We start from the raw sequence: 114748 nt of genomic DNA, 5'->3' as shown, positions 1-114748 counted from the left end.
GGTTGTGCCCCACAGACCCGCCAGACCTGCCGGCCCCGCCAGACAGTCCCGCCAGACCTGCCAGACCCCTCGCCCCGTCACGGAGGTCCCCCGAAGTGAGTGCACCGGCCCGCCCGCCGCTCCCCCGGCAGCCCTCCCGGCCCCGCTGGGGCCTGCGGATCGCCACGGGGGCCGCCGCCCTGGTGCTGCTCGCCGGCGGCGTGGGGCATCTGCTGGTCACCGAGCTGGAGTCCGGCATCCACCGGGTCGACGCCTTCGGCGGCCTCGACGACCGGCCCGTGGACAGCGACCGGGGCGTCAACTTCCTCCTGGTCGGCACCGACGGCCGGGACAAGATCACCCGCGCGCAGAAGCGGCGCTACCGGCTGGGCGGCGCCCCCTGCCACTGCACCGACACCATCATGCTGGTGCATCTGTCGGCCGACCGGGACCGCGCCAGCGTGGTCAGCCTCCCCCGCGACTCGTACGCCCGGATCCCCGCGTACACCACCCCGTCCGGGCGGGTGCGCCCCGCGCACCACCAGAAGCTCAACGCCGCCTATGCCGAGGGCGGCCCCAGCCTGACCGTACGCACCGTCGAGCACATGACACGCGTACACATCGACCACTACCTGGAAGTGGACTTCACCAGCTTCATGAAGACCGTGGACGTGGTGGGCGGGGTCACGGTGTGCACGACCCGGCCGCTCAAGGACGCCTACAGCGGCCTGAACCTGCCGGCCGGCACCCACGCCCTGGACGGCGGCCAGGCGCTGCAGTACGTACGCTCCCGGCACCTGGACGGCGCCGCGGACCTGGGCCGGATCCGCCGGCAGCAGCGGTTCCTGGCCGCCGTCATCCACCAGCTGACCGGCAGCGGCACCCTGCTGAACCCGGTGAAGTTCGGCCGGGTCGCGGCCACTCTGCTCGGCTCGGTCCGCGCCGACCGCGGCTTCGGCGCGACGGACATGGTCGCGCTCGGCCAGGCCATGCGCGGCTTCACCGTCGAGTCCTCGGAGTTCGTCTCGGTCCCGGTCCGGCTGCCCGGCACCCCGGTCAAGGGCCTCGGCTCGACGCTCCGCTGGGACCGGGTGCGGGCCGCGCGCCTGTTCCAGGCCCTCCGGGAGGACCGCCCGCTCGCCGTCCGCCGCCCCAAGCGGCTGCGGGCCACCCTGGTCGACGTGCCCCCCGCGCAGGTCCGCGTCCGCGTGTTCAACGGCACCAGCACCACGGGCCTGGCCCGGCGCACCCTCCGCGCGCTGCACGCCCACGGCTTCGCCACCACCGGGGCCCCGGCGGACGCCGCGACCTCGGGGGTGAAGCGCACGCTGATCGAGTACGACCCGATCTGGAACCGCTCGGTGCGCACCCTGGCGGCCGCCCTGCCCGGCGCCCGGCTGAAGCCGGTGGCGCGGCAGGGGTCGGTGATGAGGGTCACGCTGGGCGCGGACTTCCGGGCGGTGCAGCCGGTGCGGGCCGAGGACCCCTCGGCGGAGAAGGGCGCCGGCAGGGCCGTCACCGGCGCCGAGGTCGCCTGCCTCTGACGAGGTCGCGTCGGGCATGGCCCCGGTGTCGTGGGCCCCGCCTCAGTCCTCGATGCCCTCCGCGGCCCGCTGGGCGCGCAGCTCCTTGATCGCGCGGCGCCGGGCGAGCCGGTGGGTACGCCGGATCTGGGCCTCCTCGTATCGCCGCTTGTCCCGCTCGGTCTCCGGTATGACCGGCGGCACGGACCGCGGCTTGCCGTCGGCGTCGACGGCCGCGAAGACCAGATAGGCACTGCCGACCTGGGTCGCGGGCGTGGACTCGTTCCACCGCTCGGCCATGACCCGCACCCCGATCTCCATCGAGGACCGCCCGGTCCAGTTCACCTGGGCCTTCACATGGACGAGGTCCCCGACCCGGACCGGCTCCAGGAAGGCCATCTCGTCCATCGAGGCCGTGACGGCGGGGCCCTCGGAGTGGCGCCCGGCGACCGCCCCTGCCGCATCATCGACCAATTTCATGATCACGCCGCCGTGCACCGTGCCGAGGAGATTGGTGTCGCTGCCGGTCATGATGTGGGAGAGGGTGATGCGTGCGGCGGAGGTGGGCTTACCCGGAATATCTGACTCCGGATTCGCGGCCTGAATGGTCATGGCCTCAACCTTATGCCGGGCGGATTCTTATCAGGTCTGCAACAGCCGTGCCCCGATCCGGCACCCGCCCTATAAGGCGACCGGCCCGGGCAGGCACACTTCCCTGCATGAATGATTGGCCCGACGGGTGGACGAGCGACCGCAGGGACCGGTACGGCAGCGGCAGCGGCAGCGCCGAACCGGAAGGCGCCCGCGCCATGCCGCATGTGCGGCGCGCGGGCCAGGGCGTCGGCGGCCCGCCGCGCCAGGCCGAGCCGCCGCTCCCGCCTGATCTGTCGCCGCGCGGGCCCGTCCCGCACCAGCAGCGGCAGCAGGCGTCCCAGGGCTTCGACGAGTACGGCGACGCCGACGACGGCTACAACACCGGTCAGGTCTACGGCCGCGGCGCGGGCGGACCCGGCGGCCCGGGCGATTCGGGTGGCCACGGCGGACCCGGCGGCGCCCCGCGCGCGGCCCGGCCCAAGAACTGGAAGCGCCGCATAACCATCGGCCTGATCACCTTTATCGTGCTGCTGCTCGCGGTGGGCGTCGGCACATACTTCTGGGCCGACTCCAAGCTGCGGCGCGAGGTCGACCTCAGCAAGGTCGAGGACCGGCCTGAGGGCGGAAAGGGCACCAACTACCTGATCGTCGGCTCGGACAGCCGCGAGGGGCTGTCCGCCGAGGAGAAGAAGAAGCTGCACACCGGCTCCGCCGACGGCCGCCGCACGGACTCGATCATCATTCTGCACGTCGGTGACAACGGGAACACCATGGTCAGCCTGCCCCGTGACTCCTGGGTCACCATCCCGGCCTTCACCGGCCCGGACACCGGCAAGCGCTACCAGCCCTCGCAGAACAAGCTGAACGCCTCCTTCTCGATGGCCGGCCCCGAGCTGCTGGTCCGCACGGTCGAGTACAACACCGGCCTGCACATCGACCACTACGCGGAGATCGGCTTCGACGGCTTCGCCAAGATCGTCGACTCGGTGGGCGGCGTCGAGATCGACGTCCCGCAGGACATGAGGGAGAAGCACGCCGGCACCGACCTGAAGAAGGGCAAGCAGACGCTGAACGGCGAGGAGGCGCTCGCCTTTGTACGTCAGCGCTACGGCCTGGCCGGCGGTGACCTGGACCGCACCAAGAACCAGCAGAAGTTCCTGTCCGCGCTGGCCAACAAGGCCGCCACGCCGAGCACCGTCCTCAACCCCTTCAAGCTCTACCCGACCATGGGCGCGGGCCTGGACTCGCTGATCGTCGACAAGGACATGAGCCTGTGGGACGTGAAGGACATGTTCTTCGCGATGAAGAGCGTCTCCGGCGGTGACGGCAAGCAGATGAACATGCCCGTCTCCAACCCCGGCCTGTCCACCCCCAAGGGCAGCGCGGTCCAGTGGGACATGCCGAAGGTCAAGCAGCTGACGAAGGAGCTGAAGAACGACGAGAAGGTGACCGTCTCCAGCAACTGAGGCATCTGTGAGCGGCTGCCGTACCCGGTCCGGGCGCGGCAGCCGCTCCGCTGTCAGTGGGTCATGACTCCGCCGCCCCGCCGAATCCGGCTATCCGCTTGCTGGTCAGCACCCACACGAGAAGCAGATAACCGAGCAGCACACCGAAGTAGACGACGGTCGTGCCGCCGACCGGGCCGAAGAACACCTGCCGCAGCAGCGAAGAGGCGTAGAAGGCGGGGTTCGCCCAGCCGATCCAGACCATGAAGTCCGGCAGCAGATGGGCCGGGACCGCCACCGGCCCGAGCGAGACCATGGCCAGCACGGACAGCAGGCTCAGCGAACCGGCCTCGTCCAGGCTCTTCGCCCGGCTCCCGACCCACGCGCCGATGCCGACGAACGGCAGCACCACGGCGAGCAGCACCGGAACGACCAGCGGCGACAGGCTGACCTTCAGCCCGAGGATCAGCACGCCGAACAGCGTGGTGCACACCAGCGCGGGCAGCGCCAACAAGGTGAACGCGGCCGCCGTGGCGACGATCAGGGCCTGGGGCCGCACCGGCAGCGCGGCGTAGAAGTCGAAGGCGTCGTTGAACTTCATGAACGCGAAGTTGGCGGCGACCTTGTTCTGCGTCTCGAAAAGCAGCGCCAGCGTCAGGCTGCCGACGAACACCTGATGCACCGCCTGGCCGCCCGAGTCCTTGGCGAAAACCCCCATCGCGGCCAGGCTGAGCGTGGGCGCCACCATTCCGGTGATCACCATGGCCCGCCAGGACCAACGCCAGTTGGACAGCTGCACCAGAAACAGGATCCACACCGCACGGTGAAACGGGAGCGGCGCGCGGTCAATTTCCGTATTCAAAATACACTTCTTCTAGCGTCTTGGACTGCAGGCGGAATTCCAGGAATTCATCGAGATCGAGGTCGGAGGTCAGCCGCGCGACATCCGTACGGGAGACCTGCGCGACCACCTTGCCCCGGTGCCGGCTCTGCACCAGGAGATAGTCGGGCAGCTCGGCGGACATCCCGTCACGCAGGGTCAGATGCACGCTCAGCGTCTTGGCCAGCCCGCTCTTCAGCTCCGCCGGCCGCCCCACCGCCACCAGCCTGCCCTCACGGAGGATGCCCACCCGCTCGATCACCTGCTCGGCCTCGAGGGCGTTGTGTGTGATCAGGACGATGGTCCGGCCTTGTTGATGGTTGAGCTCGCGCAGCAGGTCCCAGACCATGCGCCGGCGCGCCGGATCCAGCTCGTTCGTCGGCTCGTCGAGGATCAGCACGGGCAGATCGGCTGCCAGCGCCACCGCCAGCTGCAGCAGCCTGCGCTGCCCGCCGGACATCCGCTGGGCGGCCTTGTCCCGCATCGCCCCGAGGTCCAGCCGCTCGATGAGCTCATCCCGGCGACGCCTGGCCTCCCGCCGCCCGAGCCCCCTCAGATGCGCCGTGACGTAGATCGCCTCGGAGGTCGTCAGGCTGTTGAGGGCGAAGGCGTTCTGGGGCATGTACGACACCCGCATGCTGGTGAACACGGGGTCGGCGAGTACGTCCCTGCCCAGCAGCCGGATGGAGCCCGAGCCGCTCTTCAGCAGTCCCACCATCTGTTTGATCAGGGTGGTTTTGCCGGCGCCATTGCTGCCGAGCATACCGAAGAACTCACCCTGCTCGATGGTGAACGAAATATCGTCGTTCGCCGCCCGGTCGGCACCGGCAAATCTCTTGGTGACGCCGCTGATTTCATAAACGACCTGGCGCTCACCCATCCCGACCCCCTCACCCCGTGAAAAAATTTAGACCGGATGCTAGCAGCTCCACCGAATATCAACAGTTCAACCCTTTGCCATGATCGACTAAAATCCACGCGCCATGGGACTCCTTCAGACGCGGCAGGCACTGCTCAGCCGGCTGCTGCCCGACGATCCACCGGATGAACTCGCCGTCCGCGAAGGGCAGTTCCACCATGTGGTGCTCGGCTCGGACCGCGTCGTATGCCTGCCCCGTACCGCCGCGGCAGCCGCCCGGCTGCCCCGGCGGGCGGCCGTACTGCGCGCGCTCGCCCGACTCGACCTGGGCTTTTGCACACCGGAGCCCCTGGCCGAGGGCGGCGCCCCGGATGCCGGCGAACCGCCGTTCCTGGTGCTCGCCCGCATCCCCGGGGCGCCGCTGGCGAGCGACGCCCTCCGGGACCCCGCCACGGCGGAGTCGGCGGCGACGCAATACGCCGCGCTGCTGACGGCGCTGGCCACGGCCGGGACCCACGAGCAGATACGGGCGGCGCTGCCGCACACGCCACGGGACCAGTGGCAGGAGTTCGCGGCAGGCGTCCGCGCCGAGTTGTTCCCGCTCATGTCGTACGGCGGCCGAGGCTCAGCGGCGTGGTCGACTGGGACGAGGCCGCGCTCGGCGACCCCGCCGAGGACCTCGCGGCCATCGGCGCCGGCCACGGCGAGGACATGCTGAGCCGGGTGCTCGCCCTCGGCGGCCGGCCGGACAGCGGCCTGGCCGACCGTATCTCCGCGATCCGCGGCACCTTCGCCCTCCAGCAGGCCCTCTACGCCGTCCGCGACGGCGACGAGGAAGAGCTGGCGGACGGCCTGACCGGCTACCGCTGAGCACCTGCTGTTTCGGTGCGGTAGGAGTAGCCGGGCTCCGGCTGGGTCCGAAGTAGTGACGGAAGTTGTAGACGGCACAGGCGGTTGTCGGTGGCACCCCCTACGATCGCCGGTCATGGAGATCGACTTCCCGGGGCCCGGGGCCGGGCCGCCGGCATTCGCGCGGGCGTTGCGCGCGGCGGACTGGAACGCGTTCGAACCCGAGCGGGACCTGCCGCCGCTGCGCTCGGCGCTCGCCGAGTGGGAACGCGTCCACGGCGTCACCGAGGCGCACCGGATCGCGACCGAGCACGTCAGAAAGCGCGCGCTGCTGCGCCACCCCGACGTGCACCGGGTCGGGATCACCGCGCAGGCGCTCAGCCCGTCCGGCCGGTACCTCGCGGTCGGCGACTTCGGCGGCGAGGACTACGAGGCCGGTGCGACCCTGCAGATCTGGGAGGTCCCCACCGGACGGTGCGTCAACGTCATCGACCGGATCGTGGGCGGGATCGGCTGGCCCGGCTACGACGAGATGTTGGAGTGGTCGGCCGACGAGACCCGGCTGGCCGTGGAGTACCAGGCCAGCAACGTGGGCGTCTGGGACCCCTTCGGTGCCGACACCGAGCCGATCGCGACCGTCCGCCTTACCTGCAACGGCCGTCCCGACCCGTTCGCGCTCTCGCCCGACGGGCTGCGCGCGTACGTCATGGACGAGACCTCCGAGACCTATGGCTCGATCGTGGAGTTCTCCAGTCTGGAGACCACGACGGTACCGGCGGTGAACGATGAGGAAGAGGAAGAGGAAGAGGAGGACGAAGACGAGGAGGAAGACGAAAGTTTCGTCCTCGACCGGCCGGTCTGGTCCCGGGACGGGACGCGGGTGTACGGGAACCTGCACGACGGGCGGGTCTGCTCGATCGACGTCGCCTCGGGGCAGGTCTCCTGGCTCACCGAGGCCGACCGGATCAGCCGATGGCCGTCCGCCGAGTGGAGCCGGGACGAGCGTCTGGTCGCCTATCACCGGGGCGGCGCACTGGTCATCGCGGACGCGCTGACCGGCAGGCCGGTGGCCGAGACGCCCGGATACCGCGATGAGTCGTACCTGTCGCTCTTCATGTCGTGGGGCCCGCGGCTCGCCGTCGTCGTCCCCGCGAGCTCGCACGCCGACACTCCACGCGTCGGGATCGTGGACCCGACCGGAGAGCATCGCTACGACCTGGACGTGGCCGTGCGGGAACCGGCCCCTGATCTGGACGCCCGGACATGGGCGTGGGAGCCGGACGGCGACCGTGCCGCGTGCCTCACCGTCGGGGACCGGATCGAGATCTGGTCGCTGGGCGAGGAGCGGGGTGAGCGGCTCCACGCCTTTGCCGCGCCCAAGGGGGCGGCAGGCGTGCTCTGGGGGGCCGACGGCGTGCTCGTGGCGCTGGGGCAGAAAATTCTGCGCTTCCTGCGCGCCGACTCCGGCGAGGTGATCGGTGACTTCACGCTGCTCCGGCAGCCGCCCGCGCCGCGCCCCCTGGCGATCGAGGGCGAGGACTGGGGCGAGGACATGTACCCCGAGCCCAATCCCACCTTCGCGCTGGACGAGGAGACATGGGCGGTCGCGTTCCCGATCGGCGTGGTGATCGCTCCTCCCGGCCGGGAGGAGGACCTGGGCGCGACGCTCACCTGGGCCGTCGACCGGCGCTTCGCCTGGCCGGTCCACTGGGGCGGGCTGGACGTCGTTCCGGACGCGCCCGCCGCCGCCGAGCGGGTGCCCGAGCCACTGCGGGAGTACTTGGAGCCGTTCCGCGGCCGGACGATGCCGGCGTCCGGCCCACGGGGATGGCCGCCTCCGAACACCGCCACCGTGGACGACCTGTTCCAGGCATTCCTCAAAGCGGTCGCGGAGTACGGCAACGTCCAGAACCCATGGTCCGGCGAGGCACTCCACGGCGCGGCCCTGATCCGGGCCCGGCGCGGCGAGCCGGACGGAGCCAGGTGGCTGATCGAGGCGTGCCCAAAGGGCCGCAGGGCGTACCTGGCCGCCGAGGCCGCCATGATCCTGGCGGGGGCGGGGCTGCCGGACGACGCCCGCTCGCTGTTCTCCGATCACGAGGCGGCCTGTGAATCCCTCGGGGAGGAGGCCCTGTGGGACGCGATGATGTGGGGCTCGCGGGCTCGTGCGTTGGGCGCCGTCGGCGGCGCCTGTGCGGCGCTGGGCGAGCAGGAGCGCGCTGACCGGTGGTTCGACCGGGCACGGGCGGCGATCCGTGCGGAGGGCGGTTCGTGGGAGCACCGGCTTCCGGTGGTGTGGGCGCAGATGGAGTGCGGGCGCGATGCACAGGCGCGGGCGCTGCTGGACGAGGGCACCGGCGACCCCGGCCACGTTGCCGGTGTTCCCTTCCTCGGCTACGTGCTGCGCAAAGGCCGGGCCGATCTTGCCGAGGCGATCCTGCGCTGCGCCAACAACTGGTTCGGCTCGCACTCCGTGGTGAGGCTCCTCGCCGAGCACGGCCGGCCGCGGCTGCTGCGGGACTGGGCCGACCGCGAGAACCTCTGGGTCGAGGACGACCTTCGCGTCGCCGAACGGAACGCCGCGGGCGGTCGGCCGGACTTGCCCGGTGACGACGACGTCCAGCGGCTCGGCCGGCGCTACGAGGAGGTCGCCCGCATCCCGCCGGCCAAACGCCGGGGGCCGACCGCCGACCTGATCCGGCAGGCTGCGGAGTGCCGCCACCTCAGTGCGGTGCTCGACCTGCTCCCGGCGGTGCCGATGCCGTCCCACGGCGGTATCAGCTCCGACGACCGCCCCTACGTGGCGTTCAGCGCGCTGCGGATCGCCACCACGGGTGTGGACGCCGAGACCTGGTGAGCGATCGTGGTGCCGAAGCGTCGAACGACGCTCCCGAAGGCGGCTACGACCTGCTCGCCACACAGCGGTCGCCCCACCGGCGACGGCAACGCCTTCCACAACGGCCGGACCGAGCCCGTCCGCTGCCGCACGGGCCGTCCGTCGAGCACGAGGAGAATCTCAAGTGACCCCCGCACAGCTTCGCTCCTTCTGCCTCTCCTTCAACGCGGCTGTGGAGGAGTTCCCCTTCCCCAGAGTCCCGGAAGTCTCGGTCTACAAGGTGCGCGGCAAGATGTTCGCCCTGACGACCCTGGAAGCGCGCCCCCTCACGGTCAACCTGAAGTGCGACCCGGAGCAGGCGCTCCGCCTCCGCGCCGAACACCCGGAACTGATCGTTCCGGGGTGGCACATGAACAAGCGCCACTGGAACACGGTGACGGCCGACGCCGAGCTCCCGGACCAGCTGGTCCGGGAGCTCATCGAGGACTCCTACGACCTGGTGGTCGCGGGCCTGCCACGAGCCGAGCGCCTCCGCCTCGACCGCGCCTGAGGCCTTCGCCGAGGCGTCAGTCGCACCGAGGCGGGGTCTCCTTCGTCGCCTTGAAGTACACCGGCGGGAAGTCCGCCGCCTCGAACACCGCCTCGTCCTTCGACAGCAGCGTCATATAGCCCGCGCCGACGGTGTCCCCTTCCGGGATGTCGCCCTCGACCCGCTTGCTGATGCTGGGGCCGACCCCCGAGATCTTCCAGGTCTTGCCGCCGAAGTCCGCCCACTCGATGCCACAGTGGGTGTACATGTCGTATGGGTACGCCACCTGCACCTTCGGGTGCTTCGGCCCCTGTTCCCAGCGCTCCCCGTCCTTGTCCAGCTTCCGCGCCTTCAGCCGCTTCTCGGCGGGCGGCTCCTCCGACGAGCCCCCACCCCCGCCGCACGCCACCCCGCCCAGCGCCAGCATCAACACCAGCACCCCCGCGCGAACTCTGCCCACAGCTGCTCCTCCCCCTTCAGTTTCCGCCCCTGTGACCGTCACTTGCAGGGGGGCGGAGTCTCCATCGTCGCCTTGAAGTACACCGGCGGGAAGTCCGCCGCCTCGAACACCGCCTCGTCCTTCGACAGCAGCGTCATATAGCCCGGCGTGGCGTTGCCCCCTTCCGGGGCATCGCCCTCGACCCGCGTGCTGATGCTGGGGCCGCCCCCGGAGATCTTCCAGGTCTTGCCGCCGAAGTCCGCCCACTCGATGCCACAGTGGGAGTAGAGGTCGTACGGGTACGCCACCTGCACCTTCGGATGCTTCGGGCCCACCTCCCCATCCCCTTCCGACTTCCGGGCCTTCAGCCGCTTCTCGGCGGGCGGCTCCTCCGACGAGCCCCCACCGCCGCCGCACGCCACGCCCCCCAGCGCCAGCATCAACACCAGCGCCCCCGCGCGAACTCTGCCCACAGCTGCCCCCGCCCCTTGAGTCCCGTATCGTGCGGCGCTTCGACGACCGGGAACGACGGCCGGTTCCGCGACATGAACCGCCCCGCCCAGGAGGCGCCGCGATGCCTTCTCGGTCTTCTCCCAACCCCCCGGCCGCCCCAGGGACACATCGGAACGCTGATCGTGCGCGGCGTGAAAAACCTAAAAACCTGATCTCTCAGTTACGGAACCGATCAGGCGCCGCCTCAGGGGAAGGTGAAACCCAGGTGCTCATGCAGTGCCTCGGCCTGCTCGGGCGTGGCGAGGACCATGATGCTGTCGTAGCCGCGGTGCGGCTTGCGTTCGAAGTCGAGGTTGCGCCATGACCGGGGGTCGTCGTCAGCGGCGGTCTCGGCGATGGCCTCGCAGGCCGCCCCCTGGTCGTAGTAGTCGTCCGCGTAGTGCTCGGCGCAGATGGTCACGGGCTCGCCGTTCCGTTCGAACTCCAGATGATCGACGCGGCCGTCCTCCAGATCGCCTTCGCCCTCGACGAGCCGGACGTTGGTGATGGTGACTTTGCCGCCGGCGACCTCGACGGCCTCGTCCAGCAGGTCCGCGTAGTCGTCGTGGATGGAGTCGATGTCGTCGGCGTGGACCGAGACCGCCACGCCGAAGTCTTCGAGGGCACTGGCCGCCTCGTAGTGGTCCACCTCGACGTTCGCGTAGTTGGCGGCCTCTTCGAGGGTGCTGCGCTTCTTCTCCTCGGAGATCATGCCGATCTCGTGCAGGACCCTGCCTATGCGCGTGTACGTGAATGACATGTTCGACACGGCAGGGATCTTGTCAGACGAACGGCCCGCACGCCCCGAACAGGGGCTGACAGGCCGTCGTATCCGTCCTACGGGAACCCTGCCCCGGTTTCCTGTCCCGTCAACCGTGATCGCCTGCCCCGTGCGCCCCGCCCTCGGGAGCATCAACGCAGGTGCGGGGTACTGGCAGCGGTCGTCCAGCGCCTCGGGGCTGCGCGTGAAGGGTCGATGGTCCGAGACGCGTCAGTGGGTGCGGCGTTCCGCCTCCGCCGTGACCGCCAGGGCGACGACGGTCAGCAGGGACAGCAGTGCCCAGGCGGGGGTGAAGCTGCTGGTGAGGTCGGTCAGCAGGCCGAGCACGGGCGGCACCGTGACGATGGCGATCTGGTTGACGGACATGGCCAGCCCCAGGGCGAAGCCGGTCTTGCCCGGTGGGGCCGCTTCGGTGACGTAGGTGACCCACGGGCCGTACCAGCCGAATCCGAAGAAGCCGAGCCAGACGAAGACGCCGGAAGCGACGACCGGTACCCGCCCGGCCGGTGTCATCAGCACGGCCAGCCCGGCGATCACGGCGACCATGCAGACCAGCACGATGGCATAGCGCCCGGACCCGCTCCGGTCGCTCCAGGCCGCCAGGCATATCCGGCCCGCGACGCCCGCACCCTGGGACGCCACCAGGATCAGGGCCGCCTGCCCGGCGCCGACCGAGGACACCTTGTTGAGGTGGAGCACCGTCAGGATGCCCACGCCGTACTGCACCGAGATCAGGCTGGTCCCCGACAGCATGATCTTCGCCGTGGACGGTTCACGGAGCATGCGTAGCCGGGCGCGGAGCTGTGCCGCGAGCGGGTCCGACGCCTCCTTGACCTGCGGGGCGGGCAGTGCGGGCGGGCGACGGTAGCAGCCCATGAAGAGGCCGGCTCCGAGCAGCGCGACAACGCCGCCGGTCAGCAGTGTCGCCCGCCAGCCGAACTCCTCGGCGACGAGCGGGAGTACGGCCGAGGCGAGCGCCGCCCCCAGCGGCAGCCCGGCCTGCCTGATGCCCATCGCGAAGCCGCGCTGTGACGGGTCGAACCAGGAAGCCACCGACTTGCTCCCGCCCGGCTGGACGGTGCTGTATCCCGTGCCGACCACCAGCAGTGCGACCAGCAGGGCCGGGTATCCCGGCGCCAGGCTCCCCGCGCCCAGAGCCAGCGCGACCACGCCGGCCCCGATCCCGACCACCCAGCGCTCGCTGTAGCGGTCCAGCAGCTCGCCGGCCACCAGCAGCCCGGCCAGCGGCACGAGCTGGGCCGCCGAGACCAGCAGACCCAGCTGCGCCGTGCTCAGGTCCAGGGCGCGCTGAAGGTGGACGCCGAGCGCTCCGATGCCGCCCACGAAGAAGCCGGACGCGGCCTGGGTGAAGGTGGCGATGCCCAGCACGAACCAGCGATAGCGCCATGGGTCGCGGGCCTGGGATCCGGCGCGTCCGGCGGTTTGTTGTGTCATGGCGACCACAGTGTTGTAATGGTCTTATGCTGCTCAACCCTTACGGCGAGGATGCGGTGAACCTGGCCGCGGACCTGGCCAACCGCCGGCCTGAGAGCGCGGATGAGCTGGCAGACCGCTGCCGCGCCGCCGGGCTCATGCTGGAGCGCCCGGTGACAGCGGACGATCTCGGCCACGCCCAGGCCGCACTGAACGCGTGGGAGAGGATCGTCGACGCCGCCGGGGAGCAGGAGCGCGCCGATCTGCTGAACCGGATGCTGGCCGAGGCCGCGGCCTACCCGCGGCTGACCTCCCACCCCGGTACCGGCTGGCATCTGCACTACCGGGACGCGGAACAGCCGCTCGGCTCCGTACTGTTCACGCTGTTCGCGGTCGGTACCGCGCTGCATCTGGCGGGCCGGGGCATGCACCGGCTGCGGCGCTGCGAGGTGACCGAGTGCGACAGGGCCTTCGCCGACACCTCGCGCACCGGACGGCAGCGCTACTGCTCGCAGCGCTGCGCCAACCGCGACGCCGTCCGCAGGCACCGGGCGCGGGCCGCGGTCACCTGACCAGCTGAACAGCCCCCGGCATCGCGCCGGGGGCTGTGTTGTATGTGCGGGTCAGCGGCCGTTAGGGAAGGTTCCTCGCCATCACGATCCGCTGAACCTGATTCGTGCCCTCATAAATCTGGGTGATCTTGGCGTCGCGCATCATGCGCTCCACCGGGTAGTCGCGGGTGTAGCCGTAGCCGCCGAGGAGTTGGACGGCGTCGGTGGTGATCTCCATGGCGGCATCGGACGCGTAGCACTTGGCCGCCGCGCCGAAGAAGGTCAGGGCCTCCTTCTCACCTCCGGCGGCAACGCGCTCGGACTTGGCGGCGGCCGCGTACGTGAGCTGGCGGGCGGCCTCGAGCTTCATGGCCATGTCGGCGAGCATGAACTGGATGCCCTGGAAGTCGGCGATGGGCTTGCCGAACTGCTTGCGCTCCTGGACATAGCCCTTGGCGTAGTCGAGGGCGCCCTGGGCGATGCCGAGGGCCTGGGCGGCGATGGTGATGCGGGTGTGGTCGAGGGTCTTCATGGCGGTGGCGAAGCCGGTGCCCTCGGGGCCGATCATGCGGTCGGCGGGGATGCGGACGTTGTCGAGGTAGACCTCGCGGGTCGGGGAGCCCTTGATGCCGAGCTTCTTCTCGGGGGCGCCGAAGGAGACGCCGGGGTCGGACTTCTCGACGACGAAGGCGGATATGCCCTTGGAGCGCTTCTCGGGGTCGGTCACGGCCATGACGGTGTAGTACTCGGAGACCCCGGCGTTGGTGATCCAGCGCTTGACGCCGTTGAGGACGTAGTGGTCGCCGTCGCGCACGGCCTTGGTCTTCATGCCGGCCGCGTCGGAGCCCGCGTCCGGCTCGCTCAGGCAGTACGAGAACATCGCGTCGCCCTTGGCCAGCGGCGCCAGGTACCTCTTCTTCAGCTCCTCGGAGCCGGAGAGGATCACCGGGAGGGAGCCCAGCTTGTTGACGGCCGGAATCAGGGAGGAGGACGCGCAGACGCGGGCGACCTCCTCGATGACGATCACGGTCGCGAGGGCGTCCGCGCCCGCGCCGCCGTACGACTCGGGTACGTGCACCGCGTGCAGGTCATTGGCGACCAGGGCGTCCAGCGCCTCCTGAGGGAATCGGCCCTCCTCGTCGACCTCTGCCGCATGGGGGGCGATCTTCGCCTCGGCGAGCGAGCGCACCGACTCGCGGAGCATGTCGTGCTCCTCCAGCGGCCGGTACAGGTCGAAGTCCACGGATCCCGCCAAGATCTTCTCACTCCCCTGAGTGCTAACTACCGTTAAGTAACTGAATTCTAGAGCGCCCTTTGAAGCAGGTACAGGTGACTTTGCCGACAGCGGACGGCAGGAAACGGCAGGGCGGGGGCGGGGAGAAGGGCAGCGGATCGGAACTCGCGCGTGGGCGCGACTATGCTCATGCAGCGCATCCCGCCCGCACGCCTACAGGAGCACGCATGGCCCTCAAGATCACCGTGATCGGCACCGGCTACCTGGGCGCCACACACGCCGCGGCCATGGCCGAGCTCGGCTTCGAGGTGCTTGGCCTGGACGTCGTCCCCGAGAAGATCGAGACGCTCACGGCGGGCAGGGCGCCGATGTACGAGCCGGGTCTGGAGGAGCTGCTGCGGCGGCATGTCGCGGGGTTCGAGGGATCCACCGGGCGGCTGCGCTTCACCACCTCCTACGAGGAGGTCGGCGAGTTCGGCGACATCCACTTCGTCTGCGTGAACACTCCGCAGAAGCACGGCGAGTACGCGTGCGACATGAGTTACGTCGACGCCGCCGTCGATTCGCTCGCCCCTCATCTGCGCCGTCCGGCCCTGGTGGTGGGCAAGTCCACCGTCCCCGTCGGCAGCGCGGTCCGGCTCGCGGCCCGGCTGGCGGAGCTGGCCCCGGCGGGGGCGGACGCCGAGCTGGCGTGGAACCCGGAGTTCCTGCGCGAGGGCTTCGCCGTGCAGGACACCCTGCACCCGGACCGCATCGTGGTCGGTGTGACGAGCGAGCGGGCCGAGAAGCAGCTCCGCGAGGTGTACGGGACGCCGCTCGCCGAGGGCTCGCCCTTCGTCGTCACCGACTACCCGACCGCCGAGCTGGTGAAGACCGCGGCGAACTCCTTCCTCGCGACCAAGATCTCGTTCATCAACGCCATGGCCGAGGTCTGCGAGGCGTCGGACGGCGATGTGGTCAAGCTCGCCGAGGCCATCGGCCACGACGAGCGGATCGGGAAGAAGTTCCTGCGGGCCGGGATCGGCTTCGGCGGCGGCTGTCTGCCCAAGGACATCCGGGCCTTCATGGCGCGCGCCGGCGAGCTCGGCGCGGACCAGGCGCTGACCTTCCTGCGCGAGGTCGACTCGATCAACATGCGGCGGCGCGGCCACATGGTCGAGCTGGCCCGCGAGGCCGTCGGCGGCAGCTTCCTCGGCAAGCGCGTCGCGGTGCTGGGGGCGACTTTCAAGCCGGACTCGGATGACGTACGGGACTCCCCCGCGCTCAACGTCGCCGGCCAGATCCACCTCCAGGGCGCCCAGGTCACCGTCTTCGACCCCAAGGGCATGGACAACGCGCGAGCCCTCTTCCCGACCCTCGCCTACGCCCCCAGCGCGCTGGAGGCCGCGCGGGGCGCGCACGCGGTGCTGCATCTGACCGAGTGGGCCGAGTTCCGTGAGCTGGACCCGGCGGCGCTGGGCGGGGCCGTCGCGGAGCGCCGGATCCTGGACGGGCGCAACGCGCTCGACCCGGAGCGGTGGCGCGAGGCCGGCTGGACCTACCGGGCGCTGGGCCGCCCCACGGCCTGACCACCTCCCGGAGGTTTGCGGCGGCTCCCCCTGTCAACCCGTACGGCTCCCGGCCTACGGAGGAGCCATGACCGTCGCCTTTGTGAATGTCGTCGCGCTCGACGCCCCCGACCCGACCGCGCTCGCCCGCTTCTACCAGCAGATCGTCGGCGGGGAGATCAAGGGCGAGGGCGAGCGGTGGGTGGATCTGATCGGGACGCAGGGCGGCGTCCGGCTGGCGTTCCAGGAGGCGCCCGGCCTGGTGCCGCCGAGCTGGCCGGGCGAGGGCTCCTCGCAGCAGCTGCACCTCGATCTGAACGTCACCTGCGACATCGCCGAGGCGGAGGATCGGGTGCTGGCACTCGGGGCACGGGCTCTGGACACCGACGACCAGGGCGGGAAGCGGGACTTCCGCGTCTATGCGGACCCCGCCGGACACCCCTTCTGCCTGTGCCGTGAGTGAGGGCCCTGAGTGAGAGCCCTGAGTGAGGGCCGTGACTGACGCCGGGGTCAGGCGTCCCCGGCGTCAGTCACCCGCGGCGTCCAGCTCGTCGATCGTGGCGAGGGAGGGCCCCCGATGGGCGCTGAGATCCCGCGCCACCGCCTCCGCGTCACGCACCACCCGCACCGCGTTCTGCCAGGTCAGCTTGGCCAGGTCGGCCTCGGACCAGTGGCGCTCCAGCAGCTCGGCGATCAGGTTCGGATAGCCCGCGACATCCGCGAGGTCCTCGGGGACGAAGGGCGTGCCGTCGTAGTCGCCGCCGATGCCGAGGTGGTCGATGCCCGCCACCTCCCGCATGTGGTCGAGGTGGTCGGCGACGGTGGCGGCCGTGGCCACCGGGCGGGGGTTGGCCTCCTCGTACGCCTGGTGGACCTTTATGGCCTCGGGCGTGGTGGCCAGCGGGTCCAGGCCGTGGGCGCGCAGGTTCTCCTCCGCCGCCCGCGTCCACGCCACGGCCTCCGGCAGCACGAACTTCGGGACGAACGTGACCATCGCCACACCGCCGTTGGCGGGCAGCTGGGCGAGCACGTCGTCCGGGATGTTGCGCGGGTGGTCGCATACGGCGCGCGCCGAGGAGTGCGAGAAGACGACGGGGGCGTCGGTCACCCGCAGAGCGTCCCGCATGGTGTCCGCCGAGACGTGCGAGAGGTCGACGAGCATGCCGAGCCGGTTCATCTCCCGGACGACCTCCTCACCGAAGCGGGTGAGGCCATGGGCGCGCGGCTCGTCGGTCGCCGAGTCCGCCCACGGGGTGTTGTCGTTGTGGGTGAGCGTCATATAGCGCACACCCAGTTCGTACAGCGCGCGCAGGGTGGCGAGTGAGCAGTTGATGCTGTGGCCACCCTCCGCGCCCATGAGGGAGGCGATCCGGCCCTCGGCCCGCGCCGCCTCCATGTCGGCGGCGGTGTGGGCGAGCCGCAGGTCGGAGCCGTAGCGGTCGGCGAGCCGGCGTACCGCGTCGATCTGTTCGAGGGTGGCGCTGACCGCGGCGTCGCCGCTGAGGCGCGAGGGTACGTAGACGGACCAGAACTGCGCGCCCACGCCGCCCTCCCGCAGCCGGGGGATGTCGGTGTGCAGGTGGGCGCGCTGGTCGAGGGCGATATCGCGCCGGTCGAGGTCGTAGCGGACCTGCTCGCGCAGGGCCCACGGGAGGTCGTTGTGGCCGTCGACGACGGGGTGGGCGGCCAGCAGTGCACGGGCTTGCGCGAGTCGGTCGGTCATTCCCCCATCCTCTTACGAGGCCCGGCCCAAGTCACGGGGGCCACGGTCCGACGCGTCCCGCGTACCTCGCATGCCCCCGTCGCCTCGTGCGCCCCTCCCGCTACTTCCCGAAGCCGAACGACCCCGCGCTGTCCACCTTGGCCCGCAGCCGCTTGCCCTTCTGCGTCGCCTGCTCGTTCAGCTCCTCCTGGAAGTCACGCATCCGGGCGAGCAGTTCGGGGTCGTGGGCGGCCAGCATGCGGGCGGCCAGCAGCCCGGCGTTGCGGGCGCCGCCGACGGAGACGGTGGCCACGGGCACGCCCGCGGGCATCTGGACGATCGACAGCAGCGAGTCCATCCCGTCCAGGTACTTCAGCGGGACCGGCACGCCGATCACCGGCAGCGGGGTGACGGAGGCCAGCATGCCCGGGAGGTGGGCGGCGCCGCCGGCGCCCGCGATGATCGACTTGAGGCCGCGGGGCGCCGCGTTCTCGCCGTACGCGACCATCTCGCGCGGCATGCGGTGGGCGGAGACGACATCCACCTCGTAGGGGATCTCGAACTCGTCGAGGGCCTTCGCCGCCTCCTCCATCACGGGCCAGTCGGAGTCGGAACCCATGACGATGCCGACGACGGGGGCGCTGGGGCTGCTCATTCGGTGATGGTCCCTCGGAGGTAGTCGGCGGCGTGGCGGCCGCGCTCGCGCACGTCGGCCAGGTCGTCGCCGTAGGTGTTGACGTGGCCGACCTTGCGGCCGGGCTTCACATCCTTGCCGTACATATGGATCTTCAGGGCCGGGTCGCGCGCCATGCAGTGCAGATACGCGGTGTACATGTCGGGGAAGTCGCCACCGAGCACATTGGTCATCACGGTCCATGTGGCGCGCGGGCGCGGGTCGCCGAGCGGCAGGTCGAGCACGGCGCGCACATGGTTGGCGAACTGGGAGGTGACGGCGCCGTCCTGGGTCCAGTGGCCGGAATTGTGCGGGCGCATCGCCAGCTCATTGACCAGCAGCCGCCCGTCCCGGGTCTCGAAGAGCTCGACCGCGAGATGGCCGACGACCCCGAGCTCCGCCGCGATCTTCAGCGCCATCTCCTGGGCCTGCCCGGACAGCCCGTCGGACAGCCCGGGGGCCGGGGCGATCACGGTGTCGCAGACCCCGTTCACCTGGATCGACTCGACGACGGGGTAGGCGACGGCCTGGCCGTGCGGGGACCGTACGACATTGGCGGCGAGCTCGCGGGCGAAGTCGACCTTCTCCTCGGCGAGGACCGGCACCCCGGCGCGGAAGGGCTCGGCCGCCTCCTCGGCGTCGCCGACGACCCACACCCCCTTGCCGTCGTACCCGCCGCGCACCGTCTTCAGGACGACTGGAAAGCCTGTGCTTTCTCCCGCCGCCCCACCCAGCCCTTCGGCGGCGAACCGCTCGACGTCGGCGGGGTCGGCCACGATGCGGTGGCGGGGGCAGGGCACCCCGGCCGCGCGCAGCCGCTCCCGCATCACGCCCTTGTCCTGGGCGTGCAGCAGCGCCTCGACGCCGGGGCGGATGACGACGCCGTCCGCCTCCAGGGCGCGCAGATGCTCGGCCGGAACGTGCTCGTGGTCGAAGGTGACCACGTCACAGCCTTGTGCGAAAGCACGAAGGGTCTCCAGGTCGCGGTAGTCGCCCACCACGACGTCGCTGACCACCTGGGCCGCCGAGTCCTGGCGGGTGTCACTGAGCAGCTTGAACCTGATGCCGAGGGGGATGCCCGCCTCGTGGGTCATACGGGCGAGCTGGCCGCCGCCGACCATGCCGACTACCGGGAATGTCACGCCCACAAGGGTAGCTTCCCGGCCAGGCGGCCCTCGGGGAGCGTATCCGGGGCCCGCCTCGGCAGATCTATTGGATGTGCCTCCACGACGTTATGATCTGCGTGCATTCGACATGGACCTGACGAGCAAGGTTCGACGTGAACCTGCCGCGCGCGTCCTCAGGGGGAAGCCGAATGACGACGGGCAGGCTGAGAGAGAAGTTCACCGACAACCAGGACGGGCTGAACAAGCTGCACAAGCGCGTCCAGGCGATCCAGGTGGACCCCGATTCATTCGACGATCAGATGAGGGTTCGCAACGACCTGGCCGGCGCGATCACCGAGGCGCGGGAGTTCTCCGCCCCGCACGGCAGCCCGGACCACATCGACGGCGTCGCGGCGCGCTACGGCAAAGCGGCCGCGATTGTGGACAGGGCTCAGGGCGATCTGCGGAAGGTCGCCAAGGACGGGCTGCCCGCCGTGTGGGTGGGCACCGCCGGGGCGAAGGCGAGCGAGGTCATCAGCGCCGCCTCGTACTCGGCCGATCAGATGGCCCAGAAGTTCCAGGAGGCCGTACCCGTGCTGAAGGCCCTCTCCATGGGCATCGGCAAGGCCCAGGCGAGGCACGACTACGGGCTCACCGCGCTCGAGGTGGCGGCGTCGATCCTGAACAACGGCGACTTCATCATGCCGCCCGACGAGCTGCGCGAGGCCAAGACCGCCATCCTCGACGGCGTCTCCTACATGAGCGAGGCCGCCGGCCAGGCCAAGGCGGCCGGCATCGAGGCCCAGAAGGCGCTCACCAAGCTGGCGTCCGAGGCCCGGGCCCGGAAGGTCACCGCCGACGGGCTCACCGACGCCGACCAGCTCGTTCTCGCCGACGCCGCCGCCCCCGGCGGCCCCGCCGACCTCAATGAGATCCTCACCGCCAACGAACTGGGGCGCTCCTCCGAGTTCATGGACAAGATGAGCGCGCACGACAAGGCGGAGTTCGACCGGCTGCTGTCCTCCGCCAAGTCCCCGCAGGAGCGGGCGTATCTGATGAAGGCCCTGGCCGCAGGACACGGTCTGAAGGAGATCGACCGCTTCGCCCAGCAGATCCACGGCCAGTCGCCGCAGTGGCTGAGCGACCGCCTCACCCCTGTCGTCATCCAGAGCACCGACGCCGGTACCAACCAGGTGACCTACCAGGGCGCCAAGTGGACCCAGGGCGGGGACGGGACGTGCGTCGCCTCGTCCACCCTCAACGCCCGGGCGATGATCGACCCCTTGTACGCCTTCCAGCTCACGACCGGCGGCCATCCCGGCGACCCCAAGTACGACAACCCCGACGCGTTCCGCGAGCGCCTGCGGGATGAGCAACACCGCGCCCACTACGCGGCCGGCGGCGATCCGCTCCCCGACGGCGGCGGCATAACCTGGGCCGAACGGGAAAAATACCTCGACAACCCCGAGTTGGGCGCCCGCACCGGTACGGAGTACTCCACGCGGCAGATGTACAACGCCGAGGACCGTCGCGCGTCCCTGGTCGACGTCGAGAGGCAGCTCGACAACGGCCTGCCCGTCCAGGTCGCCGTCAGGGGCTCCACCGGCTCCCACGCGATGATGATCGTCGGGCACGAGGGCGACAGACTCCAGGTCTACAACCCGTGGGGCACCACCACCTGGATCAGCGAGGACGACTTCATCCACAACAGGATGGGTTACACGAACAACGGTTACTTCCCGGAAGCCTACTCCCTCACCGTACCGAAATGATCATGAGCACAATCACTCTCCGCCTCTCCGCCCTGCTCGTCTCCTGCCTCGCGCTGGGCGCGGCGGGCTGCCAGTCGGACGACGCCTCCCCCGCCAAGTCCGCGGGCCCCTCGTCGTCCTCGACCTCACCCTCGTCCTCCCCCTCGTCATCCTCCGACCCGGTCCCCGCCGGTCTCGGCACGGTCCACCAGGACCGGGCCGACTCCAAGGACCTTGACCGCACCGAGGGCCCGATCACCGTCAAGCGCGGCGAGCGGTTCTCGATCGCCATGCGGCAGAACATCTCCGCACGCGCCGACTGGAGCGTGGCCAAGCCGGGCCCGTCCGCTGCGGTGCTGCGCAAGGTCGGTGAGAGCTCGTACCAGACCGCCCGGGAGAAGGAACTCGTCGGCGGGGGCCACACCAAGTACTTCACCTTCGAGGCGCTGAAGGCCGGAAAGACCAACATCGTCCTCGCCAACTCCTTCGGCACGGACAAGTCCGCCGGCGGCTACTCCCCCGACCTTCCCCACACCGTCACCTACCGGGTGACCGTGACCGGGTGACCGTGGGCTGATCCGGCGTCCCGGGAGCGACTCCCCTGACCTGCCCGTCCCGCTCTCAGCCACGATGGTTAGGATTCGGCCGTATTTGACGCGGACCCGCCGCGTCTACTTTCTCGGGGGAGGCCTTTATGGGACAGAACAAGGACCTCGGCATCCAGCACGGCGGCGCGCTCAGCCAGGGGGAGCGCCTGGGGCTCGCCGCCGATGACATCCAGTCGGCCAAGGGGCTGCTGGAGCAGGGCGACGGCGGGTTCCCCGGGTTCGGCGGCCTCCTCGAACTTCCCTCCGCCCTCATGCACTTCGGCGAGTACGGGGCCGCGCCCGCCTTCAACGACTTCTCCGACGCCTGGATCGCCGAGTGCAAGACCCTTGAAGGCGCCGTGCGCGAGCTCCAGAAGAAGATCGGGGTCAGTTCGAAGGCCTACCGCGGAACCGATCTGGCCAGAAAGAGCGACTTCAGCGCCATCGACCGCTACTCGCAGAACTCCTGAGGGGCAGGGCGCACATGGCCGGGCAGCAGAGCAAAACGCAGCATGAGTCACAGGATCCGACCAAGCGACAGAAGCTGGACACACTGCACAAACACGTGCAGGCCCTGAAGCTTTCGGACGACGCGACGTTCGCGTTCTGCCTGGCGCTGTCCGACGCGATCGGCAAGGCACGGGACACTCCGACGCCCATCGGTGACCCGGACCACATCGACGGCGTCGCGGCGCGCTACACGCGGGCCGCGGAACTCCTGGAGTCCGCGCAGGGCGACCTGGCGAAGGTGGCGAAGGCCGGACTGCCCGCGGTGTGGGTGGGCACGGCCGGGGAGAAGGCGAGCCAGGTCGTGGGCGCCGCCTCGCGCTCCACCGACGAGACGGCCGAAAAGCTCCGGGAGGCCGTGCCGGTGCTGCGGCAACTGGCCATAGACATCGGAGCGGCGCAGGCGACGGACGAATACGCGCGCGTCGCGCTGGACTACGCGAAGTCGCTGTGCGGCCCCTTCTTCAACGACCGCGAACAGCTCTTGGAAGCCAAGAAGGCCACCCTCGACGGCATCACGTACCTGATCGAGGCGGACGACCGGGCCAAGGACGGCGGGAAGAAGGCGGCGGTGAAGCTCAGCAAGCTGGCCGCCCAGGCCCGGACCCGGAAGGTCACCGCGGACGGCCTCACCGACGCGGACCGGCTGGTCATCGCCGACGCGGCGGACCCGGGCGGCCCCGCGGACCTCAACGAGATCCTCAGCACCAACGAACTGGAGCGCTCCGCGCAGTTCAGGGACAAGCTGAGCGCTCAAGACCAGGCCGAGTTCGACCGGCTGGTCTCCCGCGCCAAGTCCCCGGAGGAGGGGGCGTATCTGATGAAGGCCCTGGCCGCCGGATACGACATCAAGACGCTGCGGTCCTTCGGCGAGGACATCCACGGCCGGGACGCGACCTGGCTGCGCGAACACCTCGCGCCGTTCCACACCAGCGGGGACACCAGGGTCGGCGTGGACTCCGCGGCCGAATTCGATGTCCCCGGCGCCAAGGGGGCGGAGTGGACGCAGGGCAAGAACGGAACCTGCGTGGCCTCGTCCACCGTCGCGGCCCGCGCCCTGGTCGACCCCGTCTACACGCTGCGGCTGACCACCGGCGGGCACCCCGGCGACCCGGCGTACGACAGCCCCGCCGCGTTCGAGAAGCGGCTCCTCAAGGAGCAGATCCGGGTCCACAAGGAGGGCGACGGCGGCCCCCTCCCCGACGCCGGCATGGACCTGACGGGCAAACACAAGGTCATCAACGACGAGATCGCCCCGCACACCGGCGCCACCTACGAGCAGCGCGAGGTACGCACCGCGGACTCCCGGCGCGAGGCCCTGCCGCTGATCGAGGAGGCGGTGGACGAGGGCAAGCCCGTCCCGATCGGTGTCCAGGGGTTCGACACCGTCGACGGGGAGCGGGTCCCGGTGGGGCACGCGATGATGATCGTGGGCCACGAGGGCGACAAGCTGGAGGTCTACAACCCCTGGGGGTTCACCACCTGGGTCAGCGAGGACGACTTCGTGAACAACCACATGGACAAGGCTTCGGACAAGCGCCTGCCGACCGCCTATGAATACAGTCTGCCGAAGTGACCAGCACCACCCGTCGCCGACCGGGAAACCGACCGGGTGACCGTCTGCGGACCGGTCGGCCGACATTGAGCGAGACCTCATGACACACCAGAACATGACCGACGAGGAGCTGCTCGCCCTCGACGTCCCCCTGATGATCCGCTACGGGCTGATGTTCGGCGGCGCGCACCGCACCGCGCTCTTCGGGGACGGGGCGATCGCCGCGGCGCTCGGGGCGGAGCGGCTGGGGGTGCTGCCGCGGTCGGTGGCGTACCTCGGGGAGGTGGTGCGGCGCGGTGGCACCCGGATGGCCTCGGAGCTGCCGGAGCCGCTGCCCGGGGCCGAGGCAGGCGCGCTGGCGCGCGACTGGCTGGAGGCGGCCGCGCCCGCGGCGAAGGGCGTGGCGGGGGACGAGAGCGTGGCGCGGTGGCTGGAGGCGGTGGCCGCGGTGCTTGAGCTGCGGGTGCGCACCCGTGGTGGGCAGGTGTGAGATCGGTGAGAAAAGGCCGGTTCCGCCATACCGACGGGCGGGTTGTCCGGCCGCTGGTTAGCATGGGCGGAGTTGTCGATGCCGATCGGACGGGGCTGAGTAGTCGCCATGAGTGAACAGCGCACGATCGGCAGGCTGCGCGCACGAGTGGACCAACTCGCCCATGAGGTCCTCAAGTTCGGCGCCGTCGGCGGCGCCGGTGTCTTCGTCAACCTGGGCGTTTTCAACCTGATCAAGCACATCAGCGAACTGCCCACGGTACGAGCCAGCATCGTGGCGACCGTCGTCGCCACCCTTTTCAACTACCTGGGCTACCGGTACTTCACCTACCGGGACCGCGACAATCAGGGGCGCACCAAGGAACTGACCCTCTTCCTGCTGTTCAGCGCGGTCGGCCTGGTGATCGAGAACGGCGTTCTCTACGCGGCGACGTACGGCTTCGGCTGGGACAGCCAACTGCAGAACAACGTGTTCAAGTTCCTCGGCATCGGTATCGCCACGCTCTTCCGGTTCTGGTCCTACCGCACGTGGGTGTTCCGCGCGCTGCCCGCCCGGGAGGCCGTGGAGACCGCCGAGTCCTTCCTCTCCGAGGCGCGCGACCAGACCGCCCGGAAGTAGGCGTCAGCAGGAGGCTCCGGCGGGCTGCAGGGCGTCTCAGAGGGCCTCAGCGGGCCTGAGGAGCCTCAGGGAGCCGTCTGCTCGTCGGTGCCGCCCGGCTCGCCCTCGCGGCTCAGGAAGAGCGCGAAGACCGGCGGGTGCTGCTGGAGCAGCTCCAGACGGCCACCGTCCGCCTCCGCGAGATCGCGGGCGACGGCGAGCCCGAGACCCGTGGAGTTGCGCCCGCTGACCGTGCGCTCGAAGACCCGCGCGCCGAGATCGGGCGGCACACCGGGCCCCTCGTCGGACACCTCGACCACCGCCTGGTTGCCGGTGACACGGGTGCGCAGCGCGACCGTGCCGTCACCGTGCATCAGCGAGTTCTCGATCAGCGTGGCGAGCACCTGGGCCACGGCCCCCGGGGTGCCGACCGCCCGCAGCCCCTTCTTCCCCGACCGCACGATGGCGCGGCCCTCGCTGCGCGAGGCCGGGCGCCACTCCTCGATCTGCTGCTTGACCACCTCGTCCAGGTCGAAGGCCACGGCGGAGCCCGTCCGTGGGTCCCGCGAGTTGGTCAGCAGGCGCTGAACGACATCGGTGAGCCGCTCCACCTGGGCCAGCGCGATCGTGGCCTCCTCCTTGACCGTCTCCGGGTCGTCGGTGAGCGTGATCTCCTCCAGCCGCATGGACAGCGCGGTCAGCGGCGTACGCAGCTGGTGCGAGGCGTCGGCCGCCAGCCGGCGCTCGGCGGTGAGCATCCGGGCGATGCGCTCCGCGCTCGCGTCGAGCACATCGGCGACCCGGTCCAGCTCCGGCACCCCGTAGCGCCGGTGGCGGGGGCGCGGGTCCCCCGAGCCCAGGCGCTCGGCGGTCTCGGCGAGGTCGGTGAGCGGGGCGGAGAGCCGGTGTGCCTGCCGTACGGCGAGGAAGACGGCGGCGAGCACGGCGAGCAGCGCCACCGCCAGGATGATCAGCATGGTGCGGCCGACCTCCCGGCTGACCGTCGAACGCGACGCCTCGACCCGCACCGTCTCGCCCTGCTCGCCCCGCTCCTGCGAGGAGATCACGCTGCCGGTCGGGCGCTTGCCGATCTCCACCACATCGTGGTTCGGGATCTTGATCACGGCGTAGCGGCCGGGCTCGATCTGCTCGCGGAGCACCGTGGGCGTCACCCCCTCGCCGCCCAGCAGTCTGCTGTCGACGATGCTGACCAGGCGCACCGCGTCGGAGTCGACGCTCTCCTGGGCGCTGTCCTCGATGGTCCTGGTCTCCACGATGACCAGGGAAAGGCCGAAGACGGCGATGACGACGAGCACCACGGCGAGCGTGGAATTGATCAAACGACGGCGCATAGCCCTACCGTGTCACGCCGAGATGTCTCTCAGCTTTTCTTAGCTTTTCTCGAATCGGAACCCGACCCCGCGGACGGTGGCGATGTACCGGGGGTTGGCCGCGTCGTCGCCGAGCTTCTTGCGGAGCCAGGAGATGTGCATGTCGAGCGTCTTCGTCGACGACCACCAGGTGGTGTCCCACACCTCGCGCATCAGCTGGTCACGGGTGACGACCCGCCCCGCGTCCCGGACCAGGACCCGCAGCAGATCGAATTCCTTGGCGGTCAGCTGCAGCTCCTCGTCGCCCATCCAGGCGCGATGCGACTCCACGTCGATGCGCACCCCGTGGGTGGCCGGCTGCTGCGCCTGTGTCTCGACGGCGCCGCGCCGCAGCAGGGCCCGCACCCGGGCCAGCAGCTCGGCGAGGCGGAACGGCTTGGTGACGTAGTCGTCGGCGCCGGCGTCCAGGCCGACCACCGTGTCCACCTCGTCCGCGCGCGCGGTGAGCACCAGGACGGGGAAGCCGTGGCCCTCCGTACGCAGACGGCGGCAGACCTCCAGGCCGTCCATGCCCGGCAGGCCCAGGTCGAGGACGAGCAGATCGACGCCTCCTTGCAGGCCGGCGTCGAGCGCGGTCGGTCCGTCCTCCCGCACCTCTACCTCGTACCCCTCACGGCGCAAGGCGCGGGCGAGCGGCTCCGAGATGGATGCGTCATCCTCGGCGAGCAGTACTCGGGTCATGGGGTGATGGTAGTCCGACCAGGTTCGGGCACGGGGCGCGCACAGGCACTCTGTCGGCCCGGCGCGGGACACCCCCACCGGGCGCGCCTTCGGCGCGGAGCGTCACAGCCTCGTCTCTTCTGGGTGCTGAGCACCGGCATCACAGCCCGGCGGAGCCGAGGATGGCGAACGCGCGTACGATGAGGTCGCACGTGCGAGTGAACTGATGTTCGGAGCTGAAGTGCTTGTGCGCCTGGCCACGTAGAGTCGCGGTTATGAAGCTGGTGGTCCAAGTGAAGCTCCTGCCGACGCCCGAGCAGGCGTCGGCCCTGGAGACGACGCTGACCGCCTGCAACGAGGCGGCCACCTGGGTCAGCTCCCTCGCCTACGAACGCGGGATCAGCCGAAATTTCGCGCTGCGTAAACTCGCCTATGCGCAGATCCGGGCCCGGTGGGGGCTTGGGGCGCAGGCTGCCCAGCATGTCATCAAGAAGACATGCGATGCGTACGCCACCTTGAAGGCCAACCTGAAGGCCGGGAACCTCGGCAGGCCGGGCTCCAAGCGTTACCGCAAGGCCACCGAGAAGCCGATCACCTTCCGCCCCGAGGGCGCCCAGCCCTATGACGACCGGATGCTGTCCTGGCAGATCGCCGAGCGGCGAGTCTCGATCTGGACACTGACCGGCCGCATCAAGGACGTCAGATTCACCGCATCCGTGGAGCAGCTCGCCACCCTGGCCCTGCACCGCCAGGGCGAGTCGGACCTTGTGCGCCGGGACGGCATGTGGTTCCTCATGGCCACCTGCGAGGTGCCCGAAGCGCCGCCGAACACCGACCCCGCGGACTTCCTGGGTATCGACCTGGGCATCGTCAACATCGCCACCACCTCGGACGGCGAGATCATGGCGGGGCGGGCTCTCGACCGCACCCGGGCCCGCGAGCGGACGCTGCGCGCCAAGCTGCAGAGGAAGAACACACCGTCGGCCAGGCGCCGGTTGAAGAAGCGGCGCCGCAAGGAGGCGCGGCGGGCGAGGGATACCAATCACAAGATCGCGAAGCATGTGGTGGCCGTGGCAGAACGCACCGGTCGCGGGATCGCCCTGGAAGACCTCAGGGGCATCCGTGAGCGGGTACGGCTCCGTAAGCCCCAACGGGCCACCGTGCACTCCTGGGCCTTCGCCCAGCTGGGCGGCTTCATCGCGTACAAGGCCCGCAAGGCCGGGGTGCCGGTGGTGTACGTCGATCCGGCGTACACCTCCCGCACCTGCGCCGAATGCGGCCACATCGACAAGGCGAACCGGGTGAGTCAAGCCTGGTTCGCGTGCCGGTCCTGCGGATTCGTTGATCACGCAGACCGGAACGGCTCCCGCAACATCCGCGCCAGAGCGCGGCAGTTGTGGCGACGCGGGGCCCAGTCAACGGCCCCTGCCTCATCCCGGGGTGAGGCTGGACGCAAGCGCAGCGCCACCGCCAGTGACGCCCGCTGTGCAAGCCCTTCGCTTGAGCGAAGGGTAGTTGACCTTCTACGGCATGCGGGCCCTCCTCGTGCTGATGGGCGTGTGGTTCCTGGCCGTCACCGCGGGTGACTGCACCACGGGCCTGCTGTCCATCGCGGGGGTCGACCTGAGCGGCGTGGGGATCATCGCGCTGGAGGCGGCGGTGGCCGCGGCGGCCGGTGTCGCGATCTACCTGTACCGCAAGCAGGTCGGGCGGCTGATGGGCGACGTTCACTGAGGCGGCGCGGATGAGCGATGTGTGAGGGGCCCGGCGCGGGTGATCGGACGCTGTTGGTTTATTCGGGCTCCTGATCACTTCGCCCCGTTGAGCTGGTGCTCGGCGGGGCGAAGTGCTGCGAAGTGGCTGGTGCGGGTGCGGGCCCTCGGTGTTTCGGTGAGGTGGGCGTCGATGCGAGCGAGGTTGAGGGCGGCGCCGGTGAGCTGGTGCTGGAGGCTGGTCTTGGCCAGGCCGCGGTAGCGGGATCTGCGCAGGCCGCAGCGCCCGACGCCCTGGGAGATGGTGCCCTCGACGCCGGCCCGGATCTTGTAGCGCTCCTTCCAGTCGTCGGTCTGCTGTTCTGCCCTGGCCGTGCGGAGCGCGTGGTGTTCGTCGTGGTGTCGCAGCCGCAGTTCGCGGCGTTCGGCGGTGGATGAGTTGATGCACTCGCGCCGCACCGGACAGGGCCGGCAGTCCAGCACGGAGAACCGCACCCGGATCACGGGCAGCCCTTGCTGGGAGAGCCGGTTGCTCCAGGTGGTGTTCGTGGCGCCGCCGGGGCAGGTGACCTTCTTTTGGTCCCAGTCGATGGTGAAGGCTTCCTGGTCGTAGCCGCCTGCGGTGCTGGTCTGTGCGCTGGTGTTGGCCGCGACGGGGCCGTGCAGGGCGGTGCCGTACCGGTGGCGGGTGGTCACCAGAGCGGTGGCGGTGGGGTATCCGGCGTCGACCCAGTGCTCACCGGGCAGGCAGTCGCGTGCAGCGAGCCCGGCGTGGATCACCTCGCTCATGACGTTGTCGGGGACGGTGGCGTCGGTGGTGGCCACGTTCGTGATCAGGTTCGGGGTGTCTGGCTCGCAGGTCTCGGTGAGGTGGATCTTGTAGCCGTCCCAGAAGGTGTCGCGTTTGACGCTGCCCCGGGCCTCGATGTCATAGGGCGTGACCAGACGCATCGCGCCCGGCGGCCGGTCTTTTGGGTCCCGCCGTGCCACCTCGCCGCCGACCTGGTGGAAGTGCTGCACCCACACCCGCCGCAGGATCTCCACCTCGTCCAGCGCCCGCAGACCGTGCGGTGCGCCGGAGGCGAAGACCGCCTCAAGCAGCCGCGTCCCGTCCCTGCCGATCCGCAGGCCCACCTCATCCCGCCTGGCACGGGCCTGGGGAAACCGGGAGTCCTCGGCCTTCGTCGCGTAGTGCTTGAACCAGTCCGGCTCCGCGATGCCGGCCAGCCATTCGGGGGCCTGTTCGGCCACCGTGTTCAACGCCGAGCGCAGCGTCTCCGCGACCATCTCCAGCCAGCACAACTGACGGGCCGCAGACAGCACGTGCGTGGAGTCGGTGCGGGCCCGGCCGGCCGTCTTGAGCAGGCCCTTCTCCCGGGCCGCGGCCAGGATGCCGTCCAGCACCCGCCTGACCGCCTCCGCTTCGATGAGGCGGTCCCGGAACTCCGACAGCACCGAAAAGTCGAAGCCCGGGTCAGCCAGCTCTAACGCGAGGGCGTATTTGAAGTCGATCCTCGCCCGCACCGCCTCGGCGGCCTGCCGGTCGGTGAGCCCCTCGACGAACTGCAACACCAGCACCAACGCGAGGCGCCCCGGTGACCAGGCAGGCTTCCCCCGCGCAGGGAACAGGTCCGCGAACTCCTCGTCGGTGAACAGCGGCCCCAGCTCGTCCCGGACCCGGATCGCCAGACTCCCCTTCGGGAACGCGGCCCGCGCCACCCGCACCGTCTCCGCCGGAATCTCCCCGGACCCCTTCGGCTGCATAGACATCGACACCCACCCCAAACGACAACGTCGGCCTTCAAGACCACAACCGGTACTTGAAGGCCGACGTCACGCAGGGCCCGAATTAACCAACAGCGTCCGGGTGATCGCGCCGGGCCCCTGCGTACGCCGTGCGTCAGCGCGTGCCGCGCAGCTTGCGCCAGGGGGTCAGGGTGAAGACAGCGGCGCCGAGCAGGATGGCCGTGCCGGCCACCAGCCCGAGGGCCTTGAGGCCGCCGTGGTCACTGGCGCCGGTCTCGGCCAGCCCGCCGCTGGTCCCGGCGCCGGTGGATCCGGAGCTGCCGCTGCTGCCCGAGCCGCCGCTGCTGCTGTCGCCACCCGAGGCGCCGCTGGACTGGGCCGTGGTGTCCAGCTCCAGCGAGGCCTGGGTGTCCTTGGCGGGGGTGCAGGTGGTCGTCGTACCGAGCGCCTTGACCGTGAGCACCCCGGGGGTGAGCGTCGACTTGCCGCTCGCGCCGGGCTTGTAGGTGCCGGTGAGGTCGGGGATCTCGATCGGGGCGCCGGACTTGATGGCCTCCTTGTTGGTCGGGCCCACCACGCTGACCGTGCCCTTGTCCGCGCCGCCGACCTTGACGGCCATCGACGGCTTGACCGAGTCCGCGGGGATGTCGGCCGGGCTGTCCATGACGGACTTGCCGAACTTCACGGTCAGGTCGAAGCTCCCGCCGTTCTTGACGGCGTTGATGCGGACCGGGGAGGTGGCGTTCTTGTCGCCGATGGGGGTCTTGCAGGCGTAGGCGACCGAGACCTCCTTGCCGGTGTACGAGTCGCCGCCCCCACCGCCGCCCGTGGTGTTGCCCCCGGTGGTGTTGCCCCCGGTTGTGTTGCCGCCCGTCGTGTTCCCTCCGGTGGTGTTACCCCCTGTCGTGTTACCCCCTGTCGTGTTACCCCCTGTCGTGTTCCCGCCGGTGGTGTTGCCCCCGGTGGTCGAGCCGCCCGTCGTGGTGCCGCCGCTGCCCGTCACCTTGATCGTGGCCGCGGCCTTGACCGTCTCCTTCGCCGAACACTTGGTGTCCGTGGACAGCGGCTTGCTGACGTTGATGTTGTACGCGCCCGGGGTCAGCGTCACCTCCCCCGCCTGCGTCAGCTTGAGCTTGCCCTTCATATCGGCCAGCTTCATAGGGCTGTCCTTGGGGATCGCCGGGTTCTCCCGCGGCCCCTCCATGGCCAGCTCGCCCGTCTGCGCGCCCCCCACCGTGAGGGTGCCGGTCGGCTTGACGGTGTTCTCCTCAATATCGAGGATCGGCGGGTTCTTGGAGGCGGCCTGCACCGTCTTCCAGACCACTTCGACCTCGTCGCCGACCTTCGCCGTCGCCGGGGCCTGTACCTCCACTGTCGTGGTGCCCTCCACCGGAGGCAGGCCGGAGATCGGCGGCGGCAGACACTCGGTCGCGTACGAGACCTCGGCCGCCCGTGCGGTGCCCGCGCCCATCAGCACGCCCGCACCGCCGAGCAGCAGCGCAGCCGCTGCCGCGCCCACTCTTCGTTGCGTACTCACGTCGATCCTTTCGGGGTCGGTCGGTTCTCCTGGGACGGTGCGGAAAGGTGTTGCGTCTGTGTGCCGTGCGCGCTGTGCGCACTCGGTGTGCTCTGTGTGCTCTGTGTGTTCTGTGTGTTCTGTGTGTTCTGTGTGTTCTGTGTGCTCCGGGTGTGCGGCAGCGCGCCGCCCGGCAGTGTGTCCGGGGTGAACCAGGGCAGCGCGCCGTCGTCATCACCGCCGCGCGCCGCGACCACCGCCGTACGCGGCCGCACCTTGTCCACGACGGCCATGCCGATACGGAAGACCGCCGCCGGGACCACCACGCACAGCAGAATCCAGAAGAGCGTGACGCCCCACGGCCGCCCCACCGTCCATGGCTGTTCGACCAGCACTTTCCGGCCGTACTTGAGCGACACCTGGTAGTCGCCGTGCGCACCCGCCGACAGCTCGACGGGGAGCTTGACCTGCGCCTTCTTCCCGGCCGCTATGGTCCCCCGCCACTGCTGCTCCTCCCAGGAGGGGGCGAACACGCCGTGCGAGGTGCCGACTTGGAAGACCGGGTCGCGGGCCGGGGTGGAGCCGAGGTTGGCGACGGTGACCACCAGACGGCGCTGCGGGGGCGCGCCGAACCAGGTGAGCAGTCCGCTCGACCCGTCGAGCCGCGCCGACAGCGCCCGCAGCCGCTCGCCCCCGGTCCCCTCCTGCTTCGGCAGCGGCACGACCGGATGCCCCGCGACCCGGAACGGCACATCGGCGTAGGCGGCTTCGCCGGTGACGGTCGCCACATGGATGACGCAGGGGCAGGGCTTGGGCGGCTCGGCGACCGGCAGCTTCTTGTGGAAGACGCCCTTCGCGTCGGTGGTGACCGCTCTGCCGTCGGAGTTGGCGCAGGAGTTGGTGCCGCCGATCATGTTCTGCCCGCAGATGAGCATCATGAGCAGGGCGCGCGGCCGCCAGCCCCGGCCGCTCACGGTGACCGTGCCGCCCGCGCCCGCCTCCTCCTTGGACACCGTCGCGGTCGGGCCGTCGGCCGCGGCGGCCGCCCGGACCTGCGGCGGTGTGCCCAGCGCGAGCACGACGAGCGTGAGGACGGCCAGCAGCGCGGCGAGCGGGCGGCGTACGCGGGGGGCCGCGGGCACGTCCGTAGGCACGGGTGCTGGTGTGGGTGCGGGTGCGGGTGCGGGTGCTGGTGCTGGTGCTGGTGCTGGTGCCGAGCGTGGGGTCGGCTGGGTGTCCGTACGGCCTGTCACGTCATGGCTCCTGACCCCGTGCCTGCTGGTTCCCCTGCCTCCCGCGCCGGTTCCGCGGGCGCGTCGCCGTCCCCGGGGCGGTGGCGGCCGCGCCGCCACCGCAGCAGCCAGGCGCCGGTGCTCGCGACCGCGCCCAGCGCCACGGCCGCCGCCCCGGCCAGGACGCCCCAGGGCACGGCGGTGTAACCGGCGGAGGCGGCCGCGTGGGCGCCGCCCGCCGCGGTGACGGTGAGGGTGACGTCCACCGAGTCGAGGGCGGGCGCGTCCGGCCACTTCTCTGAGAGCCGCACCCGGCGGCCGGGCGCCACCTCGACGGGCAGCGTGCGGGCGTCCCGGCGCAGCACCTCGCCGAAGAGCCCGTCGGCGCGCACCGCCAGCCGGGGCGTCAGCACGGTGTTGCCGCGGTTGACGAGCGCGTACTGGATGGTGGCCCCGCCGCCGGCCTTGACCACCTTCACGTCCTCGACGGAGATCGCCGCCAGCGTCCGCCCGCTCACCCGCAGATGCACCGGCACCCGGACCTCCCGGCCGCCGCCGGTGACGACGATGGCGCCGGGGTGGTCGCCGGGCGGCACCTCGGGCGGGACGGTGAGGGTGAAGGGGACGTCGGCACGGGTGCGGGCCGGGACCGTGACCCGCTTGGCGGCGAACGAGATCCACGCGCCGCTGTCCCGCGCCGCCGATGAGGCGTCAGGGGGCGCGTCGTCGGCACGTAATCGGACGGTGCGGGGCCGCTTGCCACGGTTGACGAGCGAGAGCCGGTCCTGGAGCGCGCTGCCCGGCCCGCCCTCCAGGTAGAAGTACGGCCGGTCGCCGGCGCCCGGCCCGGCCGCGCCCCCGGCCGCGGGCCTCGCGGACCAGTCGGGCCCGGCGGCCGTGGCGGGCGCGGTGAGCAGCGCGGCGGCGACGGCGGACGCGGCGGCGACCGTCCATGCTGCGCGGATACGAGACGGCATCGGCGGCTCCTTGGGTGCTGGTGCTCGTGCTCGTGCGTGGCCGCGGGGCGGCGCCGGACCGGCCCGCCGCCCGAGGCGGACCGCGAGGTCCGTGCGTCCCCGCGTCCGTGCGTCGTGCGCCCGGTGGCCCTAGGCCCGGTGCGGGCGCCTGCGGCGGGTCAGCCAGAGCGTTCCGGCCGCGCCGGCGAGGACCACGGTGGCGCCGAGCGTGCCGAGGGCGATCGCGGAGTCAGCCGGTCCGGTCTGCGGGAGGCTGCCGCCGGAGGAGTTCTGCGCACCGCTGGTGCCGCTGGAGCCGGATCCGCCCGTACCGCTCCCGCCCGTACTGCCGGAGCCGCCCGAACCGCTGGTGCCGCCGGAGCCGCCCGCGCCCGTGACGTCCAGGGTCAGCGAGGGCCCCGGGTTGTTGCCCGGTGTGCAGGTCGTGGTGGTGCCCAGCGCCTTGATGGTGAGCGTCGAGGCGGTGAAGGTGACCTTCCCGGTCTTCTTCGGGGTGTACGTACCCGTCAGGTCGGTGATCTTAATGGGGGTGTTGGCGGGGATGGCCTCGGCGTTGGGGGGCCCGGAGACCTGGAGCGTGCCGGTCTCCGCGCCGCCGAGCTTGATGAGCGCGCTCGGATGCATCGCGCCCTTGCCCAACTCGACGGGGCTGGAGGAGACGCCCTTCTGGAAGGACATGGTGAGCTTGTACGCACTGCCGCTCTTCACGGCCTTGATGTCGATGGGCGACACGGCGCTCTTGTCACCGATCGGTGTCTTGCACTTGTAGTCGACATCCACGGTGGCGGCCCGCGCGGCCGGGGCGGCGAGGAGTACCGCCGAACCGGCCACGGCAGCGGCGAGTGCGAGGGCTGCGCCACGGCCGACCGCGTGGCGTTCTGTGTGGGACACCTCGAGATCCCCTCTCGTCAAGTGCCGCAGCCGAATATTACTGACGACACATCAGATCGGGCGCTGACAGTACGCCGGGGACCTTGTCGAGGGAAGACAAAGTGCGCGCCGGTTCGGCGCGCAGCGGGTGAAGATGCGGAAACCGGGGCCTGCGTGGGCCCGTGTCCGCCGGATTGCCGGGAGGCCGGGAGCGGCCCCGGGCGTCAGGAGGGAGCGGCCAGTTCAGCCCAGACCGTCTTGCCGGCGCCCTCGGGGTTCCGTACGACCCCCCAGTCGAGGCACAGCCGCTGCACGATGAACATGCCGTGGCCACCGGGGCGGCCCGCGCGGTGCGGGGTGCGGGGGGCGGGGGTGCCCGAGCCGAGGTCCACCACTTCGAGCCGGAGCACCTTCGCCGAGCAGCTGACGCGCAGCTCTTCGGGCCCGTCGGCGTGCAGACAGGAGTTGGTGACGAGTTCGGAGACGACGAGCAGGACGTCCTCGGCGGCGGCCCGCTGATCGGCCGTTACGGCCGGAAGCCAGCCCCAGTCGCGCAGCGCCTCGCGGGTGAAGTCGCGGGCGCGCGGCACGGCGCCGCTGGCTCCGATCAGGTGGAGCCTGCGGATCTGGCGGATGTGCCCGACGGGTGGGCTCACCGCTGGGGTGGCCGAAGCAGCGGGGCCGTCCGGCTCCGGGCCACGGTCGCCCGGCGGGTACGGCCGGGTGGTGCTCATCAGCGGCTTCACCTCACCGATTCACCGATTCAGGGTCAAGGAATGCCTGATCTTTTCAACAGTTTCAGCCTGTCTCCTGCCCGACGAAAGCGTGAGAACACCCACTTTCCCCGAACCTCTCGTGTGACGAGGACTACGCATCCATGACGCGCCGAAGACGCACCCGGGCAGCACCGGAAACAGGAAGGGCCGCCACTACTCGACGAGCGCCGCGTCCAGGGAGTCATGCACCGTGAAGACGGCCTCGGCGCCTGTGATCTCGAACACGCGCGCCACGACCGGCTGCATCGCGACCAGATGGACCGCACCGCCTTCGGCCTCGGCCTTCAGACGGGCGCCGAGGAGGACGTTGAGCCCGGTGGAATCACAGAACTCCAGCTTGGAACAGTCCACGACCAGCCGCGCATGCCCCTCCTCCACGCAGGCCTCCAGCGGTTCGCGCAATGCCTCGGCGGTGTGGTGGTCCAGCTCACCCGCCGGCGTCACGACCGCACTCGCCCCGTGGTGCCGAACCTCGACCTGCAGTCGGCCCTTGCTGGCGCTGCCGACCATCTGGCGGTCCATGTGCGCACCTCTTCTGGCGTCTCGTTGCTTTCGATTGCGCGCGTCGAACATTACGCCTTCTGCACGCCCTCCGGTAGCTGAACAATCCACATACTTCGCCAAATATGGACAACATGGACTTGCCACTTGCAGGTGATTGCGGGTAGGCGTAGAGAGACACACCCGCCACGGCCGGCTTTGGAGGCGCCGCAAACCGCAGCAGCTCGTAATGGCATCGGCAGCCATATGCCGAGAATGAGGGAGGAGACTTATGTCACCCCGGCTCGACGAATCGCGCACCGATTCCTCTGTGAACACATCGGCCACTCAGGACACTCGGATCATCGCCTCGTCGGCAATCACATCATCACAACAGTCAACTTCCGGCCCGGATGGCCCCACGGCCACCGGCCGTCCTTTCGAGGACATGCCCGAACTGGCCGACCTACCGGAGATCCCGCCGTACGAGACGGTGGGGCCGGTGGACGCGCGGGCGCTGTCCAAGACGCTCTTCGAGCGGCTCGAGATCCTCGAAGAAGGCACGCACGAGTACGCGTACGTGCGCAACACCCTGGTCGAGCTCAACCTGGCCCTGGTCAAGTTCGCCGCCTCCCGCTTCCGCTCCCGCAGCGAGCCCATGGAGGACATCGTCCAGGTCGGGACCATCGGCCTCATCAAGGCCATCGACCGCTTCGAGCTCAGCAGGGGCGTCGAGTTCCCCACCTTCGCGATGCCGACCATCGTCGGCGAGATCAAGCGCTTCTTCCGGGACACCAGTTGGTCGGTGCGGGTACCCAGGCGGCTGCAGGAACTGCGGCTCGACCTGGCCAAGGCCGGCGACGAGCTGGCCCAGCGGCTGGACCGCGCCCCGACCGCCGCCGAGTTGGCCGAGCGGCTGGGCCTCACCACCGCCGAGGTCATCGAGGGCATGGCCGCGAGCAACGCGTACACCGCGAGCTCGCTGGACGCCCAGCCGGAAGAGGACGACACCGAGGGCGCGCTCGCGGACCGTATCGGCTATGAGGACCACGGACTTGAGGGCATCGAATATGTCGAATCCCTCAAACCCCTCATCGCGGACCTCTCGCCGCGTGACCGGAAGATTCTCTCGCTGCGTTTCGTGGCAAATATGACGCAATCGGAGATCGGCGATGAGCTGGGCATTTCCCAGATGCATGTCTCCCGGCTGCTGTCGCGCACACTCGTCAGGCTCCGCAGGGGCCTGACGGTCGAGGAGTAGGCGCTCACCGCAGACGGATAAGGGCCCGCCCCACTTGGGACGGGCCCTTATCCGCGCCCGCGCCCATGCCCCGTTCCGCCTCGGTCAGACCAGGGTGCCGCCCTGCCAGACCGCCGCGACCAAAGGGACGCCGGGGCGGTAGGCGAGGTGGACGTGTGAGGGGGCGTCGAGCAGGGCCAGGTCGGCGCGGGCGCCGGGGGCGACCCGGCCGACGTCGGTGCGGCGCAGGGCCCGCGCCCCGCCCGCCGTGGCCGCCCAGATCGCTTCGTCCGGGGTCATCCCCATCTCGCGGACGGCCAGCGCCACGCAGAAGGGCATGGAGCTGGTGAAGGACGAGCCCGGGTTGCAGTCGGGCGAGAGCGCCACGGTCACGCCCGCGTCCAGCAGGCGGCGCGCGTCGGGGTACGGCGAGCGGGTGGAGAACTCCGCGCCCGGCAGGAGGGTGGCGACCGTGTCGCCCTGGGCCAGGGCGTCGACGTCGGCGTCGGAGAGATGGGTGCAGTGGTCGGCGGAGGCGGCCCCGAGCTCGACGGCCAGCCGGACACCGGGTCCCCGGGTCAGCTGATTGGCGTGCACGCGCGGGGTCAGACCGTGCCGTGCCCCGGCGGTGAGGATCGTACGGGCCTGGTCGCCGTCGAAGGCGCCCCGCTCGCAGAACACGTCGATCCAGCGGGCGTGCGGGGCGCAGAGGTCCAGCATCGGGCCGGTGACCAGGTCGACGTACGCGGCGGGGTCGTCGGCGAACTCGGGCGGCACGACATGCGCGCCCAGGTAGGTGACCTCGTCGGTATAGGCGGAGGCGATCTCCAGCGAGCGGGCCTCGTCCTGGGAGGTGAGGCCGTAGCCGGACTTGATCTCCAGCGTCGTGGTGCCCTGGCGGCGCGCCTCGCGGACGTAGCGCGCCACGTTCACGTCCAGGTCCCGGTCGGAGGCGGCGCGGGTGGCGGCGACGGTGGTGCGGATGCCGCCCGCGCTGTAGGGGCGGCCGGACATCCGGGCGTTGAACTCCTCCGTCCGGTCGCCCGCGAAGACCAGGTGGGAGTGGGAGTCGACGAAGCCGGGGAGGAGCGCCCGGCCGCCCGCGTCGACCTGGTTGTCAGTGGCGGGTGCTTTGCTTGACTCACCGACCCAGACGACGCGGTCGCCGTCGATGACGACGGCCGCGTCCTGGAGCAGACCGAGGGGGCCTTCGCCGAGGGAGGGGTCGTTGGTGACGAGGGTGGAGATGTCGATGATGGCGGTCGCGGTCGTCATCGCGGGGGCGTTCTCCTTCATAGGGCCGTGCGTGCGGCTGTGCTGGGGGCTGTGCGCGGGGCGGCCGTCCTTGGGACTGTGCGCGGGGCCGCGGCTCAGTCCCGCAGCGCCGCGACGGCCTCGGCCAGGGCCTCGGGGACCCGCGGGACGAGCTGGTGCAGCCCGTCCCGTACGACATGGCGCCCGCCGACCACGGTGTGCCGGACATCCGCGTTGGTCGCCGCGAATACGGCCGTCTCGGCCCCGAGCCGGGGCGGCGGTCCCGCCGTGCGGACGGAATCCAGCGCGATCGTCGTGAGGTCGGCGAGCGCGCCGGGCTCGATCCGGCCCGCGTCGTCCCCCCAGCCGAGGGCGGCGTGGCCGTCGACGGTGGCGGCGCGCAGCAGCCGGGCCGCGCTCCAGTGGCCCCGGGTGCGGGTGTGCAGCCGCTCGTCCATCTCCATGGCGCGCGCCTCTTCCAGGATGTCGATCACGGCGTGGCTGTCGCTGCCCAGGGAGAGCGGGGAGCCCGCGGCCTGCAGCTGGGCGGCCGGGCCGATGCCGTCGGCGAGGTCGCGCTCGGTGGTCGGGCACATGCATACGCCGGTGGCCGAGTGGCCCAGGAGCCGGATGTCCCCGGGGGTGAGGTGGGTGGCGTGCACGGCCGTGGTGCGCGGGCCCAGCACACCGTGGTCGGCGAGCAGCCGGGTCGGCGTGAAGCCGTGCGCCTCGACACAGGCGTCGTTCTCGGCGGTCTGCTCGGAGAGGTGGACATGGAGAGGCGCCGCGTGGTGGTCGGCCCAGCCGGAGACAGTCCCGATCTGGTCCACGGGCACCGCCCGCACCGAGTGGACGGCCGCGCCGATGCGGGTGTTGCCGTCGCCCTTGAGCGCGGACACCCGCTCCGCCCAGGCCTGTGCCGTGCCGTCGGAGAAGCGCAGCTGATGGGTGCCCGGCTCGGCGCCGAATCCGGAGGAGAGATAGCAGGTGTCGAGGAGGGTGATCCTGATCCCGGCCTCGGCGGCGGCCGCGATCAGGGCCTCCCCCATCGCGTTGGGGTTGTCGTAGCGGGTGCCGCCGGGCGCGTGGTGAAGGTAGTGGAACTCACCCACGCAGGTGATGCCCGCCATGGTCATCTCGGCGTAGACGGCGCGGGCCAGCTCGAAGTAGCTCTCCGGGGTGAGCTTGTCCGCGACGCCGTACATCACCTCGCGCCAGGTCCAGAACGTGCCGCTGCCGACCTGGACCACGCCGCGCAGGGCGCGGTGAAAGGCGTGACTGTGGGCGTTGGCCAGGCCCGGGAGGGTCAGGCCGCGCAGCCAGACGGCCCCGGCGGGCGGCACGGGTGTATGCGCCCGCACCGCCTTGATCCGGCCGTCGACCGCCGTCACGATCAGCACGTTCGGCTCCACGCTCTCGCCCAGCCAGGCGTGCTCCGCCCAGTAGGTCTGCGCCGTCAGCGACACGCCAGGCCCTCCAGTACGTCCGCGAGTGCCGTCACCCCGGCGAGGCAATCGTCCTCGGCCGCCGTCTCGGCGGGTGAGTGCGAGACGCCGGTGGGGTTCCTTACAAACAGCATGGCGGTTGGTACGGACGCGGACAAAATGCCGGCGTCGTGTCCCGCGCCGGTGGGCAGGACCGGGACGCCGCCGAGGAGCCCTGCCAGCTCGTCACGGAGGCCATGGGCGAACTCCACCACCGGTGTGAACGACTCCCGCGTGACCCGCACGTCCACGCCGTCCCGCCGCCCGCGCTCCACGGCAGCGCGCTCGATCTCGCCGACGACGGCCGCGAGCGTCTCCTCGTCGGCGGCCCGCGAGTCCAGCCAGCCCCGGACCAGCGAGGCGATGGCGTTGACGCCGTTCGGCTCCACGCTGACCTTGCCGAACGTCGCCAGCGCCCCGGCGACCCGCGCCTTCTTGCGGGCGGCCAGGACGGTGTTGGCGTAGGTCAGCATCGGGTCGCGGCGGTCCTCCAGCCGGGTCGTCCCGGCGTGGTTGGCCTCGCCGTGGAAGTCGAACCGCCAGCGGCCGTGCGGCCAGATCGCGGAGGCGACGCCGACGGGGTGAGCGCCCGCGGCGGAGCCGCTGTCGGACAGCGCGTCGAGGGCGCGGCCCTGCTCGACGTGCAGCTCCACGAACGCGCCGATGCGGGCCAGCCGCTCCGGGTCGGGGCCGATCGCCTCCGGGTCGTACCCCGCGCGCTCCATGGCCTGCGCCAGGCTCACCCCGTCGCCGTCCCGCAGCGCATGCGCCTGCTCGGCGCTCAGCTGCCCGGCGGTCAGCCGCGAGCCGACGCAGGCCAGGCCGAAGCGGGCCCCCTCCTCGTCGCCGAAGTTCACGACGGCGAGCGGCTTGGCGGGGCGCGCCCCGCGCGCGCGGAGCTCGTCCAGCGCGGCGAAGGACGAGACGACGCCGAGCGGGCCGTCGAAGGCGCCGCCGTCCGGCACGGAGTCCAGGTGCGAGCCGGTCACGACGGCGTCCCCGGCGGCGGGGTCGCCGAGCCAGGCCCACTGGTTGCCGTTGCGGTCCTCCTCGTAGCCCAGGCCACGGGCCGTGGCCTGGGCGCGGAACCAGGCGCGGCAGTCGGCGTCTGCGGCGGTCCAGGCGTAGCGGCGGTAGCCGTGGGTGGTCGCGTTGCGGCCGAGGGGGAGCAGGTCGCGCCACATCTCGTGGAACGAGGCGCCGGCCCTCGCGCTGGTTTCCGTATCGTGCGCGGGTGCGGACCGGTGGGTGGGTTGTGCCCACCCGTTCTGCCCTGCGGGACGATCGCCCCCACTCATGCCGTGTCTTCCTCGCGCATCGGGACGCGGACGCCTCGCTCCGCCGCCACCTCGTCCGCGCGGTCGTAGCCCGCGTCGACGTGGCGGATCACGCCCATGCCCGGGTCGTTCGTCAGCACGCGGCGGATCTTCTCGCCCGCCAGCGGCGTGCCATCGGCGACGGTGACCTGGCCCGCGTGGATGGAGCGGCCCATGCCGACGCCGCCGCCGTGGTGGATGGAGACCCAGGAGGCGCCCGAGGCGACGTTGACCATGGCGTTGAGCAGCGGCCAGTCCGCGATCGCGTCCGAGCCGTCGAGCATCGCCTCGGTCTCGCGGTACGGGGAGGCCACCGAGCCGCAGTCCAGGTGGTCGCGGCCGATCGCGAGCGGCGCGGCGAGCGTGCCGTCGGCCACCATGTCGTTGAAGCGCATCCCCGCCTTGTCGCGCTCGCCGTAGCCGAGCCAGCAGATCCGGGCGGGCAGGCCCTGGAAGTGGACCCGCTCCCCCGCCAGCTTGATCCAGCGGGCCAGCGACTCGTTCTCCGGGAAGAGGTCGAGGATGGCCTTGTCGGTGGCCGCGATGTCCTTGGGGTCGCCGGACAGGGCCGCCCAGCGGAAGGGGCCCTTGCCCTCGCAGAAGAGGGGGCGGATGTAGGCGGGCACGAAGCCGGGGAAGGCGAAGGCGCGGTCGTATCCGGCCAGCTGGGCCTCGCCGCGGATCGAGTTGCCGTAGTCGAAGACCTCGGCGCCCGCGTCCATGAAGCCGACCATGGCCTCGACGTGCTTCGCCATGGACTCGCGCGCCCGCTGGGTGAAGTCGGCGGGCTTCTCGGCGGCGTACGAGGCCATCTCGTCGAAGTCCACGCCCAGCGGCAGATACGCCAGCGGGTCGTGGGCGCTGGTCTGGTCGGTGACGATGTCGATGGGGGCGTTCATCGCGAGCAGCTGGGGGACCAGCTCGGCCGCGTTGCCCAGGACGCCGATGGACAGCGGCCGCCTGGCATCGCGGGCCTCGACGGCCAGCTGGAGGGCGTGCTCCAGGCTCTCGGCCCGTACGTCCAGGTAGCGGTGGTCGATGCGGCGCTCGATGGCGCGCGGGTCGCAGTCGACGCAGAGGGCGACGCCGTCGTTCATGGTGACCGCGAGCGGCTGGGCGCCGCCCATGCCGCCGAGCCCGGCGGTGAGGGTGATGGTCCCGGCCAGGGTGCCGTTGACCCCTTTACCCATTGAATGCAGCTTCGCGGCGACCGCGGCGAAGGTCTCGTACGTGCCCTGGAGGATGCCCTGGGTACCGATGTAGATCCACGACCCCGCGGTCATCTGGCCGTACATGGTCAGGCCGAGCGCCTCCAGGCGGCGGAACTCCTCCCAGTTGGCCCAGTCGCCGACCAGATTGGAGTTGGCGATCAGCACCCGCGGCGCCCACTCGTGGGTCTGCATCACGCCGACCGGCCGGCCCGACTGGACCAGCATCGTCTCGTCCTGCTTCAGCGTGGTGAGGGTGCGGACCATGGCGTCGAACGAGCGCCAGTCGCGGGCCGCCTTGCCCGTGCCGCCGTAGACGACCAGCTTGTCCGGGTGCTCGGCGACCTCCGGGTCGAGGTTGTTCTGCAGCATCCGCAGGGCGGCTTCCTGTTGCCACCCCCGGGCGCTGAGCTCGGTGCCGCGCGGTGCGCGTACGGGTCGCGGTCCTGACATGGGCCGTGCCTCCCTGCCGTCGACTGGATCGAGATATTCACATCTTTGCTTCGATGAATAGAGCTAGTCAATACCGCCTCGCGGGGTGTTCCGAGGAGACGGGCTTGCGGTTGACGTATACGTCAGGTCTTACCGTCTCGGCGTTCCGCTTCACCGCCACTCCCGCCACACCGAGGAGCGCTCCATGCCACTGCCCGTGCCCGCCACCCACCGCCAGGTGCTGCTGGCCGCCCGGCCCCAGGACACGCTCACCACCGACCACTTCGAGGTCACCACCGCCCCCGTGCCCGAGCCCGGCCCCGGGCAGGTGCTCGTACGCAACCGGCTGATGAACGTCGCCGCCGTGATGCGGCCCCTCACGATGTCCGACCCCGACAGCTTCGACCTGCCCCAGCTGCTGCAACGGCCCGGCGACCCCATGCACGGCCCGGCCATCGGCGAGGTGGTCGCCGCCCCGCCCGGCACCGGCCTCGCCCCCGGATTCACCCCCGGCGAGCTGGTCCGGCACCGGCTGGGCTGGCGCGAGTACGCGGTCGTGGACGCCGCCGAGGCGGAGCGCCTGAGCCCGGGGGCGCTGCCCGACCCCGCCGCGTATCTGTCGCAGGGCTTCGCCGCCTGGCTGGGGGTGGTGCGCGGGGCCGAGGTGCGGGCCGGGGACACCGTGTTCGTCACCGGCGCGGCCGGCGGGGTCGGCACGCTGGCCGGGCAGTTCGCCCGGCTGCGCGGCGCCGCCCGGGTCATCGGCTCCACCGGCTCCCGGCGCAAGGCCGAGTACCTGGTCAAGGAGCTCGGCTACGACGCGGCCGTGGTCCGGGGCGCCGGACCGATCGAGGACCAGCTGCGCGAGGCGGCCCCGGACGGCATCGACGCCCTCTTCGACAACGTCGGCGGCGACCAGCTGCTGGCCGCGCTGGCCGTGGCCCGCCGGGGCGCCCGCTTCGCCCTCGTCGGCGCGCTGTCCGCACAGCTGACCGGCGACGCCATGGCCACCGTCCAGATCAGCACCTTCGGCCTCATCGCCCGGGGGATCACGCTGCGCGGCATCGCGGCCTTCGACCACATGGACGCGTATCCGCAGTACGAGCGCGAATTCGGCCGCGCGCTGAGCGAGGGCACGATGGCCTACCCGCACACCCGGCTACGGGGCATCGAGCAGGCGCCGCGCGCGCTGTGCGAACTGGTCGAGGGGCGCCATGTGGGCGCGGTGCTGGTGGAGTTGTAAGCGGCTCGCCACGACAATGGCCCTCAATGCGGAAACGAACAGAGGGAACGGGGGGACACCCATGCGGATCGGGGACGCGGCCGCTGCCGCCGGGCTGACACCGCGGGCACTGCGCTACTACGAGCAGCGCGGGCTGCTCACCGCGCGCCGCACACCCTCCGGCCACCGCGACTACACAGCCGAGGACGTACGACATCTGCGGGCCGTCCGCGAGCTGCTGACCGCGGGCCTGACCATCGAGGACGTACGGAACCTGGTGGCGGCCATCGCCGCGCTCCAGCCGAGCCGCCGCGGGGTGGGCCCCGCTGCCGCCCAGCCCCGCGCCGACGGGGAGCCCGGCCTGTGCACCCTCCCCAACATGATCGTCCGCCGCCGGCTGGCGTATCTCGACGAGCGCATCGAGCGGCTGACGGAGCTGCGCGACGGGCTCGCACAGCGCGTCGGCGGCCCGCTGCGCGACCTCGGCCGCGACCTGGGCCCCACGCGAACGCCGGCGGCCGGTTAGAGCCACGTCCGTCAAGGTTTCGCCGGCAGGGGGACAGGGCAGAAACCGCCGCCGCACCGCACCGTGAGTATCGTGGGGCTCCGCAGCGAGCATCTGCGGAGCGGGGGAAGCATTGTCACAGCCACTCCAGGCCGACGACCCGGCCTCGATCGGTCCCTACCGGCTGATCCGCCGTCTCGGCGCGGGAGGGATGGGCCAGGTCTTCCTGGGCGAGTCCGGTTCCGGGCGACGGGTCGCGGTCAAGCTCGTACGGCCCGAAATCGCCGACAACCCAGGGTTCAGACAGCGTTTCCGGCGAGAGATAGAGCTGGCCATTAAAGCGGGCGGCTTCTGGTCAGCGCCGGTGGTCGACGCCGACCCGGACGGCCCGACGCCCTGGGTCGCCAGCCAGTACGTGCCGGGCCCCTCGCTCGCCGAACACCTGGCGGCGCACGGGCCGTTCGACGAGCCGTCACTGCGGCGGCTGGGCGCCGGGCTCGCCGAGGCCCTGACCGCGTTCCACCGCGAGAAGCTGGTGCACCGCGACCTGAAGCCCTCGAACGTACTACTGCTCGACGACGGCCCACGCGTGATCGACTTCGGGATCTCCAAGGCGCTCGAGGGCGGCGGAGGCACGGCCCTCACGGCAACCGGAACCGTGATGGGCACGCCCGGCTTCATGTCGCCCGAGCAGGCGACCGGGCGGGAGGCCGGGCCACCATCGGATGTCTTCTCCCTCGGCAGCGTGCTGAACTTCGCCGCCACCGGGCGCGGCCCGTTCGGCGAGGGCCCGACGCACGCCCTGCTGTTCCGCGTCGTCCACGAGCCGCCGGACCTGGGCGGACTGCCGCCGAGCGTGCGGCCGCTGGTCGAGGCGTGTCTGGCGAAGTCGCCCGAGTCCCGGCCGCGGGCGGCGGAGGTGGCGACGGCGCTGACAGGCGGGGTGCCGACGGTGCTCGACCCCGCCGCGGCCCGCACCCCGACGGCCCTCGACCCGCGGACGCCCACCCCGCCGCACGCACAGCCGACCCACCCCGCGCCGTTCCACCCCGCACCGCCCGCACCGCCCGGCCCGCGGACCCCGCCCCGGGGCCGGCAGGCCCCGTCCCACGAGCCGCCCGGCCGGCCCGCCCAGCCTCGCCCCGGCACCGGTCCCGCACCGGCCGCGGACGCGTTCGCCGTCGAGGACGGCGGCGGGGCCGCCTTCAGGCGTCGTATGCGCAGGCCGGTGCTGCTGGCGGCGCTCGCCCTGGTGGGGGTTACGGCCGCGGCCGGGTTTTCGGGCGCGCAGATGATCGGGCTGGCCCTAGGCGGCGTCCTCGCGGCCGCCTGCCTGCTGGCCGGCCTGATCCACGCGCTGCCGTACCTGCACCGCAGCGCCATCCGGGTGAGCCGCGACCGGCTGACGCTGCGACTGGGCCAAACCGTCTGGGACGTCCCGTGGCAGGACCTGTCGTACGTGACCTACGCGCCCACCCGCACCGGCTGCACCCTCACCGTGCGGGCCGTCCTCAAGCCCGACGTACCGGGGTCGGTGCCGGCTCCTCTGCTGCCCTCCGGCTCGCGGGATGCGCGTGAGGTGGAGTACCACCTCATCTCGGAGAACAAAGCCGTACGCGACGCTCGCGCGCTCCGGCTGCAGATCGCCCTGGAATCCTGCGCGGGCGGCGTGTACCGGCCGACGCCCGGCACGTTCTGACGTCTCTCACCGCGGGACCGTGAGCCGGACGGGCTGGGCGGCCGGGCGGCGTGGTGGTTGGCTGAGGGCATGACATCGAATCCGGTCGTAGCGGGGGCGGGGGCCGTGGTGGCCGCCCGTCGGGAGCGGGCGGTGCGGGCCGCCGTGGAGCAGGGGCTGATCGGGGCCGATCAGCCCGTCGTCGGGCTGCTGGACGTGGCCGGTATCCGGGCGGCCGCGGCCGAGCTGCGGGCCGCCTTCGACGAGGTCGTCGCGCCGGGCACGCCCGTGCTGCACGCCTTCGCCGTCAAGGCCGCCTCGCTGGTCCCCGTGCTGCGGCTGCTGGCCGACGAGGGGATCGGCTGCGAGGTGGCCAGCCCCGGCGAGCTGGCCCTGGCCCGGGCCGCGGGGGTCCGGCCCGAGCGCATCGTGCTCGACGCGCCCGCCAAGTCCACCTCCGAGCTGCGCGAGGCCATCGAGCTCGGCATCGCCGTCAACGCCGACAACCCGCAGGAGCTGGCGCGCCTGGACTCGCTGGTGGCGCCGCGAAACGGCCCCGGGCCCGCGGTGCTGCTCAGCCCGCTGGGGCTGCGGGTCAATCCGCAGGTGGGCGGGGGCAGCATCGGGGCGCTCAGCACCGCCACTGCGACCTCGAAGTTCGGGGTGGCGCTGCTGGACCCGGGGGCGCGCGAGTGGGTTGTGAACGCGTTCACCAAACGGCCCTGGCTGACCCGGCTGCACGCACACGTGGGCTCGCAGGGGTGCCCGCTGGAGCTGATGGCGGCGGGCGTACGGGCTACGTACGAGCTCGCCGAGGAGATCAACCGGGCGGTCGGACGGCAGCAGATCGACACGCTCGACATCGGCGGCGGGCTGCCCGTCAGCTTCGGCTCCGACGAGGTCACGCCCGGCTACCTCGACTACGCCCTGCTGCTGCGCGACACCGTCCCCGGGCTGTTCGACGGCCGGTACGGGCTGGTCACCGAGTTCGGGCGGTCGCTGATCGCCAAGTCCGGCACGGTGCTGGCGCGCGTGGAGTACGCCAAGTCGGCCGGTGGCCGCCCGATCGCCATCACCCACGCGGGCGCCCAGCTGGCCACGCGCACGGTCTTCGCCCCGGAGTCATGGCCGCTGCGGGTCGTGGCGTACGACAGCCGGGGCGTGGCCAAGCCGACCGGGCCGGACGGCCCGGTCGCCCAGGACGTCGCCGGGCCGTGCTGCTTCGCGGGCGACCTGGTCGCCGTGAACCGGCCGCTGCCCGAGCTGACGCCGGGCGACCTGGTCGCGCTGCTCGACACGGGCGCGTACTACTTCTCCAACCACTTCGCGTACAACAGCCTGCCCCGCCCCGGGATCTACGGCTTCTCGGTCGACGGCGGCAACGGCGGCAAGAACAGCCGCGTGCGCTTCGCCCCCGTGCGCTCGCCACAGTCCCTCGACGAGATCGTCGCGGAGAGCGGCGGCGAGCACATGGGCGCGCTGTCGGGACTGTGACCCCGCCCGGCCACCCTCACCCTCGCCTCGGGGGCCCGGGACGTCCCCGGCCCCCGAGACCAGCGGCTTGCTCGCCGCCTCGACGCGCGGCACGCCGGGCCGCCCGGGCAGCGCGCCGCCCGCGACGCGCGGGATCGCCGACCGAGGTCGGCCACGCGCAGCGGCGCCGCGCCGACAAGGGTCCACAAACGCACACCTGCGGAACGAACACCCGCCGGTCGTCGCGCGGGGGTGGGGCACCCGCCCCACCGCAGTGCGCGCGACGCGCACCACGTCAGCGCGGCCGTCAACGGCGCTGCGCACCGTCGGGCCTGCACCCTCGGGCGCGGGCGGCACGAACGGCGCGGAACGCGGCGGCGCCCCCGCCCGTAGCACCGCGCACCGGCCCACCGGCGCGGCATCGGCGCAACACGCGCGGCGCCACCACGACGCCCACACCGCCGGCGCGGCGCGAGCGCGGTCGCGCCGCGGGGCCTCGGCCGGCAGGACCACCACGGCCGCCTCCGGCCGCTCCGCGGCCTTCGGGGCCCGCGGGGGCGGTCACCTTCCGAGCGGCACCCCGCGTCGCAAGCGCGCCCGCGCCGCGGGGGCCGCCGTCGTCGCGTCAGCGCGGCATACGCGGCGTCAGCGCGCCGCCGCGGGCGCCGCGCGGCCCCGCCTGGTGCCGCCCGGGCCCGCGTCACCGGCCACGATCCCGGTCGTCTGGTAGGCGCTGACGCCCTTGCCCGCCGGCTTGCCGCGGGCCACCCACTCCGCGCGCACCCACAGCAGCACGTCGTTGGCCTGCTCCCAGCGGCCCAGCCACAGCGCCTTCGCCCACAGGCCCGCGCCGGTCCCCGCCAGCAGCATCCCGGCGGCCGCGGGCACGGCGAACGACGACCCCACCGCGGCCAGGAACGCCACCAGCAGCCACCAGCGCAGCGCCCGCCGCCTGGCCCGTACGGTCACCGCGCGGTCCTGCAGGAACACCGACTTGCCCGCGCGCGAGGCACCGCGCGCCAGCTCCAGATACCGCCCCCGGCGCACCAGGAAGGCCACGGCCGCCGCGATCAGGAACAGCGCCGCCCCGGCCAGCACTCCGATCCGGCGCCCCGTCAGCCCCGGCACCAACACTCCGACTCCGGCGGCCAGTACGCCCAGCCACCACAGCCACCCCGCCGGCACCCGCACGACCACGGCCACCCGCGCCAGCGCATACGCCCCGCGCCCCACGACAGACCTCCTCCTCGTCACCGAATCTCGGCTCACACACAAGCCGTACATACATCCGTTCGGGGAGGGACTCCAGTCACCGGGGGTAAGAATTCCCTGAGACGCGCTCATTCCACGAAAAGCCCCCGCTCCGCGGCCTTCGCGTCGAACTCCTCCAGCCGCGCCTGCGCGTCCGGCAGCGCGTCGCACATCGCCTCCAGCAGCACCCGCCCCAGCAGCATCGGCGCGCAGGCCGTGTCGAAGGCGAGGCCGGTGCCCACCGCCCCGGGCAGGAGCAGATCGCTGTGGCGGGCCACCGGCGCGAAGGCGCTGTCGGCGACCGTCACCACGGTCAGCCCGGCGGACCGGGCGTACTGCAGGCACTCGACGACCTCGCGCGGATGGCGCGGCAGGGCGAAGCACAGCAGGGCGGTCGCGCCCGCGCGCACGGCGGCGTCGACGCGGTCGGTGAGCATGGTGCCGCCCTCGTCCAGCAGGCGTACGTCCGGGTGGACCTTGCGCGCGAAGTACGCGAAGCCGCCCGCCTGGGCGGAGGCCGCGCGCAGCCCGAGGACCGGCAGCGGCCGGGACTCGGCGAGCAGCCGCCCGGCCCGTGCGACCGGGGTCGGGTCGGCGAGCAGGGAGGCCAGGTGGCGCAGGTTGTCGATCTCCGACTGGACCGCCTGCTGGTACTCGTTGTACGCGTCCGCGCCCGCCACCCGCTCGACGGCGGGGGCGACCTCCCGCAGATGCCTGCGCAGCGCCGGGTAGCCGTCGAAGCCGAGCGCGACGGCGAAGCGGGTCACCGACGGCTGGCTGACGCCCGCCAGCTCGGCGAGTTCGACGCTCGACAGGAACGGCGCGTCGGCCGCCTGCCGCACCATGCAGTGGGCGATGCGCCGCTGGGTGGGCGTCAGGCGGTGGCCCTCGAAGAGCTGCTGCAGCCGTGCGGCGCCGCTCCCCGCCCCGGCCGCCCGGGCCTCCGCCTCCGCCGACGCCCCCGTGTTCCCGCTCATCGCCCGCTCCCGCCCCTAGCCTCGCCATTCATCCACCTGCGACTGTGCATGACTATATGCAGACGGAGCAAGGAGGCACCGGAGCGCCAGGTCAGGCCGGGGGCAGCAGCTTCTTCTGGGGCTTCCCCATGGCGTTGCGCGGCAGCGCCTCCAGGAAGCGGACCTTGCGGGGGCGCTTGTGGACGGAGAGCTGCCCGGCCACGAAGTCGATGAGCTCCGCCTCGGTCACCCCGTCGGCGACCACATACGCCACGATCTGCTGCCCCAGGTCCTCGTGCGGGGCGCCGACGACCGCCGCCTCGCGCACCGCCGGGTGGTCCAGCAGCGCGTTCTCGACCTCGCCCGCGCCGATGCGGTAGCCACCCGACTTGATCAGGTCGGTGGAGGCGCGGCCGACGATGCGGTGGAAGCCGTCGGGCTCGATGGCCGCGATGTCGCCGGTGCGGAACCAGCCGTCCTCGGTGTACGAGTCGGCGGTCGCCTCGGGGCGGTTCAGGTAGCCGTCGAAGAGGGTGGGGCCGGTGAGCTGCAGCTCACCGATCTCCGCCCCCTCCTCGGCGGCGACGCGGGTGCGGATGCCGGACAGCGGGGCACCGACATAGCCCGGACGGCGTTCGCCGTCCGCGCGGGTGCTGAGGGTGATGAGCGTCTCGGTCATGCCGTAGCGCTCGACGGGCCGGTGCCCGGTGAGCGACTCCAGGTCCCGGAAGACGGGGGCGGGGAGCGGGGCGCTGCCGGAGACCAGGAGGCGGGCGGCGGACAGGGCGCGGGCGGCGTCGGGATCCTGGACGACCCGGTGCCAGACCGTCGGCACGCCGAAGTACAGGCTGCCGCCCGCCGCCGCGTACGCCGCGGGGGTCGGCCGGCCGGTGTGCACCAGACGGCCGCCCACGCGCAGCGCGCCCAGCACGCCGAGCACCAGCCCGTGCACATGGAACAGCGGCAGGCCGTGGACCAGCGTGTCCTCCGCCGTCCAGGCCCAGGCCCCGGCCAGCGCGTCCAGGTCGGCGGCCACCGCGCGCCGCGAGATCAGCGCGCCCTTGGGCGCGCCGGTGGTGCCGGAGGTGTAGAGGACGAACGCCGTCGACTCCGGGTCCGGCTCGGGCCCGCTCCACGCCGCGCGCTCCGCCAGGTCCACCGGGACGGTCTCGACGGGGGCGGCGGGACCGGCCGCCTGCCCGGCGCCGTCCTCCGCCTGCCCGGTCAGCAGCAGCGCGGCCTTGGAGTCCCGGAGGATGTGGTCCCGCTCCGCGGGCCCGGAGTCCGGCGGCACGGGGACCACGGGCACCCCGGCGAGCAGCGCGCCCACCACGGCCGTCACCGTCTCCGCCGTCGGGGTCGCCCGCACGGCGACGACCGGCGCCCCGGCGATCCGGGCCGCGACCGCGCCCGCGGCACCGAGCAGTTCCTCGCGGGAACAGGCACGGCCGCCCAGGGTGAGCGCGTCGGGGCGGTCGCCTCGCGGCTCGGCAAGGGACGTAAGCAGAGGTGCGGACACGGACTGGCTCCTTCCACAGCGGGCCGCGGGTACAGGTACCTGTCCCCCCAATCGCTTCGGGGGGCTAGCCCTACCGACATTGCGTCCCTGTGACCGTACCTTCGGAGCATGGACAGCCGGGACGCCGATCTGAAGCGCGAACTCGACGCGACCCTCCAGACGCGCAAGGAGCTGGGGGCGGAGTACGAGACGGAGTTGGTCGACTCCTTCATGGAGAAGGTCGAGCAGCGCGTCAACGACACCGCGGACCGCCAGGTGCGGCGGCAGCTGGCCGAGCAGCAGATGGCCGCCGCGCGCGGCGCGCGTCCCGACGCGGCGGGCCGGCCCGGGCAGGGCGCCGGGCTCGGACTCGGGCTCGGGGCGGGGGTCGGCGCGCGCTTGGCCTTCGTCACGGTCTCGCTGGTGCTGGCCATCCCGCTCTCCGCGATCGCCGTGGTGAACGCCGGGCTGTCCGGGCTGGTGGTCACCTGGGCCGGCATCGTCGGGGTCAACGCGGTGCACGCGTCCGGCGCCTTCTCGTGGCTGCGCCGCCGCCGCGAGAAGTCACACAGCGAGTGGGACGGGGCATAAGCGCGGGAACCGCCGCACCCCGGTGTGAGCACCGAGGGCGGGACGACGGCGGTCCCCGCGAAGGACGCGGGCCGGGTCAGGGCCGGGCTGCCACGTCCGGGCGACCATGGAGGTCCGGGAGCCGCTCCGGAGGTCCGTGTCGCCGCACTTCGGGTGTCGGTGTCGTCCTTTCCGACACCCACTAATCTGCCGGAGCTGTGTTAAGCCTGTGCTGCGGGCGCGTGACACCCACGTACCACTTACCGGAAGGGCGTACGACGTTTTCCGCAGCGGGAGTTGCGCCCGAAGCGGCAAGCCCGGGTGCGGCTAGCGCTGGGAGGTGCCCGGGGCGCCCTTGGCGAGGTAGGCCAGCAGGTCCTGCCGGCTCACCACGCCGCTCGGCTTCCCCTCCACCAGCACGATGGCCGCGTCCGCCCCGCCCAGCACCACCATCAGGTCCTCGACCGGCTCGCCCGAGCCGACGTGCGGCAGCGGCGGGCTCATGTGCTTCTCCAGCGGGTCGCTCAGCGCGGCGCGCTGCGCGAACAGCGCGTCCAGCAGCTCGCGTTCCACCACCGAGCCGATGACCTCGGCGGCCATCACATCCGGGTGCCCGGCGCCCGGCTTGACGATGGGCATCTGCGAGACGCCGTACTCCCGCAGCACCTCGATGGCCTGACCGACCGTCTCGTCCGGGTGCATATGGACGAGCGAGGGCAGCCCGCCCTCCTTGCCCTGGAGCACGTCGCCGACGCGCACCGCCGGGCCCTCCTCCTCCAGGAAGCCGTAGTCCGCCATCCACTCGTCGTTGAAAATCTTGGAGAGATAGCCGCGGCCGCTGTCCGGGAGCAGCACGACCACCACATCGTCGGGGCCGAGCTCCTCGGCGACCCGCAGCGCCGCGACCACGGCCATCCCGCAGGAGCCGCCGACCAGCAGCCCCTCCTCGCGGGCGAGCCGCCGGGTCATCTGGAATGCGTCCTTGTCGGAGACCGCGACGATCCGGTTGGCGACGGTCGAGTCGTAGGCCGTCGGCCAGAAGTCCTCACCGACGCCCTCGATCAGATAGGGGCGGCCGGTGCCGCCGGAGTACACCGAGCCCTCGGGGTCGGCGCCGATGACCTGGACCCGGTCCTCGCTGACCTCCTTGAGGTAGCGGCCGGTGCCGCTGATGGTGCCGCCGGTGCCGACGCCCGCCACGAAGTGGGTGATCTTCCCCTCCGTCTGCTCCCACAGCTCGGGGCCGGTGCTCTCGTAGTGGGAGCGCGGGTTGTCGGGGTTGCTGTACTGGTCCGGCTTCCAGGCGCCCGGGGTCTCGCGCACCAGGCGGTCCGAGACGTTGTAGTACGAGTCGGGGTGCTCGGGGTCCACGGCCGTCGGGCAGACCACGACCTCGGCGCCGTACGCCCGCAGCACGTTGATCTTGTCGGTGGACACCTTGTCGGGGCAGACGAAGATGCACTTGTAGCCCTTGCGCTGGGCGACCATCGCCAGGCCGACGCCGGTGTTGCCGGAGGTCGGCTCGACGATCGTGCCGCCCGGCCGCAGCGCCCCGGAGCGCTCGGCGGCCTCGATCATCCGCACGGCGATGCGGTCCTTCACCGAGCCACCGGGGTTGAAGTATTCGACCTTGGCCAGGACGGTCGCCCGGATGCCCTCGGTGACGCTGTTGAGCTTTACCAGCGGGGTGTTGCCGACCAGCTCAATCATCGAATCGTAGTACTGCACACCTGCTCCAGGTCCGAAGTCAGCGGGATCTCCGCGGTCAGGGCGGCCGCCGTCGCGGGCCCGTGCTGCCCAGCTTATTGCGCGCCGTGACCGCTTGACCGGTGCGCAGAGTCCCGGCGCGAACGTGGCAACAAGCCGGGCGGCAAGTGGTTAGCAAGTCGTACAAAAAAGGGTACAAAGGAGCAACGAGGCGCGTGGACGGAGGTGGGCTGGACCCATGTCTATGTCGAGAGCGAGGGTCGCGCGGCGGATCGCCGCCGCGGCGGCGTACGGAGGCGGCGGTATCGGGCTGCTGGGCGGCGTGGCCGCCGTTCTGCTGCTCACCGAGGTCTCCCACGCGAAGCGGGTGGTCGGCGGGTCCGAGGACCCGCCTCCGCGCGCCGACGGCCGATACGGTTTCGATGTCGCCCTCAGCACCGGCCAGGCACCGCTGCGGCTGGCCTTTCTCGGTGACTCCACCGCCGCCGGGCAGGGGGTGCACCGGCCCAGCCAGACCCCGGGCGCACTGCTGGCCTCCGGGCTCGCGGCGGTCGCCGAGCGACCCGTCGACCTGCACAATGTGGCCCAGTCCGGCGCCCAGTCCGATGACCTGGAGCGCCAGGTGGCGCTGGTGCTCGAGGACCCGACGGCCCGACCGGACGTCTGCGTGATCATGATCGGCGCCAATGACGTCACCCACCGCATGCCGCCCGCCCAGTCCGTACGGCTGCTGTCGGAGGCGGTGCGCCAGTTGCGCGAGGGAGGCTGCGAGGTGGTGGTGGGCACCTGCCCCGACCTCGGCACCATCGAACCCGTCTACCAGCCGCTGCGCTGGATCGCCCGCCGTCTCAGCCGCCAGCTGGCCGCCGCGCAGACCATCGGGGTGGTCGAGCAGGGCGGCCGTACGGTCTCGCTCGGCGATCTGCTCGGGCCCGAGTTCGCGGCCAACCCGCGGGAGCTGTTCGGGCCGGACAACTACCACCCCTCGGCGGAGGGGTATGCCACGGCCGCGATGGCCGTGCTGCCGACGCTGTGCGGGGCGCTCGGCCTGTGGCCCGAGGAGCCCGAGGAGACCCGCGACATGGGCATCCTGCCGGTGGCCAAGGCCGCGGCCGAGGCGGCGGCCGAGGGCGGCACCGAGGTCACCGCGGCCCGCGGCCCCTGGGCCCGGCTGCTGCGCCGCGACGGCCGCACGTCGGGTGAGCGGGCGTCCGCGGCGCCGGACGCGGCGGAAGCCCCTTCCTCCACCGGCCCGCCCCCAGGGACCCGATAAGGCGCTGAGCGTACGCTTGGCAAAAAGAGGTCCGCATCACAGCCCTGATGCCGTGACCCCTGCCATACGTGCGGGTAACTTCCCTCGGAGTCCCGCCAGCCCTCGCGCCCCCTGGAGCCGTGATGCCCGAAGCCGTGATCGTCTCTGCCGCCCGCTCCCCCATCGGCCGGGCCTTCAAGGGCTCACTCAAGGAGCTGCGGCCGGACGACCTGACCGCCGAGATCGTCCAGGCGGCGCTCGCCAAGGTCCCCGAGCTGGACCCGCGCCACATCGACGACCTCATGCTCGGCTGCGGTCTGCCGGGCGGCGAGCAGGGGCACAACCTGGGCCGGATCGTGGCCGTGCAGATGGGCATGGACCACCTCCCTGGCTGCACCATCACCCGCTACTGTTCCTCCTCCCTCCAGACCTCCCGGATGGCGCTGCACGCGATCAAGGCGGGCGAGGGCGACGTCTTCGTCTCGGCGGGCGTCGAGATGGTCTCCCGCTCGGTGAAGGGCAGCTCGGACGGGCTGCCGGACACCCACAACCCGCTCTTCGCGGAAGCCGAGGCCCGCACCGCCGCGCGCGCCGAGCAGGAGGGCACGGACTGGCACGACCCGCGCGAGGAGGGTCTGATCCCCGACGCGTACATCGCGATGGGCCAGACCGCCGAGAACCTGGCCCGGCTCAAGGGAATCACCCGCGAGGACATGGACGAGTTCGGCGTACGGTCCCAGAACCTCGCCGAGGAGGCCATCAAGAACGGCTTCTGGGAGCGCGAGATCACCCCCGTGACCACCCCGGACGGCACGGTCGTCAGCAAGGACGACGGGCCGCGCGCGGGGACCACGCTGGAGGGCGTGCGCGGCCTCAAGCCGGTCTTCCGCCCCGACGGGCTGATCACCGCGGGCAACTGCTGCCCGCTCAACGACGGTGCCGCGGCGCTGGTGATCATGTCGGACACCAAAGCGCGCGAGCTGGGCGTGACGCCGCTGGCGCGGATCGTGTCCACCGGCGTCTCGGCGCTCTCGCCGGAGATCATGGGCTACGGGCCGGTGGAGGCGTCCAAGCAGGCGCTCGCCCGCGCCGGGATGACGATCGGCGACATCGACCTGGTCGAGATCAACGAGGCCTTCGCCGCGCAGGTCATCCCGTCCTACCGCGACCTGGGCGTCGACCTGGACCGGCTCAATGTGAACGGCGGCGCGATCGCGGTGGGCCACCCCTTCGGGATGACGGGCGCCCGGATCACCGGCACGCTGATCAATTCGCTGCAGTTCCACGACAAGCAGTTCGGACTGGAGACCATGTGCGTGGGCGGCGGCCAGGGCATGGCCATGGTGCTGGAGCGGCTGAGCTGAGCTGAGCTGAGCTGAGCGACAAAAGCACGTGCGGCTGAGCTGAACGGAGCCAAGCGGAGCCGAGCCGCTCCGAGCCGGCCACATGATCTGAACGCATGAGTCGTGACCGAATCTCCCCCAGGATGTGACCAATGTCCTGGGGGAGCGGTGTAAGCCCAGCTCAGCGGCAGTGCCAGGGGCGCCCTCCGCACCTCCCGACCCCTATTTCCGTCCACTTGGTGATGTTATGCACTGACACGGGGCGGCACCGCGGGCCAAGCTGAGGTAGGAATTCGGGGGATCTACAGGAACCGGGAGTTACGTCAGTGAGCCCCATGACCCTTGCCGCCCTGCTGGCCGCGGCCACCGCCACGGCCGTGGGCGCCTCCGCCCTGCTCACCGCCCGCGGCGTCCGGCGGCAGATCGCCGAGCTGCGCGCCGAGCTCGCGGCGGCGGCCACTCCCAGCGCCGGCCGGGACGGTGGGGCGGACCGGGCGGGCGAGCCGGACGCCGTCTCGGTCCCCGCGCCCCGTACCGCCGCCCCCGTCGCCGAGATACGCGCCGCCGTCGCCGACGCGCTCGCCGAGGAGCGGGAGCGCGAGCTGGCCGAGGCGCGGGCGTTCTGGGCCGCGCAGGAGGCTCGGGACACCGCGGCGGCGGCCGACGCGCATCCGCTGCTGGGCAGGCTGGCGGGGCTGGGCGAGGAGCCCCAGCCGGACCTCATCCCGTACGTGCCCCGACAGGCCGACCCGGGCGGCGTGGAGCCACTGCTGGATCTGGACGCGCTCGGCCCCGACGCCCTCGACCCCGCCGGAGAGCCGGACCGGCAGCCGGAGTCCGGGACGGAGGTCGAGGTGGAGCTGGGCCTGGGCACAGAGCGGCTCAACACGGAGCGGCTCGACACGGAGCGACGGGACCCGGAGCGGCTGGACGCGGAGCCGGCTGCCGAGGCCGTCGAGTCGGCCGAGCTGGCGGCCGCGCGCCGGCGCCACCCCTCGCACCCCGACTTCGCACCGCACCCCGCCGTCGCCGACCACGACCGGACCGTCGCCCGGCTCACCACGCTGGCCGACGCCCGCACCCCCCTCGCGGACGTGCGCCCCGGCCCGCTGGGCACCCTCGATGTGTACGTCTTCGCCGACGGCACCACGGTCTGCATGACCCCCGGCCACCGCGAGACGGCGGAGCGGCTCGCGGACGCGCTGCTCGAAGGCCCCGTCCCGGTGCTGCTGGGCAGCTCGGGTGTCCTCGGCGCCTACGCGCTGACCTTCGGCTGCGGGGACGAGCAGGTGTACGTCCTCGCCGACCGCGTCATCGCCTCGCTGTAGCCCTCCTGGCCCGGCCTCCGGCCCCTCGGCCGCCCCCGGGCCCCGACGGGCCCACAAGCCCCCTCACAGCCGCCTCAGACCCCCGCCCCATCCGGCCCCTGCCGCCCAGGAGCCCGCAGCGCGCTCAGAGGCCGCAGCGCTTGGCCGTGGCCTCCACGAGCGCCACCGCGTCCGCCAGCGCGTCCCCGGCCTTCCCGGCGCCGCTTCCCTCAGCGCTGCTTCGCCCGCCGCCTCCCCCGGCGCCCTCCGGCGCACGCTCCAGCGCGTGCGCCAAATCATGACCGGCCACCGCCACCTGGTCCGCGACCGCGAACATCCCCGCGTCCGGCATGATCCTCGGGCTGCTCCCGGGCTCCTCGATCCGCTGGGCCCGCACCGACAATTCCCTTGCCAGCGCCAGCGCTTCGGCCGCCGTGCCCCTGCGCAAACGGGGCTGCGGAAGGGCACGCAGGCGGTTCGCGAGCCGGTCGACGACGGTCAGCAGGGGGGTCACGTCATTCACATCGCGAGCCTATGCGCCACCCACAGACTGTTGCCAACGGCCGAACAGTCAGGCACGGTGAGCTGAAGGACCACACCCGGGCCCTGAAGAGCGGCCCGGAAAACGGACGCGTCGGAGGCGCCGATGTCCCAAATCTTCTCCGAAGAAACCCACCGCAACCTGCTCTCCCGAATCCCCCAATGCACCGGCCGTGAAGTCGCCGACTGGTTGCGAACCGTAGACGAAGGACCCGCTCTCTTCCGTTTCGAGGAGAAGGTCAGCTGGCTGCGCGGCGAACACCAGCTCGCGTACGGCCATGCCAAGGCGATCATCCATGAGCACGACCTGAGGCGGGCCGCGCGCAAGCTGCTCTGACCTCCCCTCCCCCTCCCCCGACACAACGGAACATGGCGAAGGGCCCGTGAGGCGACTGCCTCACGGGCCCTTCGTGATCACCAGAGGGCCCGGTCCGAGAAGACCCGGCCCCCGAGGATCTAGTCCCGGAAGATGGAGATCAGCCGGAGCAGCTCCAGGTAGATCCACACCAGGGACAGGGTCAGACCGAACGCGGCCAGCCAGGACTCCTCGCGCGGAGCGCCGTAGCGGACGCCGTCCTCGACCTGCTTGAAGTCCATCGCCAGGAACGCGGCGCCGAGCACCACGCCGATGATGCCGAACAGGATGCCCATGCCGCCGCTGCGGAAGCCGAGGCCGTCACCGCCGCCGAAGGCGGCGAACAGCAGGTTGACCGACATCAGCAGGAGGAAGCCGATGGCCGCGCCCACCACAAAGCGCTGGAATCGCGCGTTCACCCGGATGAGCCGGGTCTTGTACGCGGCGAGCACACCGACGAAGACGGCCATCGTGCCGAGCACGGCCTGCATCGGGATGCCGGACCAGCGCTCGTTGTACACCTGGCTGATGACGCCGAGGAAAACGCCCTCGAAGAGGGCGTAGCTCATGATCAGCGCGGGCGATGCCTTGCGCTTGAACGACTGGACCAGGCCGAGCACCATCGCCACGAGCGCGGCACCGATGCCGACCCCGACGGGCAGCTCCATGATCCAGGCGGCTGCCGCGGCGAGGATGACGGTGCCGAGCGTCATGCCGGTGCGCATGACGACGTCGTCCATCGTCATACGGCCGGTCTGCAGCGGGCCCGCCGGCGGCGCGCCGTACATCTGCTGCAGCTGGTCGGGCGTCAGGTTGTGCTGGTCACCGACCGCGTAAGGGTTGGTCGGGGCTTGCGTCTGCGCGTACGGATTACCACCGGCGTACGGGTTGCCCTGGGCTGCTGCGGGGCCCCCGGCCTGCGGTGCCGCGCCGAAGCCCGCGTAGCCGCCGTCGCGGCTGAACCCCCGTCGCGAGAAGACCGGGTTGCTGCTCCTCATCTCACTCCTCCATGGCCGCCCTGCGCGACCTTGACTCCAGAGTAATGGGCTAGCAAAGAAAGCACCCTAGTGCCCAAGGAGGATCTTTTCACGCGCGCGCGAGCGGCGCGAGGCCCATGCGGGCCCCGCGCGATAGACGTTGGGCGACCGGGTGCGCACGCAGCGTGCGGCCACAAGGTCTGGGTGTGCCCGGAACCGGACTTGAACCGGTACGCCCGCGAAGGGCAGCGAGGTTTAAGCTCGCCGTGTCTGCATTCCACCATCCGGGCAGCGGCTCCCTGGGCCGTACGAGCGCGTACGTCCCTCCCCATAGGAGAGCAACCACGAGCCTATCCGGGGGCACGCCCCCGAACAGCGGATCGACGAACCGAGGTTGTCTTATTTTATTGGCAACTGAGGGTGCATCAGCATCGGGTCAGGGCAACCTCACACACCCGCGCCCATCGGACCTGCCCATATGCCGCACCACCCCCATGGCGGGGATTGACGCAATCTCGACGCCCCCGGACGGGGGCCCCTCTCCTCCCCAAGGAGGACCCGGGGCCGGGGCATACGTCCTGAGTCCCCTACGGAAACCGGAGCGCGGACTGATACCGGCCCTCCCGCTGTCGAGGACCATGGGAGGAACGTCTTGAAGTCCCCGACCGCACGACAGGAGCCCCCACCGTGACCACGACCCCTTCCGGCGTCCAGGCCGCCGCCCGCGCCACCGCCGCGGCGCGCGCCACGGACCTCACCAAGGTCTACGGGCAGGGCGAGACTCAGGTCGTCGCCCTCGACGGCGTCTCCGTCGAATTCCGGCAGGCCGAGTTCACCGCCATCATGGGCCCCTCGGGCTCCGGCAAGTCGACCCTCATGCACTGCATGGCGGGCCTGGACACGGTCTCCGGCGGCTCGGCCCGCATCGGCGATGTCGAGCTGACCTCACTCAAGGACAAGAAGCTCACCCAACTGCGCCGCGACAAGATCGGGTTTATCTTCCAGGCGTTCAACCTGCTGCCCACGCTCAACGCGCTGGAGAACATCACGCTGCCGATGGACATCGCGGGCCGCAAGGCGGACCAGGCGTGGCTGGACCAGGTGGTGGACACCGTGGGCCTGTCCGATCGGCTCAAGCACCGCCCCGCCCAGCTCTCCGGCGGCCAGCAGCAGCGCGTCGCGGTGGCCCGCGCGCTGGCCGGCAAGCCCGACATCATCTTCGCCGACGAGCCGACCGGCAACCTGGACTCCCGCTCCGGCGCCGAGGTCCTCGGCTTCCTGCGCAACTCGGTGCGTGAACTGGGCCAGACGGTGGTCATGGTCACCCATGACCCGGTCGCCGCCGCTTACGCCGATCGGGTGGTTTTCCTCGCCGACGGCCGGATCGTCGACGAGCTGCGCGACCCGACCGCCGAGGCGGTCCTGGACCGGATGAAGCGGTTCGACGCCAAGGGCCGTACCAGCTGAGCCGAACACCGGCACTTGACGCTCCGCAAAGCCCGCCCCCTCACTTGGACTGACCATGCTCCGTACCGCCTTGCGCAACGTCCTCGCGCACAAGGCCCGGCTGATGATGACCGTGCTCGCCGTTCTGCTCGGCGTGGCCTTCGTCTCCGGCACCCTGGTCTTCACCGACACCATCTCCAGCGCCTACCAGAAGAGCTCCGAAAAGGGCTTCGCGGGCGTCGATGTCGCCATAAAGCCGGACAAGTCCGATGACGACTCCGGAAAGCCCGGCGCCGCGCCGCGGCTGACCCAGCGCCTGCTCGACCAGGCCGGCCAGGTGCCCGGCGCGGCCTCGGCCACCGGCGCCGTCTCCGGCTACACCGCCGTCGCCGACAAGAAGGGCGACCTGCTCGGCAACGGCTTCGCCAACTCCGGTGCCAACTACTACCCGGGCACGGGCGGCAAGGACCCCCGCTACACGCTGACCGATGGCCGCGCGCCCAAGTCGGCGGGCGAGGTCGCGCTCGACTCCAAGACCGCCGACCGCGGCCACTACAAGGTGGGCGACTCGGTCCGGCTGTCCGTGGACGGCCCGGTGCGCCAGGAGAAGGTCGTCGGCGTCTTCACCACCGACGACGGCAATGTCGCCGCGGGCGGCAGCCTGGTGCTGTTCGACACCCCCACCGCGCAGCGGCTGTTCGCCAAGCCGGGTGAGTTCGACGAGATCGACCTGAAGGCCGCCGCGGGCACCTCGCAGGCCACTCTGAAGGCCGGCGTCGACAAGATCCTGCCCAAGGAGACCGAGGCCACCACCGGTCAGCAGCTCGCCGACGACCAGGCCGCCCTGATCAAGCAGCAGATGAGCGGCATGCAGACCGCCATGCTGGTCTTCGCCGGGATCTCGCTCTTCGTCGGCATCTTCATCATCGCGAACACCTTCACCATGCTGGTCGCCCAGCGCACCCGCGAACTGGCCCTGATGCGCGCGGTCGGCGCGTCCCGCCGCCAGGTGACGCGCTCGGTGCTGATCGAGGCCACCGCCGTGGGCGCGATCGCGGCCGTCACCGGGCTGGTGGCCGGCATCGGCATCGGCGTCGGGCTGCGCTCGCTGCTGAACTCCACCGGGGCCACCGTCCCCGACGGCCCGCTGGTCGTCTCCCCGACCGCCATCGCGGTCTCGCTGCTGGTCGGCGTCGTGGTGACGGTGCTCGCCGCCTGGCTGCCGGGCCGCCGCGCCGCGAAGATCCCGCCGGTCGCCGCGATGAACAGCGTGCACGCCGCGCCGACCACCCGCGGCCTGGTGGTTCGGAACACCATCGGCGCCGTCCTCGCCGGGGCGGGCGCGGCGGGTGTGCTGGCCGGCAGCGGCATGGGCAGCGACGGCAAGCTCCCCATGGGGCTGGGCGCGGCCGTCCTGGTGATCGGGGTGTTCGTGCTGACCCCGCTGCTGTCCCGGCCGCTCATCGCGGCCGCCTCCCCGGTGCTGCGGGCCTTCGGGGTCTCCGGCAAGCTCGCCCGGCAGAACGCGGTGCGCAATCCGCGCCGTACCGCCGCCACGGCCTCCGCGCTGATGGTGGGGCTGACGCTGATCACCGGCATGACCGTGATCGCGGGCAGCGTGCAGAAGGGCATCGACAACCTGGCCACCGGCGCCCTGAAGTCGGACTACGTGGTCAGCCTGGGCGGCTTCGACGGCGTCCGCCCGCTGTCGCCCGACGTGGAGCGGACCCTGGGCAAGCTCGACCAGGTGACCGCCCTCAGCCCGCTGCGCAACTCCGCGTCCCGGATCAACGGCGACAGCGAGTACCTGACGGGCGTCAACGGCAAGACCGTCCAGAGCCTGGTCGGCGTCGACTTCACGGAAGGCTCCTTCGCCGGGCTCGGCGGCGACAAGGTCGTGGTCGACGACAACACCGCGGACCACTTCGGCTGGAAGCGCGGCTCGGCCTTCACGGTCACCTACGAGGACGGCCGCAAGGGCCGGCTGAACGTCGTGGGCGTCTACGAGGGCAACCAGATGATCCGCGGCATCATGCTGGACAACGCCACCCTCACCCCGCATATGCGCACCGTGACCGATATGCAGGTCATGCTGAAGACCAAGGACGGGGCCTCCGACGCCACCAAGAACGCCATCGAGAAGGCGCTCGGCGACAACCCCGCGATCCAGGTCCAGGACAAGCAGGACATCTCCAACGGCATCGCGCAGTTCTTCACCCTGATGCTGAACATGCTCTACGGTCTGCTGGCCATGGCCGTCATCGTCGCGGTGCTGGGCGTCATCAACACCCTCGCGATGTCGGTCTTCGAACGGTCCCAGGAAATCGGCATGTTGCGGGCCATCGGTCTGGACCGGCGCGGCATCAAGCGCATGGTGCGCCTGGAGTCGCTGGTGATCTCGCTCTACGGCGGGGTGCTCGGCATCGGCCTCGGCGTGTTCTTCGGCTGGGCGGCCGGTGAGCTGATCTCGAACGGGCTGCCCACCTACGAACTGGTCCTGCCGTGGGGCCGGATGACCGTCTTCCTGGTGCTGGCGGCGTTCGTCGGCATCCTGGCCGCGCTGTGGCCGGCCCGGCGGGCGGCCAAGCTCAACATGCTGGCGGCCATCAAGGCGGAGTAGCGGCGCGCCCCGCACCCCCGAGCGCCGGACGGGCCGATCCCGTCCGGCGCTCGGGGTTCCAGGGCGTTGTCAGCGTTGTCAGGGCGCTTCAGCCCCGCCAGTCGCGGGCGCGCAGCGGCATGCCGGACGCCCCGTCGTCCGGCGTACGGACCGCCAGGACCTGGTTCACCCCGATCCGGTTGCGCTCGAAGGACAGCGCCGAGGCCGCCATGTACAGCCGCCACACCCGGGCCCGGCCCGGCGAGGTGAGCCGTACGACCTGCTTCCAGTGGGCCTCCAGATTGGCGACCCAGCGGCGCAGCGTGAGGGCGTAGTGCTCGCGGATCGCCTCCACGTCGCGCACCTCGAAGCCCGCCTCTTCCAGTTGGGTGACGGTCCGCCCGATCGGGGCGAGTTCGCCGTCGGGGAAGACGTAGCGGTCGATGAACTCGTCGACGTGGTACGCCTCCTCGTCGGGCTCGGGGCGCCGCGCGATCTGGTGGTTCAGCAGCCGGCCGCCGGGCTTCAGCAGGGCGTGGAGGTCGGCGGCGTACTCGGCGTAGCGCGCGGAGCCGACGTGCTCGGCCATGCCGATCGAGGAGATCGCGTCGTAGGGGCCGTCGGTGACCTCGCGGTAGTCCTGGACCCGGATCTCGACCTTGTCGGTGAGCCCGGCGTCGGCGACCCGCTTGCGGGCGTAGGCCGCCTGCTCCTGCGAGAGCGTGATCCCGACCGCCCGTACGCCGTACTCGCGCGCCGCGTGCAGCACCATCGAGCCCCAGCCGCAGCCCACGTCCAGCAGCCGCTGGCCGGGTTGGAGCGCCAGCTTGCGGCAGACGAGGTCGAGCTTGGCGCCCTGGGCGTCCTCGAGCGTGGCGCCGTCGGTCGCGGTGCTCTCCCAGTAGGCGCACGAGTAGACCATGGAGGGGCCGAGCACCAGCTCGTAGAAGTCGTTGCCGACGTCGTAGTGGTGGCTGATGGCCTCCTTGTCGCGGCGCAGCGTGTGCAGCGGCCCGCGCCGCGCGCGGCGCGCCTCCTCGCGGGGCGGTGGCGGCGGCAGCCCGGGCCCGGCGAGGCCGGCCAGCGTGCGGACGGCGGAGCGCAGCGCGGGGTCGCGCAGCGCTTTGAGGGCGGCGGCGGCCCTCGACCGCCGCTGGGCGCCGCCACCGCGCTCCCACAGCAGGCCGGCCAGCAGGTCCAGTCCCTCGTAGAGATCACCCTCGATGTCGAGGTCACCGGCCACCCAGGCGCGGGCCAGGCCCAGCTCGCCCGGTTTCCACAGGAGCCTGCGCAGGGCCCTGCGGTGCCGTAGGACCAGGACGGGGGTGTGCGGGGGGCCCGTCTCGCTGTGGTCCCAGGCGCGGATCCGGATGGGGAGCGGGGCTCCCAGCACCTCCTCGGCCAGTGCGGCGAGCCGCTGGGCGGCGTCGGGCATATCAGACACCTCCGTGATGGTGAGTCAGGAAGATTCACTCACCACGTAAACACCATGAGACCCGCCGTACAGTCCCGCCGACACGTCTGGAATCGGCAAAACCATCCACTCGCAGGCGCCCGGGGGCCACACGGGGGCGGGCGCACGGGAAACGCCGAAGGGCGTCCGCCCCACGGATGGCGGACGCCCTTCGGCGTTCGGATATGCGCGACTCGGGGCCGGCACCCGGCCCCGAGCCTTTGAGAAGGGGGTGTCAAGAAGCCTTGGCGGTGGTCTTCTCGGCCTTGTTCACCGCGGCGGCGGAGACCGGGGCGGCCGCCTCGTAGAACTCCTCGCGGGGGTTCTCGATGGCGCCGAGGGAGACGACCTCGCGCTTGAGGAACATGCCCAGCGTCCAGTCGGCGAAGACCCGGATCTTGCGGTTGAAGGTCGGCATGGCCATGCCGTGGTAACCACGGTGCATGTACCAGGCCAGCCGGCCCTTGAGCTTGATCTTGGTCTTGCCGAAGACGATCATCGCGACGCCCTTGTGCAGACCGAGCCCCGCGACCGCGCCCTTGTTGGCGTGCTTGTACTCGCGCTGCGGGAAGCCCCGCATGCCCGAGATCACGTTGTCACCGAGGACCTTGGCCTGGCGCAGCGCGTGCTGGGCGTTCGGCGGGCACCAGGCGCCCTCGCCCGCGGCGAGGTCCGGCACCTGGGCGTTGTCGCCCGCGGCCCAGATGTACTCGGTGCCCTGCACCTGCAGCGTCGGCGCGGTGTCCACGTGGCCACGGGGGCCGAGCGGCAGGCCGAAGCGGGCGAGCGCCGGGTTGGGCTTGACACCGGCCGTCCACACGACAGTGTTGGAGTCGACCTCCAGGCCGTTCTTGAGCACGACGTGCCCGTCGACGCAGGAGTCCATCGAGGTGCTGAGGTAGATCTCGACACCGCGCTTCTGGAGGTGCTCCAGACCCCACTGGCCGAGCTTCGGACCGACCTCGGGGAGGATCTTGTCCGCGGCGTCGACGAGGATGAAGCGCATGTCCTCGCGCTTCACGTTGGGGTAGTACTTGGCGGCGTCGCGCGCCATGTCCTCGACCTCGCCGATGGTCTCCGCGCCCGCGAAGCCTCCGCCGACGAAGACGAAGGTCAGCGCCTTGCGGCGGATCTCCTCATCGGTCGTGGAGTCGGCCTTGTCGAGCTGCTCGAGGACGTGGTTGCGCAGGCCGATGGCCTCCTCGATGCCCTTCATGCCGATGCCGTTCTCGGCGAGGCCGGGGATCGGGAAGGTGCGGGAGACGGCACCCAGAGCGATGACCAGGTAGTCGAAGGGCAGCTCGTACGCCTCGCCGACGAGCGGCTGGACGACGGCGACCTTGCGGTCCTGATCGATGGTCATCACACGGCCGGTGAGGACCTCCGCCTTGGGGAGCACGCGCCGCAGCGGGACCACGACGTGGCGCGGGGAGATGCTGCCGGCCGCAGCTTCTGGGAGGAAGGGCTGGTACGTCATGTACGAGCGAGGGTCGACGACCGTGACGGTCGCCTCGCCGTACCGCATCTTCTTCAGGATGCGGCGTGCCGCGTACAGGCCTACGTACCCACCGCCTACAACGAGGATCCTGGGACGCTCCGTGGTGCTCATGATTCGAGTATCCAGCACCTCCAGGGGGGTGCCTCGTGAGCCCCTTCACAAGCATGGTTGGCGGGTCTGCTACACTCCGCGGCCCTCGTGACACACGCCATACCCGCCGAAGGGAACCACCACATCCGTCGGCGCGTTGACAACCCTGCTGATCTGCGCTTGCGAGGCAACGCGGCGGTAGACCACCGGGGTCCGGGGCGGGTCCGTCACATGACCGAAGAGGGCGTCGTCCGGGCCACCGGGCGGGCACCACCCCTGAAACCACCCCTGAACCGGTGCCAGTGGCCACACCATGCGGTCACCAGGGACCTTTTTCATGTGAAGCTTTTCACGAACTTTTCCGGGCGCGGGTCTCCACGGGCCCCTCACAGGGGGTCCACACCCCCTCCGGACCCCCGTCAGGCGACGCTCCAGGCGATGCCGTCGAGGATGTCGTGTTCGCTCACCACGACCTCCCGGGCCCCGCACCGCTCCATGATCGCCAGCAGTACGAGCGCACCCGAGGCGATCACATCCACCCGGCCCTCGTGCATCACGGGGATCGCCGCCCGCTCGGCGTGTGTGGAGCCGATCAGCTTGTCCGTGATCTCGCGGACCTGGTCGAGGGAGACGCGCGAGTGGTGGATGGCGGCGGGGTCGTACTCCGGGAGCTCCAGCGCGATGCCGGCGACGGTGGTGACCGAGCCCGCAAGCCCGACCAGGCTACCCGCCTCCCGGATCGGGACCGTCTCCTCGACCAGGTCCAGCGCCCGCCCGATGTCGGCCCGTATGGCGGCGATCTGATGGACCGTCGGCGGATCGGCGATGCGTCCGTCCACGACCAGATGGCGCTCGGTCATCCGCACACAGCCGATGTCCACGCTGCGCGCGGCCCGCACATGGCCGTCGCCGACCACGAACTCGGTCGAGCCGCCGCCGATGTCCACCACCAGATACGGCCGGGCGAACCCCTCACGGTCGGTCAGTTCCTTGGTGGCGCCCGTGAAGGAGAACTCCGCCTCCTGGTCGCCGCTGATCACCTCGGGCTCCACACCCAGGATCTCCACGACCCCGCGCACGAACTCCGCACGGTTCTCGGCGTCGCGCGAGGCGGAGGTGGCGACGAAGCGGACCCGCTCCACGCCGAGCCCGCCGATCACCTCGGCGAACTCGCGGCAGGCCGCGAAGGTGCGCTCCAGGGCCTCGGGAGCCAGCCGCCCGGTGCGGTCCACGCCCTGGCCGAGCCGGACGATCCGCATCCGGCGGTCGAGCTCGGTGATCCGGCCGGTGGCCGGGTCGGCCTCGGCCACCAGCAGCCGGATCGAGTTGGTGCCGCAGTCCACGGCCGCGACGCGGGTCATGCGCTCTCCCCCGCGTTCTCCTCAGCGCCCTGCTCAGCGCCCTCCCCCGAGTCCCCCGCCCCGCCGCACGGTGCCACGCACGGCCCCTTCGCCCACCACGCGGGCAGCATGGCGATGGCCTCGTCCCCGAGCGGGTTGACCCCGGGGCCCGCGGCGAGGGAGTGGGCGACGAGGACATGCAGACACTTGACCCGGTCCGGCATGCCGCCCGCGCTCGGAAAGCCCTCCAGCACCTCGATCGCGTCACGGCGCGCGAGGTAGTCCTCGTGGGCCGCCCGGTAGGCGTCGGCCAGTTCGGGGTCAGTGGCCAGCCGGGCCGTCATCTCCTTCATCACGCCCTCGGCCTCCAGCGTGCCGATCGCGGAGGCGGCGCGCGGGCAGGTCAGGTAGTAGAGGGTCGGGAAGGGCGACCCGTCCTCGAGCCGCGGCGCGGTCTCGACGACGTCCGGATTGCCGCAGGGGCAGCGGTGCGCGACGGCGCGCAGCCCGCGCGGGAGGCGGTTCAGCTGCTCCTTGACGGCGGCGATGTCCGCGTCGGTGGGCGCGGTGGGCTCCGTCTTCGGAGGGGGCGTGTCCATGGGGCGGTGTTCTCTTCGATCGGTTCGGGGCCGGTCGCCTCCGGCGGCCGGTTCTTCGGTCAGCGCTTCGCGCGGTCCGCGGCGTCCGTGGCGTCTGCCTTGTCCGCCTTATCGAGGCTGTCCCACATGTTGCTGTACCAGGGGCGACCGGCCGCGCCCTGGTCGGACGAGCGCTCGGTCTCGCCGCTGCCGTCGACCACGCTGTAGCCGGTCTCCCCCGGCAGCGTGAAGTGCAGCCGCTCGCGGGCCTGCTGCTCGATATACGCGGGGTCCTGCAGTCTGGCCTTCTCCTCGCGCAGCTGCTTGACGTCCGCGCGCTCCTTCTGGGCCTGGCGCCGCTGGTCGGAGATGTCCGAGCGCTGCGAGATGTACTGCCGCATCGGGTACGCGAGGGCCACCACGAGCGAGCAGACGACCAGCGCGAGCAGCGCGGCCCGGCCGGTGAGCCGGCTGCGCCGGCGCCGGATGCGGGCGCGGTAGACGCGGGCGGCGGCGTGCTCGCCGAGCGCCCTCAGCCTGGTCGCGGTGGAGAACCGATCCCGATCCGCCGGCACGTCGCCTCCCCGGTCGTGACTTCGCTGCGTACGCCGTTCCCGGCCACGGTACGGGACCGAGGCCGGGGACGTGCGTCAGGCGTGGCTGTCAGGCATGGCCTTCAGGCTCGAGGGCTCAGCCCTTGAAGCGCGGGAAGGCGGAGCGGCCCGCGTACACCGCCGCGTCGTCGAGGATCTCCTCGATGCGCAGCAGCTGGTTGTACTTGGCCACGCGCTCGGAGCGGGCGGGGGCGCCGGTCTTGATCTGGCCGCAGTTGGTGGCGACGGCCAGGTCCGCGATGGTGACGTCCTCGGTCTCGCCGGAGCGGTGCGACATCATGCACTTGAAGCCGTTGCGCTGGGCGAGCTCGACGGCGTCCAGGGTCTCGGTCAGCGAGCCGATCTGGTTGACCTTGACCAGCAGCGCGTTCGCGGTGCCGCTCTCGATGCCGCGGGCCAGCCGCTCCGGGTTGGTGACGAACAGGTCGTCGCCGACCAGCTGGACCTTGTCACCGAGCTGGTCGGTGATCGTCTTCCAGCCGTCCCAGTCCTCCTCGTTCAGCGGGTCCTCGATGGAGACCAGCGGGTACGCGTCGACCAGCTCGGCGTAGTACGCGGTCATCTCGGCGGCGCTGCGCGACTGGCCCTCGAAGGTGTAGGAGCCGTCCTTGTAGAACTCGGAGGCGGCGACGTCGAGCGCCAGCGCGATGTCCTGGCCCGGCTGGTAGCCGGCCTTCTTGATCGCCTCGACGATCAGGTCCAGGGCGTCGCGGTTGGAGTTCAGGTTGGGGGCGAAGCCGCCCTCGTCGCCGAGGCCGGTGGACAGGCCCCGCTCCTTCAGCACGGACTTCAGGGTGTGGTAGACCTCGGTGCCCCAGCGCAGCGCCTCGGAGAAGGACTCGGCGCCGATCGGCGCGATCATGAACTCCTGGATGTCCACGTTGGAGTCGGCGTGCGAGCCGCCGTTGAGGATGTTCATCATCGGGACCGGCAGGAGGTGGGCGTTCGGGCCGCCCAGGTACCGGAAGAGCGGGAGGTCGGAGGCCTCGGAGGCGGCGTGCGCGACCGCGAGCGAGACACCGAGGATGGCGTTGGCGCCGAGCGAGGACTTGTCCGGGGTGGCGTCCAGGTCGAACATCGCCTGGTCGATCAGGCGCTGCTCGGTGGCGTCGTAGCCGACGAGCTCCGGACCGATCTGCTCGATGACGGCGAGGACGGCCTTCTCGACGCCCTTGCCCCCGTAACGGTTCTTGTCGCCGTCACGGAGCTCAAGGGCCTCGAAGGCACCGGTGGAGGCACCGGAGGGCACGGCGGCACGGCCGGTGCTGCCGTCGTCGAGGCCGACCTCGACCTCGACCGTGGGGTTGCCTCGCGAGTCGAGGATCTCGCGAGCTACGACGACGTCGATGGACGGCACGAGGATCTCCTTCGTATGGGTCTGTGGTTCTGCAGCATGAGCCTAACGGGCCCGGGGGGCCCACCCGACGAAGCCCCGGCAGGGCGCGCCTCAGGTGGGGGGCGGCGCGCCCGGCCGGGGCCGTCTTCTTCGGGTGCCGGGGTGGGGGTAAGGCCCGGCGGCGTGGGTCAGGAAAGGTGCAGCTGCTGGCCCGGGTAGATGAGGTTGGCGTCCTCGACGATGTCCTTGTTCAGCTCGAAGAGCTTCTTCCAGCCGCCCTCGACGTGGTGCGCCTCGGCGATCTTGGAGAGGGTGTCGCCGGACTTGACCTTGTACTCGCCGTCGCCCTTCTTGACCGCGTGGCGGGCCTGCCCGCGCCCGGCGTGCTGGTCCTCGCCGCGGGGCTGCGCCTTCGGCTTGGCGGGCTGCGCGGGCTTGGCCGTCTCGGCCGGCTTGGCAGGCTGAGCCGGCTTCGCGGGCTGGGCGGTGGACGTCGAGGGGGTCGGGCTGCCGGTGGTGGTCAGACCGGTGCCGCAGACCGGCCAGGCGCCCTTGCCCTGCCCGGCCAGGACCTTCTCGGCTATCTGGATCTGCTGGTCCTTGGTGGCCAGGTCGGCGCGGGCCGCGAAGGCCGTGCCGCCGTACGCGGCCCAGGTGGAGTTGGTGAACTGCAGGCCGCCATAGAAGCCGTTGCCCGTGTTGATCGACCAGTTGCCGCCGGACTCGCACTGCGCGACCGTGTCCCACTGGGCGGTGGTCGCGGCCGAGGCGGAGGTGGCCCCCAGGAGCGGTGCGGCGACGGCCGCACCGGCGATGCCGGCGAACGCGGCGATGCGGGTGACCTTGGAGGGACGGCGGTGCTTACCCTTGTCGTTACGCATGTTCGTTCCTCACCGACGCCTACGAGGTGAGCTGTCGGGTTCGGGCTGTGAGTTGCCCGGCCCGGTGCGGCTGACCGCACCGTGGCTTCACCCCGAGCCGAACGGGCCCGTCTCCGGGCCGCTACGGCGCCTACCTTGGTTCCCCCGCTCCTGCCTCCGGCGCAAACGCGTCTGGTCCCCCCGACCGCCGGCAGGACTCGGCGTGGCGATCGACGGTGCCCGCGGTGGCGAGCGAAAAGACGTTAAACACACCTTCCGATGAGGTTCAAACCCCTACATCCCAGCGAATGAGGCGGTATCCGCATCCAGCCGTCCCACATCTACGCAGGTGAGGCCGGGTGCGGAAAGATCGGACAGGCGACACACGCCGGGCGATGTGACGAGATGTATATCTCACCGTCGCCAGATCGGGCAAATCACCCCGAACTGCCGCTACCTCGCGCTGAGATCGAGACGCTGACCAGGGTGAATGAGGTCCGGGTCGGTTCCGATGAGGGTTTCGTTGGCCTCGTAGAGCTCGGGCCACCCTCCGTCCGCCTTCTGGTCGCCCTGGTCGCCCGCGATGTCTGACAGGTTGTCATCGCCGCGCACGGTGTAGTCCGCGCGCCCGAGGGGCTGGAGGGGCGTCTCGGCGCGCTCCGCGTCGTCGCGCGAGGCGTGGCGCCCCGAGGACCGGGCGTCGTCGTCCGCCGTGCCCGCGGAGTCCTGCTCGCGGGCGTCGGGCGCGCCACGGTGGCGACCGGTGGGGGCGCCGGAGGAGTCGTCCTCGCCCTTGGCGTCGCGGCCGGAGGGCGTGTCACCCTCGTCCGACGCGGAGCCGCCCTCCTCCCGGGACACCTCGCCGGAATCGCCCGACTTATCCCCCTTGTCGCCGGACTTGCCGTCCTCGACCACGGAAGGATCCGACTTATCAGCCTTGTCGGACGTACCGGATTCTCCGGAAGCACCAGAACTATCAGAACTATCCGGCCGATCGCCCTGGCTGGAGTTATCGGACGATTCACCCGTCGCGGAGTCGTCAATCCCCGCGGCCTCCTTCGCCCCCTGGGACGCCGGCGTACCCTTCCCGTCGGGGTCCACCTCCAGCAGGTCGCCGAGATCGCCGAGGTCGGCGAGCCCGGCGCCCAGCGCACAGCTCGGCCAGGCGTCCGGGCCGCGGTCGCCGAGGATCGCCTGGGCGATGGCTATCTGCTGGGAGCGGCTGGCGAGGTCGGGGCGCGGGGCGTACTGCTGGCCGCCGTACTTCCTCCACATATCCAAGGTGATCTGCAGACCGCCGTAGAAGCCATTGCCCCCGTTGGCGCTCCACATCCCGCCGCTCTCGCACTCGGCGACGCGGTCCCAGGTCTGGGTGTCAGCGGCCTGGGCGCTGACGGCGCCGAAGAGCGGCATGGCGATGCTCGCGCCCGTCACCCCCGCTGCGACCACGATTGCCGGAGCCTGACGGGGGCGGCGGTGTCGACCGTTCCCGGAGCGCATGCGTTCTGCCTCTCGTGTGGCGGCTGAGTCGTCGGTTGAACATAGCGACGCCACCTAATCATCACAAGCGGATGTATCCCAGGTCACGCAGTGATCACGCGGTTGACGTTATGTCACGTATGCCCGTCCCTAAGGGCGTTGTGCGGCCTCGGATGGGGCGGTCGGACCCCAGGTCACGGGCAGTTCGCGCAGCCCTCGCATGATCAGTCCACCGCGCCGGCGGACCTCCTGCGGCTCCACCGCGAGCCGCAGGTCGGGCAGGCGTCGCAACAGGGTGCCGATGGCGGTCTGGGCCTCCAGCCGGGCCAGTGGCGCGCCCAGGCAGTAATGGATGCCGTGGCCGTAGCCGAGGTGCTGGTTGTCGGCGCGGGAGAGGTCGAGCACATCGGGTGAGTCGAAGCGCTCGGGGTCGCGGTCGGCGGCGGCGAGCACCACCAGCACCGGCTCGCCCGCGGTGATCCGCTGTCCGCCGATCACCATGGGCTCGGTGGCGAACCGCCAGGTCGCCATCTCCACCGGCCCGTCATAGCGCAGCAGTTCCTCGACGCCGGTGGCCAGCAGCCCCTCGTCCCCTTCATTGGCGGCCCGCCGCAGCCGGTCGCACTGGGCTGGGTCGCGCAGCAGCGCATAGGTGCCATTGCCAATGAGATTGACGGTCGTTTCGAAACCCGCGAACAAGAGCACGAAGCACATGGCCGCGGCCTCGTTCTCGGTGAGGTGCTCGCCGTGGTCGCTGGCCCGGATCAGCCCGGAGATCAGGTCGGCAGCCTTGTCGTCGTCATCTTGACGCAGCGACTCCCGCTTGCGGTGGATGAGATCGGCGAGGTAGGCGCGGATCCGCTTCACCGCCCGGGCCACCCCGCCGCGCGGTCCGCCGCCGTGCCGGATCATCATCCCGGCCCAGTCCCGGAAGTCGTCCTGGTCCTCGCGGGGGACGCCCAGCAGATCGCAGATGGCATAGATGGGCAGCGGGAAGGCGAACTCATGGATCAGGTCCGCCTCTCCTCTTATCCGGAAGCCGTCGATGAGGCGGTCGGTCAGCTCCTGCACGCGCGGGGCGAAGGCCGCCACGCGGCGGGGGGTGAACGCCTTGGACACCAGCCGCCGCAGCCGGGTGTGGTCGGGTGGGTCGATGTTGAGCAGATGCGTCATGAGGTCCGCGCTGCGCTCACCCGGGATACCCACCTTGCCCTTGGCGTGCGCGGCCTCGCTGTGGTGCATCGGATTCTTCGACAGCCGGGGGTCTGCGAGCGTGGCCCGCGCGTCGGCGTAACGGGTCACCAACCACGCCTCGACGCCGCTGGGCAGAGTGGTCCGGTGGACGGGCGCGTGTTCCCGCAGCCAGGCGTAAGCGGGATACGGATCGGCGGCGAACTCCCAGCTGAAAAGGGTGGGGGAGCAGGCGGGGTGGGGCTGGTCTGACACCCCCCGACAATACGGCAGGACCCCCGAATCCGTGATCCCATAGAAAAAGGGCATAAACACCGGTCAGATATCCGATGCGTGTACGAATGCCCGATCAGCCGCTCCAGCGCAGCGTGATTGGCCGATATCAGACCGCTACCACATGCCTGATGGCGGCCTCAACGGGCGCGGCCACGCGATGTCCTGCCGCGCTCGGCGACCCCGGTGAACACGGGGCGAACAGCACATGACTGAATCGACGTCAGGGAGACGAATGGGACAGAGGCACATGCATGCCGGTCCCTGACCCTGGTGATACGATCACCGCGCTTGCCAGGCGAGCCATGAGCGCGTAGACACGCGGCGATCCGGCCAAAAGCCGGAAAGGGTCATCACTCTGAGGAGCATTATGCCGCCAGTCGGGCATGTGGAGCCGATCCGGCAGACCGACGCCCCCGCACTGGCGCCGTGGAGACGAACGCGCTGCCCACGGGCCCGGCGGGCACCGTCCGGGCACTGACTCGCCGCCGCCCCGATGAGAAATCGGAACGCATCGTACGAAACCCTTTCAGTCCCTGGCGGTCTAGTCGCTTAAAGAGAGTCTCATGACGCAATACATACAGGATCCAGCGCTCTGGGCTCTGATCGTTGGTACGCCTCTCGCCGCAACTGCCATATTCCGCGGGCGAAAGGCGCGTACAAAACTCGTCAACGAGAAGACCGAGCTCCAGAATCGCTATACCGAACTCGAAAGCAATTATTCGGCAGCGGTACAGGACGCCCACAGCCGCGCGGAAGAGGCCACGAAGAGCGCCCTGAAGTCCGCGATGCGCACGCTCCAGGGTCTCGCCAACGAGCAGCAGTTGGCGATCTCCAAGACGCAGGAGAAGTACGGGGAGCACTACATGCTCCAGGACCTCCTCGAGATCGACCACATGAACTCGCAGTTCGGTCGGCGTGCCCAGTCCATCGCGGTGCTCTGTGACGGCTGGCTCGGCCGTCAGCGCTCCGTCGCCTCGGTGTACGACGTGGTCCGCAGCGCGAAGGGCCGCATCCGCCACTACACGCGCGTCGAGATCCGTTCCCAGTCCAATTTCGCGGTGGTCAGCCGCGCCGTCGAACCGGTCGCGCTGGCGCTGGCCGAGCTGCTGGACAACGCGACCAGCTACTCGGCGCCGGACTCCCCGATCGACATCACGATCCGCACCGTGCCCAAGGGCGTCTGCGTCATCATCGACGACGCCGGTGTCGGTATGAACGAGGAAGAGAAGAACAGGGCCGACGAGCTCCTGTCTTCCAAGCGCGCGTCGGGCGTCACGGGCCTGGGAAACCCCCCGCAGTTCGGTTTCGCGGTCATCGGTGTGCTCGCCGCCCGATATGGCTTCACTGTCTCCGTGGATTCGGCCTCTCCCTACGGTGGTGTGCGAGCGGTGGTACTTCTGCCCGAGGACCTTCTCACCAACATGCCCGAGCCGGAGGAGCCCCCGGCGACCGCCCCGCCCGTCGACAGGCGCGCCGAGGAGGCTCCCCCCGCCGAACCCTCCACAGACGGGGGCCTGCCCAAACGCCGGCGTAAGGGCTCGATCTCCATCGTGCCGAAAGCGGACTTCACCCCCGCCCCGGCCCGGTCGAGCGAGGAGACCGCCTCGATCATGGGCGCCTTCCAGCGCGGCACTCAGTCCGGCCGCTCCGCAAACCCGAGCAGGGAAGGGCACGATCTTTCGTGAACAACGATCTGTCATGGATGCTTGAGAGCGCCCTGGAGGTACCAGGCGCCCGTCACGCACTCCTGGTCTCCGCCGACGGTCTGCTGATGGCCCGCTCCAACAATGTCCAGAAGGACGAGGCCGACTCGATCGCCGCGGCGATGAGCGGCATCCAGTCGCTGAGCCGCACGATGTCCAGCTTCTGCGGCGACCCCCGGATGGCCTGGCGTCAGACGCTGGTGGAGTTCGACGGCGGCTGGGTCTTCCTCATCTCCGCCGGTGAAGGCGCCTATCTGGCCGTCTCGTCCGCCCCTGACGTCGACATGGCGGACATCACCTTCCGGATGCAGCAACTTGTCGGCCAGCTCGGCAAGGCCCTCAGCACTCCGCCTCGAGAGAACACAAGTATTCAGGCATGATTACACCGGGTGAGCAAGAGCCAGAGGCCGCGCCCTTAGTGCGACCGTACGTCATCACCAACGGTCGCGGGTTGCCGGACAATGACCAGTTCAATCTGATCACGCTCGTCACCGCCTCCGAACAACGGCCGCCAAGCCATTACGACCCGGAGAAGCGCCGCCTGTTGGACCTGTGTGGCGGAGGCTACCTCTCGGTCGCCGAAATCGCGGGACACCTGGGACTTCCCATCGGCATCGTGAAGGTTCTGCTGTCCGATCTCTCCTCGGACGGCTATCTCGTCACGCGCGCCCCGGCACCTCCCGCCCAACTCGTCGACGTATCGGTCCTTCAGGAGGTGCTGGATGGTCTCCAGGCCCGCTTCGGATGAGGACGTCTATCTGCGCAACGATGTGCAGATAGCCGCCAAGATCCTGGTGGTGGGGCATTTCGCCGTGGGCAAGACGACCTTCATCGGCACCATGTCGGAGATTCCCCCGCTGCGCACGGAGGAAACCATGACGCAGGCGGCGGCTCACGTCGACGACCTGCGCGGTGTCCGCGGCAAGACCACGACCACCGTGGCCATGGACTTCGGCCGGCTCACCCTCAGCGACCGACTTGTCCTGTATCTGTTCGGCACCCCCGGACAGCAGCGCTTCGTGCAGGTGTGGGAGGACATGACCCGCGGCGCCCTCGGGGCGCTGGTGCTGGTCGACCCCGAGCGCCTCAAGGAGTCGTTCGACGTCATCGACCTGGTCGAGCAGTACGGGCTCCCCTACGCGATATCCGTCAACCACTTCGACGGCACGCCGATCCGCTCCGACGACGAGCTGCGTGAGGCTCTCGACCTACTGCCGGAGACCCCGGTCGTCACCTGTGACGCACGCGACACGAAGTCATCGGCCAACGCACTGATCACGCTCGTGCGCTATCTGCAGGAACGTGCCCGCTAGGAGCAACCATGAACAACCAATCGGCCTTCCCCGAACCACCACCCGGCTGCCCCGCGCACAACAGCGGCCGGCGAGTGCCCATGTACGGGCCCGAGTTCGCGGCCGATCCGCAGGCCTACTACACCTATATGCGCCACTTCGGGCCGACCGCGCCCGTCGAGCTGGCGCCCGGGGTGGAGGCCACCCTCGTCACGGACTACTCTGCGGCCCTCCAACTGCTCCAGAACCCGGACACCTTCCGGAAGGACTCGCGCCGCTGGCGCGACTTCAACGAGGGCAGGATCAGCCCCAACAGCCCGGTGGCGCCCCTGCTGGCCTACCGGCCGAACGCCATGTTCACCGACGGGGCGGAGCACATGCGGCTGCGCCAGGCGGTGACCGACACCCTCGCCCGGATTGATTCGCACCAGCTGAGCCGTCACGTCGAGCGCGTTTCCACCTACCTCATCGACCAGTTCAGCTCGCGTGGCTCGGTCGATCTGCTCAACGACTACGCCAAGCTGCTGCCGCTCTTCGTGTTCAATGAGCTCTTCGGCTGCCCGGCGGAAGTCGGCGACCGGGTGATCTTCGGCGTTTCCGGCATTTTCGACGGCATCAACGCCGAAAAGGCCAACGAGGTGCTCGGCCAGAGCGTCGCCGAACTGGTCGCGCTCAAGCGAGCCAAGCCCGGGGACGATGTCACCTCCTGGCTGATGCAGCATCAATCTCAGCTCACCGACGAGGAGATGGCGCATCAGCTCGTGCTGCTTCTCGGCGCAGGAGCCGAGCCGACACGGAACCTCATCGGCAACGCGTTCCATATCCTGCTGTCGGACGACAGGTATTCCGGGGGCGGCTTGCTGGTCGAGGACGCCATCGACGCCGCGCTGTGGAACAGCCCGCCGATGTCGAACTACGCGCCCCATTTCCCGGTGACCGATGTCGAATTCGCCGGAGGAAAGCTGCGGGCGGGCGACCTCCTCCTGGTCAGTTTCGCGGCGGCGAACACGGATCCGGCACTCGCCGCGTCCCGCCAGATGCACAGCAAGCGGGCGCACCTGGCATGGAGCGCGGGTCCGCACGCCTGCCCGGCGAAGGACCCCGCCCAGCTCATCGCCGTGGCCGCCATCGAGAATCTGCTCAAGCGGCTGCCCGACATCGAACTCGCGGTGCCCGAGGAGAGCCTGACCTGGCGTCCCGGCCCGTTCAACCGCGCGCTGGCCGCCCTGCCCGCCCGCTTCACTCCGGTCCGGTCCGAAATGCAGCCGAATCTGCCCCCTCGGCAGGAAAACGCCACGGCGGGCTCTCCCGGCCGAGCGTCCGGCAAGTCGGAGAAGGGCGGCCTGTGGAGCTCCTTCCTCTCCTGGTGGAGGGTGTGATCCACACAACAACTCCATGCGATTTCATACGGCATGGATGTTCAGATGATCGGGTAGGAGAGAGCGCGAAAAACGTCTTGGCCAAAATCTAAAAGGAGGTGTCGTGGAGCCTGTTGCCCTCGGCGCGGCTACCGCTCGACGTACCGTGGTTTCGCTCCCAACCCGACCACACACCCCCTGCGGCCAATCGAACACCTACCCCCTTTATTTCGAACTACACACGACGGGAGACGAGATACCCGCCCCCTGGGGCGGGTATCTTCTCGTCGGTCACGAGGCATGCGCTCTTCACGGCACATTCACATCACCTCGGCCGAACCGCCATTACCCCGGCGGGCACCGGAGGGGTCTGTGAAGCTCTTCCGTATAGGGCGGAGTAAACCCGTCGAAGCGCGGGACGAGTCGCCACAGGCCCCCCGGTTGGGGGACCTCGTCACCGGGCAGCTGCTCCGGCTGTCGGATGTGGCGGGACTCAGCCGGGCGGACGCCTCGGTCTACGCCGGACTGCTGCAGGAAACCCTGGGCGCCGCCGGCCGTTGGCCGTTGACGCTGCCACCGCCGTACCCCACCTTCCTCTCCGACGACCACACACCGGCCGAGTTCTCCCTGGCCTTCACATCGGGCCGGTCCCCGGCGCTCAGGGTGCTGTTGGAGCCGGGAGCGGCCTGCGCCGACCTGGCAGAGAACGGCCGCCAGGGCCTGCGCACGGTCCGCGAGACAGCGCGGCGGTGGGGGTTCACCACCGACCGGCTCGACCGGATCGAGGACCTCTTCTTCCCCTCCTCCCCGCAAGGGCCGCTGGCCCTGTGGTGCGCGCTGGAACTTCGCCCCGGCGGGGTCCCCGGGGTGAAGGTCTATCTCAACCCCGGGGCCAACGGCCAGGACCGAGCCGCCGAGACGCTACGCGAAGCCCTGGGCCGGCTGGGCCACGGACGGGCCTTCGACGCGCTGCCCCCGGCCGACGGCTTCCCGTTCCTCGCTCTGGACTTCGGGGCCTGGGAAGCGCCGCGGGTGAAGGTCTACCTCACGCACCACGACCTGTCCGCCACCGACGTGGGCTCCCTCTCCCGTATGAGTCCCGAACCGAGCCGCGAGCTGCTGGAGGACTTCTTCCGCACCGCCGGGGGCGATGAGCGGCTGAGCGGACGGCCCGTCATCACCTGTCACTCCATCACCGGGACGGACCCGGACCTGCCCAGCGGGTTCACCCTCCATATACCCGTCCGCGGCTACGTGCGCCACGACGGACAGGCTCATGAGCGGGCGGTGGTCCTGCTGCGCCGCCTCGGCCTGGACAGCGCGGCGTTCGACCAGGCGCTGACCGCGTTGACCTCGCGCCCGCTGCAGGACGGCGTAGGTCTCATCGCGTACCTGGCGCTGGTCCACGAGCGGGACAAGCCGACTCGGATGACCACCTACCTCTCCTGCGAGGCGTACGACGTGAAGCCGCCACGCGCCCCACAACCACCCCGCCAGGTCCTCCCGTCCCGACTCGGGGCACGGGCGGGACTCGGATACGAACACCGGAAAGACGCACAGACAGGAGCAGTGGCCAGCGTGGAGCCCTACAGGATCAAGGTCGTCGAGCCCATCCCCCTCACGACCCGGCAGCAGCGCGAGGAAGCCGTCAAGCGCGTCCACTACAACCTCTTCGACCTGCGCGCCGAGGAGGTGACCATCGACCTGCTGACCGACTCGGGTACCGGCGCGCTGTCCGCGGCACAGCTCGCCGCCGGCATGGCCGGCGACGAGTCGTACTCGGGTTCCCGCTCCTTCTACCGGTTCCACGAGACGATTACGGAGCTGACCGGGTACCAGCACATCCTGCCGGTCCACCAGGGGCGCGCGGCGGAGCGTGTGCTCTTCTCGACCCTGCTGGAACCCGGCCGCCTCGTGCTGTCCAACACGCACTTCGACACCACGCGCGCGAACGTCGAGCTCTCCGGCGCCGAGGCGAGGGATCTGCCCTGCCGCGAGGCCCGGGACCTGGACAGCACGGAGCCGTTCAAGGGGAACATCGACCTGGAGGAGCTGAGCCGGACGCTGTCCGGGCCGGACGGCTCGCGGGTCGCCGTGGTGGTCATGACCATCACCAACAACGGCGGCGGCGGCCAGCCCGTCTCCATGGACAACCTGAAGCGGACCGCCGCCCTGTGCAAGCAGCACGGCGTGCCCCTGTTCCTGGACGCCGCCCGGTTCGCCGAGAACGCCTGGCTGGTGACCCGCCACGAGGCCGCGTACCGCAACCACACCCCGCGCCAGGTTGCTGAAGAGGCGTTTCGCCTGGCGGATGGCTGCATGATGAGCGCCAAAAAGGACGGCATCGTCCACATCGGCGGCTTCATCGGGCTGAACGACCCGGAGCTGGCCCAGAGGTGCGAGCTGCTCCTCATCGCCACCGAGGGGTTCGCGACCTACGGCGGCCTGGCCGGACGCGACCTGGACATGATCGCCCAAGGGCTGACCGAGGTCACCGACCCCGGCTACCTCGCGGAGCGCGCCGACATCGCCTCCCACCTCGCCGACCGGGTGCGCGCCGCGGGCGTCGACATCCTCGAGCCGCCCGGTCTGCACGCGCTCTACCTCAACGCCGGGCGCCTGTTCCCGCACATACCGGCCCACCACTACCCCGGCCACGCCCTCGCCTGCCAGCTGTACCTGGAGGGCGGCATCCGCTCGGCCGAGCTGGGCTCGCTCTACCTCGGTGAGGAGGACGAGGCCGGCAACCCGGTGAAGAGCGCCCCCTACGAGCTGGTCAGGCTGGCGCTGCCGCGCCGGGTCTACACGCGCAGCCACTACGACCACGTCGGCGAGACCCTGGAGAGGATCGTCAAGAACGCGGAGTCGGTGCGCGGCTACCGGATCGTGGAGCAGTCCCCCATCCTGCGCCACTTCCGTGCCAAGCTCCAACCGGTGGCCGTCTAGCGACGGCTCCCTTCCAAGCCCCGTGACGCGAGGGCCCGGCACATCGGTGCCGGGCCCTCGCGTCGCGCCCGCCCTCGCGCCGCCGCTCACCCGTTACCGAACGAACCGCCGCTGCCCTCGTTCCAGGTCGGCCGCGCGCCGCCGTCGTCGGCGCTCCGCCGGGAATCCTCGTTGCCGGAGCCGCCGAGCTGGTGCGGCAGCCGACGGGTGCCGTCCCGGGGCAGCTCCTCGGGCTCGCGGTTCTCCCTGACGTAGCCGACGCGCGCGGACTCCTGGTGCCCCGGGCCGTGGCCGTCCGCCCGCGCCCGGCCCTCGGGTTCGCCGACCGCCTGCCAGGCGCCCGCGCGCCGCTGCGGGCCCTGCGGCGGCGCGGGTTCGCGGGCCCGTAGGCGCATCCCCCACCACACGGCCGCGATCAGCAGGACGACGATCACGATGCCCACGACGAGCGGTCCCGTCCCGACCAACAGGTCCCGGTTGACCGCGAGATCACCGGCATTGGATGCGGCGTCATGTGCGGCGTCGTATACGGCGGTGCGTGCGGCGTTGTGTGCGTACATGCCGCCCCGGGTACCCGGGGCCACAGCCCTCACTCCCGGGCGCTACTCCCCGCCGCCCCGCACGCCTTCGGCCGCCCGGATCGCGTCCCGGTAGGTACGGGCCGCGGCGCGCAGCGCCGTCTCCGGCTCAATCCCCTGCCCGGCCGCCCGCGCCGCCAGGGCGAGCAGTTCGTAGCCGACGCCCTCCCCCTCGGGCACCGGCACCTCCAGGCCCGCCGTACGGGCGCGGGAGGCCAGCTTGGCGGCCAGCGCGAGCGCGGGCTGGCCGAGCGGCACGCCGTCGGTGACCGAGTCGCGCTGCTTCTCGGTCGCCTTCGTACGCAGCCAGTGCGCCCTGACGTCCTCGGCGGTCTCGGCCGCCTCCTCGCCGAAGATATGCGGATGGCGGCGGATCAGCTTGTCCACGATCCCGCCCGCCACCTCGTCGATCGAGAACGGCTCGTCCGGGTCCTCCTGCGCGATCCTGGCGTGGAAGACGACCTGCAGCAGCACATCGCCCAGCTCCTCGCGCAGCGCCTCGCGATCGCCCTGCTCGATGGCCTCGACGAGCTCGTACGCCTCCTCGATGCCGTACTTCACCAGCTCCTCGCTGGTCCGGGCGCCGCTCCACGGGCACTCGACCCGGATCCGGTCCATCACCTGGACCAGGTCGAGCAGGCGGGCGCCCGGCAGGTCGTACGCGCCGGGCAGCAGCTCCAGATCCGGCATCCGCTCCCGCCCGGACCCGGCGAGCCGGGCCAGACCGTCGGTCAGCGCGGACTCCCCGTCCGCCGAGGTGATCACCACGGCGGTGCGGCCCGGCGCGGTGGCGCAGTAGTCGACCAGCTCGCGCGCGCCGAGGGCCGCCTCCTCCACCTCGACGCCCGCCTCCCGCAGATACGGCAGCTGCGGATGGGCGGAGTCCGCGCACAGCACCCGGTCCGCGCCGCGCAGCGCCTGCCACGCGGGCCACGACAGCAGCCCGGGCGCCACCCGGTGGCTGGTGGTGAGCAGGACGATACGGCCGGTGGGGCCCGCGGCGGGAGCTGTGTGGAGGGCTTCGGAGGCGGTCACCCTTGAAACGTAACCTACGCCTGCTGCTCCACATCCCCGGAGGTCCGCAGCCAGCTCTCCTTGGTCAGCACCGCCGTGCCCCGGGTGTCGTCCCACTTCCCGTAGCGCGGGTTGACCTCGATCGACAGCTCCTTCGAGGTCCGGGCGAAGACCGCGTTGACCTTGGCGGTGCCGAGCTTGTGCACCAGGGCGTTGCGCGTGAGCTCCATCCGCAGCGCGTCGTCGATGCGGTCCGGAGCGATGCCCTGCTCCAGATAGAAGTCGCGCAGCGCCGCGGCGCCGCCCGCCTGTGCCGCGGCGGTCGCGCGGCACTTCGTCGTCTGCCCCGTCTGGAGGCCGCGCAGCACCTCGGCGCCGCCCGGCGCCTCGATGGCCTTGCGGCACTGCTGCACATCGCGGGGGGTCAGCCGCACCCCGTTGTCCTGGCCGGCCCGCTCGATCACCCGGAACTGGATCATGCGGATCAGGGTGTTCTGGCTCAGCTGACCGCTGTTGGCCACCAGCTGCTCGGACTTGGCAGAGCCGCGCTGCGCGTCCCGGACGTCGTTGACCCGCGCCTGGAGCTGCGAGACGGTGATCCGGCTGCCGTCCACGACGGCGGCGGCCCCGGGGTGCGCTTCATTGCCGCAGGCCGTGAGCAGCGGGGCGGCGAGCAGCACGGCGGACGCGGCGGGGACGGCGAGGGTGGCGCGGCCGCGCGGCGGAACCGCATATCGGTTCTTCCGGCGGTATGGGGGTCGCCCCCCAAAGGGATGCAGCATCAAGTCTCCCGGCATAGATCGACCTGGCGTGATCGATGGTATGGAGTCGGCGCGGCCGAGGCCACTGCTTCGACAACGATTCGCCGGGCTCCGGCCACCTTTCTAACCGCGCACCTGGCCGAGCCAGTGCAGGGTGCGGCGGATCTCCTCCGGGAAGGGGTGGTGCGGGCCGTGCAGCCGCTCGGCGTCGTACAGGAGGCGGGCGAGCATGTCGTGGGCGGCGGGGCGGTCGCCGAGGGAGAGCAGCAAGTGCCCGATGCGGCGGCGGATTTCCATCGGTGTGGCCGGGTCGGTGGCCGCGTACTGCTCGAAGTACGGGAGCAGCGTGCGGTATTCGACCAGCGCCTGGGCCGCCTCACCGAGCTGTTCGAGGCACTGGGCCGCCTCGTAGCGGAACTGCAGGGAGGTGCGCGGCGCCTCCGGGCCCGACTCGGCGGCGTACTCGTCGGCGAGCCGGCGCAGCTCGGGCAGGGCGCGGCGGTACTGCCCGTCGTCCATGAGCGTCACCGCGTACTGCTTGCGCAGCGACCGTACGACCGGGGAGAGCTCGCCGTGTTCGGCGGCCGCCGACGGGAGGATCGCGCCGAGGATGTCCACGGCCTGGGTGATCCACCCCTGGTCGAGCAGGCGCTTGACCTCGTCGACGGCCGCCGCCACGTCGGACCGGGCCGGGGCGGCGGGGGGTGCCGGCGCAACAGCGGCGGGCGGTGGGGCGGGGCGGTCCGGCCAGGGGGCGTGCGGGCGCAGGAAGGGACGCGTGGGGTCCATGGGGCCGGTGGCGGCGACACCGGGCGCCGCGGCGGCGTACGGCAGCAGCGGAACCAGCGCCTGGTAGACCTCCTGGGCGTCGGCCGGCCGGTGCTGAGGGTCCTTGGCGAGCAGCCGTAGCACCAGCGCCTCCAGCGCCTCGGGCACCTCGGGGCGCGCCTGGCGGACCGGGGCCGGCGGCTCGTAGAGGTGGCGGTGCAACACGCCCAGGGCGGTGGAGCCGGCGAAGGGCACATTGCCGATGAGGAGTTCGTGCAGCAGCACGCCGAGCGCGTACAGGTCGGTGTACGGGCCCACGGCGCCGCCCATGGCCTGTTCGGGGGCCATATAGGCGGGGCTCCCGATGGGCGAGCCGGTGTGGGTGAGGCGGGTGGTGTCGGTGTCGAGGACGGCGGCGACGCCGAGGTCGAGGACGGTCACCGAGCCATCGGGGCGGATCATCACGTTCCGCGGCTTGAGGTCGCGGTGCACGATCGGCACCGCGTGGACGGCGGAGAGCACCGCGCACAGCTGCGCCGCGACGCACACCGCCCACTGCCAGGGGTAGGGGTCGTGCTCGGCGAGGTGGTCGGCGAGGTCGGCGCCCTCGACGTACTGCATGATCAGGTACAGATCGTCGCCGTCGCTGCCCGCGTCGTGCACGGTGACCAGACCGCGGTGGTCGACCTGCGCGGTGACCCGGCACTCGCGGACGAAGCGGCGGCGCAGCTCGTCGACGCCGTCGCCGCCGTCGCTGGGTATCGCCATCCGGTCGGGGCGCAGCAGCTTGACCGCGACCCGGCGGTCGAGCCGCCGGTCGTACGCGGTCCACACCTGGCCCATGCCGCCCTGGCCGAGGAGCGTGGCCAGCTCATAGCGGTCGGCGACGACGCGTCCGTTCACCGGCCCTGCTCTCTGCGGAGGTAGTCACTGAGCTCATCCAGCTCGGCGCGCACACGCTGGATGCGCTGCGGCTGGGGCTGGGCTTGGAGCTGGGGTTGGGGTTGGGGCTGGGGCTGGACGGGCTGGTGCGGCGGCACGGGCTGGGGCGGCGGTCCGGCCTGGTGCGGCGGGCCCGGGTAGCCGTACGCCCCGGGGCCGGGCACGGGCGGGTACCCCGGCGGGACGTACGGCGCGACACCCGGCACCACGGCCGGCGCCGGGCGGTAATGCTTGATGTCCACGATCAGGTAGTGCGTCGTCACGGCGCAGGACAGCAGGAACATGCCCGTCAGGGTCGTGTACGCCAGCGCGTCGGGCTCGTCGGGGCCGGTCCCGAACTCCACGAACGCGAGCACCACCACCACACAGGTGCCCCAGAACAGCAGCCAGTCGAGCGCGCGGCGGCGCAGGATGGCCACCCGCAGCATCGTCACCCACGACAGCAGGCCGAAGGTCAGCATCGTCAGGCCGACGAAGACCACCCGCAGGACGGCCACCGTCGCGGTGGAGGCGGGGCGGGGCGGCGGCGCGGGGGCGGGGCCGTGCATGGCTGCTCCTGGAGGACCTGGTGCCGAGGGGGTGCTCGCGCGCGTGCGTGCGCGATTGAGCGTATACATCGACGTGGCGGGCCGAGCCCGGGTTGTATGGATCCGTCGTCTCTTTGATCACACAATCGTGATCAATGGGGCCGCACCGTACCGTCGGCCAGACCGTCGTACAGCCCCCGGACCAACTGGTCCCCCAGCCGCCCCGCGAGCCTCAGCGCCTCCTCGAAGGAGGCGAGGGTGCGGTAGTGCTCGCCGTAGCGCCGCTGGTCGTCGAGCGGGAGCCGGGGCAGCCGCAATCGGCGTACGTCGAGCCGGGTGGCGGTGGAGGCGTAGCTGCTGGCCTGCCGCTGGTTGGCGCTACCGCGCAGATACCCGGCGAGGAACCACGGGTCGAGCGCCTCCGGGTCGGGCCGCAGCAGGCACAGATTCCGGGCCAGCGCGGCCCCGGCGGCGGCCTCGTCCACCACGCGGGCGACCGTCCCGCCGCCGACCAGCGGCACCACGACATCGCCCGGCTCGGTCAGCACCGGCTGCTCCGCGGCAGCCTCGGGCCGCTCGCCCGCGGCCGCGGGGGCAGCCGGGCCGGGCGCGGGGGCCGGGACGGCGGGGGCGGGGAGGGTGCCGGTGGGGCCGGTCCCGGCGAGTACATCGGTCTCGGTGAGCACCGGGGGCGCCCCCGGCCCCGCGCCCGACGGCTGCCCTCCCGGTCCGGGCGCCGTCGCCGCGCCGCCGGTGCGCAGCACCAGGGCGCCCGCGCGGGCCAGTTCGCCGACGGTGGTCATGGGCCAGCGCGCGCCCTGCGCCCCGGCCGCCTCGCCCGCCCCCTGATCGTCGGGGGCGGCCGGGCCGCCGGGCGCGACGGGGGTCAGCTCGACCGTGCGGGCCAGGGTGGCGGTGAGCCGGTCGCGGACGGCGGCCAGCTCCTCGGCACCGCCGCCCGCGGCGGGCGGCGGCAGATGGCGGGCGGGGGCGAGGTCGACGTCGTCGTCGAGGAGTTCGATCACGGGCAGCACCCGGCACACCCCCGGCCGCTCGGGGGCGCCGTCGCCGCGGTCGAAGGCGCGCCAGGCGCCGAGGACGGTGTCGCGCACGGTCTGCCAGGGCAGCTTGTCCCGGCCCGGGGAGGCCGCCACCGGGCCGTCGGCCGGGCCCGCCGCAGAGGCCGCCGCGGCGTCGACCAGCAGCAGCCGCGGCGCGGTCGGCTGCCCGGCCCCGGGGCGGCGCAGCACCCACAGGTGCAGCGGGATGCCGTACGGCGGGGCGGCCCCGGCGGGCAGCGCGACCACGGCCCGCAGCGCGCCGCGCCGCAGCAGGTCGGCGCGGATGCGGCGGCCGGAGCGGCGGGAGGCCACGGCCGGGGGCATGAGCAGTACGGCGGTGCCGCCGTCGCGGACATGCGCGAGGGCGTGCTGGACCCAGGCGAGCTCGGATTCGGTGCGGGCCGGGAAGCCGTACTCCCAGCGGGGGTCGTAGGCGAGCTCGTCATGGCCCCAGTTGCGCTCGTTGAACGGCGGGTGGGAGACGACCGCGTCGGCGGCGCGCTGTGGCAGGGCGTCCGCGCGCAGGCTGTCGCCGCCGTGCACCCGCACCTGGGCGCCCCCGGCGTCGTGGGCCAGGGCCAGCCGCAGCGCGGTGAGCGCGGCCAGGTCGCGGTCCAGCTCCTGGGCGAACAGGGTGGCCGCGCTGTGGGTACGCGGAACGGCCCACAGCAGCCCGCCGGTGCCCGAGGCGGGGTCCAGAACGGTGGGGGCAGGGCTCATCGGCCCCGTCGGCTCGCCCGCCACGCCCGCCAGGGCAACCATCAGCTCGGCGAGTTCGGGCGGGGTGACGGTGTACTGCCGTGGGTTGGCGTCCAGATGACGCCCGATCAGGAACTCGTACGTCTCGCGCGGACTGGACTCGGCGGCCAGCTCGGCGGCCTGGCGCAGCAGCGGTACGAAGAGCCGCAGCCCGTCCGGGTCCGCGACGGGCACCGGGTGGTCCTCGCCGAGCCGGGCGGTCAGCACCGGGGCGAGCGCGAGCGGCAGCAGCTCGGCCAGCCGCGGGTCGGCGGCCTCGCTCAGCCGGCGCCATTGGGCGGGCCGGTCCCGTACGAGGAGGAGTACGGCGCCGACGGGGCCGAGCGCGGCGGCGGCCCCGGCCGGATGCCCGGCGAGCGTCTGCCAGACGCGCTCGCGCAGCGGCACCTCGGCGAGCTTGCCCTGGGCGCGCAGCCATCGCTCGACGTCGCCGAGGGCGAAGGCCGGGCTGGTCTCGGTGCCGCCGACCGGCTTGGGGAAATCCGCGTGGCGGCGCCGCCAGTTGCTGACGGCGGCGCGGCCGACCCCGGCCAGCCGGGCGATCCCGGCGGCGGTCACCTCTGCTGCGTTGTCGGGCACCTGGCTGACTCCGTCCGGTGGTGCGGCTGTGGCGTCGAGCATACCGATAGCGATCTTCAAAGAGACCCGTTCACATTGTGAACCCTACCTCCCGAGAGCCTCTTGTTGACTCGGTTCACAGACTCTGTTCTTATTAACCCATCGGTTCACGGAGGCCGAAACCGGCTCCGGAGATCAGAAGGGGAGGGCTGTCGCATGTCGCAGCAGCAGAACTGGTTTGCCCGGCACAAGGTCCTGACCGGGGCGGGGGCGCTCGTCGTGGTGATCGCCATCGGCGGCGCCCTGGCGGGAGGGGGAGGAGACGACGACAAGGACAAGAGCAAGGACACCGTGGCCCAGGGGACGTCCGGCGGGGGCTCGAAGGACAAGACCGACAAACCCAAGGCCAAGCCCGCCCTCGGCGGCGACGGCACCTTCCAGGTCGGCTCCGACGTCAAGCCCGGCACCTACATGTCCACGGACAACACCGACGGCATGTGCTACTGGGAGCGGGCCAAGGACTCCAGCGGCGAGACCGACTCACTCATCGCCAACGACAACGTCATGGGCAACGCCTATGTGACGATCAAGGCGAGCGACAAGATCTTCAAGTCGAACGGCTGCAAGGACTGGGAAGCGGTCCCCGCCAAGGCCTCCGGCACCCCCAAGTCCGAGGCGTCCGGGAACGGCGGCATGTACCGGATCGGGGCCGACCTCGCCCCCGGTACGTACAAGTCGACCGGCAACGCCGATGACGCGACCTGCTACTGGGAACGCAGCAAGGACGCCCTGCACGGCATCGACTCGATCATCGCCAACGAAAACGTCTCCGGAAACGGCCTCGTGACCATCGCCGCCGGGGACGGATACTTCAAGACCAACGGCTGCAAGAACTGGAAGAAGACGAGCTGATGCGCTCCACCACGACCCTGGCGGCGCTGTGCGCCGTGACCGCACTCGCCCTGACCGCCTGCGGCGCCGACGACGACAAGGGCGACGCCGACAAGTCCGGGCAGTCGGTCTCGGCGAGCTCGAAGGCCACACCGTCCACCAAGGCCCCCGGCTCCGAGCTGGAGAAGCTGACCGGCCCGCAGATCGCCAACAAGGCCATGAAGGCGATGAAGTCGGCGACATCCCTGACCACGGCCCTGGACGGCACGGTCGACGGCGGCCCCATGAAGTACCACATGTCCTCGGCCAACAACGGCGAGTGCGTGGGCAACATGTCCTTCGGCACCGAGGGCAAGGTCGAACTGGTCAAGACCGGCGACCTGATCTACATGAAGTTCGACCGCGCCTTCTGGAAGTCACAGGGCGGCGCGGACGGCGCGGCCGCGGCCGACTCGATAGGCGAGCGCTGGACCAAGTCCAAGGCCTCCGGCTCCGACTTCAAGGACTTCGCCAGCGCCTGCGACTCCGACACGATGCTGTCCGGCTTCGAGGCCGGCCCCAACCTCGCCCGCAAGGGCAAGACCACCACGGTCGACGGCAAGCCCGCCATCACCCTCACCGAGACCGACGGCGACGAGACGTACACCACCTACGTCGCCACGGAGGGCAAGCCGTACATCCTCAAGATGGTCATCAAGGGCGGCAAGGAGCCCGGCACGGTGACGTTCAGCGGCTTCGGCGAGCCGGTCGACGCCAAGGCCCCGACCGGGGACATCGTTGACCTCGACGCCCTCGACTGACGGCCTCGACTGACGGCCTTGTTCTCATCTTGTCGCCAGCTTGTCTCGGAGGCCCCAACAGCCGGATAAGCCAGGTTTGCACCATTCGCGCGCTTCGATATTGCGCTAGCCTCCGATACGTCATTCATCCTCATTGCATTCGGCGGCAGCGCCCTGACGCGGAAACAGTGAATTACCCGTAGTCGCGCAATTCACTGCCGCCCGGCGATCGGAGACAGCACATGAAGAATCTGCGCAACAAGGTCGCGGCCGCCGCCGCGGTGGCCACCGCGGCGGTAGTGCTGCCCCTGGCCGCGGCCGGCACCGCTTCGGCGGAAACCAACCTGGACCGACACTGGACCGCGTCCTACCTCGAATGCCAGACCCTGGGTAACGAGCTCGCCCAGCAGGGCGCACTCACCGGCTTCTACTGCGTTGCCCAGGGCAATGGCGTCTGGATGTACCCCTGGTAAACCGCGAATACCGCGACGAATTAATCGAGGCCGCCGGCACCACACCGCGTACGCGCTCTGCGGGAAACCCGCGCCTTTGACCCACGACGCGCCCCGCCGCTGACAGCGACGGGGCGCGCCTGTCAAAACGCCGCCGAGGGAACCCAGGCCAAGCCCACCACAGACCGGGCTCGGCGCCCAGCCGCTCTACGCTGACGGTTCCTGCGGATCGACATCAGAGGCCGAAGCCCGGACGCTTCGCCGACGCGCAAGCGCCCAATGGATTCCACCGCCAACGACGCTCAGCACGAAGACAGCCCCGCCGACCAGCCACGGCAGCCATGAATTGCTGGTGCCGGTATGGCCCGAGACCGTCATCAACTCGAGCTTTCCCGATCCGTCGACCGAGGGGAAATCCCGCGGCAAAGTGATCTTGTCGTCCTCGCTGAGAATCTCGTTGTTCGCGCGGAAGTCGTCCAGGTCCTGGTAATCCCGACCCTTGTAGTCCACTATCTCCACGCTGCGTTTTTGTGTGCACACGAGGAACAGCGTGATCCAGTCGAGCCGCTTGTCCTTGTGGGTGACGAGGACCTTCTGGCTGTACACCTTGCCAGGAGAAGCGCAGTGGCTCTGCCGAGTCGCGAATGACGCCTGTGCGCCGCTTGAGGCCGCAGCCGAACCGCATGCCACGGTCAGGAAGATGAGAGCTACCACGATTGCCGCACCCAACGCGCGGCCATTGACGCGGGTTGTCGTCTCCGCTCCGAACACGGACGGACTCCTCCCACTCCGCTGATCCCCTCAGGCTCACGACGCCCACCCCGAACCAGGCGCGTCGCCCACCAGCATCCGCCCCCTCCCCCGGGACCCCTCCGCGCCATCTGCCCGTAGGACGCAGATGAACACTGCGGCTGTCGAGAGGTACGAGACACGCACGCCCGACGCCGAAGGTTGGCGTGGAGTCCCGTTCCGGCACCCGCGTGACCTGATGACCGCACAGGCCTACGGAGGAAAGCACGACGGAGGATCACTTCCCCCCGAGGCCCTCGCGCCCCCGCCCCAAAGGGGGGCGACAGCAAGTGAACCCCTGACCAGTCCCTGCGGCTGTCTGAATCGACCCCTGTCGCCTGCTACCTCGGGGCACTGATGACGTAGTTGATCGCGGTGGCGACGTCCTTGGCGACATGGGTGGGCCGGAAGGAGCCCTGAGTCCACGACCGCCCGCTCGACACCCACACGCTTTGAAGACCGAGCGCGATCGCGCCTGCGATGTCGGCGTGTGGTGAATCGCCGATGACCCACGCATCGGTGAGGGACACTCCGACGGCATCTGCGGCGGCGTGGAAGATCTCCGGTTCGGGCTTCTTGCGGCCGACCTCTTCGGAGATCACCCAGCCCTGAACAAGCCGGTCGAGTCCCATGCGGCGGATCTTGGCTTCCTGCTGGGCAGTGCGGCCGTTGGTGACGATCACGCAAGTCCAGCCGTCGACCTGGGCTTTGTCCACGGCCTCGCGGGACGCGTCTGTCAGCACGACACGATCGGCGGCGCCATGGTCCAGCAAGGCATGGATCTCCGTGGCGGGCACAGCATCCTCGTATCGATCGGTCATAGCCGCGGCAACATCATGGCGGGCGGTATAACCACCAGCGTCGACGGTCATCACCCAGGTGAGATCGGTGGCGGGCAGGCCGTGCTTGGTGAGGAAGGCAGCGACGGCGTCGCTGAAGGCCGCATCGCGGTCGACCAGGGTGTTGTCGAGGTCCAGCATCAGCAACGGCATGATCGGCAGTAGATCACGGGCGATGGCTTCGCGGCAGGTCGGTTTCGCGTCCGGCGTCGACGTGGTCGGCGAGGTAGATCAGGGTGGCCTGCGGGTCCATGCCGAATGCGGCGGCGAGCTTGGGGTCCATGGTGTTGACCTGGTCGACGAGGCGAGTGCTGCGGCGCGTCGTCTTCGGGGTCAGGAGGCGTCCGGCGCCGCCTCAAAGCTGTACTCGTACCCGACAACCAGCCGGTAGGGCAGGCACCACTCGCCATACTCGATCACGCCCTCGTCATCCCACAGCCGGTGAGCGCCCGCGAGGATGGGCGAGCCGATGCTCAGGCCGAGGAAGTTCGCCTCACGCGCGTCGGCGTCGCGGCCGTGGAGGTCGTCACGGCCCGCCTGGATGTGTCGCCCGGTGGCCTGCTGGATCTTCGGTAGCAGCCCAGCCGCGGCGCGTGCGGATGTGGACAGCAACTCGGGAACGGCCGCGGCGAAGTGCGCCGGGTACCAGGTCACGAAGAGGCCGATGCGCTGCTGTCCCTTGCCGGTGTGCCACTGGCGTCGCACTACTTGGTCGCCATCTTCCAGGTCGAAGATCTCGGCGACGTACTGGGGCGGCTTGATCAGTTCCGCATTCGTGACGACCATCGTCTCGCCCTCCGAGAGAACCGACCCGGTGCGCAGGACGCGAGTGATCCGGTCGTAGCCAGAGGGGGCGACCTCGGGCGCGTTGGCAACGAAGGTGCCCCGGCGCGAGGTAGTGATGTAGCCCTCCACTTGGAGCTGGTCGAGTGAGCGGCCGAGGGTGGCGACAGATACGCCCTCCTGCCGCGCCAGTTCCCGCACGGGTGGCAGCTTCTCGCCCTCCTTCAGCACCCCATCGAGGATGCGGCGCCGGATGCGTTCTGCGACCTGCATGTAGGGGTGATTGCCGCCGGGCATGGCGCCTCCTGCATCTGTGTCCTAGGGCACGATCGACTGTACTAGGTCACAGGTAATCCGTATGAGGGAAATGGGCACACATTCCCTGGGCGCAGTGTCCTAGGTCACACTACTTTCTGACCTAGGACAGACGGTCAGACCCCCGCGACGGGCGAACGTCCGGGGGCATGGCCCACCAGCTGAAACGGAGCTGATGAACATGAGCGACCCTATCGAGCGGTTCTTCGCATGGGTGAGTGCACTTCTCGCCTTACGGACGCGTGACCGTCATCGGGCAGGAACGGTGCCTCCCGCGCCGCGGACGGGCCCCCATGTGGCGGCCCGCGTCGGCACCGCCCCCCGCGTGGAGCCGACCTGTGCCCTACACGACATGGCGGTCGCCCGGTGACCGCCAACGCCCGGACCACGCCCGCCACCTCCCCTGGGCCCGGGTGCACTCTGTGCACCACCCCCGGGGACTTCGGGCCCCATGACCCCACCGACCCGCACTCGGGCCTGTGCCCTGCGTGCATCACGGCCGGCAAGCCCACCCGAGAGGGCCTTGAAAGCGCGGTGGTCATTGTGGCCGGACAGACCCTGGCAGGGGCTGAATCCCTCGAACTCGCCACCGCCGCGCCGGAAGAACTGGCCTACCACCTGGGCGCGGTGAAACGGAGCCTGCGCACCATGCTCCAACTCCTCGCGCCGGTCGAGGGAAAGGAAGTCCGGTGAGCACCGACAACCAACCCGACCGGGGCGAACGGCCAAAGATGACGATGCGCGTCTACACCATGGCGCGCGATGGAATCGTCACCGCACGGCGTGCGATGGTGACCGTCCTCGCCGGGGAGAAAAGCGACGCCTACGGACTCGGACAGGCATGGCCACCGTGCCAGTGCCCCCACCACCGCGAACACAACAACCCGAACCGCTTCAAGCGCTCCTGAGACGGCCGCCCGCCCCTCGAACACCCCGGGGGGGGATCAAGTGGCGGGCGGTCCGCCCAGCGGCCTGTCGTATCCCCCGTGACCTGATCCTGGCCACCCGGCCCACCCGCCCTGCACTGCGGACGGGTGGCTGGGAATTCCGTTGCGGTTCACCGCCGGGCGCTCCATACCGTACGTGTCTGCCTGCCCTGGACGACACCGAGGCCCGCCAGCTCGACGCCGCCCACACCAAACTCCGCGCCGCCTACGAAGCGCTGCGCGGTGACCCCGGTGCGGTCGGTACGTCCGGCCGTAGTGGGAAGCGGTAGACGTCGCCGCGGAGAGCGGCTGCTCGTCACCGCTGCTGGTGGCCAAGGTGGACCCGGGCCGGTACGCGGAGCCGGCGGCGGCCGTGGCGAACGCGCGCGAGGCCGTACGGGGTGTTCTGCTGCGTGCGGGGTGGACGGTGCTACACGCCTCCGCCGTCGCCCTGGACCGCCGCGTGGTCCTGACGTTCGGGTCCAAGCTCTGTCCCCGCGCTGGAGAAGGGCGGTCGGACGCTGAGCGAACACGACTTCATGAGCGGGAAGGCCGAGGACAGGTACCCGGACGTGTTCTGGCCGGCAGGTGGCGTGAACGGTGGCGGTCGTGCCGAGGAGCGACGGGAAGTCGCCGCGCGGCTGGCGAAACTCCCTCACCACTCGGTAACCCTCAGCCATGACCTGGCAGCCAACGGCGACCTCCTGAGCGCGTTGATCGCACAAGTGCTCGCCGATCATCGCACCCAGGCGGTGGTTCACTGCCTCCTACAGCTTCACCGAGAGGTTCCCTACCGTGGCGGTTATGGTCAGCTCGCCACCGATCGCGTGCAGGTATGCGGCCATGGTCGAGGTGTCCAGTCGGGCGATGCCCCGTTCGATCTGGCTGATCCGCCCCTGGGTGACCCCCATAACCTTGGCGACCTGGACCTGCGTGAAGCCCTGGGCCTTACGGAGAGCGGCCAGTTCATGCCCCCGTTCGGCGTCAACCATCTCCGCCTTGATGGCATCGATGCGCTCGCGCTTCTCGGGGGTGATGTCGGCCGTCAGGTCGGCCATGGTGCCGAGTTTCATCTGCCCTGCCCCTCCTTCTTCTCCTGCTCCAGCACTTCAAGGTAAGCCGTGTACTTGTCGTCCGCTTCCTTGATCGCCTTGGGATACCAGGCTGCCCACTGCCGCCCGGCCGCCTTGTTGCCCGCCACCAGGAAGACGGCCCGCCGCTCGGGGTCGAAGACGAACAGCATCCGGATACTCACCGTCCCGCCGCTGCGTGGACGCAGTTCCCGCATGTTCCGGTAGCGACTTTTCTCGATCGCACCGACCGTCGGACGGCGGAGCGCCGGACCCACCTCCTGGAGCCGTTCCAGAGCGGCTATGACATGAAGGTGACTGTCCGGGTCCTCCTTGGCGAGCGTCTTGATCCAGTCCAGCACATCTTCAAAGAACCGCAGCTCATAAGGTTCGGCCACCACAAAAAATTAGCACGAACTAATATTTCGGGCAAGTGAGGACCTCGTACGTCGTTGCTGGTCTGACCGCTACCGTCACCTGCCGCACTGCCGCCGCATCATCCGCTGATCCGCAGCGGTCACCGGCAGCTCGTACTTGAGCGCGACCTGGGCGAAGCGGACCGCGTACGCGCACCTGATCGGCTTGCTCGGCGGCAGCCAGGACGCGGGCCCGGAGTCGCCCTTGGCGGAGTTGGCGCGGCCCTCGACCGGGATCAGGTTGAGCACGTCGTTCGCGAGTTGCTGGCGCTTGCTCTCGGCCCAGCGGGAGGAGCCCATCTGCCAGCTGTACGACAGCGGCACCACATGGTCGATCTGCACCTCGGCGGCCTTCTGCTTGCGCCACTCGATGGTCTTGCCCGTGTACGGATCGTGCAGCGTCAGGGCGACGACCACACAGTCGGAGCCGGACCGGAAGCGCAGCCGCTGACCGTCGCGCCGCAGAAGATCGTTGCGGGTGTCGCAGCCGTTGCGCGCGAGCGGCACCCCGTCGGCCGTGTCCATCCAGGCGTAGCCGAACTTGTCCCGCTCGTAGCCGGTCCTCGGCCCCCGCCCCTTGGTGAGCAGCTGGTCGATGATCCGTTCGGCCGCGGCCTTGTCGGCGGCGGTGGTCAGCGGCGCCAGGCCCGGCTTCGTACCGTCCGGGTTCTTCAGCGGACTGACCGCCCGCCCGTCGCCCTGCTGCCCGCCGCCGCTGCTCTGCTCTCCGCCGTCCCGCCCGTCGCCGTCCTTCCCGGCCCCGGACGTACACCCGGCGACGGCCAGCAGCACGACAACGCCCGGAATCAGAACCTGCCCAAACCGTCTCTGCAACCGTCCGCCCTCCTTCGCGTATCTTTTCGCACAGACCGCCCACACGATAAGGACCCTGGATGGACACGGCCGCCGCAACCCCGCCCGGCACCACCGCCGAGGGGGCGACCGCCGCCACCTTGGACCGTGCCCAGCCGGACGACACCCCGGCAGCCAGACTGCGCCACCCCCGCCTGGACCCGTACTGGCTGGCCGCGGCCTTCTTCGTGGCCTTCGCGGCCATATCGATCACCCGCTACCGGCGGATGGCCACCATGTCCTGGGACCTGGGCATCTTCGAGCAGGCGATACGCTCCTACGCCCACTTCCAGACCCCCGTCGCCGATCTCAAGGGCCCCGGCTTCAACATCCTCGGCGACCACTTCAGCCCGGTCACCGCCCTGCTCGCCCCGTTCTACCGGGTCTTCCCCACCCCCGTCACCCTGCTCGTCGCCCAAGCCGTCCTCTTCGCCGTCTCCGTCATTCCCGTCACGCGCGTCGCGGCCCATCTGCTGGGGCGGGGCCGGGGGCTGGCGATCGGCGCCGCGTACGGGCTGTCCTGGGGCGTCCAGCGGGCCGTCGACTTCGACTTCCACGAGATCGCCTTCGCGATGCCGCTGCTCGCCTTCTCCCTGGAGGCGGTGGTGCGCAAGCGCTGGTACGCGGCGATGCTGTGGGCCGCCCCGCTCGTCTTCGTCAAGGAGGACATGGGGGCCACGGTGGCCGCGATCGGCGCCGTGATCCTGGTCCGCACCTGGCGGGAGCGCCCGCCGCGGATCGTCCCGCTCGCGGTCGGCCTCGTCGGCTTCGGCGTGCTGGCCTCCGCCCTCGCGCTCGGCGTGATCATCCCGAGCTTCAACGGCTCCGGCTCCTACGACTACTGGAACAAGGTCGGCAGCGGCGGCGAGCAGACCGGGACCATCCCCTTCGAGACCGCGGTACGCACCCTGCTGTGGGTGCTGCTGCCCACCAGCGGCCTGCTCGCGCTGCGCTCCCCGCTGCTGCTGGCCGCCGTGCCCACCCTCGGCTGGCGCTTCGTCTCCCACGACGACCACTACTGGGGCACGGACTGGCACTACAGCGCGGTGCTGATGCCGATCGTCGCGCTCGCCCTCGTCGACGCGGTCGACCGCGCCCGCGACAGCCACCGCCCCTGGCTCGCCTCCTACGCCCGGCAGCTGCCCGGCATGGTCGCCGGCGCGGCGCTGGCGCTGACCGCCTCGCTGCCCCTGGAAAACCTCACCGACCCGGACTTCTACGACAAGCCGAAGGAGGTCACCGAGGTCGAGCGGCTGCTGGACCGGATCCCGGACGGGGCGTCGGTCGAGGCCAATGTGGGGCCGATCAGCCGGCTCACCAGCCGTTGCCGGGTGCTGTGGGTCGGCGGCACGCGCGATGTCGTGCCGGACTACATAGCCCTGCAGGAGCCGGAGCGCACCCCCCAGGACCTCATCGCGTACGCGAAGCAGTTGCACCCGAACGCCCGGTACGCGTATCTGGGCTCCAGCGGCGGCTACTTCGTCCTCAAGCGGACCGGCGCGGCCTGAGCCGCCGCCTCTGTCCCCGCTCTCACCCGGTCATGGGCTTCGGGGCGATCAGGGCGAACGACGCCCCCTGCGAGTCCTGGACCACGGCCATCCGGCCCGCCACCATGTCGAAGGGCTCCCGGCACACCGTCCCGCCGGCCTCGGTCACCTTCGCCACGGTCCCGTCGGTGTCCGCGACCGCGAAGTAGACCAGCCAGTGCGAGGCCGCGTCGGGCGGCCCGGCTTCGTCCGGCTCGCCCAGCGACTGCATCCCGCCCACCGGGCGGCCGCTCACGGACAGCGAGAAGTAGCCCTCGGCGCCCTCCATCGGCGCGGTCTCCATCCCCAGCGCCGCCGCGTAGAAGGCGGCCGCCGCCTCCCGGTCGGTGGTGTTGAGCTCGTTCCAGATCAGGGCGCCCGGCTCGTTGACGATGCCCGCGCCGGGGAAGTCCCGCGGCTCCCAGACGCCGAAGACGGCCCCGGTCGGATCGGCGGCCACCAGCATCCGCCCCAGGTTCATCACCTCCACGGCCGGGGTGAACGCGTTGCCCCCGTTGCGGGTGATGCCCTGCAACGCGGCATCGGCGTCGGCGGAGGCGAAATACGTGGTCCACACCGTCGGCGGCGCGGGCTGGTCGCCCATCGCCTCGGCCGACATGATGCCGGCCACGGGCTTGCCCTTGAGGGTGCACAGCGCGTATCCGCCGGTCTCGGGCGGGCCGGGGCGGCCCTCCCAGCCGAAGACCTTGGCATAGAAGTCGAGGGCGGCCGCCTGGTCGGGGGCCACCACATCGATCCAACAGGGGGTACCGGGCTGGTAGGGCTCGGTGACTTCGGGCATCGGCGCCTCCAGGTCGGCCCCGGCCGTCGCGGCGGCCGGACGGAACACCCCCTCGGCCCATTGTCCCGTGGTGCGGCGACGCCGCCACTCGGCACCACACCACACGCCTCTCACCTCATCGATACCGGCCTCGCACCAACTTGAGAAAAGGTCGTCACAAGCATGCGGCAGGATGCCCGGCATGATCGACCCCCAGGGGCAGCAGCCCTACGCACACCCGTACGCGCACCCGCCCCATCCGCAGCCCCAGCCGCATCCGTATCCGCCGCAGCCCCAGCCGCCCGCCGTCCCCGAGGCCATCGGCGATTTCCGCCGGTGGTTCTCGGCGACCGTCGACGGCGCGATCGCGCTCTTCGGCGGCCTGGCCATCGCCGTGCGGCTGATTCCCCTGTTCGGCGGGCCGTCGCCGTTCTGGGCCAGCGTCCTCGCCTCCGTGTTCGGGCTGTCCTTCCTCCACCATGTGCTGGGGCCCTGGATCTTCCGGACGACGATCGGCAAATTCCTGTTCTTCGCCCGGGTGGTGCGCGACGCGGACGGCGGACGGCCGCGCTTCTGGCAGGCCGTCCGGCGCTGGGCGTACGGGCTGACCTGGATTCCGATGCAGCCGCTGCTGAGCCTGTTCGGGGACGACGGCGACCCGTACGAGGACGCCTGCGGGCTGCGCTACGTACGCGCCAAGGACCTGCGCCGCTGACGCCGCGCCGACCCCCGGCCGGCTGGGCCGCTCGGTCTCAGGCCGCCCGCTCGGTGATCTTCACCTTCCCCTTCTCGATCGTGGCCAGGCGCGGGGCGCGGCGGGCGAGGGCACTGTCGTGGGTGACCACTTTCTCGGATCTGACCTTGGTGAGTCTGGCCTCGCTGAGCGAGGCCAGATCGACGCCGTCGTCGTGCACGCACGAGCTCTGAAGGGAACGAGAGACCTGGCCCGCGCCGCCGTTCCCACCGGCAAATACGTCGGCACCCACACGGGCCGCGTCGTCGTACGCGCCTCTGGCAGCTTCACCATCCGCACCGCCCACAACCTCGTCACCACCCGGCACACAAACTTCCACCTGCTGCAACGCGCGGACGGATACGCCTACACCACCCACCCCGAGAAGCCCTCGCGCCCACTGCTCCGACGCACCGCGCCGGAAGGACGGAATGCGTTTCCCCCCGTCTGAAGAAAGCCGACGGGCGGCGGCCGGCCCGAAAAGGGCCGACCGCCGCCCGGGGGCGGGAGTCCTCAGGGTGCGTCAGGCGCCGGTGGCGCTGCCCGCGACCCACTCGCTCCAGTTCATGTTCCAACCGTTCAGGCCGTTGTCCGGCGAGACGGTCCTGTCCTTCGAGTTCTTCACGATGACGACGTCACCGATCTGCGACTCGTTGTAGAACCAGGCGCCGTCGGTGTTCGGGTCGCCCGCGCCCTTCGTGTCCGACAGACCCACACAGCCGTGGCTGGTGTTGACGCTGCCGAAGATGGACTTGGCGCCCCAGTAGTTGCCGTGGATGAAGGTGCCCGAGGTGGTCAGGCGCATGGCGTGCGGCACGTCCTTGATGTCGTACTCGCCCTTGCCGTCGCTGTCGGTGAAGCCGACCGTCGCCCCGTTCATCCGGGTCTCCTTGAACTTCTCGGAGATCACCATCTGACCGTTGTACGTCGTGTTCTGCGGGCTGCCGGCCGAGATCTTGATGGTCTTGAACAGCTTGCCGTCGCGCACGACCTTCATGGTCTTGGCCTCGGCGTCGACCGTGGAGACCTGGGAGCGGCCGATCTTGAAGGTGACGGTCTTCTCCTGGACGCCCTTCACCCCCGGCGAGCCCTCGACGCCGTCGAGGTCCAGCTTCAGGGTGACGGTCGAGTTGGCCTTCCAGTAGTCCTTCGGCCGGAAGTCCAGGCGCTGGCTGCCGAACCAGTGGCCGACCACCTGCTGACCGCTGCTGGAGTTCACGGTGATATGCGACTGGACGGCCTTCTTGTCGCTGATCACCTTGTCGAAGTTGATCGACACGGGCATGCCGACACCGACCGTCGAACCGCTCTCCGGCGTGAAGTTGCCGATGAAGCTGTTGGACGGCGAGACGGTGGTGAAGGAGGAGTTCTCGGTCGCCTTGCGGCCCTTGGAATCCTCGGCCGTCGCGGTGATCTTGTACTGGGTGGACCGCTCCAGCTGTCCGCTCGGCTTCCAGGACTTCTTGTCGGCCGATATGGAGCCGGCGACGGTGGCCCCCGTCGCGGGCGCGGTCATGGTCACGTTCTTGAGCTCGCCGCCGCTGACGGTGACCTTGGTGTCACTGTTGATGCCCGCGTTGGTCGCTCCGGCCTTGGGCGTGATCTTGATGTGGGCTTCCGACGCGTCCTTGGCGGCCGCCTCGTCCACCTGCGACTGCGATTTGTCACCGCCGGCGTTGTTCTTGTTGCCGTCGCTGCCGCCCTTGTCGTCCCCACCACACGCCGCGAGGGTCAGTACTCCGCTGAGCACGGCGGCCGCGGCCACCAGCCCCCTACGGCGCTTGCCGTCCGTCATCACACGCTTCTCCATTGATCTGGACCAAGAAACCCCGGACCTATTCGACAAGAACGCCTGTACCTTTTGGCCGGTTCCACGCACAGTAAAACTGTGCGGAAGGCCACTTAGCAAAGGCGCCGGTCAAGCCCCTGGCCCGACCGGGGTACCCAGCACCCGTCCGGCGCAGTCGTCCCGTCCCCTCTTATCCTCCAGGACGCCGGTGTCCCGGACTCCGTTCCACTCCGGCGCGTCGGGCTCGCGGATCCCTTGAGATCCCCGGGGTCAAAAACAGGCAAAGCCGCACAAAGCATGATGTCTCAGAACTGCCCATACGGCGGAGGGTATGCCTCCGGGCGGTCTCGCTTTCGCGCGACCCGCAGTTGTCACTACGATCGGACGCACGGGGCCAATTGACCGCAGCCTCAAGGAGGATGCCGTTGTCCGCACGCCGACCGCTGCTGACCGCCGCCGCCGCGGGCTCGCTGCTGTGCGCCCTGTGGTTCGTCCCGTCCGCGAACGCCACTGTCGAGCAGGACGGCCAGGCCCCCACCGGGCAGACGAGAGCCCAGCCCGCCTCCGGCGAGAACCTCGCCGACACCGGCAGCGTGGATGTCACCCCCTACCTGGTCGGCGGCACCGCCTTCCTAGGGCTCGGGGTCGCCATGGTGACCGCCTCCGTGCGCCGCACCCGGCCCCTTCTTTAGGGGGCTCGGCTCGCCTCCGGGGCGCTACCACAGCCCCTGTCGACGGTCGACCACGCGGCGGTAGCCGCATATCGATCGCAGCCTCGCCCCTTCGTTCCTCAGGGCCTCCGCGCGCCCTCCCTTTCGACAGCGGCCACGCCCCTTCGGCTCACTCGCCGGGGCCGCCCCCGGCCAGGCAGAGCGGGCCACCGGGCCGTTCAGGCCAGCGGGCCGGTCACCTGCTCCACCGTCTCCGCCAGCCCTCCCGACCGTACGAACGCGTCCGCGGCCGCCAGGTCCGGCGCCAGATAGCGGTCGTCCCCCGGGCCCTCGACGCCCGCCCGGCGCACCGCCGCCAGCACCGCCCGGCTCGCGGGGGCCGGCGTCAGCCCCTCCCGCAGCTCGATCGCGCGGGTGGCCGCGACCAGCTCGACCGCGAGCACCCGGGTCAGGTTGTCCACCGCCGTCCGCAGCTTGCGCGCCGCCGACCAGCCCATCGAGACATGGTCCTCCTGCATCGCCGAGGACGGGATGGAGTCGACGGAGGCGGGCACCGCCAGCCGCTTCAGCTCGCTCACCAGCGCCGCCTGGGTGTACTGCGCGATCATCAGACCCGAGTCCACGCCCGCGTCCCCCGCCAGGAACGGCGGCAGGCCGTGCGAGCGGTTCTTGTCCAGCAGCCGGTCGGTGCGGCGCTCGGCGATCGAGGCGAGGTCGGCCGCGGCGACGGCGAGGAAGTCCAGGACGTAGGCGACGGGTGCCCCGTGGAAGTTGCCGTTGGACTCCACCCGGCCGTCCGGCAGCACCACCGGGTTGTCCACGGCGGAGGCCAGCTCGCGGTCGGCGACCAGCCGGGCGTGCGCGAGCGTGTCCCGGCCCGCGCCCGCGACCTGGGGCGCGCAGCGGACCGAGTAGGCGTCCTGGACCCGCGGCGCGTCGTCCTGGTGGTGTCCGGTGAGGCCCGATCCGGCCAGCACCCGCAGCATGTTGTCCGCGCTCGCGGCCTGCCCCGGGTGCGGCCGGATGGCGTGCAGCTCGGGCGCCAGCACCCGGTCGGTGCCCAGCAGCGCCTCCAGCGACAGCGCGGCCGTCACATCGGCGACGGTGAACAGCCGCCCCAGGTCCTCGCAGGCCATGATCAGCATGCCCAGCATTCCGTCCGTGCCGTTGAGCAGCGCGAGCCCTTCCTTCTCGCGCAGCTCGACCGGCTCTATGCCGTGCTCGGCCAGCAGCTCACCGGCCGGGCGCAGCGCCCCGTCCGGGCCCTCGGCCTCGCCCTCGCCCATCAGTGTCAGCGCGCAGTGCGACAGCGGCGCGAGGTCGCCGGAGCACCCCAGCGAGCCGTACTCGTGCACCACGGGCGTGATCCCCGCGTTGAGGACGGCGGCCATGGTCCGCACGACCACCGGACGTACGCCGGTGCGGCCGGAGGCGAGCGTCTTCAGCCGCAGGAACATCAGCGCGCGGACCACCTCGCGCTCGACCCGCGGCCCCATGCCGGCGGCGTGCGAGCGCACGATGTTGCGCTGTAGCTGGACGCGGAGGTCGGGGCTGATGTGGCGGACGGCGAGGGCGCCGAAGCCGGTGGAGACGCCGTAGACGGGTTCGGGCTTGGCGGCGAGGTCGTCGATGACCCGGCGCGAGGCGGCGACGGCGGCCAGGGCCTCCTCGGAGAGCTCGACCCGCGCGCCGCCGCGCGCGACGGCGATCACATCGGCAGCGGTCGTCCCGGAGGCTCCCAGCACCACAGAATGCATATCCATATTCAGGCACCCTAGATATTGAATCCCCGTCTGTCACCCTGCCTCTGGACAGGCCCGGGCTCTGGCTAGAGGCGGCCCCGGAAGCGGCGGCGCTCGGGCGCCCGGGCCGAGCGGTCCGAGGCAGCGCTGTCGGCCAGCCGCACCACCGGGTCCTGCGGGCCGCCCTCGCGCCCCGCGACCACCGGCTTCGCCGAACGGGCGGCCTTCGCCCGGTACTGGGCGGCGTCCGCCAGCCGGAACAGCCGGCGGGCGGTGTGCACGGGGCCGATCGGATCGCCGGTCGAGGCGACCCCGCAGGCGACCCCCTCGCCCATCTCCAGCTCGGCGGCCCTGCGGCACAGCTCATCGGCCACCCGCACCACCTCGTCCGCCGAAGGGCCGACCTCCACCAGACAGAACTCATCGCCCCCCAGCCGGGCCGCCAGGGCCCCCGGGAGCATGGCGCCGCACAGCGAGAGCACCGAGCCGAACCGTTCCAGCAGCCGGTCGCCCACCGCGTGTCCCAGCGTGTCGTTGACCTGCTTGAGCCCGTTGAGGTCGCACATCACCAGGCTCACCACCGAGCCGTCCCGGCGGTGCTCCTCCAGCGCCTCGTCCAGCCGTATGTCCACCGCACGGCGGTTGCCGAGCCCGGTCAGCGGGTCGGTGAAGGCCAGCCTGCGGGCCTCTTCCAGCCGCTCGGTCTGTGCGATCCCGGCGGCGGTCACCGCGGCCAGGACCGTCGCGAAGTCCGCGTCGGCCCGGCCGAACACCGGCTCCCCGGCCCGCCGCGCCACATACAGCTCGCCCCACGCCCGCCCGTGCAGCACGATCGGCGCGACCACACAGCTGCCCCGCCCGCGCCGCCGCAGCGCCGCCACCCGCCCGGGGCTGACGCCGCGCAGCGCCCCCCGCAGACCCCGCGGACCGCCCACCGTCTCCGCGTCCGTATCCGGCCCCTGGCCGGCCTCGCCCGGCCAGGCGGCCACCTCCACCCAGGCGTGCGGCTCCCCGCCCCGCGCCCACTGCTCATGCAGAAACTCGGTGATCTCGGGGAACTCATGCACCGGATAGAACTCGTGTTCGGGAAACTCCTCCTCCCCCGCGGCCAGTTCCCCGCTGTTGACCAGCACCCGCAGCCGCCCCAGCTCCCGCTCCCACACCGAGACCGCCGCGAAGCTGCCGCCCAGCGCGCGGCGGGCGGCCTCCGCCGCGGACCGCACCGCCTCACGCGGGGTATGCGCGGCCGCCATCGACTGCGCCAGTCCCACCACGGCCCTCAGCCGCGCATCACCCTCGCCCGTCACCACGCCCTCGCATTCCCCTGCCGCGCACACCGCACAGTCCAGCGTAGGAATGTTCGGCGAATTCCGCCTTGTCCCGTCCCGGGTTATTCGCCGGGCCAGTTCGGTGTGCGCTTTTCGTTGAAGGCCGCGACGCCCTCCGCCCGGTCCCCGGAGAAGGCCACCGACCGCCAGGCCGCGTCCTCGACCTCGAGCCCTGTCCGCAGGTCCAGCCCGTGACCGACCCGCAGCGCCCGCTTGGCCGCCCGCAGCCCGACCGGCGAGTTCGCGGCGATCCGCCGGGCCAGCTCCAGCGCCTCGGCACGGTCCTCCCCGTCCGCCACCAGCCGGTCGACGAGGCCCAGCTCCCGGGCCTCCCCGGCGGCCACCCGGCGCGCCGTGAAGATCAGCTCGGCGGCGCGCGCGGCCCCCACCCGGCGCGGCAGCAGCTGGGTGCCGCCCCCGCCCGGGATCACCCCGACCGAGACCTCGGGCAGCCCGACCACCGCCGTGCCGTCCGCGACGATCAGATCGCAGGACAGGGCCAGCTCGAAGCCGCCCCCCAGCGCGTACCCGTGCACCGCGGCCACCGTCGGCACCGGCAGCTCCAGCACCCCGGTGTAGGCGGCGCGCGCCAGCGGGCGCTGCCGCCCCAGCTCGGCGTCGCTGAGGGAGTTCCGCTCCTTGAGGTCCGCGCCGACGCAGAACGCCCGCTCATGGGTGGAGGACAGCACCACGGCCCGTACGGACCCGTCCTCCGCCAGCGCGGCGCACGCCTGGGCGATGCTCCGCGCCATCCCCGTGGAGACGGCGTTCATGGCCTTCGGCCGGTCCAGCACCAACTCGGCGACAAAGCCTTCCCGCCGGACCGCGACCCACTCGCCGTAGCGCTGCTCACTCACACGACCCTCCCGGTTAACGACCGTGAACATGTCGGGACGGATCATCGCAGCCCGCGCCGCCCCCGGCCAGTGGGCGCCGGGGCGACGGGACGACGGGGCAGCCGCCGATCACTTGCGCGAGCGCCGCCACCTGGCCAGGAAGCCCAGCACACCGGTCGGCTTCGGCTTGGCCGCCTCCGTGTCCACCGGCGGGCCGGCGAGCTCCAGCGCGGCCGTCCCCTCCGCGCCCGGCACGGTCGGCGGGGCGGCGGGCGGGGCAGGCGGGGCGGCCGGGACCCCGGCAGCAGCCGGGGCAGGCGCCGCAGGCTCGGGCCCGGCGTCCCACTCCGCGCTCTTGGGCGCCTCGCCGACGGGCGCGAACCGCACCGGGAGCGCGGTCAGCCCGCGTTGGTACATCCCCGGGCGCCACTCCAGCTTCTCGGCGTCGACGCCGAGCTCGATGTCCGGGAGCCGGTCCAGCAGCTTCTCGATGGCCGCGGTCGCGATCAGCCGCCCCTGGCTGCGGCCGGAGCAGGTGTGCTGTCCGGCGCTGAAGGCCAGGTGGGCCCGGTTTCCCTGCTTGTGCTGGGAGGAGTCGAGCGCGTCCTGGTTGCCCCCGGCGAGGCTGATCACCACGGGCTCCCCCGCGCGCAGCCGGGTGCCGCTGATCGTGACGTCCCGCAGCGGCCAGTGCACCGCCAGATTGGCGAGCGGCGGTTCGGTCCACAACACCTCGTCGAGGGCGTCCTCGACGAGCATGCCCCCGCCCGCGAGGTCCCCCGCGAAGCGCTCGTCCGTCAGCAGCACCCGCAGGGCGTTGCTGATCAGGCTGGGCACCGGCTCGCTGCCCATGGCCACCATCAGCATCAGCTGCTCGACCAGCTCCTCGTCGTTCAGCCGCGACGGGTGGGCGATCAGCCAGGAGGTGACGTCCGGCCCCGGTTCCCTCCGCTTGAGCTCGATCATGGCCCGCAGCGCCGCGTAGACCTCCTGGACCGCGGCTAGTATGTCCGCTCCGTCCAGCATCCCCGCCAGGCCCGCGAACAGCCGGTCGCCGATATCCCGCGGGCAGCCGAACAGCTCGCCGACGGTCAGCATCGCAACCAGCTGGCAGTACTCGGGTATCAGGTCCGCCTCGCCCGCGGCGCAGAACTGGTCGATCAGCGAGTCGGCGATACGCTCCACATAGCCGCGCAGCGCCCCCGGGTCGATCCGGCTCATGCTGTCGTCGATGGCGCTGCGCAGCCGCCGGTGCACCTCCCCGTCCACCCAGTTGGCCTGGGCCCGGGGCTTCATGATCTGCGCGCAGTGGGCGGTCTCGGGCACCCGGCCCTCGTTCATCGCCCGCCAGTTGCGCGGGTCCTTGGAGAACATCTCGGGCCGCCGCAGAATCTCCAGCGCCGTCTCGTAGCCGACGCACAGCACGGCCGTGACGCCCGGGTCCATCTCCACCGGCGCGAGCGGGCCGTGGGTCTCGCGCAGCCGCTTGTAGACGGCGTACGGATCCCGGTTGAACTCGGGCGAGTAGAGCGGCTCGGGTCCGGCGCCGCCGGCGTGCGCCGGACAGCCCGGCGGGGGAACGGCAGTCGGCTGAGAGACCGATTCGTAAGGCTGGGTCACAACGCTCCTGGCTTCTGTCTTCGGTACAGGCCGACAGCGCGAGCGCATCGAGCTCACGGCTCGCCCGGGGATCGCCAAGATCCACTCGCATCGCGCGCAGGTAGGCTAGCGCGAGACGGCGGGGATGCACCCCGGCCTTCGGCGAAGAAGCACAGGAACTGCGCACACAAGTACGTAGATCCCTGGTTCGGGGAATCATGGGCGGCGCCCGGCCGTCCCGGCCGCGCCTGCGCCGGCCGCTCGGCGCGCCACCGCCGGACTCGGCCCCGCCCGGCTCAGCCCCGCCGGGTCAGCAGCCAGGGCTCCACGACCCCCAGCCCACGCACCGACCGCTGCCAGGTGGGCTGGAGCGCGAAGCGGTACGAGGGCGGCTCCTCGCCCTCCTTCTCCGCGGCGGCCGCCTCCTCGGCGGCCTGGGCCTCCGACACCGGGGCCGCCCGCAGCCGCCCCAGCTCCTCCGCGAACGCGCCGTCCACCAGGACCGCGTTCTTCGGGGCTATGGAGGTCAGCCGGCTGGCCAGGTTCACCGTCGTCCCGAAGACATCGCCCATCCTGGTCGTGACGGTCCCGAACGCCATCCCGACCCGCAGCTCGGGCATCGTCTCGTCGTGGGTCAGTGTCTCTATCAGCCGCAGTCCGATCTCGGCGGCGATGCTCGCGTCGTCCGCCGCGTACAGCACCTCGTCGCCCAGCGTCTTGATCAGCCGCCCGCCGTGCGCGGCCACCAGGTCGGCGGCCGTGGTCTCGAACGCCTCGACCAGCTCGCCGAGCTCCTCCTCCTCCAGCCGCCGGGTCAGCCGGGTGAAGCTCACCAGGTCCGCGAAGCCCACCGCCAGCCGCCGGTCGACCATCTCCGCGTCGTCCGCCGTCTGCACCACGCGGCCCGTCGCGGCCGCCAGCTGCCGCCGGTAGACGTAGACCAGGAACTCCTCCAGCTCCGGCAGCAACAGCTCCACCAGCGGATAGGCGATCTCGGTCCGCGTCATGCCGGTCTCGTGCGGCTCGGTGAGCCCCTCCAGGAAGGAGTCGATCTGCCAGTCGGCCAGCCGGGCCGTGGTCTGTCCCGTCGACCGCGCCACCTGGATGGCCATCGGCTCGCTCAGCAGCCCCGCCTCCACCAGGCCGGCCAGCCGCCGCAGCGCCAGCACATCCGCCTCCGTGAGCGCCTTGGCCTGGCCTATGTCGGCGAAGCCCATGGCCCGCCAGAAGCGCGTGGCCAGCTCCACGGACACCCCTGCGCTGCGGGCCGCCTGGAAAGGCGTGTACTGCCGCTCCGCCCCGAGGATCAGCTGCTCGAGCCGTAGCGAGAGGGGGTCCAGCTCGATCTCGTCGGCACCGGCCGCGGTGTACTCGCCGGCCGCGGCCTCGCCGCCGGCCGCGGCCTCGTCGGCGGCCGCGTCCCGGGCTCCGGCCTCCGGAGCCGCGCCGGAATCCATGTCGTCGGCGGTCACCGGCGGCCCCCTGTCCGATCCCTGCGCACTGCCCTTCCGTTCCCTCTTCCGGTTCGGTTCCGGCCCACGGCCGCCCCGAACTGGGCGGACCGCCACAACGATACGTCAGGTGTGCCCTAGCTCACTCTCCCCTGCGAAGCTGTGAAAACTCTTTGCTCAGGGGCGCAAAAATTCTCGCGGATCTCTGCTGGCTCTCTGCCCGAGGGGCTGGCTCTCTGTCCGAGGGGGTTGCGACGCGCGGGGCTACGACGCGGCGCGCAGATGCACGATGTCCCCGGCGGAGACCGGCTCCTGCACGCCCCCCTCCGTGGCGAGCACCAGCCGCCCGTCGCCGTCGACCGCGACCGCCTCGCCGACGCGCTCCCCGCCGCCGGGCAACTCGGCACGCACCCTACGGCCCAGGGTCGCGCACCCAGCCGCGTACGTCTCCTGGAGCCCGCACGGCCCGGGGTCGCCCTCGAACCGGCGCCACTCCCCGTACCACTCCTCGATCGACCGCAGCACCGCGCGCAGCAGCGGGTCGCGGTCGGTGGAGACGGCGCCCGCGAGCGCCAGCGACCCGGCCGTGGGGACGGGCAGCTCATCGGCGTGCAGCGAGATGTTCAGGCCGACGCCGATGACCACCGCGTCGCCGGTCCGCTCGGCCAGGATTCCGCCGAACTTCCGCTCCTCCCCCCGGACCGTCACCAACAGGTCGTTCGGCCACTTCAGCGCCGTGTCCACGCCCGCCGTCCGGGAGAGCGCCCCGGCCGCGGCGACCCCGGCGAGCAGCGGCAGCCACCCCCACCGCTCGGCGGGCACCCCGGCCGCGCCCGGCCGCAGCAGCACCGAGAAGAACAGCCCGGAGCGGGGCGGGGCGGTCCAGGTGCGGTCCAGCCGTCCGCGCCCGGCGGTCTGTTCCTCGGCGATGAGCACCACGCCCTCCGGGGCCCCCGCGGCCGCCCGGGTGACCAGGTCGGTGTTGGTCGAGCCGGTCGCCTGCACCACGTCGAGCTCGGTCCACAGCCCGCCGGGGCGCACCAGCGCGCGCCGCAGCGCGGCGGCGACCAGCGGGGGACGTTCCAGGTCGGACCAGCGGCCGCCGGGGCCGCCCGGGGTTCCCGGGCTCCCCGGGGTGTCAGATGGCGTCATAGGGGCCAGCCTAGGGTCAGGAGGTGTGGCCAACGACGCAGTGCCCGCACACAGTCCCGCCGATACGCTACGTGCCGGTAGCCCAGCCGGCGCAAGCATCCTTTTCCCGCCCGCCGACCCCCGTTTCAGGGCCTGATTCCCAAGCCCCCGAGGACGAGCAGGAGCCGCATCCCGATGTCCGAGCCTGAGATCTCCTCCGAGATTCCCGATCGTCACACCACCGCGGGCAAGCTCGCGGATCTGCAGCGCCGCATCGACGAGGCCACGCACGCGGGCTCGGCGCGAGCGGTGGAGAAGCAGCACGCCAAGGGCAAGCTGACCGCGCGCGAGCGCATCGGCCTGCTCCTCGACGAGGGCTCGTTCACCGAACTCGACGAGTTCGCGCGGCATCGCTCGACCGCCTTCGGCATCGAGAAGAACCGCCCGTACGGCGATGGCGTGGTGACGGGTTACGGCACGGTGGACGGCCGTCCGGTCTGTGTCTACTCCCAGGACTTCACGATCTTCGGGGGCTCGCTCGGCGAGGTCTACGGCGAGAAGATCGTCAAGGTCATGGACTTCGCCCTGAAGACCGGCTGCCCGATCATCGGCATCAACGACGGCGGTGGCGCCCGGATCCAGGAGGGCGTCGTCGCCCTCGGCCTGTTCGCCGAGATCTTCCGCCGCAATGTCCACGCCTCCGGCGTCATCCCGCAGATCAGCCTGATCGTCGGGCCGTGCGCGGGCGGGGCCGTCTACTCCCCCGCGATCACCGACTTCACGGTGATGGTCGACCAGACCTCGCACATGTTCATCACCGGACCTGACGTGATCAAGACGGTCACCGGCGAGGACGTGGGCTTCGAGGCCCTGGGCGGCGCCCGTACGCACAACACCACCTCGGGCGTGGCCCACTACATGGCGGCCGACGAGAAGGACGCCTTCGAGTACGTCAAGGCGCTGCTGTCCTACCTCCCGTCCAACAACCTCTCCGAGCCCCCGGCCTTCGCCGACGACGCCGACCTGGAGGTCAGCGACGAGGACCGGGAGCTGGACGTGCTCATCCCGGACTCGGCGAACCAGCCGTACGACATGCACAAGGCGATCGAGCATGTGCTGGACGACGGCGAGTTCCTGGAGACCCAGCCGCTCTTCGCGCCGAACATCATCACCGGCTTCGGGCGGGTCGAGGGCCACCCGGTGGGCATCGTCGCCAACCAGCCGCTGCAGTTCGCGGGCTGTCTGGACATCGACGCCTCGGAGAAGGCCGCCCGCTTCGTCCGCACCTGCGACGCCTTCAACGTTCCCGTCCTGACCTTCGTGGACGTGCCCGGCTTCCTGCCCGGCACCGACCAGGAGTACAACGGCATCATCCGGCGCGGCGCCAAGCTGATCTACGCCTACGCGGAGGCGACCGTCCCGCTGATCACCGTCATCACCCGCAAGGCCTTCGGCGGCGCCTACGACGTCATGGGCTCCAAGCACCTGGGCGCCGACCTCAACCTGGCCTGGCCGACCGCGCAGATCGCGGTCATGGGCGCCCAGGGCGCGGTCAACATCCTGCACCGGCGGACCATCGCGGCCGCCGAGGACCCCGAGGCGACCCGCGCCGAGCTGATCGCCGACTACGAGGACACCCTCCTCAACCCGTACATCGCCGCCGAGCGCGGCTACGTCGACGCGGTGATCATGCCGTCCGACACCCGTCGCCACATCGTCCGCGGCCTGCGCTCGCTGCGCAACAAGCGCGAGAGCCTGCCCCCGAAGAAGCACGGCAACATCCCGCTGTAACCGCGGCATCCCGCCTTGGGCGACATCCCCCGTCCCTCTCCAGGAAGGGCCGTTTCCATGATCAAGATCGTACGGGGCAATCCGACCCCGGAGGAGCTGGCCGCCGCGCTCGCGGTGGTCCAAGCGCGCGCGGCGGCCGCCGCGGCCGCCGCGCAGGGCGAGGGCGCGCCACCGGAGTGGTCCGACCCGGCCCGCACCGTCCCCGCCCGCCGGGTGCCACACCCGGGGCCGCGGGCATGGCGTACGACGTACTGGCCGAGCTGAGGCAACTCTCCCCAGGTCACCACTTTCACGAAAATAGTCCCTTCCGCCCGTGGCGCCTGAGTACGCGTACTCAGGCGCCACAGGTATGGGACGGCGCAGGATCGACCGCATGCTGTGGTCCGATCCGCCCGATGAGCCGCCCGACGAGCTGCGGCGGGCCCAGGACATGCTCCGCCGCGCGGGCGCGGTGCTCGGGGTCGCGGCCCTGACCCTGATGCTGCTGCTGAGCCTGCGGCCGTGACCTGTGCTGTGACTGAGCGCCGTAGTCGGCGAGTCCGAGCGCCTTTGTTGGCGGGCAGGGCAAGGGTTTCCGTCAAGACGGCCACCCTGATCCGGATCAGCTTTCCATGCCCGGCGCGTCCCAGGCCACGGAGCGCGGCCCCTCGGCCGGCTGCCGCTCGCGTGCCGCACATCCGTACTGCGGGAAAGGGCGAGGTGGGGGCAAGGCCCGCCGCCTACCCTGGAGCGCATGACTGACACGCAGCGCGCTCTCATCCTCGCCTCCGCCTCCCCCGCCCGCCGGGCCCTGCTGCGCCAGGCCGGCCTGGCCTTCGAGGTGATCGTCAGCGGTGTGGACGAAGACGCGCTGAGCGCCGACACCCCCGCCGAGTTGGCACGCATACTCGCCGAGGCCAAGGCGGGCGCCGTGGCGGCGCTGCCGGAGGCGGCCGGGGCCCTGGTCATCGGCTGCGACTCGGTCCTGGAACTCGACGGCCAGGCGCTCGGCAAGCCCGCGGACGCAGAGGAGGCCACCGCCCGCTGGAAGTCCATGCGCGGCCGCTCCGGCGTGCTGCGGACCGGGCACTGCCTGATCGACACGGCGACCGGCCGCCGCACCTCCGACACCGCCTCCACCACGGTCCACTTCGGCGAGCCGACCGATGCCGAGATCGCGGCGTACGTCGCCAGCGGCGAACCCCTGCACGTCGCGGGCGCGTTCACGCTCGACGGCCGCTCGGCGCCCTTCGTCGACGGCATCGAGGGAGACGCGGCGAACGTCATCGGGCTGTCCCTGCCGCTGCTGCGCCGGCTCCTGGCCGAGCTGGGCGTGAGCATCACCGACCTGTGGGCCGACGCCGGGCAGTGACCGCCGGGCGATGGCTCGGCCAGGCGGAAGGTCAGCCAGTCAGAACCACCGACCGATCGACGCCCTCAGGCCGGACCCGGATGCGGAGCGTCCCCGCCCGGGGCGACGGCGTCGCCCTGGGCCGCGCCCGCCGGCTCGTCGTACGACAGCAGGCTCAGCACGATCAGGCCGAGCATCACCATCATCAGCGCGAAGGCCATCCAGCCGACCAGGCCGACCGAGAAGGCGCCCACCAGGCCGTGCACGACCGCGCAGGTGATGAGCAGTATGCGGGCCAGGCGCCCGGGGGCGCGGTCACGGATGGCGGTGCGCAGCAGCACCAGGGCGCACAGCAGCAGGTAGAGGCCGAAGAGCCCGCCCGCGACCCAGGTGCCGATCGACATCGCGTCCGTGTCGATGCCGCCCAGGGACATCTGCTGCCGGTCGACCACCAGGCCCAGGATCCAGTTGAGCAGCGCTATCCCGGCCGCCTCCACGATCAGCATCACGGCCGTCACCACGACCACGGGTCTGCGCGCCACCCCGCCCACCTCTTCCCCTGCACCGGCTCGGGGCCGTCCCCCCGAGGAGGTTCGACATCGTGAACGCTACTAACGGGTAAGCCCCCCGGCAAGGGGTCGCGAACGCACTTGTACGACCGGAACGCCGCGGCAAAGTTTCCGTCCCCCGTTCGTAGGGATTCCACAAAGAAACGTGCCGGACCGCCGCTCGTGCCACCGGAGAGCCCGGCCACGTCGCGAACCGCCGTGCGGCCCGAAAAACCGGGCGTACCGTGGAACGACGGGGGAGTCGGCTGCCTCTTCTCGGCAGGGTTCACGCTCCGTGTGGTCAAGCTCACGCCAGAGTTCTGCTCGGCGTGTGGTGTCGCCAGTACCTAAACTCGGCTTGTTTCAAGGAGGGAGCCATCGTGCGCAAGGTGCTCATCGCCAATCGTGGCGAAATCGCGGTCCGCGTTGCCCGTGCCTGTCGGGATGCCGGGATCGCGAGTGTTGCGGTCTACGCCGATCCGGAC

General features: G+C 71.2%; 106 protein-coding genes, 1 tRNA gene, 3 pseudogenes and 1 riboswitch. Of the genes and pseudogenes, 48 read left to right on the top strand and 62 right to left on the bottom strand.

The features are described 5' to 3' along the window. Positions 1-95: 95 nt before the first annotated feature. Entirely contained in the window at positions 96-1523 is a 1428-nt protein-coding gene (locus PV419_RS35650) for an LCP family protein (RefSeq protein WP_319696060.1), read from the top strand. Between the two features lie 42 nt (positions 1524-1565). Here the strand turns inward: PV419_RS35650 and PV419_RS35645 are convergent, their stop codons facing one another. Then, on the bottom strand, positions 1566-2114 hold the full coding sequence (locus tag PV419_RS35645; protein ID WP_319696058.1) for an acyl-CoA thioesterase: 549 nt from the start codon (positions 2112-2114) through the stop codon (positions 1566-1568). 107 nt (positions 2115-2221) lie between these two features. On the opposite strand from PV419_RS35645, the gene PV419_RS35640 reads away from it, so the two are divergent. After that, positions 2222-3562 carry an LCP family protein gene (locus PV419_RS35640; protein WP_319696053.1) on the top strand — a complete coding sequence of 447 codons (1341 nt, stop codon included), beginning with the start codon at positions 2222-2224 and terminating at the stop codon, positions 3560-3562. 61 nt (positions 3563-3623) lie between these two features. Here PV419_RS35640 and PV419_RS35635 read toward each other — a convergent pair whose 3' ends face one another. Both PV419_RS35635 and PV419_RS35630 read right to left on the bottom strand, forming a co-directional pair. Then, a complete protein-coding gene (locus PV419_RS35635; RefSeq protein ID WP_319696049.1) occupies positions 3624-4358 on the bottom strand; it encodes an ABC transporter permease in 735 nt (244 codons plus the stop codon). A 28-nt stretch (positions 4359-4386) separates the two neighbouring features. Continuing rightward, complete coding sequence (locus tag PV419_RS35630; RefSeq protein WP_319696043.1) at positions 4387-5301, bottom strand: ABC transporter ATP-binding protein; 915 nt, start codon at positions 5299-5301, stop codon at positions 4387-4389. A 103-nt stretch (positions 5302-5404) separates the two neighbouring features. Here PV419_RS35630 and PV419_RS35625 point away from each other — a divergent pair. The 3 genes and pseudogenes from PV419_RS35625 (at position 5405) to PV419_RS35615 (ending at position 9515) form a co-directional block, all read left to right on the top strand. Beyond that, positions 5405-6150, top strand: a pseudogene (locus PV419_RS35625) (phosphotransferase). Between the two features lie 115 nt (positions 6151-6265). Next, a complete protein-coding gene (locus PV419_RS35620; RefSeq protein ID WP_319696037.1) occupies positions 6266-8986 on the top strand; it encodes a hypothetical protein in 2721 nt (906 codons plus the stop codon). 163 nt (positions 8987-9149) lie between these two features. Then, the gene (locus PV419_RS35615) at positions 9150-9515 is read left to right on the top strand and encodes an MmcQ/YjbR family DNA-binding protein (protein WP_319696035.1); all 366 of its coding nucleotides are present in this window, start codon (positions 9150-9152) and stop codon (positions 9513-9515) included. A gap of 16 nt (positions 9516-9531) precedes the next feature. On the opposite strand, the gene PV419_RS35610 is transcribed toward PV419_RS35615, so the two are convergent. The 4 genes from PV419_RS35610 to PV419_RS35595 form a co-directional block, all read right to left on the bottom strand. Next, on the bottom strand, positions 9532-9954 hold the full coding sequence (locus tag PV419_RS35610; RefSeq protein WP_319696033.1) for a hypothetical protein: 423 nt from the start codon (positions 9952-9954) through the stop codon (positions 9532-9534). 38 nt (positions 9955-9992) lie between these two features. Further along, a complete protein-coding gene (locus PV419_RS35605; RefSeq protein WP_319696031.1) occupies positions 9993-10406 on the bottom strand; it encodes a hypothetical protein in 414 nt (137 codons plus the stop codon). A 224-nt stretch (positions 10407-10630) separates the two neighbouring features. Next, positions 10631-11185, bottom strand: a complete 555-nt coding sequence (locus PV419_RS35600) for a hypothetical protein (RefSeq protein ID WP_319696030.1) — start codon at positions 11183-11185, stop codon at positions 10631-10633. Between the two features lie 231 nt (positions 11186-11416). Next, the gene (locus PV419_RS35595) at positions 11417-12661 is read right to left on the bottom strand and encodes an MFS transporter (RefSeq protein WP_319696028.1); all 1245 of its coding nucleotides are present in this window, start codon (positions 12659-12661) and stop codon (positions 11417-11419) included. A 26-nt stretch (positions 12662-12687) separates the two neighbouring features. On the opposite strand from PV419_RS35595, the gene PV419_RS35590 reads away from it, so the two are divergent. Beyond that, a complete protein-coding gene (locus PV419_RS35590; protein WP_319696026.1) occupies positions 12688-13212 on the top strand; it encodes a CGNR zinc finger domain-containing protein in 525 nt (174 codons plus the stop codon). A 61-nt stretch (positions 13213-13273) separates the two neighbouring features. Here the strand turns inward: PV419_RS35590 and PV419_RS35585 are convergent, their stop codons facing one another. Next, entirely contained in the window at positions 13274-14446 is a 1173-nt protein-coding gene (locus tag PV419_RS35585) for an acyl-CoA dehydrogenase (RefSeq protein WP_319696024.1), read from the bottom strand. Between the two features lie 206 nt (positions 14447-14652). On the opposite strand from PV419_RS35585, the gene PV419_RS35580 reads away from it, so the two are divergent. Then, entirely contained in the window at positions 14653-15993 is a 1341-nt protein-coding gene (locus PV419_RS35580; RefSeq protein ID WP_319696022.1) for a UDP-glucose/GDP-mannose dehydrogenase family protein, read from the top strand. Positions 15994-16060: 67 nt separating this feature from the next. Beyond that, the gene (locus tag PV419_RS35575; RefSeq protein ID WP_319696020.1) at positions 16061-16435 is read left to right on the top strand and encodes a VOC family protein; all 375 of its coding nucleotides are present in this window, start codon (positions 16061-16063) and stop codon (positions 16433-16435) included. Between the two features lie 63 nt (positions 16436-16498). Here the strand turns inward: PV419_RS35575 and PV419_RS35570 are convergent, their stop codons facing one another. The 3 genes from PV419_RS35570 to PV419_RS35560 all read right to left on the bottom strand — a co-directional run bounded on the left by PV419_RS35570 (position 16499) and on the right by PV419_RS35560 (position 19468). Next, positions 16499-17695, bottom strand: a complete 1197-nt coding sequence (locus PV419_RS35570; protein ID WP_319696018.1) for a dipeptidase — start codon at positions 17693-17695, stop codon at positions 16499-16501. 100 nt (positions 17696-17795) lie between these two features. Next, on the bottom strand, positions 17796-18329 hold the full coding sequence (purE, locus tag PV419_RS35565; protein ID WP_319696016.1) for a 5-(carboxyamino)imidazole ribonucleotide mutase: 534 nt from the start codon (positions 18327-18329) through the stop codon (positions 17796-17798). Continuing rightward, a complete protein-coding gene (locus PV419_RS35560; RefSeq protein WP_415925450.1) occupies positions 18326-19468 on the bottom strand; it encodes a 5-(carboxyamino)imidazole ribonucleotide synthase in 1143 nt (380 codons plus the stop codon). The genes purE and PV419_RS35560 overlap by 4 nt, the downstream gene beginning before the upstream one ends. A 194-nt stretch (positions 19469-19662) precedes the next feature. On the opposite strand from PV419_RS35560, the gene PV419_RS35555 reads away from it, so the two are divergent. The 6 genes from PV419_RS35555 to PV419_RS35530 all read left to right on the top strand — a co-directional run bounded on the left by PV419_RS35555 (position 19663) and on the right by PV419_RS35530 (position 24961). Continuing rightward, positions 19663-21225 (top strand): peptidoglycan-binding protein, encoded by a 1563-nt coding sequence (locus tag PV419_RS35555; RefSeq protein ID WP_319696013.1) that lies wholly within the window; start codon positions 19663-19665, stop codon positions 21223-21225. Positions 21226-21227: 2 nt separating this feature from the next. Further along, positions 21228-21770 carry a protease inhibitor I42 family protein gene (locus tag PV419_RS35550; RefSeq protein WP_319696011.1) on the top strand — a complete coding sequence of 181 codons (543 nt, stop codon included), beginning with the start codon at positions 21228-21230 and terminating at the stop codon, positions 21768-21770. Positions 21771-21898: 128 nt separating this feature from the next. After that, on the top strand, positions 21899-22261 hold the full coding sequence (locus PV419_RS35545; RefSeq protein ID WP_319696009.1) for a hypothetical protein: 363 nt from the start codon (positions 21899-21901) through the stop codon (positions 22259-22261). Between the two features lie 95 nt (positions 22262-22356). After that, positions 22357-23874, top strand: coding sequence for a peptidoglycan-binding protein (locus PV419_RS35540; protein WP_319696008.1), 1518 nt, complete (start codon positions 22357-22359; stop codon positions 23872-23874). Between the two features lie 79 nt (positions 23875-23953). Continuing rightward, positions 23954-24343, top strand: a complete 390-nt coding sequence (locus PV419_RS35535) for a hypothetical protein (RefSeq protein ID WP_319696006.1) — start codon at positions 23954-23956, stop codon at positions 24341-24343. A 108-nt stretch (positions 24344-24451) separates the two neighbouring features. After that, a complete protein-coding gene (locus tag PV419_RS35530; protein ID WP_319696005.1) occupies positions 24452-24961 on the top strand; it encodes a GtrA family protein in 510 nt (169 codons plus the stop codon). Positions 24962-25026: 65 nt separating this feature from the next. Here PV419_RS35530 and PV419_RS35525 read toward each other — a convergent pair whose 3' ends face one another. Continuing rightward, positions 25027-26292, bottom strand: a complete 1266-nt coding sequence (locus PV419_RS35525; protein ID WP_319696003.1) for an ATP-binding protein — start codon at positions 26290-26292, stop codon at positions 25027-25029. Between the two features lie 39 nt (positions 26293-26331). After that, positions 26332-27012, bottom strand: coding sequence for a response regulator transcription factor (locus PV419_RS35520; protein WP_014177112.1), 681 nt, complete (start codon positions 27010-27012; stop codon positions 26332-26334). 254 nt (positions 27013-27266) lie between these two features. Here PV419_RS35520 and PV419_RS35515 point away from each other — a divergent pair, with 254 nt between their 5' ends. Both PV419_RS35515 and PV419_RS35510 read left to right on the top strand, forming a co-directional pair. Beyond that, entirely contained in the window at positions 27267-28577 is a 1311-nt protein-coding gene (locus tag PV419_RS35515) for a transposase (protein WP_319696002.1), read from the top strand. Next, positions 28540-28725, top strand: a pseudogene (locus PV419_RS35510) (MFS transporter); the annotation flags it as partial. The gene PV419_RS35515 and the pseudogene PV419_RS35510, both read left to right, overlap by 38 nt. Positions 28726-28799: 74 nt before the next feature. Here the strand turns inward: PV419_RS35510 and PV419_RS35505 are convergent. From PV419_RS35505 to PV419_RS35475, 7 genes are all read right to left on the bottom strand, one after another. Then, positions 28800-30473, bottom strand: coding sequence for an IS1182 family transposase (locus PV419_RS35505; RefSeq protein ID WP_319696000.1), 1674 nt, complete (start codon positions 30471-30473; stop codon positions 28800-28802). 130 nt (positions 30474-30603) lie between these two features. Further along, positions 30604-31968 carry a hypothetical protein gene (locus PV419_RS35500; RefSeq protein WP_319696156.1) on the bottom strand — a complete coding sequence of 455 codons (1365 nt, stop codon included), beginning with the start codon at positions 31966-31968 and terminating at the stop codon, positions 30604-30606. 14 nt (positions 31969-31982) lie between these two features. Beyond that, positions 31983-33119: a hypothetical protein gene (locus PV419_RS35495; protein ID WP_415925446.1), complete on the bottom strand. Its 1137-nt coding sequence runs from the start codon at positions 33117-33119 to the stop codon at positions 31983-31985. A 95-nt stretch (positions 33120-33214) separates the two neighbouring features. Continuing rightward, entirely contained in the window at positions 33215-34174 is a 960-nt protein-coding gene (locus PV419_RS35490) for a hypothetical protein (protein WP_319695998.1), read from the bottom strand. Between the two features lie 129 nt (positions 34175-34303). Next, positions 34304-35065, bottom strand: a complete 762-nt coding sequence (locus PV419_RS35485; RefSeq protein WP_319695996.1) for an LPXTG cell wall anchor domain-containing protein — start codon at positions 35063-35065, stop codon at positions 34304-34306. A gap of 203 nt (positions 35066-35268) precedes the next feature. Further along, positions 35269-35778 carry an ATP-binding protein gene (locus PV419_RS35480; RefSeq protein ID WP_319695994.1) on the bottom strand — a complete coding sequence of 170 codons (510 nt, stop codon included), beginning with the start codon at positions 35776-35778 and terminating at the stop codon, positions 35269-35271. 195 nt (positions 35779-35973) lie between these two features. Further along, complete coding sequence (locus tag PV419_RS35475; protein WP_319695992.1) at positions 35974-36342, bottom strand: STAS domain-containing protein; 369 nt, start codon at positions 36340-36342, stop codon at positions 35974-35976. 406 nt (positions 36343-36748) lie between these two features. On the opposite strand from PV419_RS35475, the gene PV419_RS35470 reads away from it, so the two are divergent. Next, positions 36749-37561 carry an RNA polymerase sigma factor SigF gene (locus tag PV419_RS35470; protein WP_415925445.1) on the top strand — a complete coding sequence of 271 codons (813 nt, stop codon included), beginning with the start codon at positions 36749-36751 and terminating at the stop codon, positions 37559-37561. Between the two features lie 84 nt (positions 37562-37645). On the opposite strand, the gene hutI is transcribed toward PV419_RS35470, so the two are convergent. From hutI to hutU, 4 genes are all read right to left on the bottom strand, one after another. Next, positions 37646-38815 carry an imidazolonepropionase gene (gene hutI, locus PV419_RS35465; RefSeq protein ID WP_319695990.1) on the bottom strand — a complete coding sequence of 390 codons (1170 nt, stop codon included), beginning with the start codon at positions 38813-38815 and terminating at the stop codon, positions 37646-37648. Positions 38816-38910: 95 nt separating this feature from the next. Next, positions 38911-40254, bottom strand: a complete 1344-nt coding sequence (locus tag PV419_RS35460; RefSeq protein ID WP_415925449.1) for a formimidoylglutamate deiminase — start codon at positions 40252-40254, stop codon at positions 38911-38913. After that, complete coding sequence (locus PV419_RS35455) at positions 40251-41462, bottom strand: allantoate amidohydrolase (protein ID WP_319696152.1); 1212 nt, start codon at positions 41460-41462, stop codon at positions 40251-40253. Before PV419_RS35455 ends, PV419_RS35460 begins: the two co-directional genes overlap by 4 nt. Before the next feature lie 110 nt (positions 41463-41572). Then, on the bottom strand, positions 41573-43255 hold the full coding sequence (gene hutU, locus PV419_RS35450) for a urocanate hydratase (protein ID WP_319695986.1): 1683 nt from the start codon (positions 43253-43255) through the stop codon (positions 41573-41575). 184 nt (positions 43256-43439) lie between these two features. Between hutU and PV419_RS35445 the strand changes: the two genes are divergently transcribed. The 4 genes from PV419_RS35445 to PV419_RS35430 all read left to right on the top strand — a co-directional run bounded on the left by PV419_RS35445 (position 43440) and on the right by PV419_RS35430 (position 48133). Continuing rightward, entirely contained in the window at positions 43440-44477 is a 1038-nt protein-coding gene (locus tag PV419_RS35445; RefSeq protein WP_319695984.1) for an NADP-dependent oxidoreductase, read from the top strand. 61 nt (positions 44478-44538) lie between these two features. Further along, entirely contained in the window at positions 44539-44982 is a 444-nt protein-coding gene (locus PV419_RS35440) for a MerR family transcriptional regulator (protein ID WP_319695982.1), read from the top strand. 112 nt (positions 44983-45094) lie between these two features. Further along, entirely contained in the window at positions 45095-46660 is a 1566-nt protein-coding gene (locus tag PV419_RS35435; RefSeq protein ID WP_319695980.1) for a protein kinase domain-containing protein, read from the top strand. A 69-nt stretch (positions 46661-46729) separates the two neighbouring features. Then, positions 46730-48133, top strand: coding sequence for a diaminopimelate decarboxylase (locus tag PV419_RS35430; protein WP_319695978.1), 1404 nt, complete (start codon positions 46730-46732; stop codon positions 48131-48133). Between the two features lie 624 nt (positions 48134-48757). Here the strand turns inward: PV419_RS35430 and PV419_RS35425 are convergent. The 3 genes from PV419_RS35425 to PV419_RS35415 all read right to left on the bottom strand — a co-directional run bounded on the left by PV419_RS35425 (position 48758) and on the right by PV419_RS35415 (position 51838). Then, the gene (locus PV419_RS35425; RefSeq protein WP_319695977.1) at positions 48758-49345 is read right to left on the bottom strand and encodes a hypothetical protein; all 588 of its coding nucleotides are present in this window, start codon (positions 49343-49345) and stop codon (positions 48758-48760) included. 107 nt (positions 49346-49452) lie between these two features. Next, positions 49453-50340 carry a MurR/RpiR family transcriptional regulator gene (locus PV419_RS35420; RefSeq protein ID WP_319695975.1) on the bottom strand — a complete coding sequence of 296 codons (888 nt, stop codon included), beginning with the start codon at positions 50338-50340 and terminating at the stop codon, positions 49453-49455. Positions 50341-50431: 91 nt separating this feature from the next. Then, a complete protein-coding gene (locus PV419_RS35415; protein WP_319695973.1) occupies positions 50432-51838 on the bottom strand; it encodes an acyl-CoA synthetase in 1407 nt (468 codons plus the stop codon). 108 nt (positions 51839-51946) lie between these two features. Between PV419_RS35415 and PV419_RS35410 the strand changes: the two genes are divergently transcribed. Further along, positions 51947-52408: a hypothetical protein gene (locus tag PV419_RS35410; RefSeq protein ID WP_319695970.1), complete on the top strand. Its 462-nt coding sequence runs from the start codon at positions 51947-51949 to the stop codon at positions 52406-52408. 306 nt (positions 52409-52714) lie between these two features. Here the strand turns inward: PV419_RS35410 and PV419_RS35405 are convergent, their stop codons facing one another. Beyond that, positions 52715-54115 (bottom strand): cystathionine beta-synthase, encoded by a 1401-nt coding sequence (locus PV419_RS35405; protein WP_319695968.1) that lies wholly within the window; start codon positions 54113-54115, stop codon positions 52715-52717. A 217-nt stretch (positions 54116-54332) separates the two neighbouring features. Between PV419_RS35405 and PV419_RS35400 the strand changes: the two genes are divergently transcribed. The 3 genes from PV419_RS35400 to PV419_RS35390 all read left to right on the top strand — a co-directional run bounded on the left by PV419_RS35400 (position 54333) and on the right by PV419_RS35390 (position 58017). Further along, positions 54333-55367 carry an SGNH/GDSL hydrolase family protein gene (locus PV419_RS35400; RefSeq protein WP_319695966.1) on the top strand — a complete coding sequence of 345 codons (1035 nt, stop codon included), beginning with the start codon at positions 54333-54335 and terminating at the stop codon, positions 55365-55367. A 122-nt stretch (positions 55368-55489) separates the two neighbouring features. Further along, positions 55490-56710, top strand: a complete 1221-nt coding sequence (locus PV419_RS35395; protein ID WP_319695964.1) for an acetyl-CoA C-acetyltransferase — start codon at positions 55490-55492, stop codon at positions 56708-56710. A 305-nt stretch (positions 56711-57015) separates the two neighbouring features. Further along, positions 57016-58017, top strand: a complete 1002-nt coding sequence (locus tag PV419_RS35390) for a hypothetical protein (RefSeq protein WP_319695962.1) — start codon at positions 57016-57018, stop codon at positions 58015-58017. Between the two features lie 124 nt (positions 58018-58141). Here the strand turns inward: PV419_RS35390 and PV419_RS35385 are convergent, their stop codons facing one another. Further along, positions 58142-58519, bottom strand: coding sequence for a hypothetical protein (locus PV419_RS35385; protein WP_415925444.1), 378 nt, complete (start codon positions 58517-58519; stop codon positions 58142-58144). Positions 58520-58642: 123 nt separating this feature from the next. Here PV419_RS35385 and PV419_RS35380 point away from each other — a divergent pair, with 123 nt between their 5' ends. Then, positions 58643-58873, top strand: a complete 231-nt coding sequence (locus tag PV419_RS35380; RefSeq protein ID WP_319695960.1) for a DUF4287 domain-containing protein — start codon at positions 58643-58645, stop codon at positions 58871-58873. Positions 58874-58992: 119 nt separating this feature from the next. Here the strand turns inward: PV419_RS35380 and PV419_RS35375 are convergent, their stop codons facing one another. Both PV419_RS35375 and PV419_RS35370 read right to left on the bottom strand, forming a co-directional pair. Next, on the bottom strand, positions 58993-59889 hold the full coding sequence (locus PV419_RS35375; protein WP_319695958.1) for a Bax inhibitor-1/YccA family protein: 897 nt from the start codon (positions 59887-59889) through the stop codon (positions 58993-58995). Between the two features lie 186 nt (positions 59890-60075). Further along, positions 60076-60158, bottom strand: a tRNA-Leu gene (locus PV419_RS35370). Positions 60159-60555: 397 nt separating this feature from the next. Here PV419_RS35370 and PV419_RS35365 point away from each other — a divergent pair. After that, positions 60556-61335 carry an ABC transporter ATP-binding protein gene (locus PV419_RS35365; protein ID WP_319695957.1) on the top strand — a complete coding sequence of 260 codons (780 nt, stop codon included), beginning with the start codon at positions 60556-60558 and terminating at the stop codon, positions 61333-61335. A 55-nt stretch (positions 61336-61390) separates the two neighbouring features. Then, positions 61391-63934 (top strand): ABC transporter permease, encoded by a 2544-nt coding sequence (locus tag PV419_RS35360; protein ID WP_319695954.1) that lies wholly within the window; start codon positions 61391-61393, stop codon positions 63932-63934. Positions 63935-64022: 88 nt separating this feature from the next. Here PV419_RS35360 and PV419_RS35355 read toward each other — a convergent pair whose 3' ends face one another. The 9 genes from PV419_RS35355 to PV419_RS35315 form a co-directional block, all read right to left on the bottom strand. Next, entirely contained in the window at positions 64023-65348 is a 1326-nt protein-coding gene (locus PV419_RS35355; RefSeq protein WP_319696150.1) for a cyclopropane-fatty-acyl-phospholipid synthase family protein, read from the bottom strand. Between the two features lie 253 nt (positions 65349-65601). After that, the gene (locus PV419_RS35350; protein WP_319695953.1) at positions 65602-66975 is read right to left on the bottom strand and encodes an NAD(P)/FAD-dependent oxidoreductase; all 1374 of its coding nucleotides are present in this window, start codon (positions 66973-66975) and stop codon (positions 65602-65604) included. Positions 66976-67373: 398 nt separating this feature from the next. After that, positions 67374-68315, bottom strand: coding sequence for a Ppx/GppA phosphatase family protein (locus PV419_RS35345; protein ID WP_319695951.1), 942 nt, complete (start codon positions 68313-68315; stop codon positions 67374-67376). Further along, positions 68312-68893 (bottom strand): DUF501 domain-containing protein, encoded by a 582-nt coding sequence (locus tag PV419_RS35340; protein ID WP_319695950.1) that lies wholly within the window; start codon positions 68891-68893, stop codon positions 68312-68314. Before PV419_RS35340 ends, PV419_RS35345 begins: the two co-directional genes overlap by 4 nt. Positions 68894-68952: 59 nt before the next feature. After that, positions 68953-69447, bottom strand: coding sequence for a septum formation initiator family protein (locus PV419_RS35335; protein WP_319695948.1), 495 nt, complete (start codon positions 69445-69447; stop codon positions 68953-68955). A gap of 115 nt (positions 69448-69562) precedes the next feature. Beyond that, on the bottom strand, positions 69563-70843 hold the full coding sequence (eno, locus tag PV419_RS35330; protein ID WP_319695946.1) for a phosphopyruvate hydratase: 1281 nt from the start codon (positions 70841-70843) through the stop codon (positions 69563-69565). Between the two features lie 167 nt (positions 70844-71010). After that, the gene (locus tag PV419_RS35325) at positions 71011-71703 is read right to left on the bottom strand and encodes a transglycosylase family protein (protein ID WP_319695944.1); all 693 of its coding nucleotides are present in this window, start codon (positions 71701-71703) and stop codon (positions 71011-71013) included. A gap of 1 nt (position 71704) precedes the next feature. Next, positions 71705-71875, bottom strand: a riboswitch (cyclic di-AMP (ydaO/yuaA leader). A gap of 260 nt (positions 71876-72135) precedes the next feature. Then, positions 72136-73131, bottom strand: a complete 996-nt coding sequence (locus PV419_RS35320; protein WP_319695942.1) for a transglycosylase family protein — start codon at positions 73129-73131, stop codon at positions 72136-72138. Positions 73132-73311: 180 nt separating this feature from the next. Beyond that, positions 73312-74607, bottom strand: coding sequence for a cytochrome P450 (locus tag PV419_RS35315; protein ID WP_319695940.1), 1296 nt, complete (start codon positions 74605-74607; stop codon positions 73312-73314). 584 nt (positions 74608-75191) lie between these two features. On the opposite strand from PV419_RS35315, the gene PV419_RS35310 reads away from it, so the two are divergent. From PV419_RS35310 to PV419_RS35285, 6 genes are all read left to right on the top strand, one after another. Beyond that, positions 75192-76313: a sensor histidine kinase gene (locus PV419_RS35310; protein WP_319695938.1), complete on the top strand. Its 1122-nt coding sequence runs from the start codon at positions 75192-75194 to the stop codon at positions 76311-76313. Beyond that, on the top strand, positions 76310-76711 hold the full coding sequence (locus PV419_RS35305; RefSeq protein WP_319695936.1) for a roadblock/LC7 domain-containing protein: 402 nt from the start codon (positions 76310-76312) through the stop codon (positions 76709-76711). The genes PV419_RS35310 and PV419_RS35305 overlap by 4 nt, the downstream gene beginning before the upstream one ends. Continuing rightward, positions 76708-77079, top strand: a complete 372-nt coding sequence (locus PV419_RS35300; RefSeq protein WP_319695934.1) for a DUF742 domain-containing protein — start codon at positions 76708-76710, stop codon at positions 77077-77079. The genes PV419_RS35305 and PV419_RS35300 overlap by 4 nt, the downstream gene beginning before the upstream one ends. Beyond that, the gene (locus PV419_RS35295) at positions 77054-77644 is read left to right on the top strand and encodes a GTP-binding protein (RefSeq protein WP_319695933.1); all 591 of its coding nucleotides are present in this window, start codon (positions 77054-77056) and stop codon (positions 77642-77644) included. The genes PV419_RS35300 and PV419_RS35295 overlap by 26 nt, the downstream gene beginning before the upstream one ends. 8 nt (positions 77645-77652) lie before the next feature. Next, positions 77653-79002 (top strand): cytochrome P450, encoded by a 1350-nt coding sequence (locus PV419_RS35290; RefSeq protein WP_319695931.1) that lies wholly within the window; start codon positions 77653-77655, stop codon positions 79000-79002. A 420-nt stretch (positions 79003-79422) separates the two neighbouring features. After that, complete coding sequence (locus PV419_RS35285; protein ID WP_319695929.1) at positions 79423-81927, top strand: tryptophanase; 2505 nt, start codon at positions 79423-79425, stop codon at positions 81925-81927. Between the two features lie 86 nt (positions 81928-82013). On the opposite strand, the gene PV419_RS35280 is transcribed toward PV419_RS35285, so the two are convergent. The 6 genes from PV419_RS35280 to PV419_RS35255 form a co-directional block, all read right to left on the bottom strand. Beyond that, complete coding sequence (locus PV419_RS35280; protein ID WP_319695927.1) at positions 82014-82487, bottom strand: DUF6479 family protein; 474 nt, start codon at positions 82485-82487, stop codon at positions 82014-82016. A 42-nt stretch (positions 82488-82529) separates the two neighbouring features. Next, on the bottom strand, positions 82530-83540 hold the full coding sequence (locus tag PV419_RS35275) for a nucleoside triphosphate pyrophosphohydrolase (protein WP_319695925.1): 1011 nt from the start codon (positions 83538-83540) through the stop codon (positions 82530-82532). A gap of 14 nt (positions 83541-83554) precedes the next feature. Continuing rightward, entirely contained in the window at positions 83555-84301 is a 747-nt protein-coding gene (locus PV419_RS35270) for a SurA N-terminal domain-containing protein (protein ID WP_319695924.1), read from the bottom strand. Positions 84302-84403: 102 nt separating this feature from the next. After that, entirely contained in the window at positions 84404-85951 is a 1548-nt protein-coding gene (locus tag PV419_RS35265; protein ID WP_319695922.1) for a serine/threonine-protein kinase, read from the bottom strand. After that, positions 85948-86538 carry a hypothetical protein gene (locus PV419_RS35260; protein ID WP_319695921.1) on the bottom strand — a complete coding sequence of 197 codons (591 nt, stop codon included), beginning with the start codon at positions 86536-86538 and terminating at the stop codon, positions 85948-85950. The genes PV419_RS35265 and PV419_RS35260 overlap by 4 nt, the downstream gene beginning before the upstream one ends. Positions 86539-86669: 131 nt before the next feature. After that, positions 86670-88958, bottom strand: coding sequence for an N-6 DNA methylase (locus PV419_RS35255; RefSeq protein ID WP_319695920.1), 2289 nt, complete (start codon positions 88956-88958; stop codon positions 86670-86672). 153 nt (positions 88959-89111) lie between these two features. On the opposite strand from PV419_RS35255, the gene PV419_RS35250 reads away from it, so the two are divergent. The 3 genes from PV419_RS35250 to PV419_RS35240 all read left to right on the top strand — a co-directional run bounded on the left by PV419_RS35250 (position 89112) and on the right by PV419_RS35240 (position 91038). Further along, the gene (locus PV419_RS35250) at positions 89112-89807 is read left to right on the top strand and encodes a hypothetical protein (protein ID WP_319695919.1); all 696 of its coding nucleotides are present in this window, start codon (positions 89112-89114) and stop codon (positions 89805-89807) included. Beyond that, the gene (locus PV419_RS35245; protein WP_319695918.1) at positions 89807-90586 is read left to right on the top strand and encodes a hypothetical protein; all 780 of its coding nucleotides are present in this window, start codon (positions 89807-89809) and stop codon (positions 90584-90586) included. The genes PV419_RS35250 and PV419_RS35245 overlap by 1 nt, the downstream gene beginning before the upstream one ends. A gap of 221 nt (positions 90587-90807) precedes the next feature. Continuing rightward, entirely contained in the window at positions 90808-91038 is a 231-nt protein-coding gene (locus PV419_RS35240) for a hypothetical protein (RefSeq protein WP_319695916.1), read from the top strand. A 186-nt stretch (positions 91039-91224) separates the two neighbouring features. Here PV419_RS35240 and PV419_RS35235 read toward each other — a convergent pair whose 3' ends face one another. The 3 genes from PV419_RS35235 to PV419_RS35225 form a co-directional block, all read right to left on the bottom strand. After that, positions 91225-91788, bottom strand: a complete 564-nt coding sequence (locus PV419_RS35235) for a hypothetical protein (RefSeq protein WP_319695914.1) — start codon at positions 91786-91788, stop codon at positions 91225-91227. 359 nt (positions 91789-92147) lie between these two features. Further along, the gene (locus PV419_RS35230; RefSeq protein ID WP_319695913.1) at positions 92148-92798 is read right to left on the bottom strand and encodes an HAD family hydrolase; all 651 of its coding nucleotides are present in this window, start codon (positions 92796-92798) and stop codon (positions 92148-92150) included. Between the two features lie 180 nt (positions 92799-92978). Next, positions 92979-93725, bottom strand: coding sequence for a GntR family transcriptional regulator (locus tag PV419_RS35225; protein ID WP_319695911.1), 747 nt, complete (start codon positions 93723-93725; stop codon positions 92979-92981). Positions 93726-94109: 384 nt separating this feature from the next. On the opposite strand from PV419_RS35225, the gene PV419_RS35220 reads away from it, so the two are divergent. After that, on the top strand, positions 94110-94436 hold the full coding sequence (locus PV419_RS35220; RefSeq protein ID WP_319695909.1) for a hypothetical protein: 327 nt from the start codon (positions 94110-94112) through the stop codon (positions 94434-94436). After that, positions 94433-94651 carry a hypothetical protein gene (locus PV419_RS35215; RefSeq protein ID WP_319695907.1) on the top strand — a complete coding sequence of 73 codons (219 nt, stop codon included), beginning with the start codon at positions 94433-94435 and terminating at the stop codon, positions 94649-94651. Before PV419_RS35220 ends, PV419_RS35215 begins: the two co-directional genes overlap by 4 nt. 785 nt (positions 94652-95436) lie before the next feature. Here the strand turns inward: PV419_RS35215 and PV419_RS35210 are convergent. The 3 genes from PV419_RS35210 to PV419_RS35200 all read right to left on the bottom strand — a co-directional run bounded on the left by PV419_RS35210 (position 95437) and on the right by PV419_RS35200 (position 96989). After that, complete coding sequence (locus tag PV419_RS35210; protein ID WP_319695905.1) at positions 95437-95742, bottom strand: helix-turn-helix transcriptional regulator; 306 nt, start codon at positions 95740-95742, stop codon at positions 95437-95439. Next, entirely contained in the window at positions 95739-96137 is a 399-nt protein-coding gene (locus PV419_RS35205; RefSeq protein WP_319695903.1) for a type II toxin-antitoxin system RelE/ParE family toxin, read from the bottom strand. The genes PV419_RS35210 and PV419_RS35205 overlap by 4 nt, the downstream gene beginning before the upstream one ends. A 75-nt stretch (positions 96138-96212) precedes the next feature. Continuing rightward, positions 96213-96989 carry an HNH endonuclease family protein gene (locus tag PV419_RS35200; RefSeq protein ID WP_319695902.1) on the bottom strand — a complete coding sequence of 259 codons (777 nt, stop codon included), beginning with the start codon at positions 96987-96989 and terminating at the stop codon, positions 96213-96215. A 59-nt stretch (positions 96990-97048) separates the two neighbouring features. On the opposite strand from PV419_RS35200, the gene PV419_RS35195 reads away from it, so the two are divergent. After that, the gene (locus tag PV419_RS35195) at positions 97049-98515 is read left to right on the top strand and encodes a DUF2079 domain-containing protein (protein ID WP_319695900.1); all 1467 of its coding nucleotides are present in this window, start codon (positions 97049-97051) and stop codon (positions 98513-98515) included. A gap of 22 nt (positions 98516-98537) precedes the next feature. On the opposite strand, the gene PV419_RS35190 is transcribed toward PV419_RS35195, so the two are convergent. Then, a complete protein-coding gene (locus PV419_RS35190) occupies positions 98538-99335 on the bottom strand; it encodes a VOC family protein (protein ID WP_319696149.1) in 798 nt (265 codons plus the stop codon). Between the two features lie 181 nt (positions 99336-99516). Here PV419_RS35190 and PV419_RS35185 point away from each other — a divergent pair, with 181 nt between their 5' ends. Next, the gene (locus tag PV419_RS35185; protein WP_319695898.1) at positions 99517-100029 is read left to right on the top strand and encodes an RDD family protein; all 513 of its coding nucleotides are present in this window, start codon (positions 99517-99519) and stop codon (positions 100027-100029) included. Positions 100030-100066: 37 nt separating this feature from the next. Here PV419_RS35185 and PV419_RS35180 read toward each other — a convergent pair. After that, a pseudogene (locus PV419_RS35180) lies at positions 100067-100159 on the bottom strand (ABC transporter ATP-binding protein); the annotation flags it as partial. Between the two features lie 63 nt (positions 100160-100222). Between PV419_RS35180 and PV419_RS35175 the strand changes: the two are divergent. Further along, a complete protein-coding gene (locus tag PV419_RS35175) occupies positions 100223-100498 on the top strand; it encodes a hypothetical protein (RefSeq protein WP_319695897.1) in 276 nt (91 codons plus the stop codon). Positions 100499-100570: 72 nt separating this feature from the next. Here PV419_RS35175 and PV419_RS35170 read toward each other — a convergent pair whose 3' ends face one another. Beyond that, positions 100571-101857 (bottom strand): L,D-transpeptidase, encoded by a 1287-nt coding sequence (locus PV419_RS35170; RefSeq protein ID WP_319695895.1) that lies wholly within the window; start codon positions 101855-101857, stop codon positions 100571-100573. Between the two features lie 398 nt (positions 101858-102255). Here PV419_RS35170 and PV419_RS35165 point away from each other — a divergent pair, with 398 nt between their 5' ends. Continuing rightward, entirely contained in the window at positions 102256-102528 is a 273-nt protein-coding gene (locus PV419_RS35165; RefSeq protein ID WP_415925443.1) for a hypothetical protein, read from the top strand. A 197-nt stretch (positions 102529-102725) separates the two neighbouring features. Here the strand turns inward: PV419_RS35165 and hutH are convergent, their stop codons facing one another. The 6 genes from hutH to PV419_RS35135 form a co-directional block, all read right to left on the bottom strand. After that, positions 102726-104264: a histidine ammonia-lyase gene (hutH, locus tag PV419_RS35160; protein ID WP_319696147.1), complete on the bottom strand. Its 1539-nt coding sequence runs from the start codon at positions 104262-104264 to the stop codon at positions 102726-102728. Positions 104265-104335: 71 nt separating this feature from the next. Beyond that, the gene (locus PV419_RS35155) at positions 104336-105502 is read right to left on the bottom strand and encodes a GGDEF domain-containing protein (protein ID WP_319696146.1); all 1167 of its coding nucleotides are present in this window, start codon (positions 105500-105502) and stop codon (positions 104336-104338) included. 137 nt (positions 105503-105639) lie between these two features. After that, positions 105640-106434, bottom strand: coding sequence for an enoyl-CoA hydratase/isomerase family protein (locus tag PV419_RS35150; protein ID WP_319695892.1), 795 nt, complete (start codon positions 106432-106434; stop codon positions 105640-105642). Positions 106435-106542: 108 nt separating this feature from the next. Next, positions 106543-108033 (bottom strand): cytochrome P450, encoded by a 1491-nt coding sequence (locus tag PV419_RS35145; RefSeq protein WP_319695890.1) that lies wholly within the window; start codon positions 108031-108033, stop codon positions 106543-106545. A gap of 275 nt (positions 108034-108308) precedes the next feature. Continuing rightward, positions 108309-109484, bottom strand: a complete 1176-nt coding sequence (locus tag PV419_RS35140; protein ID WP_319695888.1) for an adenylate/guanylate cyclase domain-containing protein — start codon at positions 109482-109484, stop codon at positions 108309-108311. A 243-nt stretch (positions 109485-109727) separates the two neighbouring features. Next, positions 109728-110615, bottom strand: coding sequence for a biotin--[acetyl-CoA-carboxylase] ligase (locus PV419_RS35135; protein ID WP_319695886.1), 888 nt, complete (start codon positions 110613-110615; stop codon positions 109728-109730). A gap of 174 nt (positions 110616-110789) precedes the next feature. Between PV419_RS35135 and PV419_RS35130 the strand changes: the two genes are divergently transcribed. From PV419_RS35130 to PV419_RS35115, 4 genes are all read left to right on the top strand, one after another. Then, entirely contained in the window at positions 110790-112385 is a 1596-nt protein-coding gene (locus PV419_RS35130) for an acyl-CoA carboxylase subunit beta (RefSeq protein ID WP_319695885.1), read from the top strand. 57 nt (positions 112386-112442) lie between these two features. Continuing rightward, the gene (locus PV419_RS35125) at positions 112443-112649 is read left to right on the top strand and encodes an acyl-CoA carboxylase epsilon subunit (protein WP_319695883.1); all 207 of its coding nucleotides are present in this window, start codon (positions 112443-112445) and stop codon (positions 112647-112649) included. 109 nt (positions 112650-112758) lie between these two features. Then, on the top strand, positions 112759-112890 hold the full coding sequence (gene mmpB / locus PV419_RS35120) for a morphogenic membrane protein MmpB (RefSeq protein ID WP_319695881.1): 132 nt from the start codon (positions 112759-112761) through the stop codon (positions 112888-112890). Between the two features lie 228 nt (positions 112891-113118). Next, positions 113119-113736, top strand: coding sequence for a nucleoside triphosphate pyrophosphatase (locus PV419_RS35115; RefSeq protein WP_319695879.1), 618 nt, complete (start codon positions 113119-113121; stop codon positions 113734-113736). Between the two features lie 65 nt (positions 113737-113801). On the opposite strand, the gene PV419_RS35110 is transcribed toward PV419_RS35115, so the two are convergent. Next, positions 113802-114257, bottom strand: coding sequence for a hypothetical protein (locus tag PV419_RS35110; protein WP_319695877.1), 456 nt, complete (start codon positions 114255-114257; stop codon positions 113802-113804). 386 nt (positions 114258-114643) lie between these two features. Between PV419_RS35110 and PV419_RS35105 the strand changes: the two genes are divergently transcribed. Continuing rightward, on the top strand, positions 114644-114748 hold a 105-nt coding region (locus PV419_RS35105; protein ID WP_156107427.1), incomplete at its 3' end, for a biotin carboxylase N-terminal domain-containing protein.

Origin of the sequence: Streptomyces sp. ME19-01-6 (genome assembly GCF_033793745.1) — a bacterium.
Lineage (GTDB): Bacteria > Actinomycetota > Actinomycetes > Streptomycetales > Streptomycetaceae > Streptomyces.
The sequence above is the reverse complement of the archived record's forward strand: the minus strand, read 5'-3'. Positions and strand labels throughout refer to the sequence as shown.

Bases quoted from the DNA above. Each gene is read 5' to 3' on its own strand.
- PV419_RS35410 (WP_319695970.1), top strand. From the start codon at position 51,947: ATGGACAGCCGGGACGCCGATCTGAAGCGCGAACTCGACGCGACCCTC.
- PV419_RS35545 (WP_319696009.1), top strand. From the start codon at position 21,899: ATGGGACAGAACAAGGACCTCGGCATCCAGCACGGCGGCGCGCTCAGC.
- PV419_RS35135 (WP_319695886.1), bottom strand. From the start codon at position 110,615: ATGACGCCATCTGACACCCCGGGGAGCCCGGGAACCCCGGGCGGCCCC.
- PV419_RS35155 (WP_319696146.1), bottom strand. From the start codon at position 105,502: ATGGCGGCCGCGCATACCCCGCGTGAGGCGGTGCGGTCCGCGGCGGAG.
- PV419_RS35380 (WP_319695960.1), top strand. From the start codon at position 58,643: ATGTCCCAAATCTTCTCCGAAGAAACCCACCGCAACCTGCTCTCCCGA.
- PV419_RS35475 (WP_319695992.1), bottom strand. From the start codon at position 36,342: ATGGACCGCCAGATGGTCGGCAGCGCCAGCAAGGGCCGACTGCAGGTC.
- PV419_RS35300 (WP_319695934.1), top strand. From the start codon at position 76,708: ATGATTACACCGGGTGAGCAAGAGCCAGAGGCCGCGCCCTTAGTGCGA.
- PV419_RS35115 (WP_319695879.1), top strand. From the start codon at position 113,119: ATGACTGACACGCAGCGCGCTCTCATCCTCGCCTCCGCCTCCCCCGCC.
- PV419_RS35195 (WP_319695900.1), top strand. From the start codon at position 97,049: ATGGACACGGCCGCCGCAACCCCGCCCGGCACCACCGCCGAGGGGGCG.
- PV419_RS35130 (WP_319695885.1), top strand. From the start codon at position 110,790: ATGTCCGAGCCTGAGATCTCCTCCGAGATTCCCGATCGTCACACCACC.
- PV419_RS35525 (WP_319696003.1), bottom strand. From the start codon at position 26,292: ATGCGCCGTCGTTTGATCAATTCCACGCTCGCCGTGGTGCTCGTCGTC.
- PV419_RS35640 (WP_319696053.1), top strand. From the start codon at position 2,222: ATGAATGATTGGCCCGACGGGTGGACGAGCGACCGCAGGGACCGGTAC.
- PV419_RS35400 (WP_319695966.1), top strand. From the start codon at position 54,333: ATGTCTATGTCGAGAGCGAGGGTCGCGCGGCGGATCGCCGCCGCGGCG.
- PV419_RS35430 (WP_319695978.1), top strand. From the start codon at position 46,730: ATGACATCGAATCCGGTCGTAGCGGGGGCGGGGGCCGTGGTGGCCGCC.
- PV419_RS35360 (WP_319695954.1), top strand. From the start codon at position 61,391: ATGCTCCGTACCGCCTTGCGCAACGTCCTCGCGCACAAGGCCCGGCTG.
- PV419_RS35590 (WP_319696026.1), top strand. From the start codon at position 12,688: ATGCTGCTCAACCCTTACGGCGAGGATGCGGTGAACCTGGCCGCGGAC.
- PV419_RS35505 (WP_319696000.1), bottom strand. From the start codon at position 30,473: ATGTCTATGCAGCCGAAGGGGTCCGGGGAGATTCCGGCGGAGACGGTG.
- PV419_RS35125 (WP_319695883.1), top strand. From the start codon at position 112,443: ATGATCAAGATCGTACGGGGCAATCCGACCCCGGAGGAGCTGGCCGCC.
- mmpB (WP_319695881.1), top strand. From the start codon at position 112,759: ATGCTGTGGTCCGATCCGCCCGATGAGCCGCCCGACGAGCTGCGGCGG.
- PV419_RS35270 (WP_319695924.1), bottom strand. From the start codon at position 84,301: ATGCTGCATCCCTTTGGGGGGCGACCCCCATACCGCCGGAAGAACCGA.
- PV419_RS35420 (WP_319695975.1), bottom strand. From the start codon at position 50,340: ATGAGCGGGAACACGGGGGCGTCGGCGGAGGCGGAGGCCCGGGCGGCC.
- PV419_RS35520 (WP_014177112.1), bottom strand. From the start codon at position 27,012: ATGACCCGAGTACTGCTCGCCGAGGATGACGCATCCATCTCGGAGCCG.
- hutI (WP_319695990.1), bottom strand. From the start codon at position 38,815: ATGACGACCGCGACCGCCATCATCGACATCTCCACCCTCGTCACCAAC.
- PV419_RS35580 (WP_319696022.1), top strand. From the start codon at position 14,653: ATGGCCCTCAAGATCACCGTGATCGGCACCGGCTACCTGGGCGCCACA.
- PV419_RS35395 (WP_319695964.1), top strand. From the start codon at position 55,490: ATGCCCGAAGCCGTGATCGTCTCTGCCGCCCGCTCCCCCATCGGCCGG.
- PV419_RS35280 (WP_319695927.1), bottom strand. From the start codon at position 82,487: ATGTACGCACACAACGCCGCACGCACCGCCGTATACGACGCCGCACAT.
- PV419_RS35600 (WP_319696030.1), bottom strand. From the start codon at position 11,185: ATGTCATTCACGTACACGCGCATAGGCAGGGTCCTGCACGAGATCGGC.
- PV419_RS35470 (WP_415925445.1), top strand. From the start codon at position 36,749: ATGCCCGAACTGGCCGACCTACCGGAGATCCCGCCGTACGAGACGGTG.
- PV419_RS35260 (WP_319695921.1), bottom strand. From the start codon at position 86,538: ATGCACGGCCCCGCCCCCGCGCCGCCGCCCCGCCCCGCCTCCACCGCG.
- PV419_RS35550 (WP_319696011.1), top strand. From the start codon at position 21,228: ATGAGCACAATCACTCTCCGCCTCTCCGCCCTGCTCGTCTCCTGCCTC.
- PV419_RS35290 (WP_319695931.1), top strand. From the start codon at position 77,653: ATGAACAACCAATCGGCCTTCCCCGAACCACCACCCGGCTGCCCCGCG.
- PV419_RS35165 (WP_415925443.1), top strand. From the start codon at position 102,256: ATGCCGTTGTCCGCACGCCGACCGCTGCTGACCGCCGCCGCCGCGGGC.
- PV419_RS35295 (WP_319695933.1), top strand. From the start codon at position 77,054: ATGGTCTCCAGGCCCGCTTCGGATGAGGACGTCTATCTGCGCAACGAT.
- PV419_RS35325 (WP_319695944.1), bottom strand. From the start codon at position 71,703: ATGCGTAACGACAAGGGTAAGCACCGCCGTCCCTCCAAGGTCACCCGC.
- PV419_RS35250 (WP_319695919.1), top strand. From the start codon at position 89,112: ATGTCGCAGCAGCAGAACTGGTTTGCCCGGCACAAGGTCCTGACCGGG.
- PV419_RS35170 (WP_319695895.1), bottom strand. From the start codon at position 101,857: ATGGAGAAGCGTGTGATGACGGACGGCAAGCGCCGTAGGGGGCTGGTG.
- PV419_RS35560 (WP_415925450.1), bottom strand. From the start codon at position 19,468: ATGGTCGGCGGCGGCCAGCTCGCCCGTATGACCCACGAGGCGGGCATC.
- PV419_RS35515 (WP_319696002.1), top strand. From the start codon at position 27,267: ATGAAGCTGGTGGTCCAAGTGAAGCTCCTGCCGACGCCCGAGCAGGCG.
- PV419_RS35490 (WP_319695998.1), bottom strand. From the start codon at position 34,174: ATGCCGTCTCGTATCCGCGCAGCATGGACGGTCGCCGCCGCGTCCGCC.
- PV419_RS35245 (WP_319695918.1), top strand. From the start codon at position 89,807: ATGCGCTCCACCACGACCCTGGCGGCGCTGTGCGCCGTGACCGCACTC.
- hutH (WP_319696147.1), bottom strand. From the start codon at position 104,264: ATGCATTCTGTGGTGCTGGGAGCCTCCGGGACGACCGCTGCCGATGTG.
- PV419_RS35255 (WP_319695920.1), bottom strand. From the start codon at position 88,958: ATGCTCGACGCCACAGCCGCACCACCGGACGGAGTCAGCCAGGTGCCC.
- PV419_RS35530 (WP_319696005.1), top strand. From the start codon at position 24,452: ATGAGTGAACAGCGCACGATCGGCAGGCTGCGCGCACGAGTGGACCAA.
- PV419_RS35630 (WP_319696043.1), bottom strand. From the start codon at position 5,301: ATGGGTGAGCGCCAGGTCGTTTATGAAATCAGCGGCGTCACCAAGAGA.
- PV419_RS35480 (WP_319695994.1), bottom strand. From the start codon at position 35,778: ATGAGCACCACCCGGCCGTACCCGCCGGGCGACCGTGGCCCGGAGCCG.
- hutU (WP_319695986.1), bottom strand. From the start codon at position 43,255: ATGTCAGGACCGCGACCCGTACGCGCACCGCGCGGCACCGAGCTCAGC.
- PV419_RS35230 (WP_319695913.1), bottom strand. From the start codon at position 92,798: ATGCCGTTGCTGATGCTGGACCTCGACAACACCCTGGTCGACCGCGAT.
- PV419_RS35185 (WP_319695898.1), top strand. From the start codon at position 99,517: ATGATCGACCCCCAGGGGCAGCAGCCCTACGCACACCCGTACGCGCAC.
- PV419_RS35310 (WP_319695938.1), top strand. From the start codon at position 75,192: ATGACGCAATACATACAGGATCCAGCGCTCTGGGCTCTGATCGTTGGT.
- PV419_RS35595 (WP_319696028.1), bottom strand. From the start codon at position 12,661: ATGACACAACAAACCGCCGGACGCGCCGGATCCCAGGCCCGCGACCCA.
- PV419_RS35445 (WP_319695984.1), top strand. From the start codon at position 43,440: ATGCCACTGCCCGTGCCCGCCACCCACCGCCAGGTGCTGCTGGCCGCC.
- purE (WP_319696016.1), bottom strand. From the start codon at position 18,329: ATGAGCAGCCCCAGCGCCCCCGTCGTCGGCATCGTCATGGGTTCCGAC.
- PV419_RS35340 (WP_319695950.1), bottom strand. From the start codon at position 68,893: ATGGACACGCCCCCTCCGAAGACGGAGCCCACCGCGCCCACCGACGCG.
- PV419_RS35345 (WP_319695951.1), bottom strand. From the start codon at position 68,315: ATGACCCGCGTCGCGGCCGTGGACTGCGGCACCAACTCGATCCGGCTG.
- PV419_RS35455 (WP_319696152.1), bottom strand. From the start codon at position 41,462: ATGTGGCGCGACCTGCTCCCCCTCGGCCGCAACGCGACCACCCACGGC.
- PV419_RS35620 (WP_319696037.1), top strand. From the start codon at position 6,266: ATGGAGATCGACTTCCCGGGGCCCGGGGCCGGGCCGCCGGCATTCGCG.
- PV419_RS35570 (WP_319696018.1), bottom strand. From the start codon at position 17,695: ATGACCGACCGACTCGCGCAAGCCCGTGCACTGCTGGCCGCCCACCCC.
- PV419_RS35555 (WP_319696013.1), top strand. From the start codon at position 19,663: ATGACGACGGGCAGGCTGAGAGAGAAGTTCACCGACAACCAGGACGGG.
- PV419_RS35210 (WP_319695905.1), bottom strand. From the start codon at position 95,742: ATGAAACTCGGCACCATGGCCGACCTGACGGCCGACATCACCCCCGAG.
- PV419_RS35190 (WP_319696149.1), bottom strand. From the start codon at position 99,335: ATGCCCGAAGTCACCGAGCCCTACCAGCCCGGTACCCCCTGTTGGATC.
- PV419_RS35350 (WP_319695953.1), bottom strand. From the start codon at position 66,975: ATGAGCACCACGGAGCGTCCCAGGATCCTCGTTGTAGGCGGTGGGTAC.
- PV419_RS35225 (WP_319695911.1), bottom strand. From the start codon at position 93,725: ATGCCCGGCGGCAATCACCCCTACATGCAGGTCGCAGAACGCATCCGG.
- PV419_RS35240 (WP_319695916.1), top strand. From the start codon at position 90,808: ATGAAGAATCTGCGCAACAAGGTCGCGGCCGCCGCCGCGGTGGCCACC.
- PV419_RS35440 (WP_319695982.1), top strand. From the start codon at position 44,539: ATGCGGATCGGGGACGCGGCCGCTGCCGCCGGGCTGACACCGCGGGCA.
- PV419_RS35575 (WP_319696020.1), top strand. From the start codon at position 16,061: ATGACCGTCGCCTTTGTGAATGTCGTCGCGCTCGACGCCCCCGACCCG.
- PV419_RS35355 (WP_319696150.1), bottom strand. From the start codon at position 65,348: ATGCCCGACGCCGCCCAGCGGCTCGCCGCACTGGCCGAGGAGGTGCTG.
- PV419_RS35645 (WP_319696058.1), bottom strand. From the start codon at position 2,114: ATGACCATTCAGGCCGCGAATCCGGAGTCAGATATTCCGGGTAAGCCC.
- PV419_RS35375 (WP_319695958.1), bottom strand. From the start codon at position 59,889: ATGAGGAGCAGCAACCCGGTCTTCTCGCGACGGGGGTTCAGCCGCGAC.
- PV419_RS35535 (WP_319696006.1), top strand. From the start codon at position 23,954: ATGACACACCAGAACATGACCGACGAGGAGCTGCTCGCCCTCGACGTC.